This is a genomic window from Leisingera sp. McT4-56 (assembly GCF_020514995.1).
Taxonomy (GTDB): Bacteria; Pseudomonadota; Alphaproteobacteria; order Rhodobacterales; family Rhodobacteraceae; genus Leisingera; species Leisingera aquaemixtae_A.
Map to the genome: position 1 here is coordinate 1 of NZ_JAJALF010000005.1, position 113,753 is coordinate 113,753.

Here is a 113,753-nt window from a genome sequence, read left to right on the forward strand (position 1 = left end):
CCGCTGCAGCGGGCGGAGGTGGTGGAGGCGGCGGTGATACTTGCCGCGCAGGTGCTGTGTCCGCGGCGGGTGCAGCGGCAAGCACAGGCGAACTGACAGCTGCCGGAGCGTGCGGGGCAGAAGGCGCAGCCGGAGCGGCAGCCTGCACAGGCTGCTGCGGAGGGTCGGCTGGGGCCTTGGCAGGAGCTGGCGTGTGGATCTCCGGCGGACGGGTCCAGTCAGAGACCTGCTGCGCCAGCGCCTCGGAGGCGGCCGCCAGTGTCACTTGCCCGCTGCCGCTGCTGCCGAAGCCGGCTGCCCTTGTGTCGCCCTCGCGCATCGTCAGGAACGGTACGGCATGCAGCACAGCGGCGGCGGCCAGGCAGGCGGGGAACAAGGCGCGCCGGGTCAAGAGCCTGTACCTGTCAGGCTGACAGCCTTGATGCCTGCGTCGCGCAGCCGGGCGATCAGCGCCGCAACCTCGCGGGCAGGCACCCCGGCATCGGCGCGCAGTGTGAGGACCTCAAGTTCTGTTGCCTGCGCCGCAACAGCGGCCAAGGCGTCCCCGCCTTCAGCCCCGGAGAAATGCAGCTGGCCGTCTGCGGCCATGAACAGCACCGCCTCCGGCGTCGGAGGTTCACCACTTTCCAGCTCCGGCGGGGTCACCGCAAAGGGCGCGCGTGGCGCGATTTGTGAGGACAGAAGGAAGAAGATCAGCAGCAGGAACACCACATTGATCATCGGCAGGATTGGCTCGCCTGCTTGCCGCTTCTTGGGTGTTGAGAAATTCATGCCGCTCACTCCATCACCACCAGGCCGGTGAAGCCGGCTCCGGACAGCAGACCTGCCGCATCCATCAGCTGCTGCAGCGAGGCCTTGGTGTCCGGTTGCAGGATGATCGCATCCGATTTCTTGTGGGTCAGCGCAGTCAACCTCTCCGTCAGGGCTTCTTCCTCCACTGGAACCCCGTTCAGCCGCAACCCTTCGGCGGTCACCTGAACCAGGCGTGGCGGCCCCTGATTGGCGCTGCCCGCGCCGTCCATGGCCAATGGCACCACCCGGTCGCGGCCGAATTGCGAGGCGAGCATGAAGAACACCAGCAGAAGAAACACCACGTCGATCATCGGCGCGAGGCTGAGGCGCTTTTTCGCGCGCGGTGTTCCAAAGGCAAGTGTCATTCTGCGGCGTGCCGCAGTGCCGGGCGGGCGGCTGCCGCGGAGAACACACGGGTCGCGGCGTCCTCCATTGCGGCTTGCTCACGCTCAGCCAGCCCCTCGATCCAGGAGGCAAGAGCCGAGGCCGGGATTGCCACCGCCATGCCCGCCGCCGTGGTCAGCAGCGCCTCCCAGATGCCGCCGGCCAGCACCGAAGGGTCAGCGCCGCTGCCGCTTTCCTGCAGGGCCTGGAACGCGCCGATCATCCCCAGCACGGTGCCAAGGAGCCCGACCAGAGGCGCTACGGCGGCAATCAGCTCCAGCGGGCGCAGGCCGCGGCGGAGGCCCGCCAGCTCTGCCTTGGCAATGCGGGTGGTCTCTTTTTCCGCGGTGTCTGGGCTGAACTCAGGTGTCAGAAGCGCCCGCATCGCGGACTGCGTCACCCGGTCCAGCGGCGTGCGGCCTGCGCTGTTGGGCGGGGTGCCCCCCGCACGCCATTGACCGAGCCAGGCGTCAGCCTGCGGTTTGCGCCAGGCACCCGCCTGCGCAAGCCCGATCACCCGCCAGAAGAACAGCGCCAGGGTCAGTACCGACAGCGCCGCGATCACCCACAGGGCGGGGCCGCCGCGGGCCATGAAATCGAGGAGAGGGGCAAGGGACATCGCAGCCTCCGTCAGTGGCCCGGGTTTTCCGGGTCAGTTTGCTCAGTGCCGCGGTCAAAGCGTTCGGCGTAAGCCTCGGTCAGCCGGTTCGGACCATACAGCACCCGCCATTGCCGGATGCCATTACGCCAGCCGGCCCGGCCTTCGCGGGTGCCGGGCTCTACGGTATCCTCAGCCGGAATTTCCGTCTTCAGCAGCTCCCAGACCGCCTGCTTGCCCTGGCAGTATGCTTCGGCGCCCCAAGTGCTCAGCAGTTTCTGGAACGCGTCAAAGGCGGCGCGGTTGAAGACTTTGTCCTCGCCCAGGCGGCCTATCACCGGGTTCTCAGGATGGACGCCGCAGCAGGGCACCCAGCCTTCGGGGATGGGCGTGTTAGCGGAATGGGTGCGCTCGGCACGCAGCAGTTTGGGCAGCACATGGGTGTGCGGGCCTTCGGGGGATTTGCCGCCGGTGTCGGGACCGCCGATCATTTGAAAAACTTCGACCCGGCCAAGGCGGGTCAGCAGCACCCGGTGCGGATGGTGCTTCAGGATTGCCCCCATCGCCGGGTTGCCGTGCTCAAACAGCGAGCGGCCGGCGTTTTCGTTCAGAACTTCCAGCAGTTCCGGGTCGGCGGTGCGGATGCAGAAATCCGCCTGGTACTGGCCCAGCCCCATGTCGAACAGCTGGTCGCCGCGGTCTTCGTCGCGCAGCGCATCTTCGTCGGGGCCAAGCGCGGTCAGCGCACCGCGCTGGTTCATCGCGGCGTCATCATACGGCAAGCACAGCGACACGGCTTGCGTCCAGCGGCGCGGCTTTGGACTGAGCGTCTCACAGGCGACCGGGCGCACGCCCTCCAAGTTGTCGATGCGCACGCCGCCGCGGGGAGTTACCTGCATAAGCCCGGCATGCTCCTGCGGGGCCGGGTCGCCATAGACATGGTGGAACTCGGCAATGGCGCCAAAAGACCCCATGTTCCAGCCGCAATCTTCTTGCATCAGCGCGTCTTTCAGCACCTGTTGAAGCTCAGGCATGTGCTGCCCTCCTGTTGGTTGTTTTCCATTCCAAGGCGCCGGTGTGGACGGCCTGGTAAACGGCTTTGCCGATGGCTTCGCCGGTGGCAGTGTGCAGCCCGGCATAGGGGTTTGCGCCAGCGGGAGCAGCTAGTGCGACGCAGTCGGTTCCGGTGCCGGTCGCCGTTCCGCTTGGCAAAATGATGTCAGCGTCCATCACTGCTGCGGTGCGGGCCTGGACCGCGATGCTCATCGCTTCGATCAGCCCGGCGTGGGTCAGCCCTTCGGAGAGGCGCAGTGCGACATTGATGGTCCCCCAGTTGCGGCCGGCATAATCCATCCGGCTGCCGGCCCGTTCGGCATTGGACAGGCCGACAGTGGCCACTGCATGAGCGCTGATGCCTTCTACAGTGGCTGAGGCCTCGCAATAGCGGCGTACATCCCGCGAGGTCAGGAAAGCCACCGCATCCTCGCAGCCCCTCTGCGACAGTTCACCTGCGAACCACTCGGTGACATCCAGATCACGCGGCAGGTCGCTGTTGCGGACTTCGCGCCACAGGATGCGGCGGGCGGTAACAAGGCCGGGGCGGTTCACAGCCCAGCTCAGCACTTGCATCTCTGCGCCGAGGTCAAACTCGATCCAAGGGCGTTCCAGGGTGACCGTGCCCATTACAGAACCTCCAGCGGCTGGAACACCGGCCCTTGCGCCGTTGTCTCATGCCAGACCGAGATGCCAAAGGCGCGCGCCATCAAGTCCGGTGTCAGCACTTCGGTGGGCGGCCCGTCGGCGAGGATGCTGCCTTCGGCCAGCAGGATCAGCCTTGTGCAATGGCGCGCCGCCAGCCCCAAGTCATGCAGCGAGACCAGCGCGGCGCGGCCTTCGGCAGCGAGGCTGGCAAAGACCTCCATGGTGGAGATCTGATGCGCCGGGTCCAGCCCGGCGGCGGGTTCATCGGCCATCAGCAGCGGCGTGTCCTGCGCCAGCGCGCGGGCAATCAGCGCCCGGGCCTGCTCGCCGCCCGAGAGGCGCGACGCAGCGCGCTGGCGGAACGGGCCGAGCCCCATGCGCTCAATCGACTGGTCGACCAGCGCCTGATCGCCAGGCGGCAGCCGCAGCCCCTGCAGCAGATGCGGCAGGCGGCCAAGCGCCACCAGCCGCTCCACCGGGATCGGCCAGGCGATTTCGCGCGATTGCGGCATCCAGGCCGCCGCGCGGGCGCGCTCTGCCGCGCTCATCTCCGCCAGCGAGCTGTGCCCCTGCGCCGGGATCAGCCCCAGGGCGGCGCGCATCAGGCTGCTTTTGCCAGCGCCGTTCGGCCCCAGCAGGCCGACGAACTCACCTGCTTGGATTTCAATCGACACATCGCGGAGCACCGGGCGGTTCCGCAAGGTGACGGAGAGGTTCCGGACCGAAAGCACGCTCATGCCAGCCCCTTCCGCGTCCTATAGATCAGGTGCAGGAACAGCGGCGCGCCGACCAGGGCGGTGACCACTCCCAGCTTGAGGTCCCGCGACGGCAGGATGATCCGCACCGCAATGTCAGCCAGTTGCAGCATGATGGCGCCGCCAAGTGCCGAGGCCCACAGCAGCCGCGACGGCTGGCCGCCAACCAGCGGGCGCAGGATATGCGGCACCACCAAGCCGATGAAGCCGATAGCACCCGCCACAGCAGTGGCGCCGCCGACAATGGCGGCAGTCCCGACAACCAACAGCAGCCGCAGCCGGTTCAAGTTCATCCCCATGGTCTGCGCCGCATCCTCGCCAAGGGTCAGCGCATCCAGACCCCGCGCCAGTGTCAGCAGGATCGCGCCCCCCGATAGCGCAAAGGGCAGCACCAGCCAGACATGCAGCATCGAGCGGTCCGCCAGCGAGCCCATCATCCAGAACACGATCTCATTGGCGGCAAAGGGGTTGGGCGACAAGTTCAGCACCAGCGACGTGAGCGCCGCCGCCATTGCCGAAATCGCAATGCCCGCCAGGATCAGCGTCAGCGAGCCGCCCTGCGGCCCGGCCAGCGCCATCACCAGAAACACACCTGCCAGAGCACCGGCCAGCGCCGCCAGCGGCAGGCCCAAGGTGAGGCTGGCCGCCAGCCCGGTGTTGATCGCCAGCACCGCCCCCAGCGCCGCCGAGGAGGACACACCGATCAGCCCTGGCTCAGCCAGCGGGTTGCGCAGGTAGCCCTGCATCGCGGCACCCGCCAGCCCCAGCCCACCGCCGATGATCACCGCCAGCAGCGCCCGCGGCAGCCGGATTTCCCGCATCACCAGGGTGAGCGGCCCGTAACCCTCGCCAAACAGAGCGGCCAGGCTTTCGCCGGCGCCCACATCAGCCGGCCCCACCGTGAGCGACAGCAGGAACAGCGCCAGCACCGCTGCGGCCAGAACCAGCATCAGACGGGTCATTCCCGGCTCTCCTTCTCCATGAACAGACGGCGCTCTGCGGCCAGGGTTTCCACCGCGCGCAGCACATGCGGGGTGCCGCAGACCCAATCCGCATCGCGCATCTGCCCGGCGCCGCTGCGGGCGGCCAGCTGCCGCACCACCGGATGCGCCAGATTGTCCTCGCTGCGCGAGGCGCGCGGATAGGGCGACGTGCCGATCAGCAGATCCGGCGCGGCCAACGCCAGCAGTTCCAGCGGCATATGACCGGAGTGCGCATAGCCCAGTTCATCCGCGATATTGCGCAGCCCCGCCGCGCGCAGGATCCGGCCCGCGAGGGTCATACTGCCGGAAGTGAACCCGTTGGCGGCATAAAGCGCGGCGCGTGGCGCCTCCGGCCCTGCTTGCTCCAGCTTTGCCAGCCGCTTGTTGAAGTCTGCCAGCAGTGCGCGGGCCGCTTCTTCGCGGCCCAGAACCTGACCCATCTGCAAGATACGTGCGCGCACATCCTGCAGCGAGCTGGCGGGCTCGAACACCACCACCGGCACGCCAAGACGGCGCAGCATATCCGTGGTGGCAGGTGTCGAATAGGCGCCGGCAATCACTAGGTCGGGCTGCAGCAGATAGATATCTTCGGCCAGCCCGTGGTTGGCGGGATAGGCCATGGCCGCGTCCGCCATGGCCGAGGCGCGTGTGTCCCGCGCGATGTAGGAGACCGAGGCAAGCTGGCCGGGCGCCGCAAGCAGCATCGCCAGCTGGTCAGTGCAGAGGTTCATCGACACCGCGCGCGATGGCCCGGCAAAAGTACCGGTGGCGGCCCATAGAAGAGCAAGGACTATGCCGGGCAGCTTGCGCATGGATCAGAACGAGGCCCGTACGCCGATATAGGCGGCGCGGCCGCGTTTGGCGTAGCCCCAGACGTCCGCGTAGTCCTCGTCGAACAGGTTGGTGACACGCCCGGTCAGCACCACGTTATCCGTCAGCTCATACTGAGCAGCCACATCAACGGTTGTGTAATCCGGCAGCTCAGCGGTGGCAAACGAGCCAAAGAACTGGCTGTCCCAATTGCCTGCCACATGCCGGATGTCCGCGATGACAGAGCCGCGGCCATTGAAAGTATCCAGTGTGGCACTCAGCAGAAGCTCGTGCTCCGGGCGGCGGATCTCGACCGAGCCATCGGGGTTGGTGGCGTCCAGATAGGTGTAGGACAGACGCAGATCGAGGTATTCGCTGGCTTCCAGGCTTGCTGCCAGCTCAACACCCTTGCGATCACTGTCACCGGCTTGGTTGCGGTAGGAGAACGTGGTTGCGTTCACCATGTAGCTCTCGATCTCGCCTGTCAGCGTCTCGTCGAAATAGGTCACATCAACCAGGCCGCGACCTTGAAGGAACGGCACCTCAATCCCGAAATCGAAGCTGCGGTTTTCCTCCGGCTGCAAGTTCGGATTGCCGAGGTAGGTGGTGGAGCCGAATGTGCTGTTGGCAAACAGCTCAAAGTAAGAGGGGTTCACAACACCGGTTCCAGCCGAGCTGTGCAGGCGCACACCGCTGCCTGCAAAAGTGTAAGAAGCACTGGCGGTCCAGCTGGTGGCGTCTTCGAATACGCTGTTGTTGTCGTGGCGCACCCCGAGCTGCAGGTCCAGGCCGTTGGCAAAGCTGCCGCGGTATTCCAGGGCAATCGAATTGGTTTCGCGCGCAAAAGCCGGGTTGGAGCTGCTGGAGTCCTCTTCCCATTCCAGCATTGCGTTCAGAAGTTGGTCTGCTTGATCAGCCTGCTGCCCGTCCAGGCCGAAGCTCAGCAGGTACTTTGCTGCTTCAGTCTTGGTCTCGGTCGGGGTACCGCCATTGAGGGACCGGTCAAAGTCAGTACGTTCGATTGACAGGCGGTGTTTCAGGCGGCCGCCCAATATGTCCAGTTCAGCATAGACCTGAGCCAGTTGCTCATCCCGGTCACTGAATTGCGTCGGATCATCCACGACATAGCTGGCCGCATCCGTTGCGGTGAAGGAGGTGCGGTCGCTGTCATAGCGTTCATCCGACGTGCGGAAGTTGAAGCCAAGTTTCAGCCGGTCGGTGACCAGGTAGTCGCCTTTCAATTGCAGTGTATTGCGGCGGATGCCGTCTTCTTCACCGCCATCGCCCGAGGTGTCATAGCCGTCGTCATTGTCATGGGCGAAGCTGAAGGCGATACCGCCGCGCTCGGTCCGCGACGAAACCCGGGCCGAGGCCCGGTAGCCGTCGGACCCCGCTTCCGCGCTGCCGCCGTATTCCGTGCCGATGCCGCCGGACTTGGTGATGATGTTGATCACACCGGCCGAGGCGTTGGAGCCGTAGAACACCGATTGCGGGCCGCGCAGGACTTCGATCCGCTCGATATTGGCAGTGTCCAGGCCGGACAGAATGTACTCGCTGTCACCGCCCGAGGCTTCGACGCCGTCGATCAGGATCAGCGTGTGATTGGCTTCTGCGCCGCGGATGCGGACCTGAGTAAAGCTGTCGCCGGAGCCGCTCACCATCAGGCCGGGTACCGAACGCAGCGCGTCCTGGACGGTGGTGATGCCGCGATCATCGATCTCCTCGCTGGTCAGGACCGAGACGGAGCGGCCGTACTTCTGGGCCTCGACCGGCGTGAAGCCGCCGGAGACGATGATCTCCCCCAGATCGGTGACTTCTTCATCCTGAGCGGTTGCGTTTACAGGGGCGGCGGCCAGGGCGGCGGCCAGGGACAAGCTTGCCTTGCGCATATTCCATTCCTCCCGGCCCGCGCAGCAAGCACAGGCCAAGCGGCTGCCCATGCCGGGCAGCATGTTCAAATTTTGGTCTTTGGAAGGCTTTGCCCCCGCAGACGGTGAAAACTGCCACCACTACGGAAGTCCGTTGTCCTTGGCGCGCCCCGCACCCGGACAGGGTGATCATCCTGGCAGGTCTCCTGACTTGCGGGTCGAGGCTTTGCCGCGCCTTCCCGCCCCTTGGGGCAGTGGCATATCGCAGCATTGCTCTCCGCTCACAGTTGCGGGGGCAGTCACGGATTCGGCGCCTGTTGGCTACACCTCACCGTGTTCCCTTTTAACCGGGTGGTCTCCCAGCCGGACCAGAATGGCCGGGACTTAGGCAAACTGAACTTATTCTGTCAAGCGCCAAAGTCTAGTGAGGCGGCTTAGAGAGGGCGCCAAAAGGCGTCATCGCAAGAAACTGATTTCGTTAAACTGTTAAAACTGAATACTACTTCGGGAAATGGAGGACTGACGCGGTTAGGCTCAAAGTCCTTACTCGGAAGCAAAGGTGCATACGTATCTCGCAGTATTTGATTAAAGTAGATGAACGCATGCCAGCCTCACTGCCGGCGGTGAACCTAAATCAGTACATCTACCGCAGAACGGCTGCTTTGGTCCTGCCGCGTTGTGGCTTCTTCGATGCTGAGGAACGTCTGAAATGGCTCGGTCAGGCTGATCCCCAGCGTCGGCTGGTCCCGACGCTGGAAACGTAGCTTTCTTCGCGTTGCTGCCGCTGAGATCAGGCGCAGCATTCGGTAGAATTGGGCTCAATTGACCTGCGGCGATGCAGAACAGAATCCTATTGCGGCGTTGCCTGGAGGTCGGCTCCCAACGTTTCACCATGTTCGGCTCGCGCCTGCGGCGAACATCCGGAATCCGCCCGACCTGCATATGCTGGCCCGCCAGACTGGTCACCAGGCATGTGGCCGCTTTGGGCTAGCTGGCGTCATCTGTCCGCTTGGATCTGGTGCAAAACCGCTGCAACCCTGCCGCCGCGATGCCGCATGTCGGCAGCGAGCCCAATTTACTGTATTGCTGCACAGTAGCGATTGTCTGTTCTTTGCTCAACCCTTCGCAGGGTTCAACCAAAGTCATACGAGCAAGCCTGTTTGAGAACTCATTTAAGCAGCGGAACTGTCATTCGTGGCCTCTGCGCGCGCTCGCAGCACCGCACGCCACTCGTCATCCAGTGCTGTTTCAGTCCGCGACTGAAGTTCATGCAGCCAGACGGGCACGACTGGGCGGGCGGCATTCTGACAGGCACTATTGACCGCCGAGACGGCCTGTTGCGAGGCCACAATGCTTTTCAGCATGCTGACCCCTATCCTCCAGTCGTCTTGGCCATCGAACTTGCGCACCCGGTCCTTGGTAAACAGCTTGCGGATCAAGCGCCGCCGTAGCTGTGCTGCGCCCTCCGCCTCCGCAATGCGGTCCGGGTTCCTTTCTTTCCAAGGCTCTGCCAGTTCCTCCGCCGCGGGTAAGGCAAAGGACAGCCCGGCGCGAAGGCTGCCATCTTCTCCCTTGAAGACACGGCGAAGTTGTGCCGGCACTACGCCGACCTGTGCGACATCCACACCGATCCAGCCGCCAGCCTCAGGCAGACAAGAGCGGCCCGCATGCACCTCTACCTGTATACCGTTCAGCGACATGTCATGGCATTTGCCCGCAGCCTGCCCGCCGCCTTCCGTACGCAAGACCACAGGCTCATTCAGTTCGAACCGAACTTCGCTGCGCAGGAGCTGCGGCGTGATGGCGATTTTTGCCACCAGCAGCAGTACGACCATGTTAACCACCGACCAGAAGGCAACGACTGGCATCAGGTGGCTGGAAGCGATGATCTGAAGGTTGTAGCTGGAGTTTATGGCCAGCCCGGAAGTCATCAGGCCGCAAAGCAGAAGGCAGATGGCAACTGTTGCTGTGTCTTGTATTTCCGTCCCTTCGCCGCCTTTGGGGGTGACCTTGAACGCATGGCCGTGCGGTTTCAGCAGCGTGGCGACCACCACGGGCAGCAGCCGGAAGGCTTGCAGAACGCCGTGCGCCATCGTTGCCAGCGGGTGGTATTTCCCCGGTGCAAAATGCCGGACGGCCGCAATGGCTGCGACAATTGCAGGCAGCTGGTAAGACATCACCGTGTCCGCAGACGCATTGACCAGCGGCGGCACTCCCGTGAGCAGGTATATGGCCGGCGTCACCATAGCAATGGTTTGGCCGAATGACTGGGTGATCCAGTGGAACGGCAGAAAAAAAAGGCGTTCATACCATTTCAGGCCAGGACCGCCAAACGGGCCTTCGCGAAGGAACATGATCTGGATGGCGCCGCGCGCCCACCGTGCCCGCTGAATGAAGAAGGCGTTGATGTTCTCCGGGGCCAGGCCAAATGCCAGACGCTCATCCAGATAGCGCGTAATGTAACCTTTACGTTTGAGGGCAAGCGTCAGGAGCATGTCTTCAGTGATCGAGCCAGAGGGCAGCTTGTTGCCGATCTCCTCCAGCGCGCTGCGCCGCACAATGCCGTTAGATCCGCAGCAAAAGGCGCAGTCATACCCGTCGCGTCCGGGCATGATCGCCTCAAAGAAGAAACGCTGGTCGTCGGGCATGACCTTGCTCATGTTCAGCGACGCCTGCATCGGATCGGGGTTGAAAAAGTTATGAGGGATCTGCACGATCCCGATTTTCGGGTCCTCGAAAAACCCCATAGTCCGGTAGAGGAAGTTCCGCTGCGGAATGAAATCCGCGTCAAGAACAAGGAAGAAGGGAGCAGAGGTGCGCGCAACCGCAGCATTGATATTGCCGGCTTTGGCGTGGGCATTGTCGGCGCGGGTCAGATAGCCGGCGCCCAGGCGCTCGCTCATGCGCTGCAACCAACCGCGCCGACCGTCATCCAGCACCCAGACATTGAGCTTTGCCTGCGGCCAGTCCAGCTCCACTGCGCCGACGATTGTCTTCTCTAGCACTTCGGCGGGCTCGTTGTAGGTGGCAATGAAGATGTCGACCTCGGGCAAGTCAATGGGGGCCATGCCGCGCAGCCGCGTCTCGTGCTCGTTCGCTTCCGGAGTGCGGTTGGTGCGGCGAAGCATGTAGGCATAAAGCACCGCGGTATCGAGCCAGGCCAGGATCTCGATGATGAAAACGGTCCAGATAAACAGGCCGGTCACGCTGAAAATACCGGCCGGCAGCACCGTTTCAACCAGCCGCCAGCCGAGGTAGCGCAGGATCACCACTGTCAAGCCCGCCACCACCAGCCGGTCTGCCCAAGCGTTGTTCTGCCACCGGTTGCCGAACAGCAGTATCGCGGCGGTGATCAGCAGCAGGGGAACGAGGGATTCAGCCTGCATCCGGCGGGCCATCCCCGTCAGGAGCGGGCGACGCAGCCAGCGAAGGTGCGATACCGCGCAGCAGTTCCTCAAACCAATGACCCGCGACCGTCAGCATGTTGCCCAATCCGCGGTCGAAGCGCACTTCGGCAGTGCGACCGACATCGCAGAAATTCTGCGCGACTCCGGCCGTTGCCACATTTGCCGGGGCAAGGCGCAGCATGACAGACAGGCTGCCCTCTGTGAGATTTTCCGGCTCAGCAGCGAGCAACCCGGTGGCGCGCTGGCTGCCAGCGCCGCGCAGCGCCTCGACAGTGGCGGGGAAGGTCTCATCCGAGCCGCGCAGCCGCACCCGCGCCATATCCCCGGGGCGGATCGCCTCAAACGCCGTTTCATGCACAAACACCTCGACGAACCTGCGGGAGCAATCAAGAAGTTGCAGGACTTCGTCTCCCGCCGCGATCACCGCGCCCTTGGCAGGGGTTGCAGACCAGACCACGGCGCCGGTGGGCAATTGCGGGGCAAACCGGTCAAGCCGGTCCACCTCCTCGCGCAACGCCTCGGCCTCCTGAAGCAGACCGATGCGCTGTGCGCTAACGCGGGCCTTCCGGCCCTTGAGGTCAGCCAGCCGGATTGCGACCTCATCCCGGCGTTGCCGGGCATAGCTGCCATCCTCTGTTCCCAGCCCTGGGAGGATACCATCCTTGACCCCGGCCATGCTCCGCACCGTCTCCTTGACCGCGGCGGCCAGCCGGATGACCTCGCCGTTTGCCTCGGCTGCGAGCGACGCCGCTGTCTCAGCCTGCGTCTGCGGCACAGACCCATTGGCAGACAGCCGCTCAAGCCTTTGAGCATCCCGCGCCAGCCGGTCCTGGCGTTCGCGCGCTGCCGCCAGCTCCCCGCGCAAACCGCTCAGCTGCGCCTCCAGCACTTGACGGGCAAGCGTTTGGACCTGTTCCATCCTTACCAGAAGTTGCTGGTCCAGCTGCGTAAGGGCGGTAATTTCAGTGCTGATCGAAACCGCCTCCCGGGCCAGGATTCCAATCCTGGCTTCCAGCCGCGCAAGCTCGGTCCGGCTGGAGCGCGACGCCTGAAGTTCTACAATTGCAGTGGCCGGCAGCACTGGCGTTGCGGGCGTGAGCGCGCCGGACATCAGAGCGCCGTCAAAGGGGCTTTTGACGGAAATGATGGGTGCGTTGACCACTGCAGCCCGTGAAATATAATTCGTTGCGTGTGGTGCAAAAATCATGAACGCGGCACCAAGGCAGGCAAGGCCTGCCGCAATCCGCGCCGCTCGCTTCAGTTTCATGGTGGGACCCGGCGCCTGAAAATAAATACAATGGACTATCGCATTGCCGCGTTAATTGTTGATTGCCAGGCGGAGGCCGCCAACCTCAGTTTAGTTAAAATCCCATCAATCAAACCAAATCCAGCCAGGCTTGGAAGTGTAAGCTTGCAGCGCAGGGAGGCGGGATTTCTATTCTAACAAGTTCCACCGGCTCGATGTTTGGCAGACTTCCTTTCGTGCGGACACTAAACGCATGAAATTTATAAGCGGCCTTTGAAAGCTAGCGCAGCGAAAGTCTGTTTCGTCCCGCACTGTGTAAGTTCACCGGTTCCATAACCTCGCGGCCGCAGCGAACGACCGGAACGGCGGGCTGCACCGCAGCACAAAACCTCGGCTGGCTACGTCAAACGACCGAGTTTGCAACGCCCGCTTTCTGCGCAAAGGTGCCGTTAGCTGTGCGCTATCATGGGTTTATATGATTGCGGAGAGGGCAGGTAGGAAACGGCGGTTGCCTGCTCCCGCAACCAACGTTTCCGGCCAAGCCTCCGCAAAAGGGCCGTCTTTTCGGTGGATTTTGCCGCCATTGCGCAGATGTTGCGTGGTAACGAGGTTAGCTGTGAGGCCAATTTACCGGAATCGCACCATTCAAAATGGGTTCAGCGCTTCGGGCCAGCGCCTGGGATGTTCGGTAATCACCAGCAACACATCCGCTCCGGTCAGCGCCTTCCGCGCATCCTGGATCATTCGCAAATTCAGACTGTCGATTTCTGCCGCCGAGACCGGGCGGCCGGGATTGTAATAGACCGTCACCAAGAAAGTACGACCAAGTTTGGTGACCGACATGTCCTGCAGCGCGCCGCCATCCTCGGCGATTGCAGAGCGCAGGCTTCGCCGGGCTGCAGCGACACTCTCAGGGCTGGCGCTGGCACCGGCCAGTTCGCCCAGCCCACCGCGAAAATCCCGAACATAGGAACCGATCGCCAGCAGACAAAGCAGCAGGACTATCACTGAATCACCCACCGGTGCGACCGGTGCCAGCGGACCATCCCGGAACAAGTAGATGGCGCCTAGAGCGCGCAATTAGTCCTTGGCAGATTTCGTACGGGCGCTATCAGAAGAAAACTGTTACGCTGCCGCTGGCGCAAAAGACCTGGTACGGCTCGCAGCAATGTTTTCCTTCACTCTTTCGGGCCTATGCCAGCGGCCATATATTCAAGCAGCTCGAGGCAGCGTTGAGCGGACGGGTTGCCCCGGCCGAACCGGGTAAGCTTTGCATAGAGTCGGGTGTTTCTTGAGTGCCAATCCACGGGCATTTCAACCAAGGACCCCCTAGCAAGATAGGAATCGGCAAAGCTGCGCCAGCCCAGTCCCAGGCCGGCGCCGGCCGCAGCGGCCTCCAGCAGATAGACGTAGCTGTCGAACTCCTCTCTGATCTGCCAGCCAGAAAAGTCAGGATGTGCCCGTTGCCAGTCCCGCCAAGTCATCCAGCCGAAATTGTCCTTGCTCAATTCCAGCAGCGGCGGAGGGGCACTGGAACTTTCGAGCGCTTCTTTCGCCTGCTCGACCAGTTCAAGCGTGCCGACCGGTTTGACTTCCTCCTCGCAAACCACGACGTGCTCTTCCGCCGGAGGGAGTGATGAGTACTCGAACACGATATCAGCTCCAGTATCTATTGCCGACCGGGTGAGGTTGTATTCTGCGGTCAGCAGGCGCAGCTCAAGCTCCGGACCCAGAGCTTTTCGCAACTGGCCGTGGCGCGGCATCAGCAAAAGATGTGAAACCGAATGCGAACAGACCAGGGTGACCAGTTTCCCGGTCCGCGCTAGGCTGCGGACCGAATCCTGCAGCATGTCGAGGCTCTGTACCATCCCAGCATAGAATTGCTGCCCCTTTCTTGTGAGGCGGATGGGTGAGCTTCCCCGGTCAAATAGCAGGGTGCCGAAGCGGATTTCGAGATTGCGGATATGGCGGCTTATGGCGGGCTGTGACGTGTTGAGCTCCTCCGCCGCGCGGGCAAACCCCTGAAGGCGGGCCACCGCTTCGAATGCAGCCAGCGCGTTGAAGGAGGGGAGAGAGTATTTCCGTTCCGGCATATCATTTTCGATATGTCTCCATGGACGCAAAAGCAATGGAAATCCGCGGGAATCCCAGGGAAGCTCCTGTGTGAAAGACACCTTAACCGACCGGCAGATTGCAGCATGGACGAATACGAAAAACCACGTAAATGGGCGGACCCCAAGGTAAAGCTCTTCCCGCACCAGGTGGGCTTTACCTGCCCGCCGCATGACTTCGATGCAGCCCCCTCGGACTTCCTCCGCATGGCGCCGCGCAGTGTCGGCGCCCACGGCTGGATGCTGCATGTGCCAGATTATGCGCACCGGCTGGACCAGCGGAAACGGAACTTCGGCATGCTTGAGGATTTTCTGGAATGCATGGCGAACAATGGTGCCGATGTTTGCGGCCAGGTGGGGTCGAATTGGGTGCATGCCTCCGGCCTTGGGGTCGAAGGGATCCGCCAGCACTGCGAAATGTTGAGCGATAAATACGAGACCCCGTTTCACATGGCCGGCTACGCCATGGTAGAAGCCCTGCGTGCAAGCAAGGTCGAGAAGGTGGCGCTGAATGCCTGCTACCATCCCGCCAGCTGGTATCAGGGCACCGCGGGTTTTCTGAAGGAGGCCGGGTTCGACGTGCTTTGGGCCGGGAACTTCTTTGATCAGGGCTGGTTTGCTTCTCAGCAGGAGGTCGATGACTGCATCTGGTGTTTCGACGAAGAGCTGATCTGGAAGTCCTTTGAGTATACCGCAGAGCAAGCCCCCAATGCCGATGCTTACCTGATCAACGGAATGAGCAATTACCGCCGCTCATCGGACGGGATTGCACAGCGCCCGGTCCATTATGCCGCCGCGCTGGAGGAGCGTCTGGGCAAGCCGGTCATCGGCCATGACATCGCGCTTTACTGGCGGATATTCAAAACTCTCGGCATTGCGCCGGAAACCCCGCTCGGCAGCCTGCTTTCATCTTTGAAGGACTGATCATGCATAAGATTGTTGCCCTTTGGGCCATCCCCCGTTCTACCTCCACCGCGTTTGAGTGGATGATGCGGCAGCGCGGTGATCTGGATTGCCTGCACGAGCCTTTTGGTGAGGCCTGGTATCAGGGCGAAGACCCTCTGTGGCCGCGGTTCAGGGAGGGGGAACAGACAACGCCCGGTCTGACACTGGACAGTGTGTGGGATGATATCCGGGAACGGGCGCGCAAAGGTCCGGTCTTCCTTAAGGACTTTCCGCATTACATCAATCACCTGTGGGACGCGGAGTTCCTGTCGCATTTTACCCATGCTTTTCTGATCCGCGATCCGGCCAAAACCATCACATCGATGCACCACAAGTGGCCCGACTTTGATGAGCTGGAAGTGGGATTTCCCGAGCAGCGGGCCCTGTTCGATCTGCTGACGGCGCTGAATGGCACAACTCCGCCGGTTGTCGACAGTGACGATCTACTGGAATGCCCGGAGGAGATGACACGCGCCTTCTGCGATGCAGTTGGCATCCCCTTCATTCAAGAGGCGCTAACATGGGAAGCGGGGGGCGACCCCTCTGCCCACAGTTGGTGGGACGGAGGGTCGTTTCATGCAAACCTGGCCCAATCCACCGGCCTGATGCCGCAGAGGCGCAAGTACATCGATCTTGAGGACACGCCGGAACGGGTCCAACGGGTGCATCGCCGGATGAGGCCGCACTATGATCACCTGCACAAGCACCGCATATGTGTGCTGCAACCCGCAGGTTAAAGCAGGAGTATTTGGAGGATGCAGCAGCCCGGTTCAGTGAAAGAAGTCGTCAAAACCGGTCTATGCATCGGCTGCGGACTGTGCGAGGCGCTGGCACCTGAACGCTGGAAAATGGCCTATACGCCGCAGGGCCGCCTGCGCCCGTCCAGGATAGGCGCGGGATCTGACGCGGAGATCCTGCAGGCCTGTCCAGGGGTGATCGCCCGCCCCAACAGCAAGGCCGCACCGCGGACGGACACTGTTTGGGGCGGCTATCACCGGATGCAGGAAGCCTGGGCGGTTGATCCTGACACCAGGTTCCGGGCGGCATCTGGCGGTGTCCTGACTGCGCTGGCCGCGCACCTTCTGCGAACCGGCGAGGTGGAATTTATCCTGCATTGCGAGGCTGACCCGCAGGCGCCGATGCGTTCTAAATGGTGTCTCAGCGATACGCCGGGGCAGGTGCTGGACCGGGCCGGGTCGCGCTATGGGCCGAGCGACACGCTGGCCGGTCTGGCCGCTGCGCTTGACTGGGATGCGCCCTTTGCTGTGGTCGCAAAACCCTGCGATGCCGGTGCGTTGCGCGAGCTTGCCAAAACCGATCAGCGGCTTACCCGCAACCTTGTGGCGGTGCTGGTTATGGTCTGCGGCGGGGCCTCGGACCTGGGCAAGTCGCAGGCCGTGCTGGATGAGTACGATCTGTCCGAGGATGACGTCGCTCTGTTCCGCTACCGCGGTTATGGCAACCCAGGGCTGACCCGGATCGAAACAAGCGATGGCCGGACTTTTCAGAAAACCTATGGCGAGATGTGGGCGGACGAAAGCGGCTGGCGCATCCAGACCCGCTGCAAGATCTGTCCCGATGCCTTGGGGGAAGCCGCGGATGTAGCAGCCGCGGATATATGGCCGGATGCCAGCCCTGATGGCGATGACGAAGGCTTCAACGGGGTGATCACACGGACAGCGGCCGGCGAACAGCTCTTCCGTGCCGCGAGCGAAGCAGGGAGCCTGACCGTCGGCGCAGACATCACCCCCCGCCAGTTCGACGCCTTTCAGCCGCATCAGGTCCGCAAGAAACACGCCTTGGCCGCGCGGCTCAGAGGCATGGCCGCCGCAGGCTCCCCGGTATATGAGCATGAAGGTCTAAGGCTGGAAACTCTCGACACCCACGATGCCCAGGAGGAGATGGGAACCCTGCAGCGTGTCCGCGGTGGCAAGTTCCATGAAGAACTTCCGTAGTATGCCCAGCCCAAAGGGTTTGACTTGCGATGAAATTGGCGTACGCCGGACAGCAGCATGTGTTAAGGTCCGCCTTGGTCCGAATTGATCGTTCAGCGGGACTTCCCAGGCAGTGATGCGTACGATCTTCATCGGTGGCTTCTTCTGGTGCTGTGCGCGGTTCCTATCAGGCGCGGATATCATATGTGGCGACGGGCTTGCCGAAGATGCCGGTGTCGGGAGTAACGCCCAACCCAGGTGTATCGGGCGGCGTGGCTTTGCCCCCGATGTTGCGCGCGCCCTGGCCCGGGACCGGATCGACCCCCAGATGATAGTGGCATAGCCAGCTGTCCATGTGATGCTCAGGCGGGGTGCTACTGGCTAGGTGGACCGCCGCGGTGTCAGCCAGGGCGGATCCGCCCAGATCCTCGATATGCATCTTCCAGCCGACGGATACGGCGAAATCGCGCACCTGCAGGGATTTTGTCAGCCCGCCAAGCCGGTTGGGTTTGACCTTCAGCCCCGCGCAGGCATCTGTTTTCCAGGCGCGCAGATGATCGTCGAATGTGTGCAGACATTCGTCCAGCAGAACAGGCTGGCGCACATTTTGGGCGACATAGGCGCATTGTTCCAGCGTTTCGCAGGGCTGTTCGATCCAGCTGCGGGCATCCGACACGGTGTTCAGAACCTGCAATGCCACGCCCGGCAGCCAGGCCCGGTTGATGTCATAAGTCACGAATTCAGAAGGCAGCAGAGCCGAAGTTATCGCCTCGATCCGTTCGATATCGGTTTGCGGGTCGGACCCGCCTAGCTTTGCAGAATGGGTGCGGTACCCGGCGGCGCGCGCTTCGAGGATAAGCGCGATCATTTCATCGGGTGTGCCGGTGGAGATAGAGCTATTGACATGAACCGGCGCGGCTTGGGCCCCGCCCATCAGCTGCCACAGCGGCATTCCGCTGGCCTGCCCCAGAATGTCCCAGCAGGCCATGTCGACCGGGGATTTCACGTAAGGGTGGCCGGGCAGTTGTACATCCATCAGCCGGTTTATGTGCCCAAGGCTGCGGGGGTCTTCGCCGATCAGAGACGGGGCCAGCGTTTCCAGGCCCGCACGGATGCCGGGCCCATGCGCCGGCAGATAGGTATGGCCCCACGGGCAGCCTTCGCCCCAGCCGGTAATACCTTCATCGGTGTCGATGCGCACGAAGGTGGAATCGAGCTTTTCGAATTTCAGCCGCCCGCCGGACAGCCAGTAGGGCTTGGTGAGGGGCAAGTCGAGCTGGTAGACGGTAATGCGCGAGATTTTCATGTTGCTGTCTCCTCTGCCGGCATTTGAGGATTGTCCGCGGCGGCGGTTTCTACCGACCGCCTCTCATGGGGTTGCACTTTGCTCAGCGTCATTTCAGAGGGGCACGCTACTAAAGCTGTTCTGGAGGCCGGAAGCTGCGGTGTGAAATCTGCGGCTTCTGATTTGCTGACAGTCATGCCGACTGCCCCGCAAGCTCGAAAATCGGCGCCCCGAGATTATCAAAGTCCGGCGTCACGCCCAGCCCCGGAGTGTCAGAGGCATAGAGCTTGCCATCACGCACAGCCGGTCCGCCGATCCCGGTGTTGCGCGTGTTGTAATTCATCAGATCCGTCGAGTTGATCAGCATTTCCTCTGGCGTGGAGGCGGCGAAATGCGCCACCGCCGAGGTCGTGATCTGACCTCCCCATGTATCTTCGGAAACCACCGGTATGCCATGGTCGATCAGGAAATCACGCACCCGGCGGGCTTTGGACAGGCCGCCAAGGTTGGAGATCTTCAGGCAGCAGACCTCAGCCCCGCGGTCATTCACGATGCGGCGGGCCATTTCGATGCCGGTCACGCATTCGTCCAGCTTCATCGGCTGCTCCGCTACACGGCGCACCTGCTGGCATTCGTCATAGCTGTGACAGGGTTGCTCCAGGATAAAGTCCAGATCGCGGGTCGCGCGTGCCACACGGATGGCATTGTCGACACGCCAGCCCTGGTTCGCATCGGCCATTGCCTTCTCACCCGGTTTCAGCAGCGGCACGCCTTCGCGGATGCGGTCGATGTCGGTGACCCAGTCGCCGCCCACCTTGATCTGAAACTGCCGGTAGCCCGCTGCGCGATACAGCTCCATCTCGGCAATGGTTTCTTCCAGCACAGGTTTTTGCGGCACAACCCGGTACATCGGCGCGCCATCGGTGAGCTTGCCCCCCATCAGCATCCACACCGGTTGGTTGGTGGATTGCCCAAGAATGTCCCAGCAAGCCGCATCAAAAGGAGCCTTGGCATAGCCATGGCCCTGCACGGTTTTATCCATCAGCCGTTCGATCCGGTGCAGCTGGCGCGGGTCTTCCCCGAGCAGGCGCGGCACTGCTAGGCGGGAAAACGCCTCCACCCCTTCAGAATGGGCAACCATGTAGTTTTCGCCGCAAGGGGCGAACTCGCCGCAGCCTTGCAGCCCTGCGTCAGTATCAATCACAACCACGGACGACATCGAGGTGGTTATGGCGTAGCCCGCCCCCCAGCCATAGGAGCCGCCGACATATGGCAGCGGAGTCTTGAATACTCGAATGCGTGTTATTTTCATGGTGTCACCACGATGTTTCCGATGTGCGATTTAGTCATGAAGGCCTGTTGCGCAGCGGCCAGATCGCGCAGCGGATACGTTTCCGCCAGAAGCGGCTTCAGGGCGCCGGTCTCGATCATGCCGACGACGCGCTGCATGGTGCCGGGCGGGCAGATCGTGGCGCCCGTCAGCTGCAGGTCCTTGTAAACCAACTGGCGCAGGTCGAATTCCGCCATTTGCCCGGCAATGCAGCCGGAGGTTGAATAGCGGCCGCCCTGGCGCAGTGCGTTGATCAGCGGCATGAACATCGGCGCACCCACCACATCGAGAGCGATATCCACCGGCCCAGCGGCAGCCTTGCGGATTGCCGCTTCCAAATCGGGCGTGTTGCGGTCGATGACGATGGCAGCACCCAGTTCCAGTAGCAGCGCCGCCTTGGCTGGGCTGGCCACCGCGATCACCTTGCAGCCCCGCAGCCTACACAGCTGAATGGCGGCGGAGCCGACGCCACCCGATGCGCCGGTGATCACCACGGTCTCGCCAGGGCGCGGCGCGGTGCGCTGCACAAGGTTTTCGGCGGTGGTGTAGGCGCAGGGGAAGGTGGCCAGTTCCGCATCGCTGAGTGTGCTGTTGACAGGAACCGCGTTGGCCGCACGCACTATGGTATATTCGGCAAAGCCGCCATCGGCTTCGGATCCGAAGTAGCCGGAGTTATCCGTGTTGAGCCAGTCACTATGGCCTAGCAGCCAAGGGTCGATCATGACCCGCTCACCGATCCGCGCGGCTTCTACGCCTTCCCCGACGCCAACGATTTCACCAGCAACATCCGCGCCCTGAATGACCGGAAAGTTCAGGGATCCGCTGCCCCAGGTGCCGTCACCGGCATCCGCTTCCTCAAAGCCGTCCGTGCTGCCGTTGCCCAGTTCGGCATCGACAGACTTGGAATACCAGGCGGTACGCGTGTTGATATCTGTGTTGTTCAGCCCGCAGGCACCGACCTTGATCAGAACTTCGCCCTTTGCGGGCTGCGGCGTCGGCACTTCTGTGTACACCAGCTTGTCAAGCCCGCCGTGGCCTGTCAACACAACTGCTTTCATCGTTTGCGGGATCATCCCGGCCTCCCTGGTTTTCTTTGATATGTCTTTCTATCGGCGTTAAGGAGCGGCAGCATCGCCGCTCCTTCTTGCGGATCAGGCCGACTGGTGAACGGCGTCGGTGCGCGGGCGCTCCGATTTCGGATCATAGGCCGGCTCACCCAGGATACGGCCCTTGCGCGGCTCACCTGCGGCGATGATCTCAACCTCCTTACCCAGCACATTCACGTGCAGTTTCACGAAGGCAAATGCGAGGATCTTGCCGACGGAGTGACCGTAGGCGACCGACGCGGTTGCACAGTCGGCAAGATCGGCATGCGTTCGAAGGAGTTTTCTAGCCAGGGCATGACGCGGTCGTAATCAGCCTCGAACAGCCAGTTTTCATATTCCCAGGGACATTCATTGTGCCAGACGGAGTTCGAGTTCTCTTTCTCGTAGATCCCGATCCGCCCCTTCTTTTGCACTATGCGGATGTAGCCCGAGGCCAACTTGTCGTCGCGGATCACCGCCAGTTCAGTGTCTAGATCCTTGAATTCGGGCACGTCCTCGGTGACGAAATAGTGGTGGGTCATCGAGGTCATCGGCAGTTGCAGATCGGTCCATTCGACCATCTGGCGGGCATAGGTGCCGCCGGCGTAGACGAAGTGCTCGCAGATGACGGTGCCTTGCTCGGTTTCAACAACCCACTCACAGGCGTCGTTCTGGGTGATGTTCGTCGCGCGGCATTGGCGGAAGAGTTTCACTCCCTTCTGTCGGGCGCCAGTGGCCATCGCCATTGTCACGTTGGAGGAGGCAACGAGGCCGTCGTCTGGAGTGTACAGAGCGCCAATGACGCCTTCGAGGTTATAGTAAGGGTGTTTCTCGGCGATGAATTCCAGACCGACTAGTTCGATATTGAAGCCAAGCGCGCGGCCAACAGACAAGGTGTGGCGCAGCCAGTCCATTTCGTCTTCTGTATAAGCCAGACGGAAAGAGCCATAACCGTGCGACGCGGAGCCTGAGGTGAGCTCCGCCTTTTCCGACAGCACCGTTTCTTCGCCCCAGCCTTCGTGACCCAATTGATTGGCCTGGCCGCAGCCCAAAACGTCACCGCCGACAATGACGACCTTGGCAGTTCTTTTTTTGGACATCGCAATTTTCCTGTTTGAGAGACATGGATTTCGATGGACTTCGCGCTGCCACACATGTACCAAAGTTAGCATCAAATAGCACATATGTACATGCTGTGGATGAGCATGAACTACACAAATGCACCAGTCTCTGTTTTGCGGTTGCTTTCGTCAGATTTGGACGAGTTGACCCCTCAGTTGCGGAAGGCCGCACGTTACGTAGGATGTGTTGATAAAAGGGATTCACACTACCCGCTGAGCGTGATTCAAGCTGGTATCTGCGATGGAGACCAGCTCGGCACGAAATTTGATGCCGGACGAGGAGTGGGTGTTCTTTGAATGGTTAATCCTATCTGTCCGAGCCCCGTACGAACGCAAGCCCACCAAACACCGCCTTGTTCTCGATGGAATTTTCAGGATCGCCTGCACCGGCGTCTCTTGGCGCGATCTGACTAAGGAGTTCGGCAAGTGGTCAAGTGTCTACCGCCAATTCCGGCTCTGGGAACAGATCATGGGTGTTTTGAACGAAAGCGGCACCGTTCCGGACCTGCTGCGCTTTGAAAAAAGCGGACCTACGGTCGCGGTTTCTTTCAGCACGGCGTTACGCCAAGCTAATCTTCAACCGTTTGCTGATCGATTTTGCCGGGAACTCCAGCCGCTTGGAAACAACGCCTACCTTTTCTCAGAAAGCAATATCGAGTTCGGTTCCAACAACGATCTGCGCGGGGTGCAGGTGGGGGCAGGCGAGGAGCTGAAGCTGGGGGCTAGCCAAGCAAGTGGCTCGCTGGCTGCTGGAGCGGTCAGGGCGCAGTATTCCCGGCTACCTCTGACGGGCCCGCGTGCTGACTGGACGGCGTTTTTTTTCCGGTCAGTGCAGCTGGAAAATCCGCTAGTGGAAAAAATTAAGGAATGCTTTGCCAGTGCAGCGTAATCTCTGTGCTTGGATGTTCCCATGAGACAAATCAAGAATTTTATTCTTTGCCTTCCTGGTTGCGCAGTATGCGGTATTCAATTTCTTGCACGGCGCTGTCTGCAGAAAAAGAGAGGAATAGACCTGTGAGCCTCAAAAATGCAGTTTCATTAACCTGCTTTTGTCTCAGCCTGCTGTTTGGTCATGTTGCCGCAGCCCGCAGCCTGGTCATCGGCACGATCAGCGACGAGTCTGTCAAGGAAGCCCGGGTTTTCATGCCTTTTGCCGAATATCTTGCAGCGCAACTGCAGGATGAAGGCATCACAGCAGGAGAAGTCAGAATTGCCCGGAACATTGCGCATATGGCGGAATTGCTGCGCAGCGGCGAGGTCGATGTCTTTGTCGACAGCCCGCTCGTCTCACTTGCGGTCAGGGCAAAATGCGGCAGCCGTTTGGTGGCGCGAAGATGGAAAAAGGGTGTCGCCGAATACCGGTCTGTCGTCTTTGTCCGCCGGGACAGCGGCATCCAGTCGCTGGAAGATCTAAAGGGCAGGGTCATCGCCTTTGAAGAGGCTTTCTCCTCCAGCGGCTACATCCTGCCGCGCCACACGATTGCAACGCAAGGTGTTCAGCTCGCCGCGATGAGCGGCCCGCGGGCGGCGCGGCCTGCGGAGGCCACGGGCTATGTGTTTTCCGGGGATGACGAAAACACCATCGAATGGGTGCTGCGCGGGCTGGTTGATGCTGGCGCCATGTCGCTGAACGGGCTGAAAAAACGCGCCGGAGATGATATCGGGAGCCTCGACGTGCTTGTCCAAACGGAAAATATCCCGCGGCATGTGGTCAGTTTGTCTCCTGGGACATCCGATGAGTTCACCGCGGCGGTGCAGGCCGTGCTGATCAGCATGGATCAGAACGATGAAGGCCGCTGGATTCTGGAAAATTTTGAAAGAACCACGAAATTCGATGCCATACCGGATCAAACGCTGGACATGCTGGAAGAATTTGAAGAGCCGGTGACAGCCCTGATTGGCGGCAATTGAGTTGCGTATGCCGGGCCTCAGGACAAAACTGGTGGTCTACACGGTTCTGATCGTCTTTGCGGTTGCTGGGGCGGTTTCGGCCATTTCGATAACCTTGGCCCACCGGGCTTCTGTTGCTGCGTTCGAACGCCATGCAACGGTGCTGGCAAAGACCCTGGGCGAAGCGGTTCTGGAACCACTGTATGAGCTGAATGTCAAACTGATGCGCCAGCAAGTGGGCTCAGTTCTGGCCGGAGAGGCTGCCTTGCGGGTGATGATCCTGGATGCGGGCACGCGTGTTCTGACCGATGGAACCGATGAAAACCCGCTGCGGGGCAAGGAGTTCAACGAACCCTATCTGCGGCAGGCCAGGGAACGCGCTGAATGGGTCACCCGGCTGCAGGACGGCGTGATCCAAGTTGCCGGCCCGGTACAGGCGACGGCAGACCGTCGGTTGGGGTATGTGGTGCTGGAATTTTCCACCGCGCGTCTTGATGCTGAATGGATGAAGCACATCCGGCTGACCCTGCTATTGGCCGGTGTCTGTGCCGGACTTGCCTCAATAGCAGCTGTTATCATGGCGAGCTGGATAACCCGGCCGATCAAGCGGCTGACGGACTTTGCCACCAGTATCCGTCTGGGCAGCGCCATGCGGAAAATCCCTGAGTGCGGCCACGATGAAGTCGGCCGCTTGGCAGATGCTTTCACCGACGTTCTGAACCACTTGGATCATAGCAATGCCGAGCTCAAAGAGCTGGCAAACTCGCTGGAGCAAAAGGTAAAGGAAAGGACACAAGCGGCGGAAGCGGGCAACAAGGCGAAGTCCGAGTTTCTTGCGACAATGAGCCATGAAATCAGGACCCCGATGAACGCGGTGCTAGGCATGGCCTCGCTGCTGGAGGAAACCAGCCTGGACGAGGAGCAGGCGCTTTATGCCAGGACGATCTCTGAATCCGGCGAAGCCCTGCTGGACATCATCAACGGGATACTCGATTTCTCCAAGGTAGAGGCCGGGAAGCTGGAGCTGCGGACTGCGCCGCTTGACCTGGAGGAGCTTCTGAGCGGGGTGGTCCGTATGCTGGCCCCCAATCCGGCGGAAAGCCGGGTTGCGCTGCGGCTGGAATACGATCCCGAGGCGCCGAAGAATATTCAGGGAGATGAAGGGCGGATCCGGCAGATCATTGTGAACCTTGTCGGCAATGCACTGAAATTCACTGAGGCGGGATCGGTGACAGTCAAAGTCACCGGCCGGGCTGCTGGCGGCATGGCGAAGCTGCGGATCGCCGTGACAGACACCGGGGCGGGCATTCCCGAAGACAGTCTCGAGAAGATCTTCACTGCGTTTTCCCAAGTTAACAGTACCGCCTCCCGGGATTTCGGCGGCACCGGGCTGGGGCTGGCGATCGCTTCCCGTCTCGCGCATCTGATGGGGGGCGGTATTGAGGTCCAGTCCGTGCTCGGGAAGGGGTCCACGTTCACCTTCACATGCGCCCTTGCAACCGCTGAAGATTTGGTGACGGGGTAACTGCGGTGTGCAAGGCCGGAGGCCTTGGCCTGGCTGGGCGGCATTGCAGGGGCGGGGAGAAACCAAAAGCTGAACTGAGCTGACCGGCGAACCCGGTCGCTGCGGGTCGTGTGTCACTTGGATTGCGTTTGCCATTGTCCCTAGGAAGGCCATGCGGCAGGTGGAGGCAGTCATGAAAGCAAAGATCAGCTTCAAGCAGCTGCAGGCCCTGGAGGCAGTGGCCAGGCATGGCAGCTTCACCCTAGCGGCAAGAGAGCTTGGCGTGTCGCAGCCGACGGTCTCCAACCTCGTCTATAACGGCGGTTATGATGCTGTCCGGCGTTACGCGGCCACGTGGTCCATTTGCTGCCGCCGGACCTGGGTGGGTCGCCACATACAGCCGCTGTCACGCAATCGGTTTTGAATAGTCTTAGGCCGAACACATAATGATCGGAGTGGCCCTCTTGGTCGTCTTTGAGCCCAAATTACCGAATGCTGCGCGAGACATGAATGGGTAGGAACCTTGTAAAGCCGCCATTGGCCGAAGTGGTGTCGTCTCTTAACCGCCGCTTATGCTTCTACCCAATGCTACACCGCCGTCCGTCATTTCGGACGTTCTCTGTATTGTGAAACACCTATAGCTGCCTTGAGGACATCAGGAGCAGCACTTCAGCCTGCAAAGCGCCAAGGCAGGGCCCCCCCGCAGGCTGAAGTGCTGCGCCCCTGGTCAGGACGCGATTTCCTGTGCCTGCTCACGCAGGGCAAATTTCTGGATCTTCCCAGTCGAGGTTCTGGGAACCTCCGTAAAGACGAACCTGCCAGGAACCTTGTAGGGCGCCAGACGGTCGCGGCACCAGCTGCGCAGGGTTTCCGCATCGGCCTTCTGCCCCTTGGCCAACTCAACAAAAGCACAGGGGGTTTCGCCCCATTTTTCGTGCGGCATTGCCACCACCGCAGCCACCGCAACAGCCGGGTGGCAGTATAGTGCTTCCTCGACCTCGATCGAGGAGATGTTCTCGCCGCCCTAGATAATGATGTCTTTCGACCTGTCCTTGAGCTGGATGTAGCCGTCAGGGTGCATGACACCCAGATCGCCGGAGTGGAACCAGCCGCCGGCAAAGGCTTCCTTGGTGGCCTTGGGATTGCGGAAATAGCCCTTCATCACGACGTTCCCGCGGAACATGACCTCGCCCATGGTCTGGCCGTCGCGCGGCACCGGCCGCATCGTTTCCAGGTCCAGCACATCCAGCTGTTCCAGCGGCAGGTAGCGCACGCCCTGGCGCGCCTTCAGTGCGGCCTGTTCGGCAGGCGGCAGATCCGACCAGCTGTGGTGCCAGTCATTGACCACCGCAGGACCGTAGGTTTCCGTCAGCCCATAAAGGTGGGTCACCTCAAAGCCTGCGGCCTTCATGTCCGCCAGCAGGCTTTCCGGCGGCGGCGCGGCGGCGGTAAAAAACTGCACCTGCTGGTCGAGATCGCGCTTGGCCTTTTCCGGCGCCGAGATCAGCAGCGACATCACAATGGGGGCGCCGCACAGGTGGGTCACGCCTTCATCCGCCAGGGCGTTCCAGATGGGTTCTGCCCGCACCTGCCGCAAGCACACATGGGTGCCTGCGATGGCGGACAGTGTCCAGGCGAAGCACCAGCCGTTGCAGTGGAACATCGGCAGGGTCCAGAGATAGACCGCGTGCTTCTGCATCGAGGTGGTCAGAGCATTGCCCTGCGCCAGCAGGTAGGCGCCCCGGTGGTGCGAAACCACGCCTTTGGGGTCGCCCGTGGTGCCGGAGGTGTAGTTGATCGAGATTGCATCCCATTCGTCCTCCGGCATCAGCCAGGCGAATTCCGGGTTGCCGCGGGTCAGAAACACCTCGTAGTCGGCGGCCTCCGCATCTGTCGGCACACCGTCATACTCTGGGTCATCATACTGGATCAGAACCGGCGACGTCGTGGCAAGCGCCAGCGCCTCCTGCATCAGCGGCATGAATTCCCGGTCGACGATCACCAGTTTCGACATCGCGTGGTCGAGCTGGAACGCGATCACCGCGGCATCCAGCCTTGTGTTGATCGAATGCAGCACCGCGCCGCACATCGGCACACCGTAATGGCATTCCAGCATCGCCGGGGTATTGGGCAGCAGCACCGAAACTGTATCGCCGCGGGTGATGCCGTTCTTGGCAAGAGCCGACGCAAGTCGTTGTTGCCGACGATCGAGATGTTAGCGATTGCCGCGCTAACTTTTCAGCCCCGCCGCTCGTTGAGGAAGTAGTTCGGCCATCTGCATGTGTTCTGCGCGGTTGGTGTCGACTACATCGCCGGGCAGCACGACGGAGAAGTTCTCGTGCAGGTTCAAGGCAATGACGTTGCTGACCTGATGTCAGAACCCATGTGTGAACCTCTCATTTAGGGTCGATCAGCGCGCTGGATGCAGCAAATCAATCCCGAGCCGGAATTAAACCGAACGTTATTGATCTGCAGTTCCAGCGTGCTCCGGTAAGAAGAGTGGCCCAATTGCGCATTTTGCAAAATTTGACCGGAGCTGTTAATCTATGCCAGAAGAATTAGGTTTGTTCGCAATGCTTTGCGGCAAGATCACCGGTGGGTGGCCCCTGTAAGCAAGGGCTGGCGCAACTCTCTGACAGCGAACACTCTTTCGGAAACAACGCGGCCGGGATCGGAGGTTCGGCAGCATGGAGTATGTTCTGACGCTATTGCCGATGCTTGTGAAAATGGCCATCGTTGTGGGCGTTTTGCTGCTGCTTCCGCTGCCGCTGACCTGGATGGAACGGAAAATTGCCGCCCATATCCAGCAGCGCCCTGGGCCGATGCGGGTGGGCTGGCATGGCCTTCTGCAACCGCTGGCTGATGCAGTCAAGCTACTGACCAAGGAAGACCATATCCCGGCGGAGGCCGACCGGTGGCTGTTTGCGATGGCGCCAGTGGTGGCGCTTGTGCCGCCGTTCCTGGTGTTTACCGCCATCCCGTTTGGTGACCCGGTTCAGGTCTTCGGGACCGAGGTCACGATGATGCTGTCGGACATGAACGTGGGGCTTCTATTCATCCTTGCAGTCTCCGGGATCGGCGTGTTCGGCACCATCCTCGCGGGCTGGGCATCAAACAGCAAATACGCAGTGCTGGGCAGTTTGCGGTCGATCGCGCAGATGATCTCTTACGAAATCCCGATGGGGTTCTCGGTGATCGGGGTGGTAATGCTGGCCAGTTCCATGAACCTGAGCCAGATCGTTGCGGCGCAGGAGGGCCTATGGAACGTGGTTGTGCAGCCGGTCGGCTTTTTCGTGTTCTTCGTCGCCGGGCTGGCCGAGGCGCAGCGCATCCCGTTTGATCTGCCCGAGGCAGAGGGCGATCTGGGTGCGGGGTATCACACCGAATACAGCGGCATCCGGTTCTCGCTGTTCATGCTTGCGGAATACCTCGTGGTGGTGATGCTGGCGGCGCTGAACGTGCTCCTGTTCTTCGGCGGCTGGAAAGGCAGCCCGTTCTTCCTGCCGGAAACCGTCTGGTTCCTGCTGAAGATCGGTTTCTTCGTCTGGCTGTTCATGTGGTTCCGCTTCACCTTCCCGCGCTACCGCTATGACCAGTTGATGGCGATCGGCTGGAAGGTGCTGCTGCCGCTGTCCCTGCTCAATATCCTGGTCAGCGGGATACTGATGCTATGATACGGGAGTGAGATAATATGGCCAGAACAACAGTAAAGGGAACGGGCTGGATCGGCAGGCTCTTCTTCTTCGATCTTCTGACAGGGTTGCGTCTGACGCTGCGCTACATGTTTTCCAAGACGGTGACGCACCGCTATCCCGACCATGAGAAATGGGTGCCCTACGAGCGTCACCGCGGCCATCATTTCATCAAGACTAATGACGAAGGCGATGTGAACTGCGTGGCCTGCGAGCTGTGCTCGCAGATCTGCCCCTGCGACTGCATCACCGTCATTCCCTATGAAAACGAGAAAGGTGACCGGCGCCCGAAAGTGTTTGATATCAATCTGGCGCGCTGCCTCTATTGCGGGCTGTGCGAAGATGCCTGTCCGGCGGACGCAATCAAACTAGGTCAAGAATATGAGGTCGCCTGCGATGACCGGCCCAAGCTGGTGGTGCATTTGGAGGATCTGGTGGCCGCGCCGCGCAAGGCCGCGGACGGCGGCCAGGTGCGGCCAGCAAAGCTGGAGCCTGGCAGTGGGCGGCGGTCGGTGGCCACTGCGGCGGCCGGCGCTGAAGGCTACGACTGGTGGCGGCACATACGGAAGGGAAAGTGAAGCGTATTTGGAACCGGCCCGGCCTAGGAGAGCGGCATGGGCCTAATCAGATAGGGGGAGCAAGAAAATGTATGTCAAAGCAGTGTTGGGGCTGAAGGGATATGAAACCTATTCGGTTGCGCCGGACGACAGTGTTTTGACGGCTTTGCAATTGTTCAATTCCAACAAGGTCGGATTTGCAGTTGTCCGGGACACAGCCGGCAAGGTGGTTGGCGGAATTTCGGAACGCGATATCTGTATTGCGCTGTCGGATCCGGACGGGGCCGGACGGAAATCCGCTGTGCGCGAGGTTATGACTACAGATATTCTCACCTGTTCGCCGGACGACAACCTTATCAGGCTCATGGCGGTCATGACGGAAAAGAGAAACCGGCACATGCTGGTCTATGACGAAGAGGGCCTGCAAGGCGTCATCAGCATCGGCGATGTGGTAAAGCACCGCCTGGATGAGATCATGCGCGAGGAAGAAGAGCTTCTGAAGTACATCGAAGGCACCGGCTACAGCGCATGACAGCAGCGGCAGCGGGCCATCAGGAAGATAAGAGCGGGAGAAAATATTCAGGGAGGGCATAGATGGAACAGGCATTTTTTATTCTGCTCTCAGCGGTTGCGGTGGGGGCGGGGCTGCTTGTGGTAATTGCCCGGAACCCTATCCACAGCGCGCTGGCGCTGGTGGCTTGCCTGGTTCAGATCGCCGCGCTGTACGTGCTGCTTGGCGCGCCCTTCCTCGCAGTGATCCAGATATTTGTCTACGTCGGTGCCGTGATGGTGCTGTTCCTGTTCGTCATCATGATGCTGGACGTGCGCAAGGAGGCACAGGCCCGTTTTCTGCCCAGGGCGCCGCTGCCGGGTGTAATCGTGCTGCTGATCCTGGCAGGTGAGCTGATTTTCCTGTTGCTGCAGAGCGCCCGCCTGCACGCGGTCATGGGGCCGGGGCCGCGGGTCGCCGAACAGCCGTCTGTGGCGGATCTTAGCCTGTTGCTGTTCCAAGAGTATCTGCTGCCGTTTGAGGTGGCTTCAGTGATCCTGCTGGTTGCCCTGATCGGGGCAGTGGTTCTGGCCCGCAGCGATGAGGCCGATGAAAAAGCGGCACAGGGCAAGGCCACGCGCGGGGCAGCCCGATGATCCCCACATCTTGGTACCTGATCCTGGCGGCGGTGTTGTTTGTAATCGGCGGCGCCGGGGTTCTGCTGCGCCGCAATGTGCTGATCGTGCTGATGTCGCTGGAGCTGATGCTGAACAGCGTGACTATCAACCTGGTCGCCTTCGGCCATGCGCTGCAGGACCTGCGCGGCGAAATCATCGCCATTTTTGTTATTGCCATCACCGCGGCGGAAGTTGCGGTCGCGCTTGGCATTCTGGTCGCCTTGCTGCGCAACAACCACACGCTGGAAGTGGATGAACTGACTGTTTTGAAGGGGTGAACTGGTGGAGTTCCTGCTGTCGATCCGGCCGCTTCTGGCCATTGCCGTAAGCCTGGCGGCAGCGGGGCTGATCCTGTGCCTGCACCAGCGCCCCAACCTGCGGGATGCGGTATCCGTGGCCGCGGCGGTGCTGAAGTTCCTGATAGTGATTTCGATGGCTCCGCTGGTGCTGGCCGGCGGCACGCTGGAGCTTAGTTTGTTTGAAATCCTGCCGGGGGTGGATTTTGCCTTCAGAGCGGACGCGCTTGGGATGGTGTTCGCCACTGTGTCCAGCCTGCTGTGGATTTTTGCCGCCCTCTATTCCATCGGCTACATGCGCAGCCTGAACGAACATGCGCAGACCCGGTTCTTTGCCGCCTTCGCAGTGTCTTTGTCGGCGGCGGTGGGCGGCGCCTTTGCTGCCAATCTGTTCACGCTGGTAATCTTCTACGAAGTGCTGAGCCTTGTGACTTATCCGCTGGTCTACCACAAGGAGGACAGCGAAAGCTGGGCCGGAAGCCGCCGCTATGCGGTCTATCTGATCGGCGCCTCGAAGTCCTTTCTGCTGGCGGCGCTGGCGCTGACCTATCAGCTGGCTGGTTCGCTGGATTTCCTGCCGCAGGGGCTGCTGGCGGGCTCCGGCGCCGAGGGCTGGCTGCTGAGCGCGGTCTATCTCTGCTACCTCGCAGGTTTTGCCAAGGCGGCAGTGATGCCGTTCCACGCCTGGCTGCCCGCTGCGATGGTGGCGCCGACCCCGGTGAGCGCCTTGCTGCACGCAGTTGCCGTGGTGAAGATGGGCGTGTTCTGCATGCTGAGGGTGATTTTTCATGTGATCGGCGTCGACCTGATGGGCAGCCTGGGGCTCGGCATTGCCACTGCCTACCTGGTGTCCTTTACTATCGTGATGGCCTCGGTCTATGCGCTGACCCGCGACGACCTGAAGGCGCGGCTGGCCTATTCGACTGTCAGCCAGCTCTCCTACATCATCCTGGGAGCGGTGCTGCTGACGCCGATGGCGGCGATTGGCGGCATCACCCATATTGCGGCGCATGCGTTTTCCAAGATCACGCTGTTCTTCTGCGCCGGTTCGATCTACTGCGCCTCGCACCGCCGCAACATCAGTGATTTGTCAGGCATCGGGCGGCGGCTGCCCTGGACCATGGCAGCGTTTTTCATTGGCTCGCTGGGCATGATCGGCATTCCGCCCTCCGGCGGGTTTGTCAGTAAATGGTATCTGGTGCTGGGATCGGCCGGGGGCCAGGAGATGGTGTTCCTGACCGTGCTTCTGGCCAGCGCGCTGCTCAATGCTGCTTATTTCCTGCCAGTGACTTACACCGCGTTCTTTGAGGCCGAGAAACCCGGCACCCCTGGTCTGGTGGCGATGCAGGACGTGCGCGAGATCCCGATGGTGGCGGTGCCATTGCTGATCACCTCGCTGTTGTCCTTGGCTCTGGGGCTGAATCCGGGCTTCTTCGTTGAACTGGCGCAGCTTGTGATGCGCGGAGCGGGGCTGTGATGATCGGCCGGCTGGTGAATTTCTTCGGCGACACGCGGTACAAGAGGCTGCGCTGGCGGCTGCTGGTGGCGGTGCTGGGGCTGATCCTGATCGCCGATCTGCTGGTGCCGCGCCACCACAGCGTACACTTCTGGGACGCCATCCCCGGCTGGGGTGCGGTGTTCGGCTTCGCCAGTTGCGTGGCCATCATCTTCGTTAGCAAGTTCATAGGCCACAAGGGCGGCATCATGCGGGACGAGGACTATTATGACTGAGTGGCTGCACCCCGCAATGCTGATGCTTCTGGGCGCGCTGCTGCTGCCGCTCATCCGCGGCACCGTACAGAAGCTGCTGTCGCTGATCGTGCCGCTGCTGGTACTGTACAGCGTGTCGCAAATGGCACCGGGCGCGTCCGGCAAAATCACTTTTGCCGGGGTCGAGCTGGTGCTGTTCCAGGCGGACAAGCTGTCGCTGGTCTTTGCCTGGGTCTTTGCCATCATGTCGGTGATCGGCAACCTCTATGCCTGGCATATAGAGGGCACCGGCCAGCGGGTTGCCGCATTTCTTTATGCGGGCAGCGCCTTTGGGGTGGTCTTTGCCGGCGACTGGCTGACGCTGCTGATCGGCTGGGAGGTGATGGCCTTTGCTTCCGCCTATCTGATCTTTGCCTCCCGCAATGCCAAGGCAGTGGCGGCGGGGTTCCGCTATCTGCTGGTTCATGTGGCGGGCGGGGTGCTGCTGTTCGGCGGCATTGTGCTGCACGGGCTGCAGACCGGTTCCTGGCTGGTGGGGCCGCTGGATGCGGGGCAGGGGGGCTTGGCCTACTGGCTGATCCTGATCTCCTTCCTGATCAATGCGGCGGTGCCGCCTCTCAATGCCTGGCTGACTGATGCCTACCCCGAAGCCACTGTGACCGGCGCCGTGTTCCTCAGCGCCTTCACCACCAAAACCGCCGTTTACGTGCTGATCCGCAACTACCCGGGGACGGAGATCCTGGTGGGGCTCGGCTTCGCCATGGCGCTTTACGGAGTGGTGTTCGCGGTGCTGGAAAACGACTGCCGCAGGCTGCTGGCCTATCACATCGTCAGCCAGGTGGGCTACATGGTGGCAGGCGTGGGGATCGGCACCGAAATGGCGCTGAACGGGGCCGCCAGCCATGCCTTTGCCCATATCCTCTACAAGGGGCTCTTGTTCATGGGGGCCGGAGCCGTGATCATGATGGCGGGGCGGCGCAAACTGACCGAACTGGGCGGGCTGTACCGGACGATGCCGCTGACCGTTGTGCTGTACATGATCGGCGCTTTTGCCATTTCGGCCTTTCCCCTGTTCAGCGGGTTTGTCAGCAAATCCATGGTGGTCTCCGCTGCCGCCGGGGACCACCGGGCGGCGGCGGCGCTGCTGCTGACCGTGGCCTCCTCCGGCACTTTCCTGCACACCGGGCTGAAGCTGCCCTATTACATGTTCTTCGGCAAGGACAGCGGCTTGCGGCCGCCGGAGCCGCCGCTGAACATGCTGCTGGCAATGGGTATCGCCGCAGCCTTCTGCATCGGCATCGGGGTCTATCCGCAGATGCTTTATGCGCTGCTGCCCTATCCGGTGGACTACCAGCCCTATACCGGGGTGCATGTTACCGAGAGCCTCGGCATCCTGATGTTCACCCTTCTGGCCTTTGTGCTGCTGCTGAAACACCTGGATCCGGAAGACACCATCAGCCTGGACACCGATTGGGCCTACCGGCGCGGCGCGGCGCTGTTCATGCGGTTGGCCAAGGGGCCGGTTCTGGTCTGGGAGCAGATGCTGATCACCCTCGGCGAAGGCGCCGGGCTGCGGCTGATGCACCGCCTGTCGCAGCTGAGCCTGCAAGTGGACCTCGGTGTGGTGGATGCGCTGGTCAATGGCGTGGCAGACACCGCCCGCCGGGGCGGGCTGGCGCTGCGCCGGCTGCAGACCGGTGTGGTGTCGCACTATGCTTTCTGGATCATTGCCGGGCTGATTGCAGTGCTCGGGCTGCCGCTGGTCACCGGGATAGGTGCGCGATGAACGGCCTGCCCGTCCTTAGCATCCTGATCCTGCTGCCTGCGGTGGGGGCAGCCGTGGTACCATTCCTGCGCGGCAGGGATACGGTGCGCTGGTTCACCCTTCTGGTGCTGCTGGCGGATTTCCTGCTGGCGGCCTGGATCCTGGCCGCCTTTGATCCGGCTTCCGCCGGGATGCAGTTCCGGGAGGTCCGCATCTGGGTGCCCGCGCTGAACATGGGCTACCGGCTGGGCATCGACGGCATCAGCGTCTGGTTTGTGCTGCTGACTACGCTGCTGGGCTGGATCTGCGTGCTGGCCTCCTGGCGCGCGGTTGCCGTGCGGGTCAAGGAGTTCATGACCTGCCTGCTGGCCATCCAGGCAATGATGGTGGGTGTGTTCTGCGCCCTCGATTTGGTGCTGTTTTATGTGCTGTGGGAAGTGATGCTGGTGCCGATGTATCTGATCATCGGCATATGGGGCGGAGGCAACCGGATCTATGCCGCGTTCAAGTTCTTCCTTTACACCCTGGCGGGCAGCTTGCTGTTCCTGGTCGGTTTGCTGGCGCTGTATTTCGCGGGCGGGCGAACCTTTGACATGCTGGCGCTGATGGCAGCGGAATATCCGTTCCGCTTGCAAGTCTGGGTGTTCCTGGCCTTTCTGGTGGCCTTTGCGGTCAAGGTGCCGATGGTGCCTGTGCATACCTGGCTGCCGGATGCCCATGTGCAGGCGCCGACGGCGGGCAGCATCATCCTGGCCGGTGTTTTGCTGAAGATGGGGGGCTATGGCTTCCTGCGCTTCTCTCTGCCGATGCTGCCGGATGCCTCGTTATACCTGGCGCCGTTGATGATCACCCTCTCGGCCGCCGCTATTGTCTATGGCGGGCTCTTGGCGCTAGCGCAGAACGACATCAAGAAACTGATCGCCTATTCCAGCGTCAGCCATATGGGATTTGTCACCCTCGGGCTGTTTACCTTTGAGTTAAACGGCATGTCCGGCGCGGTGATCCAGATGTTCAACCACGGCATAACAACCGGCGCGCTGTTCCTGTTTGTCGGGCTGATTTACGAACGCACCCACAGCCGCGAAATTGCCGCCTACGGCGGAATGATCAAGGCTGTACCGGTTTTTGGCATCCTGTTTGCGGCTTTTCTGCTAGCGTCCATGGCCGTGCCTGGCACCAATGGCTTCATCGGCGAAATCCTGGTGCTGGCGGGCACTTTCGGGGTCAGCGGCTGGGCCGGGACCGCCGGGGTGCTGGGGGCGCTAATCGGGGCGGCTTATCTGCTGGGGCTGTACCGGCAGATGCTGCTGGGGCCGGTCAAAGTGCCGGAGGGATCCGTGATGCGGGATCTTCGCCGCCGAGAATTGGCCTGTGCGGCGCCGCTCTTGCTGTTCGTGTTCTGGTTCGGCCTGTATCCAAAGCCCTTCCTTTCCATCCTGCAGCCATCACTGGATCACTTGATGACCCAGATTGTGCCAGCGGGGGCGGCGCAATGAGGAGGGCGGCATGGAGATGACATCGGTCACCGCCTCGATACTGGCTTCCGGCCCCGAGATTATCATTATTCTTGCGGCCTGTACCGTGCTGATGCTGTCGCTGCTGCCCGGCCCGGGCCATGTCAGATGGCTGGCGGGAATAAGCGTTTTGATGATTGCCCTAGCTGCGGGCATGAGCTGGGGTCTTGCAAGCGGCAGCCCGCAGACAGTCTACTCTGGCATGTTTGCGGTTGATCCGTTTTCCTCGTTTCTCAAGATGGTTCTCTATCTGGGAACCGCGCTGACGATCCTGATGTCCGGGGGGTATCTGGCCACGGAAAGGGCGGTGAAGGGCGAGTATTACGCCCTGTTGCTGTGCGCCCTGGCGGGCGCGATGATTATGGTGTCGGGCAACGATCTGGTGATCATCTATGTCGGGCTGGAGCTGCAGGCGCTGTCGGTTTACGTGCTGGTAGGCTTCCTCAAGACACATGGCAGGTCCAACGAGTCGGCGCTGAAATATGTGATTCTGGGTGCGTTTTCCTCTGGTTTGCTGCTGTTTGGCCTGTCGCTATTCTATGGCCTGGCGGGCACGACCCAGCTGCAGGGTCTGCAGGCGGCGCTGGCGGCACAGGATATCTCCAGCCCGCTCCTGACACTCGCAGCGCTGTTTCTTCTGTCGGGCCTTTTATTCAAGGTCGGCGCGGTGCCGTTCCATATGTGGGTGCCCGATATATACGAAGGTGCGCCTTCGCCCATCACCGCTTTCATGGCGGCGGTGGGCAAGACGGCGGCGTTTGCAGTGTTGCTGCGTATTCTGATGCTGGATCTAGTAGCGCTGGAAGCGGTCTGGCACGCCAGTGTGGTGGCGATGGCGGTGCTGACCCTGGGGCTGGGCAGCCTGGCGGCGCTGGTGCAGCAGAATATCAAGCGAATGCTGGCCTATTCGTCGATTGCGCATGCCGGTTTCCTGATGCTGGGGCTGATTGCCGGCGGCACCGGCGGCCTGGCCAGCGTGATGCTGTATCTGCTGATCTATACTTTCATGACGCTGGGGCTGTTCGCCGTCATCATCCTGCTCAACAAGGGCGCCGATCTGGGAGAGCCAATCTCTGCCTTTGCCGGGCTGGCGCGCAGCCATGCCGGGCTTGCGGCGATGGCGCTGGTGTTTCTGTTTTCGCTGGCGGGCATTCCGCCCACCGGCGGCTTTTTCGCCAAGTTCTATGTGCTTATGGCGCTGATCGAAGCAGGCCATGCGGCGCTGGCGGTGATTGCGGTGCTGTTTAGCGCGACAGCCGCATGGTTCTACCTGCGTATCATCATGCTCATGTACATGCAGGAGCCTGCGGAACCGGCAAAGATCCGAATCTCCCCGGCAGTGCGGCTGGTGCTTCTGACAGCCCTTGCCGGCACCCTGCTGACCGGTGTTCTGCCGGCCTGGTTTCTGGGCCTGGCGCAGGCGGCGGCAGCGGCTGGACTTGGTTGAAAAGGCCCATTGGTGTATGCTTGTGGCAAGAAGAGCACACCGTGGCAGGTGCTGCCAGCTCACTAAGCCTGAGGAGGATTGGACAGGGTCAAACACAAAAGGAAAGACAGCAATGCCTATCGATTTTCTTCCTGTGTTTCTGATGGTTGCCGTAGTCGTCGCGCTTTCGGTGTTCATCCTGACTCTGTCGCGGCTGATCAGGCCGGCCAATCCTTACCCGGAAAAGAACCGGCCCTATGAATGCGGCGTCGATCATGTCGGGGAGGCGTCGGGGGGGCTGTTCAAGGTTCAGTATTTCGTGATTGCCATTCTCTTTGTCGTGTTCGACGTCGAGACCATGTTCCTGTTCCCGTGGGCGGTGGTGCTCACTGACCTCGGGCTCTTCGGCTATATCGAGATGTTTGTGTTCATCGCGCTGCTGCTGGTCGGTTTTGCCTACGCCTGGATAAAGGGAGCTCTGGAATGGGTGTCCTGACCAACCGCTTCCAAGACAGCGTGTTTTTCACCACTTCGGACAACATCATTAACTGGAGCCGCAAATCATCGCTGTGGCCGCAGACCTTCGGCATTGCCTGCTGCGCAATCGAGATGATTTCCGCGGGCTGCTCGCGCTATGACTTGGACCGGTTCGGGGTGGTGTTCCGGCCCTCGCCGCGGCAGTCGGACGTGATGATCGTAGCCGGCACTGTGACCCGGAAAATGGCGCCGATTGTTCGCCGCCTTTATGACCAGATGGCCGAGCCTCGCTATGTCATCGCGATGGGAACCTGCGCTATTTCCGGTGGCGTCTACAACACTTATGCGGTGGTGCAGGGCGTTGATTGCATCATCCCGGTGGACATTCACGTGGCCGGCTGCCCACCGCGACCCGAGGCGCTACTGCATGGTTTCCTGCAGTTGCAGGAGAAGATCACCGGCACACGGGTGCTGCGGGCCGAACCGGATACGTTGTCGGCTCCTGAGGGCGCGTAACCATGGGTGAGGCAATTCCCCTTGCAGGCGTCCTGGAGCGGTTCGGCAGCAGGGTTGCGCTGGATGAAACGGCGGCCGACATGCCCTGCCTTTGGGTGTCGCCCGAAGACCTGGTGGAGCTGTGCCTGTTCCTGCGGGACAATTCAGAGCTGCAGTTCAATTTTCTTTCCGACATCTGCGGTGTGGATTTCCACCCGGAGGCCCCGCGCTTCCAACTGGTCTATCACCTGGTGTCGATCCCCAACCATTGGCGATTGCGGCTGAAGTGCCAGCTTGGCGACCCGCCGGTCGCGCCCACCATCACCCCGGTCTGGACCACCGCCAACTGGCACGAGCGGGAAGCCTATGACATGTACGGCATCCATTTCGACAGCCACCCGGATCTCCGGCGGCTCTATATGTGGGATGAATTCGACGGCTTCCCGATGCGCCGCGACTTCCCCCTGCGCGGCTACAAGGACAGCATGAACCCGCTGGGCGTTGAGCGGACGGAAAACGGGGGCAGGGCATGACCGAAGTCACAACCCTGCAGGAAACTCCGGCTGGCAGCGGCTATGCGCGCGAAGTGCTGATGAACCTCGGCCCGCAGCACCCCAGCACCCACGGCGTTCTGCGCCTGCTGCTGCAGATGGACGGGGAGATCGTTGAGCGGATCGAGCCCCATATCGGCTTGCTGCACCGGGGCACTGAAAAGCTGTTCGAAAGCTTCACATACACGCAGATTTTCCCGCTGACCGACCGCTTGGATTATCTCTGCCCGCCGTCCAACAACCTGGGCTATGCGCTGGCAGTCGAGGCGCTGCTGGGGATCGAAGCGCCAGTGAGAGCGCAGTACATCCGGGTTATCATGGCGGAACTCGCGCGCATTTCCGGCCATCTGCTGATCACCGGCGCGCTGCCGATGGACGTCGGCGCGATGACTTCGCTGCTTTACACTATGCGTGACCGCGAGATGGTCTTGGACCTGATGGAGATGATCAGCGGGGTGCGGATGCACACCTCCTTTGTCCGGGTCGGCGGCGTACGCGAGGACATGCCGGATGGCTGCGAAGAACGAATTCTGGAGTTCTGCAACATCTTCGCGGACCGGATTTCGGATTATGAAACCTTGCTGAAGAACAACCGCATCTTCCTCGCCCGGGTAGAGAACATTGGCAACATTGCCGCCGAGGATGCCATCGCCCTTGGCCTTACCGGACCCAACTTGCGGGCCTCCGGCGTGGACTGGGATCTGCGCCGGGATGCGCCCTATGAAATCTATGACCGGCTGGAGTTCAACGTGATCACCCGCAAGGACGGCGATTGCTATGACCGCTGGAAATGCCGCTTGGACGAGATGCGCGAAAGCCTGCGGATGATCCGGCAATGCGTGGAGCAGATGCCCAAGGGCGATTTCCTGGTCGATGATCCGAAGATCGCCTTCCCGGTCGACAAGGACCTGCTGGCCCATTCGATGGAAACCCATATCCACCACTTCGAACTGGCAGCCTATGGGTTCAAGGTCCCGAAGGGCGAGGTCTATTCCGCCATCGAGGCGCCCAAGGGCGAGCTGGGATATTACCTGATTTCCGACGGCAGCGAGAAGCCGTTCCGGCTCAAGGTGCGCTCGCCTTCCTTCGTCAACCTGCAGGCACTGACCGAACGCACCACCAACATGAAGTACCTGGCGGATGTGATCGCCATGCTCGGCAGCCTGGATCCGGTGATGGGGGAGGTTGATAAATGACCGACGACCGCACCGTTGCCGGGATCAAAGCCGCGCTGGCTGCCCAGGTGCAGGAAGCCGCGGCGCGCTACCCCACCAGCCGCAGCGCAATCATGCCCGCGCTTGAGCTGGCCCAGCAGAAATACGGCAGCGTCGATGGCACCACCTATCAGGCCGTTGCTGAGTTGCTGGACGTCCCGGAAATCTGGGTGTTTGAGGTGGCGAGCTTCTACACCTTGTTCGACCGGGCGGAGCCAGGGCGCCATCACCTGCGCCTTTGCACAAACGTGTCCTGCATGTTGCGCGGGGCGGAGGAGATACTGGACTGCCTGCAAGAGCAACTGTCGGTGAAAGACGGGGAAACAACGGCAGACGGGCTGATCACGCTCAGCGGTGTGGAATGCCTGGGCGCCTGCGACAAGGCGCCGGTTCTGATGGTCGATGATGAGTATCATGAAGACGTCACTGCAGAGACGCTCGACGCGCTCCTGAAAGCCCTCACGCGTGAGGCAAAGGAGGGCACGGCATGAGCGAACTGGTGCTTCTCAAGAACATTGAGAACCCCGATGCGCCTGACATCTCTGTCTATGAACGCTCCGGCGGTTATGAAGGCATGAGGATCGTGCTGGCCGGCTACGCGCCGGATCAGGTGATTGAAGCCGTAAAGACGTCAACCCTGCGCGGGCGGGGCGGGGCCGGTTTCCCCACCGGTCTGAAGTGGAGCTTTGTTCCAAAAGACAGCGGCAAGCCGCATTATCTGTGCTGCAACGCCGATGAGGGCGAGCCGGGCACCTTCAAGGACCGCATCCTGATGGAGCGCGATCCGCACCAGCTTATCGAAGGCATGATCATCGCCGCTTATGCGATCGGCAGCAACACAGCATATTTGTACATCCGCGGAGAATACGGGCTGTCGGTGCGGCGCTGCGAACAGGCCATCGTGGCGGCCCGCGCGAAGGGTTATCTTGGCAAGGACATTTTGGGCAGCGGCTTTGATCTGGATATTCACATCCACAAGGGGGCCGGCGCCTATATCTGCGGCGAGGAAACTGCGCTCCTGGAATCGATCGAAGGCAAGCGCGGCCAGCCGAAGTTGAAACCGCCATTCCCGGCGGTAGCGGGCCTTTACGAATGCCCTACCGTGGTCAACAACGTGGAAACGCTGGCCTGCCTGCCGCATCTGTTCCGCCGCGGGGTGGAGTGGTTCACCTCTATGGGGCCCAAGGACGGGCCGGGACCCAAGCTATTCTGTTTCAGCGGCCATGTGAAACGCCCGGGCGTCTATGAGTCGCCGATGGGGCTGCCCCTGGGCGAGATGCTGGAGGTCTATGGCGGCGGCGCGCTCAGCGGCCGCTTCAAGGCGGCGATCCCGGGCGGCGTGTCGGCGCCAATGTTCCCAGAGAGCGGTTTCGATGTGAAGATGGACTTCAGCTCCTTGGCGGAGGCAGGCAGCATGCTGGGGTCTGCCGGGGTGATCGGCCTGGATGAGAGTGCGTCAATCCCGCGCGTGGCGCGGCGCGTTACAGAGTTTTTCAGCCTTGAAAGCTGCGGCAAATGCACCCCCTGCCGTGAAGGGTTGACTTGGGCCGCCAAGATACTGCGCCGGATTGAGGCCGGCGAGGGCTCGCCCGGCGATGTGGAGCAGCTTGAAATGCTTTGCGGCAGCATCTTCGGCAAATCCTTTTGCGCGCTTGGCGATGGTGCTGCCTGGGCCTTGGGAGCGGCGCTCAAGCATTTCCGGCATGAGTTCGAGGCGCTGATCCCGGCCCAGGCGCAGCCGGTGCAGGAGATGCGGCTATGGTGACGTTCACCCTGGATGGCCGCGAACTGCAGGTTGAACCGGGCACCACCATCCTGCAGGCCGCGCGATCTGCTTCAGTAGAAATCCCCACCTTTTGCTATCAGGAACGCCTGTCAATCTCTGCCTCCTGCCGGATGTGCCTGGTAGAGATCGAGGGCCGCGGAAAGCTGGAGCCCTCCTGCGCCACCGCGGTGGCCGAAGGCATGGTGGTGCACAGCCGCTCTGACCGGGTTGTGGAGACACGAGAGGACATGCTGGAGATCCTGCTCGCCAATCATCCGTTGGACTGCCCGGTCTGCGACAAGGGCGGCGAATGCGAATTGCAGGACACGGTATTCGAATACGGCCGCGGCAGCTCGCGCCTGCGCGACCCGAAACGGGTGTTCCGCGAGCGGGATATCGAGCTCAACCAGGTGATCGTCTTCAACGCCAACCGCTGCATCCAGTGCCAGCGCTGCGTGCGTATGTGCGAGGAAATCGTCGGCGACGTCGCATTAGGCACCTCTGAGCGCGGGTTGGACTCTGAAATCACCGGCACCGGCAACAGCCTGAAGGACTGTAGCCATTGCGGCAATTGCATCGAGGTCTGCCCGGTGGGCGCGCTGATGAGCATCCCCTACCGGTACAAGGCGCGCCCCTGGGACATGCAGCGGACCGAAACAATCTGCGGCATGTGCGGCACTGGCTGCAGCATGACGGTGGAGACACGCGACGGAGAATTTAAGCGGGTGAAAAGCCGCTTTGATACCGGAATCAACGGCGAACTGCTGTGCGCCAAGGGCCGGTTTGGGTTTGATGCCATTGGCGGCGGCGATCGCATCTGCGAGCCGATGATCAGGAAGAATGGCGGCCTGGCGCCGGTCAGTTGGGCGGAGGCAATCGGTTTCGTGGCCGCAAAGGCCCGCGAAGTCCAAGAGCAGGGCGGCAGCATCCAAGGGCAGATTTCGCCGCGGCAGACCAATGAAACTGCGTTCATGTTTCAGCGGCTGATGCGGCAGGTCTTCAGCACCCAGGACATCCGCTCCAGCACGCGCTTCAGCGGTCTGCAGGCTGACGGGGCAATTGCAGCTCTGGCGCAGACCGTTGGAGAGCTTGCGGTCCGCAGGCCGTTGGACAGCCTTCTGAAGGCAGATTGCATTTTCGTGCTGGGGTCGAATGTGACCGATGAGAACCCGGTCAGCGGCTATTTGATCCGCGCGGCGATGGCAGATCCCGGCAAACGGCTTCTGGTGGCAAGCTCCCGGCCCTGCGGTCTGGACGGGATAGCGGCTGCAAAGCTGCGCCTGCTGCCGGGCTGGGAGGCGCATCTGCTGGCGCAGCTTACTGCAGGTGGGCAGGAGGTGGAGAGCCGCGCCATGGCCGCGTTTACAGGTGCTGCCGAGCCGGTCTTGGCTGGTGCAGAAAGTATTGCCCTGCTGGCTGGGACTGAATTGCTGCGCACCGCTGCGGCTGCCAAAACGTTGCAGTGGATTGCCTATGCGGTTGCCCATTACTCGGCTCAAGGCAAGGCTGTCCAACTGCAGTTCCTTTTTGACCGGCCGAACCAGCTGGGCTTGTGGGATATGGGTTGCCTGCCGGGTGTCTTGCCGGGCTGGCGGCCTAGCAGGGGTTCCGAAGCACCAGCGGACCAGGCGCCGGGGCTGCTGTATGTTCTGGGCGCCGACCCGGCCTGCACTTGGACGGACGGCGTACCGGGCGACAGGGGCGGGCGGCGTGCGGGTTGCTTGGTTGTGCACGGGCCCCATATGAACGCTACGGCAGAGCTGGCGGATGTGCTGTTGCCAGCCCCGTCATATGGCGAGGAAGACGGGTCCTTCACCAACAGCGAAGGACGGGTGCAGCAGGTACAAGCGGTCAAGGCCGCCGGCTATGACGGGCCAACGCCGCGGCAGGTTTTCAGGCAAATGGCACAAGCCATGGGTGAGGAACTGCAACCGGTTGCTGCGGAACAGGTGCGGGCAGTGATTGCAGAGGAGGTTCCGGGGTTTGGCGCATTCGGGGCGGAAGGGACATATGAAGTTCCTGCTGGGGAAGTAGCGGCACCTGCATTGCCGTTGTTGCCTGATGATGGCGACAGTCTGGGCCAGGAGCGCTATCTTGTCACGGGCGACGGCCTGTTCCAGTCCGGTCAGCTGTCAACCCGTTCGGAATGCCTGTCTTTGCTTGGCAGCGGACCCTATGTGGAGTTGAATCCGGGAGAAGGTTATGGCCAAGCTGCCGGTGCGCTGTCAGTTCGGATCTCGTGCCAAGGGGCAAGCTTTACTGCGCCCCTGAAGATCAACACCGCTTTTGACGAAAAGACTGTCTTTATTCCAGAGTGTTTTCTGGTGAATGGAGAACATAGTCTGCTTGCGGATGCCGGCTACCCGCCAAGAGTAACGGTTGAGTTGCTGCCTCTGGCAGATTGAGTGCGAGGGTACCCTAGAGTTTAGGCAGCTGACCACAAAAAGCGAAATGGCGGTACGATCGTGACACCGCCGTTATTAGCCGTGGGAGAGTATGGGGCCGGTAAAGACGTTCTGAACTAAATCCTTGGGACGGACCTTGGAGTAACGCAGGTTTTGCGGAAAGCGTTCAGCTCACCTCTTGAGCGTGTCGTTTTAAAGCGTTGTGAACCGCGCTGGGCCAATTTAGCTAGTTATCCGGCCATCCCCAAGTTTCCATTGCCGGACTGATGACGGCAATACGCCTGAAATAGAAACTCACATCGGCCTGCCGCTATGTCGGAAGGTTTGATGCCTCTAAACTTCAGCGCCAAAGTGGACCGGCGGAGGCCGAGTGCTCTTGCAGAGACCGCGCTAAGCGGCATCGGCATCACCGGCCTTATCACAGCCATTCCGGAACAAAGCCCGGAACGGCTGCTTACAGGATCAATCGCTGATTGCACCCTCCTCGTCGCGGCGCTGATGCATCTTGGCTTTCACTCGCGAACCGACAATCAGCGGCAGGACAAAACCGATGATCGCAATTGTCCAAAGCGCAATGGACAGCGGGCTGTCCGCAAGCGTCCACCAGTTGCCGTTGTCTATTGTGACCGCGCGGCGGAGGTTGTTTTCCATCGCGTTGCCCAGAAGCGTGCCCAGGATGATCGGTACCAGCGGCACGCCCAGCTTGCGCAGGACCCAGCCCATCACGCCAAAACCGATCATGACAAGCAGGTCGAAGGTGCTGCCGGAGATGCCGTAGATGCCGACAAAGCTCACCATTGCCACAATCGGCATCAGGATCCGCGACGGGATCATCAGCACGCGGGTGAACAGCCCGACCATCGGAATGTTCATGGCCAGCAGCATGAAGTTGGCAATGAACAGGGCCGCGATCAAGCCCCAGACCACGTCCGGGTTCTGACTGAACAGCAGCGGCCCTGGGGTGATATTGAGCGCCAGCAGCACTGCCAGCAGCACCGCGGTGGTGCCTGATCCCGGCACGCCCAGGGCCAGCATCGGCACCAGCGCGCCGCCGGCCGCGGCGTTGTTGCCGGCCTCAGGCGCTGCCACCCCGCGCGGATCGCCGGTGCCGAAGGTGCCTTCCTTGTCGACCAGTTTCTTTTCCATCGAATAGGAGATGAACGAGCCCAGCGAGGCCCCCGCACCCGGCAGCACGCCTGCAATGAAGCCCAGGATGGAAGTCCGCAGCATGGTCGGAGTGGTCTGCCGGATCATCGCCACTGGCGGGTAGAGCTTGCCAATGGTCAGTTTGCGACCTGCAGCGTCCGAGCCGCCATGCCGGGTTTCGAGAAAGATGAAGACCTCGGACAGGGCAAACAGGCCGACGATGGCGACCAGGAAATCAAGCCCGTCATAAAGATGCACTTCTCCGAAGGTGAACCGCGGCACCCCGGTCTGGGTATCGACGCCGATTGTCGCCAGCCCCAGCCCCAGCGCTGCGGCAAAGGCCGATTTTGCCTGGTTGGTCGAGGACACGCCGCCCAGCGTCATGAACGCGAGCGCAAACAAGGCGAAATACTCGGCCGGGCCGAACAGCAGGGCGATCTTCACCAGCTGCGGTGCCAGCAGAATCAGACCCCAGGTGGCCAGGAAGGCGCCGACAAAGGACGCTACGCCCGACAGCGACAGCGCTTCGCCCGCCAGCCCTTTCTTGGCCATCGGGTGGCCGTCCAGGCAGGTCATCATGGCCGGCTCGTCGCCGGGTATGTTCAGCAGGATCGAACTGATGCGCCCGCCGTACATCGCGCCGTAGTAGACGCTGGTCAGCAGGATCAGCGAGGGCGTTGCACCCAAGCCCAGTGTAAAGGCCAGCGGGATCAGGATGGCAACGCCGTTCGACGGCCCCAGACCTGGCAAGGCGCCCATAATGGTGCCCAGAAAACAGCCCAGCAGCGCCAGGCCGATGTTCTGCCAGCTGAGCGCGATGGCAAAGCCGTCGCCCAGGTTTGCAAGAAGCTCCATGATCCGCCCTCCTCAGAAGCCAAGCGGACCCTTGGCCAGCGACAGGCCGAGGATCAGGTGAAAGGTGACATAAATGCCGATTGAGGTGCCTGCACCCACGGCAGCGGCCTCCACCGGTCCCGAGCCCAAGCGCCAGGCCAGATAGGCCGCGGCAAAGGCGGTGGCGATGACAAAGCCCGCGACGGGCAGCATTTCGGCGTAAAGGATCAGCACCACCACAGCGGCAGCTACTTCGGCCAGCCGGGCCAAGGCAGGCCAGTGCGGTTCGGGATCCGGGCGCAGGGCGATCACGGCGCCCGACAGGGCGAGGATTGCGGCAATGATCAGGGGAAAGGCCTTGGGGCCGACGGCATCGGAGAGAAAGCTTTCCTCGATCGCAAGCGCGGCAAAGACATAGCCGGCGGCAAGGATCATGCCGAAGACCCCGAAGATACGATCGCTCATGGCGGTCTCCAGTTCAGGTGTCGTGCAGGGCCGGCTGGCGGGATGCCGCAAAGCTGTGCTGCGATCCGCCAGCCGGCCCAGAGCAGGTTATTTAATGATGCCGATCTCTTTGGAAATCGACTGGATCTGGGCGACTGAACCGGCCACAAACTCCTGGAAGGCTGCGCCCTGCAGGTCCAGAGGCGCCAGACCGTTGGCGGCCATCACCTCTTTCCATTCGTCGGAGGCGTAGAGATCGCCGATCTTCGACACCCACGCATCGTAGGCTTCATCCGACATTCCGCCAGGCGCGTAGAAACCGCGCCAGTTGGCGCCGATGGCATCGACGCCCTGTTCCTTGGCGGTTGCAAATTCGGCGAATTCGCCCGGCAGCCGCTCCGGCGACAGCACCGCGATCACCTTGATATCGCCAGAGTCGACAAATCCCTTGGCCTCGGAGATGTCACCGGTGAAGGCCTGCACCGATCCGGCCAGCAGTTGGGTGACCGCCTCGCCGCCGCCGTCAAAGGCGATGTATTTCACGCTGCGCACATCTTCGATGCCATAGGCGCTGGCGGCAATCAGAACCTTCAAGTGGTCCCAGCCGCCAACCGCTGAGCCGCCTGCAACGGAAACCGATGACGGATCATTCTTGATGACATCAAGCAGCTGCGGCAGCGTTTCAACTTCGCTGTCGGCAGCAACGGCAATCACACCATAGTCGGCGCCGATGGCCGCCAGCCAGCGCACCTGGTCCATGCTGTTGCCCGGATAAGCGCCCTGCGCCAGCCGGGTGGCGGTGGCGCTGGAGGCGGCAACGATCAGGCTGTTGTCGTCCGCGCGCTTGTTGACCACTTCGGCAAAGGCCACGCCGCCGCCGCCGCCGGCCAGGTTCACGACCTGCATGGTTTTGTCGATCAGCCCAAGATCCTGCAGCGACTTGCCAACCTGGCGGCAGGTGAAGTCCCAGCCGCCGCCCGGGTTGGCCGGGGCGATGCACTCGGGATTTTCCTGTGCGCCCGCGGCAAAGGCGGACAGCGACAGGGCGGCAGCGGCAAACAGGCCGCGGGTGACGGTGAATTTCATGCGTTCCTCCTCAGGTCATGGCCGGCACACTCCCTAGCGCCGGATTTCCCCCGCAAGAAATTGCTTTGGCAGCCTGTTCTCTGCGGGTTAGACATGTTTACCCACGGAAGCTGTCATCAACCTGTCGCCGGTTTCAGCAAAGCGGAGTGCCGTAAGATGCGGGTCTTGATGGTGGAAGATGCAGAAGATCTGGCCGAGGGCGTGATTGCCCATCTGGCCCGCTGCGGTATTGTCTGCGACTTGGCCCCGGACATCGAAAGCGCCCGCGATTGCCGTGCCGTCCAGAATTACGATGCCGTTATCCTCGACATCAACCTGCCGGACGGTTCCGGCCTGTCTCTGCTGCGCGAGATGCGCCGGGCGGGCGATCCGGCGCCGGTGCTGATGCTGACTGCTCTGACCTCGGTGGATGACCGGGTGGCGGCGCTGGATCAGGGGGCGGATGACTACCTTGGCAAGCCCTTCGAACAGCGCGAGCTGGAGGCGCGGTTGCGGGCACTTGTCCGGCGTCAGGCGGACCGAAAGGAGGAGCAGATTATTCTTGGCTCACTGGCGTTTGTTCCGAGTGACCGCAGCGCCCGGCTGAACGGCCGCCTGTTGGAACTGACCCGGCGCGAGGCGGCGCTGCTGGATATGCTGATCCGCCATCAGGACCGCTACCTGTCAAAATCCCGGCTCTACGACTCGCTATATGGCTTTGACGATGCCGACGTGGGCGAAAACGCGATCGAGCTGTATATCGCCCGCCTGCGAAAGAAAATCGCAGGCAGCGATGTGAGCATCGCAACCCAGCGGGGGGTCGGCTACCGGCTGCACCTGAATGGCTGAGTCGCGCCCGCCGCTCACCCTGGCAACCCGGGTGCTGGGTGCGGTGCTGATGATCCTGCTTTTGGGCGGGCTGCTGGTTTCCGGATCGGCCTGGCGCAATGGCCAGCAGGCAGCCCGGCAAGCCTATGACCGGATCCTTCTGGGTGCGGCAAACGATATTGCGGAGTCGGTCCGCATTCAGGCCGGCGTCCCCGTCGCCGATCTGCCGGTCTCGGCTTTCCAGCTTCTGGCCCAGGCGCCTGAGGACCGCATCTATTATGCCGTTCATGGACCCGGGCAGATGTTCATCACTGGCGTCGATCCTGGCACCGAAATCCACGCGTCTGAGCCTGGAACTGACGGGCCGGGGTATTTCGACGCGGCGCTCAACGGTGAGCCTGCGCGGTTTGTCCGGGTCACACGCCGCTTTGCGGAACGCGATTTCTCCGGCCCGGTTGAAGTTGTGGTCGGCCAGACCCTGCGGGCGCGCAAGGCGATGACGGCGGATCTGATGCTTGATGCGCTGTGGCCGATGGCAGCAGCGGGGCTGGCGCTGATGGTCATGGCCTGGGCGGTCATCCGCACCGCCCTGCGGCCGCTGGGTGCAATCACCGAGGACCTGGCCCGCCGCGACCCTTATGATCTGACGCCGATTGCTACCGGCCGCCTTCCGCGGGAACTACAGGTGGTGCTTGGCGCCATGAACCGTTTCATGGGGCGTCTGGACGGGCAGGTTGAGGTTATGCGCAACCTCATTTCCGACACCGCGCACCAGTTGCGCACCCCGGTGGCCGCAATCCGGGTGCAGGCGGAGACAGCCGTTGCCGAACCCGATGCTGCCGCCCGCCACCGTGCCTTGGACCGGCTGCTGGCGCGCACCCGCTCGCTGGGCAGCCTGCTGGATCAGCTTCTCAGCCGCGCGCTGGTGGTGCACCGCACCGACAGCGCACCGCGCCTTCCTGTCGACCTGCGCGAGGTGGCACTGGAAATCATGGAGCGCAACGACCACGCGCTGCTGGCACCCGGCAGCGACCTGCGGCTGGAAATCGGCGAGGAGCCCGTGATGGTGCGCGCCGATGCCTTTTCCCTTGGCGAGGCGGCTGGCAACCTTCTGGGGAACGCGCTGCGGCACGGCACCCCGCCGGTGGCCATCGGCGCAAAACGGCGCGGCGGCGATGCGATCCTTTGGGTGCGCGATGCCGGCCCCGGCCCGGCCCCTGCGGTTCTGGCACAGCTGGGCAGCCGGTTTAACCGCGACGCAGGTACCCAGGAAAGCAGCAGCGGCATCGGCTTGTCGATCGTCAACTCGGTGGCCGCCGCCTTTGGCGGCAGGGTGGAAATGGCGCGCAAAGAGGGCGGCTTTTGCGCAGCGCTGGTCCTCCCGGCAGAAGGGGGCACGCCATGATGCTGGTGTGGCGGATGCTGATGTTCCTTGCGGCGCTTTTCCCAGCGGCGGCTGTCTCGCAGGAAGCGACCGCGCGCTACGGAAACGGCCCGGTGCAATTCTTGCTGCGCTCCACCACCGACAACACCATCATCCGCCCGGTTATCGAGCGTTTCGCAGAACTGAACCCTCAGCTGGCAATCACTTACGAGCAATGGGGCTCCAACGCGCTCTTTGCCCAAAGCCGCGCCGATTGCCAGGAGGGCAGCGTGCCAGCCGACGCGATCCTGTCTTCGGCGGTGCAGCAGATGGTCTGGCTGGTGAATGCGGCCTGTGCCCATCCGTATCGCTCGCCCGCAGCGCTGGCGTTGCCACCGTCCCGCCGCTGGCGCGACGAACTGTGGGGGATAACCACCGAGCCTGCAGTCATCGTCTACAACAAGCAGCTGCTAGATGGCGCCGAAGTGCCGCGCAGCCGCTTTGCCTTGCTTGATGCGCTGCGGGCCAAACCCGGTCTTTACCGCGGCAGGATCGCAACCTATGACATCGCCGCCTCCGGACTTGGCTATCTGTTTGCCTACAGCGACAGCCTGGAAGCAACAACCTTCGGAGCCCTTCTGGAAAGCTTTGCCCGGGTCAATGCCGTTGCCACGTGCTGTTCGGCTGAGATCATCGCCGGCGTGGCCGAAGGCCGCTTCCTGATCGCCTACAACGTGCTGGGATCTTATGTTGCAAATGCGTCAGCGCCCGAGGTCGGCACCATTCTGCCCGAGGATTACACGCTTGTGCTGTCCCGCGCATACATGATCCCTAAAACGGCCCGGCAAAAAAACGTGGCGGCTAAGCTTCTTGACTTCCTTCTGAGTCCAGAAGCGCAGGAATTGCTGGCCAATGCGGGCCTTGTCACCGAGATTGATGCCATTGACTCCGGCCTTTCTCCCAGTGCCCGCAGGTCCATTCCCCTTGCGCCATCTTTGCTTGTTGCGCTTGACGGCAACAGGCGGGCACTGCTGCTCGATTTCTGGAGTGACGCTTTTGGCCGAAGTGATGGCCCCTAAACCGCCACCGGGACAACAGGATCCTTGTAAGCGGCCTGTGAAGGGGGGGCTCAAGACCTGTTGGCCCCAGTTTGAAATTCGCATCCGAGTCTCACCATGTGCCGCGCTCCTTTGAACGCAGTTTCACGAAAGTGCGCGATGACGAGCTTTTGAAGATTTCTCAGAAGGCGAAAATGCAGTATGCCAAGCTACTGCAGCTTGCCCGCATTTGCATTGCACAGGTGAAGGCATGCTGGGCAATTGAAAAACGGCACAGAAAACTTATTGGGTTCTCAGCCTGAAGACGCTGCATCAAGCCAAGGGTGAGCAGACAGCACAATGTGCTTTTCTCAAGGGTAGAGCTTCAGGGAAACTAGCCAGGCGCAATATTTCTGAGCTGCTCACTTCTCCTCCGCCCGATCAGGTTTGAACGCTTGATCGGCATTGGCACTGAATTTGTTCCCAAAATGCTGCGCTGTCACAGGTAGGGCCAAAACGGCAAACTAAACTAGGCTTTGTGTCGTGTCTGTCTCAGCGCGCTGGATAGTGAGCGGGGTATCAGGCATGGTGACGCGCCATTCCTTGCAGCGATACGGCTATGCAATTCACTAGGAGCGAATTTGGATCCTTTTTTTGTCGGTCTGCGCATGCGTAACGGCGATCGCCGCCAGGTCCTCGCGCTGCTTTTGCGTTACCCCTGTCACCGCTCAAGAGAACATGTCTCCGCCTCCAATTCTTGTGGGTGATGATGCGCCCGAACTTCTGCTGAGCACAAAATCAGGCCAAGTTGAAAGTGAATAGCCGCTTTGCCGTTCTGCGATGCGGCAAGGCGGCGGTTTGCTGAATGTTCACTAGTGTCCCGCGCGTTTTTTTGGGAGCAGCGGGCATCTGGCCGGTACGGGCCGCTGTGGCAGAGCTGCAGCACAACCGTGGTAACCAATAATTACCGGACTATGTGATAAAAAATGAGGCAGCGTTAGCGGCGCGGGCAGGGGGTTAAGACCCGGGCCGCCAGCCCGGCAATGAACAGCCTGCTGGAATTGTTCCAAGGCTGCCGCAAGTCAGAAAGGTGCAGTATGACCAGCGACATCAGCCCGCTCTCCCTGAATGTTCCTGAACCGGGCTGCCGCCCGGGAAATACCCCTGATTTTTCCGACTTTGAAATCCCCCGCGCTGGCGCCGTTCCGCGGCCGCCGGTGGACGTGGATCCGGATGCGATCCGCGATATGGCCTTCTCCATCGTGCGCGTGCTCAACAAGGACGGCGAGGCGGTTGGCGAATGGGCGGGTGCGCTGAGTACAGAAGAGCTGCATGAAGGGCTGCGCCACATGCTGCTGCTGCGGACCTTTGACGCGCGGATGCTCAACGCCCAGCGGCAGGGCAAGACCAGCTTTTACATGCAGCACTTGGGAGAGGAGGCGGTCAGTTGCGCCTTCAGCCGCGCGATGGAGCCGGGCGACATGAATTTCCCGACCTACCGCCAGGCAGGGCTGCTGATCGCCCGCGGCTATCCGATGGTCACGATGATGAACCAGATTTACTCCAACGCCGAGGACCCGCTGCACGGCCGTCAGTTGCCGATCCTCTACTCCTCCAAAGAGCACGGGTTCTTTACGGTTTCCGGCAACCTCGGCACCCAGTTCATCCAGTCGGTCGGCTGGGCCATGGCATCGGCAATATCCGGCGACACCCGGATCTCGGCTGGCTGGATCGGAGACGGTTCCACCGCGGAAAGCGATTTCCACGCGGCCATGGTGTTTGCCTCGACCTACAACGCGCCTGTGGTGCTGAACATCGTCAACAACCAATGGGCCATTTCCACCTTCCAGGGCATCGCCCGCGGCGGGGTCGGCACCTTTGCTGCCCGCGGTCACGGGTTTGGCATTGCCTCGGTCCGGGTAGACGGCAACGACTACCTGGCGGTCCATGCGGTGGCGAAATGGGCTTGCGAGCGGGCCAGGCGCGGCCACGGGCCGACATTGATCGAACACGTGACATACCGCGCTGGCGGCCATTCCACCAGCGACGACCCCTCCGCATACCGGTCCCGGCGCGAGGCTGCAGCCTGGCCGCTTGGCGATCCGGTCGAGCGGCTCAAGAAGCACCTGATCGCCATAGGGGAATGGAGCGACGACCGCCATAAGCAGGCCGAGGCCGAGGTGCTAGCCACCGTGGTGGCCGCTCAGAAGGAAGCCGAAGCAATAGGCACACTGACGTCCGGTAAGACGCCCAGCCCGCGCGACATGTTCGAGGGCGTCTATGAAACCATGCCGCCGCATCTGATCCGGCAGCGGCAGGAGGCGGGGTTCTGAGATGGCGCAGATGACCATGATCGAAGCCATCCGCGAGGCGCATGACGTGGCGATGGCTGCGGATGAGAGGGTGGTTGTCTTTGGCGAGGATGTCGGATTTTTCGGCGGCGTGTTCCGCTGCACCGCAGGCCTCCAGGAAAAATACGGTAAGTCCCGCTGCTTTGATGCGCCGATCAATGAATCCGGCATCGTTGGCGCCGCCATAGGCATGGCGGCCTATGGGCTGAAGCCGGTGATCGAGATCCAGTTCGCGGATTATGTCTACCCAGCCTATGACCAGATCGTCTCAGAGGCGGCGCGGTTGCGGCACCGCTCTAACGCCGATTTCACCTGCCCGCTGGTGATCCGCATGCCCACCGGCGGCGGCATTTTCGGCGGCCAGACCCACAGCCAGAGCCCGGAGGCGCTGTTTACCCATGTGTCAGGGTTGAAGGTGGTCATGCCCTCAAATCCGCGCGACGCCAAGGGGCTGCTGCTGGCGGCCATTGCCGACCCGGATCCGGTGATCTTTTTCGAACCCAAGCGGCTTTATAACGGCCCGTTCGACGGCCACCACGACAAACCGGTGGAAAGCTGGAAGAACCACCCGCTGGGGGATGTTCCCGACGGGGACGGTATCGTGCCCCTAGGCAAGGCGGCGATCCGCCGTGAAGGCGCGGATGTGACGGTTCTGGCTTATGGCACGATGGTTTACGTGGCCGAAGCCGCGGCGCAGGAAACCGGGGTGGACGCGGAAATTATTGACCTGCGCAGCTTGCTTCCGCTGGACCTGGATGCGGTCACAGAGTCGGTGCAGAAAACCGGCCGCTGCGTGATCGTGCATGAGGCTACCCGTACCTCGGGCTTCGGTGCTGAACTTATGTCTCTGGTGCAGGAAACCTGTTTCTACCACCTCGAAGCGCCGATCATCCGGGTGACCGGCTGGGACACGCCGTACCCGCACGCGCAGGAATGGGAGTATTTTCCTGGACCTGGCCGGGTCGGTGATGCGCTGAAGAAAGTCATGGAGGACTGATCCATGGGGATTTTTGAAATCCGCCTGCCCGATGTAGGGGAAGGCGTTGCCGAGGCGGAGCTGATCGAATGGCATGTGAAGCCGGGTGACATCGTCAGGGAGGACGACATCCTGGCGGCGGTAATGACCGATAAGGCGGCTGTTGAGGTGCCGTCCTCTGCCGAAGGAAAGGTGCTGGAGCTGGGCGGCGAGATCGGGGCGATGATCCCGGTTGGCGGTGTTCTGGTGCGCCTGGAAGTGGCGGGCGAGGGCAATGCTGCCGCAGCCAATCCTGGCGAGCAGAAGACCGCGCCCGTGGCCAGTCCGAAAGCGGAGCCTGAGACCGAGCCGGAAGCTGAAACTAAGCCAGGCCTGGCTCCGGCGCCTTTGGCAAGGAAGGCGGGACGCCGACCGCCGCGGCCTGAGGGGGCCAAGCCGCTGGCCTCGCCGTCAGTGCGGGCGCGGGCTCGGGCAGAGGGTTTGAACTTGCGCCAGGTGCCCGGCACCGGGACTGCCGGACGCATCAGCCATGAGGATCTGGATAACTGGATAGCTTCGGGAGGCATAAAGCAAGGCGGTGTGACCCGCGGCCGTAACACCGGCGTCGAGGACGTCCGGATCGTCGGCATGCGCCGCAAGATCGCAGAGAAAATGGCTCTGGCGAAACGCCAGATCCCGCATATCACCATCGTCGAAGAAGTGGAGATGGGCGCGCTGGAGGATCTGAGGGCGGCACTGAACAAGAAGCACGAAGGCCAGCGCCCCAAGCTGACGCTGCTGCCCTTCCTGATTCGCGCCATCGTCGAGGCAGTGCGCGAGCAGCCCGGCCTGAACGCGCGTTTCGATGACGAGGACGGGGTGATTCACCGCCACGGCGGCGTGCATGTGGGCATCGCCACCCAGACAGAGCAGGGGCTGAATGTGCCGGTTGTCCACCATGCCGAGGCGGGCAGCCTCTGGGACAATGCCGCCGAGATCCTGCGGCTGTCGGAAGCCGCCCGCGAAGGATCCATCAAGCGGGAGGAACTGACCGGCGGCACCATCACAATTACTTCTCTGGGGCCGCTAGGCGCGATCGCTACCACCCCGATCGTGAACTACCCGGAGGTTGCCATTGTCGGGGTCAACAAGATGCAGATCCGGCCGGTGTGGGACGGGCAGCAGTTCCGGCCCCGCAAGATGATGAACCTCTCCTGTTCCTTCGATCACAGGGTGGTCGACGGCTGGGACGCCGCGGTCTTTGTGCAGAAACTGAAATCCCTGCTGGAAACTCCAGCGATGCTGTTTGTCGAGGGCTGAATGTCTGATTTGAAATGCAAGCTTCTGATCATCGGCGCAGGCCCCGGCGGCTATGTCTGCGCCATCCGCGCGGGCCAGTTGGGCATCGACACCATTGTGGTGGATGAGGCCAAGCCCGGCGGCACCTGCCTGAACGTGGGCTGCATCCCTTCGAAGGCGCTGATACATGCGGCGGAGGAGTTCCACAGGATCGCTCAGGCTCCGCAAGGGCCGCTGGGGATCAGCTGCGGGACGCCAGCGATTGACTTCGCCAAGACAGTGGTCTGGAAAGACGGCATCGTGCAGCGCTTGAACCGCGGCGTCTCGGTGCTGATGAAAAAGGCCGGGGTGCGCTTCGTGCAGGGCCGCGCCCGGTTTCTGGATGGCAAGACGGTGTCGGTGAACGGCAACGGAGACGGCCAAGTGATCCATGCGCAATACATCGTGATTGCCTCCGGCTCTGCCCCGGTTGAGCTGCCTGATCTGCCGTTCGGCGGCTCCATTCTGTCCTCAACTGAGGCTATGGAATTGGCACAGGTGCCAGAAAGCCTCGCGGTGGTTGGCGGCGGCTATATCGGGCTGGAGCTTGGCACCGCGTTTGCAAAACTCGGCGCCAGGGTTACGGTGGTTGAGGCCGAGGATCGGATTCTGCCGCTCTATGACAGAGAGCTGACGCGCCCGGTCGAGGAGCGGCTGAGCGCATTGGGTGTGGCCGTGAAAACCGGAACCAGGGCGCTTGCCTACGAAAACGGCAGCTTGCAAACGGATCAGGGCGATGCGGCAGCGGAAAAAGTGCTCGTGACAGTCGGACGCCGCCCCCGCACAGCCGGAATCGGCATCGAGGAGCTGGCGCTGACTCAAGACGGGCCCTTTGTCAAAATCGACAGCCATTGCCAGTCGTCGATGCGCGGCATTTATGCGATCGGCGATGTAACCGGCGAGCCGATGCTGGCTCACCGCGCCATGGCGCAGGGTGAGATGGTTGCAGAGCATATCGCGGGCCACGCGGTTGAATGGGACAAGCGGGCAATCCCAGCGGTCTGCTTTACCGACCCCGAAGTGGTGGCCTGCGGTGCATTGCCGGGGGAAATCGAGGGCACCGCTGCCACCAATTTTCCGCTGCAGGCTAACGGGCGGGCTCTGACCGGCGAACGCGAGGACGGTTTCATCCGGGTTGTCTGGCGACAGAGCGATCATGCAGTCGTCGGCCTCCAAGCGGTGGGGGCGGGGGTGTCGGAGCTGTCAGCGTCCTTTGCGCTGGCAATAGAAATGGGGGCGTGTCTGGAGGATATTGGCGCAACAATTCACGCCCACCCGACACAGTCGGAAGCCCTTCAGGAAGCTTGCCTGCGGGCGTTGGGCCAGGCTCTGCACATCTGATACTCCGGATCCGGCACCTGGCTCGGGCCGGGCTGCGCGGTCACTCCCGTCTTTGTCCTGTGTCTTGCAGCGGGTCTGTCCGGCTCTCTTGGCGCAGCGGGGTCAGTCCTCCGTTTTTTTCGGCATGGGCAACAGGTCGACCGGCAACGGGAAGACAACTGTGGTGGTCCGGCCCGTTGCGATATCGGTGAGCGCATTGAAGTAGCGCAGCTGCATGGAATTGGGCTGCGTGGCCAGAAGCTTGCCTGCCTCAACCAGTTTGGAGGCCGCCTGGAATTCACCCGCGGCATTGATGACCCGGGCGCGGCGGAGCCGCTCCGCCTCGGCCTGTTTGGCAATGGCGCGGACCATGCTTTCGTCGATATCCACGTGCTTGATCTCGACATTGGCCACCTTGATCCCCCAGGCATCAGTCTGACGGTCCAGAATTTCCTGGATATCGGCATTGAGCTTGTCGCGCTCGGCCAGCATCTCGTCCAGCTCGTGCTTGCCGAGGACGGACCGCAGAGTGGTCTGTGCCAGCTGGCTGACGGCTGCCCGGAAATCCGCAACATTGATGATCGCCCGCTGCGGGTCGACAATGCGGAAGTAGATTACAGCGTTCACCTTAACCGACACATTGTCGCGGCTGATCACATCCTGGCTGGGCACATCCTCGACGAACATGCGCAGGTCGGTCCGCACCAGCTGCTGCACCACCGGGATGATCAGCACAAATCCCGGGCCTGAAACCCGGGTGAACCGGCCTAGAGTGAACAGCACGCCGCGCTCGTACTCGCGGAAAATGTAGATCGCCGCCTGTAGAAACAGCACCAGCAGAACAACTGCTAGCAGATAAGCTGCCCAATCGAAAGTGAGTGCTTCCATGTTATTCTCCCCTGGTTGCCCCCGGCCCGAAACCGGCTTCCGCCGCAACATGCAGTGTGAGACCTTTGATCGCGCCGATGCGGACGTACTGACCGGGCTGCAGATCTAATGCGCCTTTTGCCTGCCAGCGCTCTCCCTCAATCCAGACAAAACCGCTGCCGTCTTTCCAGTCGAGCACTCTGGCTCTGGCGCCAAGCAGCCGCGCGCGGCCCGACACCGGCTGCTGGCGGTAAGTGCGGATCGTGTAGCCCAGCAGCAGCACCAATACCGCGGCACTGGTCACGGCCATGCTGGCAATCAGCCACCAGGAGATCCGGAAGGCGGGTGCATCCGTGTCTACCAGCATCGCCGCCCCCAGCGAAAAGGCGATGAGCCCGCCAAGGCCCAAAACACCGAAGCTGGGCGAAAACGCCTCGGCAACCATAAAGGCCACCCCGATCCCCAGAAGCGCCAGGGCCGCATAGTTGAGTGGCAACTGGTTCAGAGCAAACAGCCCCAGGGTGAGGCAGATCGCCCCTACCACGCCAGGCACCAGGGCACCGGGGTTCCAAAACTCGAAAATCAGCCCGTAGACGCCAAGCATCATCAGCACCAGGGCTACGTTGGGGTTCGATAAAACACTGAGAATGCGGATGACAATGTCCATTTCGACCCGCTCGACCGGCAGGCCAGCAGTGGAAATTTGCTGCCGGGCCTCGCCCATCACCACGCTGCGCCCGTCAGCATCCCGCAATAGCGCGCTAAGGTCTGCGGCAATCAGATCGATGACATTGAGTTCCAATGCCCGGGTTGCGGAAAGGCTTTCGGCTTGGCGTACCGCTCTTTCGGCCCAGTCGGCGTTGCGGCCATGCAGCTCTGCCAAGCTGCGGATCAGCGCGGCTGCGTCATTGGTGGCCTTGGCCTCCAAAGCGGTTTTTGGCGCCGTCGGGCTCCGGTCCGGACTGCCGCCGCCCTCTTGGTCCTTGTCCTGCTCCTCTGCGGGCGGGCGGCCGGGCAGCCCGTCGGGAAGTCCACCGATTGCGACTGGTGTCGCCGCGCCCAGGTTGGTACCCGGCGCCATCGCCGCGACATGGCTGGCATAGAGAATATAGGTCCCTGCGCTGGCTGCATGAGCCCCAGGCGGCGCCACATAGGTTATTACGGGCACCTGCGACTGCAAAATCTGAGAGATGATTTCGCGCATGGCATCGGCCAGCCCGCCAGGAGTGTTCAGTTGCAAAACGACCGCCTCTGTTGGCGCAGTCTGGGCCTGCTGCAGCACCCGCGCAACATGATGAACAGTTGCCGGGCCAATCGGGCCGTCAACTACCGTGTACAGCACATGCCTTTCGGCTGTGTGTTCGTCATCGGCCTGGGCTGTCGGGGGCACAGCTGGAAACAAGCCGAGGACAAAGACGCAAAGCAGAAGAAGCAGTCGTTTCGCAATTCTCATGCGGTTTCTCCACCGCATAATGTAGTGCGGGGAGCTTGCGCCTCAAATCCGGGCTATCCCGCCAGTGTAGACCAGTTTAGCTCCGGCGGGCCGCGTTCCAGGCCGATCCATACCGGATCCAGCCCTGCCATCCCTGGGCTATCGTTGTCTTCGGTGCTGCCGGATAGGTTCGCGTCTAATCTATCAGAGTGCAGCATGAATGCCGCAAAGCCGCACTGGATCGCGTTGATCGGCCATATGCAGCAAGCTGCCGGCGGGCCAGGCGCCGGCAGCGGTAGTTGTGTCAGTCGCCGTTCAGCGGGGTATTCAGAAGTACCGGCTTGTCACCGGACATGCCGATCCATGCGTTGGTGCCGTTCAGTCGGGACCCAGCGATATTGTCCGCGTCAAAGTGGATCTCGAACTGCTCCGGCCCGTGCGCGTAGGCGACAACCAGACCGTATTCCGGGTCCAGGAAGCCGCCGTGCGGGCGGATGCCCGGATAGCTGATACGCCATGCCTCGCCCTCAGGGCCGACGTGGCCCAGCGTCAGCTTGCCGATGACATCGCCGGGCAGTTCAAAAAACCAGACCCAGGGGCCGCCAGAGACAATGGTCATCACCTCGTCAATGCCGGTTCCGTCTTCGGCGTGGTTGATGTGCAGCGGGCCGAATTTCTTGTGGACCCAGACCCGGGTCGCCGCGTCCATCTTGTTCATGTCATAGACCTTGGGGTAGGGCGCAACACCCGGCTCAGAGGTGGTTAGAGAGCCGCCGTTTTCAACCGTCGGTTCACGCCCCGCGGCGGCGATTTCCGCCAGCAGGTCCTCGCGGCTGAGAGCGAAATCGGAGATCAACTGCGCCTCTTCCTCTGCGGTGATCGCGCGGCTGCGGGAAGCCTCAAGGACCGGCAGCGCCTGTGCCGGGATCGCAATGGTGCTGACGCGAACCCCGACGCTGCGGAGCACCGTGTTCACGTCCTCCACACCTATCGTGGCCCAGCGGCCGTCGGTGTACTCCAGTTTCAGGAGGCCGGCGGTGTCCTCAGCGCCGGCAAGCCCCTGGACCGGCAGCCACAACACGGCGGCGGCCACGGCAATTCTAGAGAGCAGTTTCATTGCGGAATTCTCCATTTCAGTTGCGGGGGAAGCGGCCCCGGTCCGGTTGCGGATTGTTTGGCTTGGCGTGCCGGACTGTGCCGATCAGTGGCCGCCTGCCCTGAAAGGTTCTGGACCGGCCAAACGGGGTAGGCTTTTCTGTCAGCATCTTGGCCATGGCATGTTTCCTTGATGACCCAGCAAAGGTAATCCGTTTCCGTTCGATGTATAATCTGGCTATGGTGAAACCTTGTGTTGAAGAAAATTCACCCATTGGGGAGAGAGCAAATGGAAGGAATGGGAGATATCCCGGTGGTTGTGGCAGTTGCCGAAACACAGGGATTTGCCGCGGCGGCGCGGCGGCTGGGGGTTAGCAAATCCGCGGTCAGCAAGCGCATCACCCAGATTGAGAAACGGCTGGGGGCGCAGCTGTTCCACCGCTCCACCCGCAATGTCAGCCTGACCGAGGCTGGCGAGCATTTCTATGCCCACGCGGTGCGGGCGCAGGAGGCGGCGCAGGAGGCTGAGGACAGCGTGCTTGCGCTGCAGGAGGCGCCCAAGGGGCGCCTGAGGTTGAATGTGCCGATGGCCTTCGGGCGATTGCATGTGGCGCCGCTGATTTCCGGGTTTCTGGAGTGCTATCCCGGTGTCTCGGTGGACATGGTGATGGATGACCGGGTGGCCGATCTGTTTGCCGACGGGTTCGATCTGGCGCTGCGCGGCGGGACGCTGGCGGATTCCGCGCTGGTGGCCCGCAAGATCGCGCCCTTGCACAATGTGCTGGTTGCCGCCCCGGCGTATCTGGAGCGCCATGGCGCGCCGGAATCGGTCAGCGGTTTGAGCCGCCACAATTGCCTGCAGTATTCCTACAGCCGGGACTTTCAGGAGTGGGTTTTCAACTGCGGCGGCGAGGTGGAGACCTTCCGCCCCGGCGGCAGCTACAGCGTCAACAATGGCGAAGCGCTGCGAGAGGCGGTTCTGGGCGGGACGGGGATCGGCCGGCTGCCGACTTTCACCACCGGCCCGGACCTGGCAGCAGGGCGGCTGGTGCGGGTGCTGCCGCACTGCCGCCTGCCGTCGCAGACGCTTTATGCCATCTATCCGGAGCGCCGCTACCTACCTGCCAAGGTGCGTGTTTTCATTGATTTTATCCTGGAGCACCTTGGCGGCGACGTGCCGCCCTGGGACCGGGCCACCGGCGTGTGAAGCCAGCTCTGCAAGGCCAGGTGTGAAAGGTTCGGCGGGCAGCCAAGTGAGACTTCCCGCCGCAGTCTTCGGGAAACCAGCTCACAGCAGCCAGGTTTTCACCAGCGCACCGTCATACATCATGCCGCCGCCCGGATCGTTCTCCCAGCCGCCGATCTGCTCGCTGACGCCGTCGATGAAGTCGTTGAACATCGGGATGATGGCGCCGCCCTCGTCGCGCACCAGGATACCCATTTCGCGATACAGTGCAGTGCGCTTGGCGGTGTCGAGCTCCCCTTTGGCCTGCAGCAGAAGCGCGTCGAAATCCTCGCGTTTGAACCGGGTGTCGTTCCAGTCGGCATCGGATTTGTAGGCGGTTGAGAACATCTGGTCCTGCACCGGGCGCCCGCCCCAGTAGGAGGCGCAGAAGGGTTCCTTGTTCCAGACCTCGGACCAGTAGCCGTCGCTGGGGACGCGTTCGATCTGCAGCGGGATGCCTGCCTTGGCTGCGCTCTGCTGGAACAGCGCCGCGGCATCCACCGCGCCGGGGAAAGCGTTGTCGGACACTTTCAGAACAACCGGGCCATCGTGGCCGGACTTCTGGTAGTAGTGGCGGGCCTGATCCGGGTCATAGCTGCGCTGCTCGATATCGCCGGAGAACAGCGGGTAGGCGGCGTTGATCGGCATGTCGTTGCCCACGCTGCCATAGCCGCGCAGCACCTTGTCGACCATCTCCTGCCGATCCACCGCCAGTTTCAGCGCCATCCGCAGATCGTTGCTGGCAAACGGCGCGCTGTCGCAATGCATGAGGAAGCAATAATGGCCGCGGCCTGAGATGCTCTCGATCCGCAGGCCCGGCGCGCGGCCCAGCAGGCCGGCGATCTTAGGCGACACCCGGTTGATTAAATGCACCTGGCCGCTTTGCAGTGCGGCGGTGCGGGCTGTGTCGTCGTTCAGCACCAGGATTTCGATCTCATCCGCGTGGCCGCGGTCCGTATCCCAGTAGTTCGCGAATTTTTTGAAGGCATGGCGGGCGCCGGGTTCATTGACTTCAACCGTGTAGGGGCCTGTGCCGATGCCTGCAGCGGGCGTGTTCATGCCGCCATCCGGCTGCACCACCAGGTGATAATCCGCCATCAGATAGGGCAGGTCGGCATTCGGCGTTTCCAGGGTGACGCTTAAGTAATCGCCGTCCGCCTTCATCGACTCGATACCGCGCATGATGCCCAGGGCGCCAGACTTGCTGTCCTCGTTGGAGTGGCGCTGCATGGTTTTCAGCACGTCTTCCGGTGTCAGCGTCTTGCCGTTGTGGAACTCCACCCCTTGGCGGATCTTGAAAGTCCAGGTCTTGGCGTCGGCGCTGGCCTCGACCGTTTCCGCCAGGCGCGGCACGATTTCGCCCTGCGGGCTGACTTCGACCAGCAGATCGCCATAGGCGGTCAGCACGTTGTTGGCAACCGAACTGGCGGCCAGTGCCGGGTCCAGGCTGTCGGTGCTGGCCCCGCCCTGCAGGCCGGACCGGATCAGCCCGCCCTTTTTCGGGCCTTCCGCCCTGGCGGCGGAGGCCAGCAGGCTGTTGGCGCTGGCGGCGGCAACCCCCAGTGCGCCGAGGCGGCCGATGAATTCGCGGCGGGTCATGAAGCCTTTGACCGCCTGTTCCACATAGTGGCTGATGATGTCGGACATATTGTTTCCCTGCTGGCTGCACCACGGCCCGGACAGGGCAGTACAGCCTGTTTCTGTTCACCCCCCCTGTCAGGGCGGGCCAGGATGTGGTGGCAGAAAATGGTTTTGCCCGCTACGTCCATTTTGGTTAAATGATGCAAACCATTTGGGGGCCGCCAGTGCCGGAGCAGACCAAGCATTTTGCCCCGCTGCCGTTTTTGCAGTTGGACCGCGCATCGGCCACGCCGCTTTATCTGCAGCTGGTCCAGCAGCTGCGCCGGATGATTCAGGATGGCGGTATCAAACCCGGACAGAAGCTGCCGTCGACCCGCTGGCTGAAAGAGCATCAAGGGATTGCCCGCAGCACCCTGGTCGCCGCGTTCGAGCAGCTGGCAAGCGAAGGTTACCTGCAAAGCCGCACTGGGTCCGGCACCTTTGTGAACCCGGAGTTTCCCGGTCTGAATCTCGGCACCGGCAATGCCGCGGAAGCGCCGCAGCCGCCCAGGCTGTCGCAGCGCGGCAGGGCGGCTGCGGAGGGGCTGGATCCGACCTATTTCGACCCGGTCCGGGTGCGCCCGTTCCTGGCCAATGTGCCTGCCATCGACCTGTTTCCGCACAAGATCTGGGGCCGCATAGAAAACCGCATCCGCAACCGGCTGGACAGCAGCATGATGGCCTATGGCCAGCCTGGCGGTTATGCGCCGCTGCGCGAGGCAATCTGCGACCATGTGCTGAACCGGCGCGGCCTGAAATGCAGCCCCGGCCAGGTGATTGTCACCAACGGCTCGCAGCAGTCGCTGAACCTGATTGCCGCGCTGTTGCTCGACCCCGGCGGCAGGGTGCTGATGGAGGACCCCTCCAGCCCGGTGGTGCGGCTGAGCTTTCAGGCCCAGGGCGGAACCGTCGTGCCGGTCCGGGTAACGGAAACCGGCGCCGCGGTTCCCCAGGACGGCCCGCAGACCGACGGCGCGCGGCTGGCCTATCTGACCCCCTCCTGCCAGTACCCGCTGGGAGCGGTGATGCCGATTGCGCAGCGGCTGGAGTGGATGGACTGGGCCCGCCGCAAGGATGCCTGGCTGATCGAGGACGATCTGGACAATGAGTTCATGTTCGGCGGGCGTCCCGATCCGGCGATCTATTGCGACGATCATCAGGGGCGCACGATCTATGTCTCCAGCTTCAACAACGCGCTGTTCCCGTCGCTGCGGCTGGGGTTCATCATTGCGCCCCTGGCCTTGGCCCGTCCGCTGATGGCGCTGAGCGCGATCACCGACCGCGGCCCCAATACCTGGCTGCAGGCGGTGCTGGCGGAGTTCATAAGTCAGGGCCACCTGAGCACCCACATGCGCCGCATGCACAGCGCCTATGTGCGCCGCCGCAGGGCGATGATCAGCAGCTTTGACCGCATCGCCAGCCCGCATGTGTCGCTGCGCCAGAACACCAGCGGCCTGCGGGTGATTGCCGATCTGCCGCCGGGAACGCGGGATATGGACGTGCTGGACAGGCTGGACGGGCAGGGGCTGTCGGCCTATGCGCTGTCGTACTACTGCATGCAGCGGCAGGACTTAAACGGGCTGCTCTTGGGCTTTGGATGCACCCACGAAGATGACATCCCCACCGCAGTTAAAAAACTTTGCGCATGCCTGTCCGCTGGCTTGCCCGCTAAGGAAGGGTGAAGGGCCGGAGCTGCAAGCCGATGCCGCTGACCTGTGCAACCAACTGCGTCTAGCCCGGGACCGTGACAGAAGCCCTTATGGCCTGACCGACGCAATCCGGATGCTGGGATGCGTCCGGGTGGCTTTGCGCTCTTGCGCCGGGGTGACGCCAAACTGTTTCCGGTAGTGCTGGGAGAGCGTGGAGGAGCTTGCATACCCAACTGCATTGGCAATGCTGGAAATGGAGTCCCAGGAAAACAGAACCATCTGGCGTGCCGCCTTCAACCGCTGCCTGCGGTAGTACTCTCCCGGGCTCAACCCCGTTGCCGCGCGGAAACTGCGCTCCAGCTGGCGCGGCGACACGCCGGACATCTGCGCCACATCGCGAATGCAAACCGGCATCTCAATGTTTTTTGAGAATATCGACATCGCCGATTTGACTGCGGGGGGCATCTGGTCGACAGTCCGGTCGCTTTGCAGCACAGGAATTTTCTGACGGGCGCTGCCATTGCGGATCAGTGGGTGCTGGAACAGGCAGGCAACCTCGTTCATGGCGGCCTCGCCAAGTGCGGTGCAGATCAGCCCCAGTGACAGGTCGAACATTGCAGTGGCGCCGGAGACCGTTTGGATATTACCGTCGCGCACGATGAGCCGGTCCACGGCCGTGCAATCGGGAAAGGCCGCTTCAAAAGCGCTGCGGTAGCACCAATGAACGGCGCACCGCCGCCCAGACAGAACGCCGCTGCGGGCCAGAGGAAAGACACCGCCGGAGACCGCGCCCACAGCCACGCCATGCCGCGCCAGGTAGCGCAGGCGTCCCGGGCTCGATATCTGATCCTCAAACTCGGCATCTGGCCCAGACAGGAGGAACAGGCAGTCGAGCCCCTCGGCATTTGCCAGACTGGCGTCTGCGGGAAAAAGGACCCCGGCAGAAGCCGCTGCGTCCGCGCCGGTTTCGGTCACAAGATGCCAGGAAAATACCTGGTGTCCGGCGATCTCATTGGCGGCACGCAGCGGTTCCATTGCCGAGGTCAGGCAGGCCATGGGAAAGCCTGGGAACAGCAGAAAGCCTATGCGGGTAAGCGGGGCAGGATCGAAGCTGTTTGCATGAATTGTCATGGTCTTACTCCAGCCCCAGCGCGTCTTTCTTGGACCGCGCCCAGGTGGTCACCAGGTGGTCCACCATCAGCCCCATGAAGGCGACAGCAAGCCCCAGCACCAGCCCTTTGCCGACGTCTGTGGAGGACAGGGCACGCTGCATCTCCTGGCCTAGGTCCTGGGTGCCGATGAAGGCAGCGATAATTACCATGAACAGCGAGAACATAACTGATTGGTTGACCCCGACCATGATGGTCGGCAGGGCCATTGGCAGCCGCACTTTCCACAGGGTCTGCATCCTTGTGGCGCCGGACATGTCCGCGGCCTCGATCAGGGTTTCCGGAACCTGGCGCAGCCCTTCGATGGTGTAGCGCACCAGGGGCACAGCAGCGAACAGGACAACCGCACCGACCACCGCGACATCATTCACGCCGAACAACATTACGACGGGGATCAGGTAGATGAAGCTGGGGAAGGTCTGCAGGGTATCGCAAACGAGCAGCGCAATTGCGGCCCGTTTCTCATTGAAGGATCCCCAGATAGCGAGCGGGAAGCCAATCACTGCGGCAATGGAGACGGCGACCACGACGGTATAGACGGTGATCATGGCGCGGTCCCACCAGCCGGAGATAGCAATGAGGCCGAAAAACGCGAGGCATACCAGCGCCGAACGCAGGCCGCCGATGGCCCAGCCAGCTGCGGCAAGCAGTGCCAGAACAGCAGCGTAAGGCATCCACAGGAAGGCATCGCGGATCGGGATCAATACCCAAGTGATCAGGAACCAGCGCAGCCATTGCGTGACCGGATCGATCAGAACGATGAACCAGTCCGCAATTGCATCAATCGGCTTGGAGATGGTGAAGGCGTCACGGCGGCCAATCTGATCCATCAGCGGGATGAACTGCGCCAGTACCAGGCAGGCCAGCGACAGGCCAAGTCCCAGCAGCAGGAACTTGTTGCGCACGGCGAAGGAGGTGCCTTTTTCGAAATGCTCCGGCTGCTTTGTCGCCCAGGCCTTTGTGCAGCGGTCCAGCATGACTGCCAACAGCACGATGGTGATGCCAATCTCGACCGAGCGGCCGATCTTCAACGCCTGCAGCAGCTGCAGCAGTTTCTGGCCCAGGCCAGGCATTCCGATGAAGCTGGCCAGAACCACCATGGCGAGGCATTGCATGATGACTTGGTTCACACCGACCAGAATCTCGGTTCGGGCTGTAGGGATGCGCACATGCCGCAGCAGCTGCCAGCGGGTGGAGCCGCACATGTGGCCGCTTTCGATCACCTCATGCGGAACCTTACGCAGGCCCAAGAGCGACATGCGGATCATCGGCGGCACCGAAAAGATGATGGTGACGATGGCGCCTGCCTTGGGACCGACGCCGATGAAGACCACAACCGGGATCATGTAGGCGAAATGCGGCAGGCTTTGCGCGATGTTGAGGATCGGGTTCAGGATCCGTTCGAAGGTCTTGGACCGCCAGGCGAGAATGCCCATCACGAGACCGAACAGGATCGAAAACGGTGCGGCGACGACGATGACCGACAGCGTTTCCATCGCCCATTTCCACTGCCCCATGACGGCAATCCAGACAAAGGTTCCGCCGGTGAGCAGTGACAGCCGCCAGCCCTGGAGGGCATAGCCGATGACGAAGCCAATGCTGGCAATCACGGTCCACGGAATGGGGCCGACGCGGGGCCAGCGGTTCTTGCCGTAAAGCAGGTTGGCGGTCACATCGAGCAGCCATTCGACCGCGTCGGCAAAGGCACGGGTCAGATAGAGCAGACCCAAGTCGTCTCGCACAAACACAAAGATAGCGTTGATCCAGTCGGCGAAGGGCAAAATCAGCCATTCCGGAGGCCGCACCAGCCCGGCGGGCAACAGGGAGTTCCCCAGTGCAAGCACGCAGGCAGCAGCGAAGATTGTCCAGCCGGTTTTGGCTCGTGTCCAGCTCTGCGATTTGCTGGAAAGTATCATGGTCTGGTCAGTCATGATGTGCCTCCCAGCAGCACATCGAGTGCTTCCTGGCGGTTCAAAGCGCCGATCAGGCTGCCAGAGCCGTCAGCGACGGGAAGGAAGTCGCGGCTGTCATTGACCAACAGACGGGCCAGTTCGGAGATGGTCTGTTTCTCTCCAACCGGCGCACCCGTCATGCTGTGGCCGTTCACGTCCCGCGCCAGAACCCCGGCATGGACCACCCGGGATTTCTCGATTTCCTCGGTGAACTTGGCGACGTATTCGGTGGCCGGGTTCAGCACGATCTGATCGGGAGTAGCGCATTGCTCGACTACGCCGTCCTTCATAATGGCAATGCGGTCAGCGAGGCGCAAAGCTTCGTCGAAGTCATGGGTGATAAAAACGATGGTCTTGCCCAGCATTTCCTGCAAACGCAGAAACTCGTCCTGCATTTCGCGGCGGATCAGCGGGTCCAAGGCAGAAAAGGGTTCGTCCAGGAACCAGATGTCGGGCTCGATCGCCAGGCTGCGGGCGATGCCGACGCGCTGCTGCTGGCCGCCGGAAAGCTCGCGCGGGAAATAGTCCTCGCGCCCGGACAGCCCGACCAGTTCAATCACTTCCAGTGCGCGGGCACGGCGTGCATGCCGGTCCTGGCCGCGCATTTCCAGCGGAAAGGCGACATTGTCCAGCACGGTGCGGTGTGGCAGCAGGCCGAAACTCTGGAACACCATACCCATCTTGTTGCGGCGCAGATCAATCAGCTCTTTCTCGGACATTTCTCCGATGTTCTGGCCTTCGACACGGACCTCGCCGCCAGTAATGTCGATGAGCCGGGACAGGCAGCGCACAAAGGTTGACTTGCCGGAGCCGGACAACCCCATGATCACCAGCATCTCACCCTTGGCGATGTCCAGCGACACATCCCGGACCGCGGCGATGTAGCCGGCTTGGCGGATTTCATCGAAACCCGGATTTCCGGTCAGAGACTTCAGGTACTCTTCCGGATGGGCCCCAAACAGCTTCCAAACGTTCTTGCACGAAATGACGGGAGAGGCGGCAGTCATGAGTCTACTTTCATTTGCATAGGCGCCGGGGCAGTGGACTGCCCCGGCACACAGGAGGAAGGTGAGGGGCTTATTCGGTCCAGGGTTTCCAGACGTCTTCGTTTGCTTCCAGCCATTCGGCTGCGGCGTCCTCCGGCTCCATCTCGTCGATGTCGACCAGCTTGGCCATTTCAGCGATCTGCGGGTTGGTGAAACTGATTTCGGTCAGCGTCTCGTACGCCGCCGGCCACTTGTCCTTCATACCGTCCCAGGCGGCTTTCTTGAGATAGCCGTTTGCAGGGTTGCCGCAGTCGTAGGTGGCATCCGGGTTGGGGCCGACTGCAGGATCCTTGTCGCAGCCGTCTTCCCAGGCCGGGAACTCGACAAACTCACCTGGCCAGACGGCCTCGGCAAAGTTCGGGGTCCAGTTGAAGATCACCACGGGTTTCATGGTCTTTTCAGCTGCGGCCACTTCAGCCCAAAGCGCTGAGGCGGAACCTGCATTCACCACGGTGAAGTTCATGTCCAAAGCTTCCACACGCTCGGCGTCATGTTTGAGCCAGTCGACGGGACCGCCCAGGAAGCGGCCCTTGTCGCCGGTTTCCGGAGTGGCAAAGGCGGCGGCGCAGTCGTTCAGAGCTTCCCAGCTCGGCAGGCCGGGGCAGGCATCCTTGGTCCAGGCCGGGTACCACCAATCCTCGCGGGTCACCGCATTGTGGTCGCCGGCATCGTGAAGGCCGCCTTTCGACAATGCCTCGTTGAAGGATTTTCCGAAGGCGCCTTCCCAGACTTCCAGTTCCAGGGTGACGTCGCCCAGACGGACGGATTCATAAACAGCCTGGCTGTCGGTCGACACATATTCGACGTTGTTTCCCATTGACTCGAAAATCTGGCCGACGACGTGGCTCATCACGATCTGGCTGGACCAGTTGTGGACCGGGATTATGATGGGATCGGAGGAATCTTCGGCCATCGCCATCGGGGCAGCCATCGTCATAGCCGCAGCACTGGCCATTAGGTATTGCCGGTAGTTCATGTTTGTCTCCCTGTTGTCGCAGACCCGGTCCTGATGGCCTGAGCCTTTCTTGCTGTGTGAAAGCCGCGCTTTCAGGGAAGGAGGGTAGAAAACGGATGTGAACAGGTCAGCCAGGCGGGATGAATGGGCTGGTCAGTTTTGTTAAAATTTGTTAACCGGTAGGAAAATTACCCAAGGGGCACCGCATTCATGGCGCATATTCTGATCATTGAGGATGAGCCGGTCACCCGCGCGACACTCGCGAGCTACCTGGATGCGCAAGGGTATACCGTCTCGCAGGCGGAGACTGCGGAAGAGGCGGAGAAAGTCCTGGAAGAACAAGATGTTGATCTGCTTTTGGTCGACATCAACCTGCCTGGTAAGGACGGGTTGCAGATCACCCGCGAACAGCGTGCCAAGTCAGAGATGGGGATTATTCTGGTGACGGGCCGGGATGATGAGATTGACCGGATCGTCGGGCTGGAACTTGGTGCGGATGACTATGTCTGCAAACCATTCAACCGGCGTGAATTGCTCGCACGGCTCAAGAACCTGCTGCGGCGGACACAGGATATCCGGCGGCTGTCCCGCCGGATCTACAAGTTCAGCAAGTTCCATTTCGATGTGGCTGCGCGGCATCTTCAAACGGAGGAGGGGGACAGCATTTCACTGACCCGTGCAGAATTCGAGGTGCTGGATATGCTGGTCAGCCGGGCAGGTGAGATCGCATCGCGGGATGCGCTGATGAGCCGCGTAACCCACAGGCAGTACGGTGTGAATCCGAGAACCGTGGATGTCCTAGTGCGGCGGCTGCGCGGCAAGCTGGAAGAAGATCCTGCGCACCCGCGTATCATAACGACGGTTCATGGTGAGGGGTATGTCTTTACCGCGCCTTTGCGCTGACGCCTTCGAGTTCGCCCACAACTTCCGATACCGCGCTCAAAACTCTCGGGGCCAAGTCTTTCAGGTCTTGAACCAGTTGCTCAGTACGCCCGTGCTTCTTCAAGGCAGCGCTGCTTTCCAGTTCAGACAGCAACCCGGCAAGGTCATTCTGGCCAAACGTGCCTGCCGCTCCCTTCGCGCGGTGAGCGGTTTTGGCCAGGCCAGGCATATCCTGCGCCGCCATAGCAGCCTCGATGCCAGCAACACTCCGCGGCAGTTCCTTAAGAAACAGCTGCGCAATTTCCAACGCCGGAGCTTCCCCAAGTTCCTGAATGTTACTGCGAAACAAGCGGCGCAGGTCAGCAACACGCCCGGTGACATCTCCTGTGGCTTGGCGTGCTGACAGATATATCTCTCCGTGGCGCCCTTCGCTGACGCTGGCCAGTGCCTTGGCCAATCGCTCCGGCGATACCGGCTTGGCGACAAATCCGTTCATGCCGGCACGCAGATGCGCTTCGATCTGGTCTTCCTGCACATGCGCAGAAATGCCGATCACCGGCAGGTTGGCCAGTCTCGGATCAGAGTGCGCTCGAAGCCGGCGCGTTGCCTCAGTACCGCTTATTCCCGGCAGGTTCACATCCATCAGAACAAGATCGAACTGGCGTTGCGGAAGCAGTTCTAGCGCCTGTTCCGCACTGGAAACGCAGACGCAGCTATGACCCATGCGCTCAAGATAGCCTTGGGCGACCATCTGATTGATTTCATTATCTTCCACCACCAGAATGGACAGGCTGACATCGGCTGGGTCAAGTGCTGTTTCGTCTTCCCGGGGAGCTAGGTCAACAGGATCGCCGGGTTTCAATTCGACCGAAAGCGAAAAGACCGAACCTACATTCTTGGTGCTTTCCAGCGACAGCCGTGCGCCGATTGCCTGCGCAAACCGCTTGCTCACGGCAAGACCAAGCCCAGTGCCGCCGAACCGGCGCGCCGTTTCGTGGTCTTCCTGCTCGAAGGCTTCGAAAACCCTGGATTTGGCCTCTGCCGAAATCCCTTTTCCGGTATCGCTGACTTCAAATGACACCAAATGACGGCCCGCACCCGCATCAGATGCGCGAACCCGCAGGATAACTTCACCGTCATCAGTGAATTTCAGTGCATTGGACAAGAGGTTGAACAGGATCTGGCGCAGCTTGGCGATATCACCGATTACAGCGTCAGGCAGGTTTTCAGGCGCGTCCAGCCACAAGTGGATGCCTTTTTCATCTGCACTGGGGCGCATGAGAACAACAATGCCGGTGACCAGTTCGCGGAGCGAGAAGGTCACATTTTCGGGTGTCAGCCCGCCGCTCTCAATCTTGGAGTAGTCCAGGATGTCATTCAGAATTTTCAGCAGGTTCTGACCTGAGGCAAGGGCAGCCCGCAGCCGTTCCATCTGCCGGGGGGTAAGGTCGTCGTCGGAAAGGCTGCGCAGCATTCCGAGAACGCCATTCATCGGTGTCCGGATTTCATGGCTCATCATGGCCAGAAATTCGGATTTGGCGAGGTCCGCGGCTTCGGCTTTTTGCCGTGCCTTGTCGTGCGCTGCAACTTCGTGCCGCAGCCGTTCGGTCTGTTCCTCGACCATGTTCTGCAGGTTGTTACGGTGTTCTCTCAGTTCCTGCTCATTGAGATCCCGCTGCCGCTCCAGTGCGTTCTTCTCGATGGCTTGCTTGCGGAATACCTCGACGGCCTCTTCCATGCGGGCGATTTCATCCCGGCCTTTGGGCCGCACTTCGCGGTCCAGCTGGCCGCGCATAAGGGCGGCCATGGTTCCCGCCAGCCGGTTCAGCCGTCTCGTCACATGCCCGCGCACAAAGAACCAGACGACTGCGAGTGACAGAAGCAGGCCGACGGCCGCTGCAACACCGTTCCTGAACTGTGCCTGTCGCATTTCAATTGCGGCCAGATTGCCTGACGCGATGGCCTTTGCCTGTGCCTGGTCGGCCACGGCTGCTGCTTCCCGGCCCAGGTGGAGGGCTGTATCCTGAAGTTCCTGTTTGAGAGCAGTGATCCGGGCCTCGGTTATCAGGATCTGGTTCCTGAGCGTGAACAAACCCGGTTCTCCGCGGGTAATGGACTGAAGCTGCGCGACATATGCTTCCGCTTGCTGGCGCCGCCCCGGATCCCTGATCGCCTTAACCCTGCGTGATACGATAGACAGGCGGCTTGCCAGAGAAGCTTCGATTGCAGCCAATTCGTTTTCGCCCTGCGCTTCGTCAATCCGGTTGATCAGCAGACCGATTTCAGCGGTTTGCGAGCGCAGCTCGAACATAAGGCCAAGCTGGAACAGGTCGACTTCGATCAGCTTGTCCAGCGTATCGGTGCGCGCATTTTCCTCTACGCGGGATACCGGCGTATCATACAGGCTGGAGATCACGGCTGTTGTGCCCATTTCTGCGTTTGCCACCAGCGTATCGGCCATCCCAAGAAGATCATTGGCGGCCGCAAGGTTGCGCTCGGCAAGAGCCTTGAAAGCGCCGTGAAGCGCGATGCGGGTTTCCACCAGCCCGTTCAATTCATCCAGCGCTTTGGCAGCATCCGCCACCGTTGTGCGCAGCTGCTCAGTACCAGTGCCATCCTCAAGGTTCAGCGTGTCGATCCGCCGTGTCAGGGCGGCGATCTGATCCAGCAGGAAATCAGCACGGTTCTCCCGGTCAGCCTGTGTTTCGACCTCTGAAAGCTCTGGCGCGATAGCAATAATGCGGGTGCTTTCTTCTGCCATGCCGCGCACTTCTGCGATGGCCGGAATTGTTTGACTGATAACTTCGGCCTGGCGGCGGGCCAGCGCCCGCAGCTCAATTACCCCCAGTATCCCTGCAAGAGTAGGCAGCCCGGCGATCACGATGAACGCCAGGCTCAGCTTTCCGCTTAATCCGAGTTTCCCAAACATTCTTAAACTTTCGCGCGGAGTTGCGAATTTCGCAATTTTGAATTTTCTTGTTATCCAGCCGCATGCCTAACTTTCGCGGCAGGAAAGGAAGAGCATGCGCATTATTTGGTACCTTTGGCTGGCGTTTTTTTGCTCCGGCGCCGCTGCGGAAAGCTGGCGCCTGCAGGTTCCCCGGATACCGTTTGACTACAACAGCGGATATGAAACCGTTGATTACCAGCCGCTGGACAAAGCAGCAAAGCCCTGGCGGTTGTGCATAGCCTATCCGCATTTGAAGGATGCCTATTGGCTGAGCGTCAATTTTGGGATGGTGACGGAGGCGCGCAGGCTGGGCGTGTCGTTCAAGCTTGTTGAGGCGGGCGGCTACCCGAATTTGCAGCGCCAGATTCAGCAGGCTGAGAGCTGCGTAGCCGAAGGCGCGGATGCATTTGTGGTCGGAACCGTGTCCTATAACGGCCTTCGCAGCACGGTGGAACACATAGCAGCCTCCATCCCGGTCATCGCCGCAGTAAACGACATCGCCGATACGGGGATCACTGCAAAAGTTGGTGTTTCCTGGACGGACATGGGTGCCGCAGCAGCCCGCATAATCGCAGAGCGGCATCCCAAAGGTTCTCCCCCGGTGAAGGTTGCCTGGTTCCCGGGACCGCAAGAGGCAGGCTGGGTGAAGTTTGTTGAACAAGGATTTCAAAACGCCCTGGCGGGCAGTTCTGCAATGATCGTAGCGACGAAATACGGTGACACCGGCCGGGAAATCCAGGTCCGGCTGGTCGAGGAGGCACTGGATGAGGTGGCAGACCTCGATTACATCGCCGGATCCGCGCCAACAGCGGAGGCCGCTGTTTCGGTGCTGCGCGCCCGCAGCTTGCAGGATCAGGTTCAAATCGTTTCGGATTATATGACACATGCCGTCTATCGCGGAGTTCTCAGAAACCGGATCATCGCGACGCCCACGGACCTGCCTGTGCTGCAGGGCCGCTTGGCCATAGAGGTGGCTGTGCGGGCGATCGAAAAGAAGCTGCAGTACTCACATCTGGGACCTCAGATTCAAATCTTCGACCAGCAGTCCAGCGATCCAAACATGCTTGATTTATCTCTGGCACCAGCAGCTTTTGCTCCGGTATTCGAGCTTCGGACGCCGCAGTAGGTCCTTTCTTCTTTGTTGCAATACCCGGCATCTATGGCGGCTGGCGCCCGCAACAGGGTGAGCAGCTATTGTCTGAACGGGCCGCGCGCTTCGGAGCTGGCGGCAAATTTGATCAGAGCACCTGCGAGGCAACTAAATGGCCTGCTACTGTGCCAGCGGCGCAGACGCCAGTTTCTCGTCCCGCGGCGGAAGCCCGAACTTGCGGGTATATTCCCGGCTGAACTGTGTCGGGCTTTCATAGCCGACATCATAGGCCGCGGCAGCCACCGATTTACCGCCGCTGATCAGCAGGCGGCGCGCCTCCATCAGGCGCAGCTCCTTCTGGTACTGCAGTGGTGTGGTGGAAGTAAGCGCCTTAAAATGCTCGTGAAAGGTCGATTGGCTCATCCCCGCTTCTGCGGCCAGGTCAGCCACCGGCAAGGTAGCCTTGTACCGATCGCGGATCAGGGCAATCGCCTTGGAAATCCGGCTTGCCGGACTTTCGTGCAGCAGCAGCTGGCGCAGCATTCCGCCATGGCTGGCGCGCAGCAGGCGGAAGTGGATCTCCTTCAGCACCAAGGGCGCCAGAGCCTGCACCTCCACCGGATCCCGCGCGAGCCGGAACAGCCGCCCTACAGCATCGAACAAAGCCGGGTCGCCTTCGGCTACGCTCATTGAGTGGGAGGCTCGCTCAGGTTCCTGCAACGGGCCGATCTCGTCGTAAAGGCTGCGTACGGTCGCCAGGTCCAGCTGCAGAGCCAGAGAGACATAGGGTTTGTCCGGCGACGCATCGATTACACCTGCCGTTACCGGTAATGCGTGGCTAACGATCAGCGACTTGCCGGCGCCATAGCGGACGGTCCTGTCGTCCAGATGCGCCTCCTTGGCCCCCTGCAGGACCAAGCACATGACCGGCTCATAAATCATCGCCTGAAATTCGGTCCGTTTTTCGCTGCAAAAGGCAAAGAGCCCATCAATTCCGGTTTCGCAGCCAGTCTCAAGCGCAGCTCTCTCCCGCACGAATGCGGCGACATCGGAAATCAGGTCTTGCGGTACCATCAGCGCTCTTCCTTCTGATGTCCGACTATAAGTGTGCGAAGTCAGACAAAGAACCGTAAATCCCGGCATCCCGGAGGATCAGGCAGATGATCCGGAGGATCGGGCACGGAGCACACTCCGGCGCGATCTACCTTAGGAACAGATAATTTCAGGGAGGAAGCATCATGTACAAGCAAGCAATTGCAGCGGGCGGCCTGGCGGTGGTGACCGGTGGTGCCAGCGGTGTCGGCTTTGCGGCAGCCGAACGGTTCGCCCAAGCCGGTTTGGGAGTGGTGCTGGCCGACTTGCCGGGCGAGGCTCTGGACCAAGCGGCAGAGAAACTGCGCGGTCAGGTGAAGCAGGGCGCGCCGGTGCTGGCGGTTCCTGTGGACGTCAGCAAGGCCGAGGACCTTACGGCCCTAGCCGATGCTGCTTTCGGCGCCGGCGAGGTGGCCGTGCTGATGAACAATGCAGGCATTGCCCGGCCCTCCGGCAGCTGGGACGGCGCAGATGCTTGGCGCGCAATGATTGAGGTGAACCTGTTTGGCGTTCTGAACGGCGTGCAGGCCTTTCTGCCCCGGATGATCGCCGCCGCGCTCCCCGCGGTGGTGGTCAATACCGGCTCCAAACAGGGCATCACCACGCCGCCGGGCAACCCGGGCTACAACGTCTCCAAGGCCGGCGTGAAGGTGCTGACCGAAATGCTGGCCCACGACCTGCGGCAGGCGGAAGCCCCGATCAGCGCGCATCTGTTCGTGCCAGGCTTCACCTATACGGGCATGATCGCCCGCCACATTCCGGAAAAACCCGCTGCGGCTTGGACCCCGGAGCAGACCGTGGACCACCTGCTTACCCGTATGGAAGCGGATGATTTCTATATTCTGTGCCCGGACAACGACGTGACACCCGAACGCGACCGCCGCCGGGTCACCTGGGCCCTGGGCGACATCCTGGAAAACCGCCCGGCGCTGTCGCGCTGGCATCCCGATTACGCCGATGCCTTTGAAAACTTCGAACAATCCTGAACAGCAACGATCCAGCCAACGGGAGGCCCCATAGCCATGGCAATATCATTGAAACTCAACGGCCAGACGCATCAGGTCGAGGCCGAGCCCGGAACTCCGCTTTTGTGGGTGATCCGGGATGAACTGAAGCTGACCGGCACCAAGTTCGGCTGCGGCGTCGCCGCTTGCGGCGCCTGCACCGTGCATCTGGACGGGGAGCCGATGCGCTCTTGCCAGACCTTTGTCGAGGACGCCGAGGGCGCCGAGATCACCACCATAGAAGGGCTGAACTCCAAGGTTTCCAAGGCCGTGCAGGGCGCCTGGGTGGAGCTGGACGTGGTGCAATGCGGCTATTGCCAGTCGGGGCAGATCATGTCTGCCGTCGGGCTGCTGAGCGAAAATCCCAAACCGACGGTGGAAGAAATCGACAGCTTCATGAACGGCAACGCCTGCCGCTGCGCCACCTACCAGCGCATACGCGCCGCGATCCGGCGCGCATCCGAAATGATGGAGGCCTGACATGACCCTGAACACCTCCCGCCGCGGCTTCCTCAAATCCGCTGCTGCCGCCGCCGCCGTCCTCTATGTGGGCGCCCGCCCCAACGGTGCTTTAGCCGCAGGCGCCGCGCCTGCACAGCTGAACCCGTTTGTGAAGATCAGCGCCGACGGCACCGTCACCGCCATCGTCAAGCACTTCGAGAAGGGCCAGGGCCCGGCCACCGGCCTCACCACCCTGATCGCCGAGGAGTTGGGCGTTTCGATGGAGGACATCCAGTACGAATTCGCCCCCTCCGATCCCTCGCGCTATGCCAACCTGGCGTTCGGGCAGATACAGGGCACCGGCGGCTCCACCGCGATGGCCAATTCCTTCCTGCAGTACCGCCAGGCCGGGGCGGCTGCGCGCGAGATGCTGATCCAGGCCGCAGCCGAGGTTTGGGGCGCAGACGCCGCGGAGCTGACGTTGGTGGACGGCATCATAAAGGGCGAAGGCCATGAGGCGCCGCTGGCGGAGTTCGTCGCCGCCGCCGCGCAGATGGAGGCCCCGGCAGAGCCGCGGCTGAAGGACCCCAGCGAGTTCCGGTTGATCGGCAATGCCAAGGTCAAGCGCAAGGACACCTTGCCCAAGACCAATGGCACCGCGATGTATGCGATGGACCTGCATTTGCCGAACCAGATGGTTGTCGTGATCATCCGCAGCCCGCGCATGGGCGGGCTGGCCAGCGGGTTTGACGATGCCAACGCCAAGGAGATCAAAGGCTACATCCGCGCTGCCGTGCTGCCCAATCAGGCGGGTGTTGCGGTCTATGCCGAGGACACCTGGGGCGCATTCCAGGCTCGCGATGCGATCACCGTGGATTGGGATTTCTCGAACGCCGAAAGCCGCAGCTCTGACCAGATCCGCGAGGAGCTGCTGGCCGCGCTCAGCACAGACCCGGAGTACAACGTGACCGGTGCGGACCTGGCCGTCACCGCGGCGCAGATCGGCGGCGCGGCGAAGGTGGTGGAGCGAACCTTCTACTTCCCCTTGCTGGCGCACGCCCCGATGGAGCCGCTCACCTGCACCATCGAGGCAGATGAGGACGGCGGCGTCACCCTGCATGACGGCTGCCAGTTCCCCACCGGGCCGCATATGGCACTGGTGCAGATCTTCCAGCTGCCGATGGAGAAGGTTCGCATCAGCACGATGTTTGCAGGCGGCTCCTTCGGTCGCCGCGCCACGCCTACGGCGGACTACCAGGTGGAGGCGGCGCTGGCCTTTGCCCTGACCGACCGCTCGCGTCCGGTGAAACTGGTCTGGTCGCGCGAGGATGACATCACCGGCGGTTATTACCGGCCCGCCGTTGCGCACCGGGTGCGGATTGGTCTGGACGCGGATGGCAACATCGCCGGATGGGACCACCGCATTGCCGCGCAACCGATCCTGAAAGGTACTGCCTTCGAAAGCATGCTCGTGCATGACGGCGTCGATCACAGCTCGGTCGAAGGCGTGGCCGGCAGCCCCTACCAGATTCCTGGCCAGCATGTCGGCCTTACCGATGTGGCAAAGGCAACCACGGTTCTGTGGTGGCGCTCGGTCGGACACACCCACACCGCCTATGTGATGGAAACGATGCTGGACCAGGCCGCCCGCGCTGCAGGCCGTGACCCGGTCGAATTCCGCCTTGCTCTTCTGAAGGGCGGGGGTGCCGATCAGCAGCGTCTGGCTGGCGTTCTGAAACTGGCTGCGGAAAAGGGCGGCTGGGGCAGCGCGCCGGAGGGCCGCAGCCAGGGTATCGCTGTTCACAAGAGCTTTGGCAGCTATGTGGCCGAGGTCGTGGAGATCTCCGGCAACGCCAATGACGGGGTGAAGATCGAGAAGGTCACCTGCGCGGTGGATTGCGGCATCGCCGTCAACCCGGACGTGATCAAGGCACAGATGGAGGGCGGCATCGGCTATGGCCTCGGCCATGTGATGCGCAACGAAATCACCCTGACCGAAGGCGAAGTGGACCAGTCCAACTTCCCGGACTACGAGCCGCTGCGGATCGGCGACATCGGCGCCATAGAGGTGCACATCGTAGCCTCCGCCGAGATGCCTACCGGCGTGGGTGAGCCTGGAACCCCGCCCTCAGCTCCAGCACTGGCCAATGCCATCGCAGTCAACGGCCCGCTGGTGACGGAATTGCCGATGAACCTGAACGGGGTCAGCTTCGCCTGAGAGCAGACCTGCACCGGGCGGAAGATTTCGATGCAGGCAGCTCTGACCCGGACCAGCTTTCATCTGCTCAGATAAAAACTGATGAATCATCGCCCGGGCCGCTGCAGCGGCGGCCCGGGCGAGAGTTGCTCACCCGCGGGCGACGTTGATTACCTGCATCTGGGTGTATTCCGCCAGCCCCTCGACCGATTGCTCCACACCTAGGCCAGAGCCCTTGAAGCCGGCCATCGGGATATGCGGGCCGATGTTCAGCTGCTGATTGACCCAGATGGTGCCGGACTCGATGCGTCCGGCGACCTCCGTGGCCCGGACCGTGTCTCGTGAATGCACCGAGCCGCCCAGCCCGTAATCGGAGGCATTGGCGCGGGCGATCACATCGTCGATATCGTCAAAGCGGATCACCGGCAGGATCGGGCCGAATTGCTCCTCGTCGACAATCTTTTGCCCGTCCGTCACATCCCGGACAATGGTGGGCGGCACGAAATAACCCGGGCCGTCCTTGGCTGCACCGCCGGCGATGATCCGGCCGCAGGCACGGGCGTCCTCCAGGAAACCCTTGATCTTGTCAAACTGCGCCTTGTTCTGGATCGGGCCGATAGTTGTGCCCTGCTTCATGCCATCATCGACAACCGCCTGTTCGGCAAGGGCGGCCAGTTCGGCGCAGAAGTCCTCGTAGATGTCACTGTGCACATAGGCGCGCTTTACTGCCAGGCAGACCTGACCGGCGTTGAGGAAGGCGCCGCCGTAGACCTTTTCCGCGGCGGCCTTCACGTCCACATCCGGCAGCACGATGGCGGGGTCGTTGCCGCCCATTTCCAGCGTCACCCGTTTCATCGTATCGGCGGCACTGGCCATGATCCGCTTGCCAGTCTCCGATGAACCGGTAAACCCGATCTTGGCCACGTCCGGATGCGCCGTCAGTTTGGGGCCAAGGTCATTGGCGTCGGTGATGATGTTCACAAGGCCGGCCGGGAAGATACGGGCGCAGATCTCGCCCAGTTTCAGTGCCGCTACCGGAGTGGTCGGCGCAGGTTTCAGAACAATGGCATTGCCTGCTATCAAGGCGGGCCCGATCTTCCAGCAGCACAAAAGCAGTGGAAAGTTCCAGGCGATGATGCCTGCCACTACTCCCAGCGGCTTGTGGCGGGTCTCGATGCGAAATTCCGCGTCGTCCTGAATGACGCGGTCCGGCAGTTCCAGTGTGGCGGTATGGGCCAGGTAACCCTGCGACCAGGCCACCTCTCCCTGCGCCTCGGGCAGCGGCTTGCCTTGTTCCAGGGTGATCAGCCGCGCCAGTTCATCCGCCTCTTCGCCGATCGCAGCGGCCAGCGCTTCCACTTTCGCGCGACGCTCGGCCATCGGGGTGCCAGCCCAGGCCCTTTGTGCAGTCTTGGCGGCAGCCACGGCCTGGTTCATCTGCGCCTCGGAGGCATGCGGCACGCGGGCAAACACCTCCTCTGTTGCCGGGTTGATCACCTCGATCATGCGCTCCGCCGAAACCTGCTCGCCGTTGATGAGCATGCTGTAGTTCATGGTTGTTCTCCCTGTTTATCCGTCAGCCGGGTTTGATTGAGAAAGACAACCACGGCCCTAGGGCGCGGTCTTGGGCAGTGGTGCCAAAGAGTTTGCGTCCTGCGCCAAATTTCCGCTGTAATCCTGGGCGCTGAGGAAACCACGCGGCGAGCAGCCGAAGTGCCTTCGGAAGATGCGGTTGAAATGGGAAATGTCACCAAACCCGGCGCTATAGGCGACCTGGGCAATCGGCACTCGGCGGCCCTGCCGCGCCGCATGGCCCAACTTGCCTGCCACCGCGGCCAGACGTGTGCGAGCCAGGCAATCGGTGAAGCTGGTGCCGTTCTCCTGAAATTCACGCTGCAACTGGCGGCGCGACAACCCGGTGCGGGCGGCGAGCGTGTCCACCGTCAACTGCGGATCGGTGCTGAGCAGCTCCAGTGACTCGCGAACCAGCCGGAACCGGTGTCTTCGGCTGCTGAGGCTGCCGCCTCCCGGGTACGCCCCGGCCGCAAAGGCCAGAGGCACCAGTTCGAAGATGTAGCCAGCACCGTCCTGAGCGCCTTCCGCATCCAGCAGCCCGCAAAGGCTTGCGTGCAACGGATGCTGTCTGGCTATCTTGCAGCCCGCCTGCGGCATCTCCCGGCGCCTCTCCAGCACCAGCGCCCGCGGCAGATGCGCGGACAGGAAGGCAGCGGGCCGGCCGGTGATGTTGAGCTCCGCTGTGCGGGTTGAATCGAGCAGGAGGAACTCCCCGGGCCTCAGCAAGGTCTCACGGCCCGCGTGCCGGATGCCGGTTTCGCCATCCAGCTGGTGCAGCAGAAAGAAATGCTCCTGCTCGTCGCGCAGGATGCCCTGGCGGGTGCGTTCAATGCGGGCGGGAAGGCAGCGGATTTCGGCAACGTCGACGCCGCTGCGCTGGTGCAGCAGAAAAGATCCCGTCCAGCTCGGCACCGACCGGTCCGGAGTAGCATAGTAGTGGCCGCAGTTGGCGCGCAGGGTGCTGTTCCAGTTGTCAAAGCAGATCATGCGGCGTTCGGGCCTCCCGCCCCAATGCGTTCCCGTCCGGTGAAGGCGGGTGTTTGCAGCATCTTCTCTATCCCTCCTTTTGCGCAGGCCCGGGCCAGCAGTCCGGTAAAATGCGCGGCCGCCAGACTGGCCCCCCGAACCGGCACGCCGGCCCCTCCCGGACAGGCGCCGAAACGTGCGCCGGGCAGGTTCAGCAGCGACCACTGGCCAGGGGCGCAGCGTGCATCGCCTTGCACCGAAAGAACCCCCGTGCACCCAGCCGGATAGACCGGCGTTCCCCGGGCCGGAGCCGAGGCAACGAGCAGCTTGCCCGCCTCCAGCACCGCGGTTACGGCTTCAGCCAGCATCGGGCTGGCACCGGCGTGTCCAAAAGAGCAGTGGACAATCTCCGCCTCTGACTCGGCAGCGCGGAGCAGTGCTTCCGCCACGGTTGTGAGCTGGGTGGACAGACGGCCCGGAAAAATGCTGAACCCCAGGATCTGCGCTTCCGGCGCGTTGACGCGGATGGCGGCGGCAATGTGGCTGGCGTGCAGTGCAGCCGGGCTTTCGGCAGCCCTGGGACGTATCCTGCACAAATCATTGCGGGCGGTGAGGCCGGGGGTGTCGGTTGCCAGCGGCCCGTCGATCAGCGCAATCAGCGCGGCGCGGCTCATGTGCTGGCCTCCGACACGTCAATCTCCAGGTCGAATCCCCTGCCAGCCGCAGCGCCGCCGTGGGCAGTCAAGATGCGGGTGGCATGGGGAAACGCCGTGTCGATATGGGTCAGGATCCGGGTTGCGGTGGCCGGATCCACTTCCGACAGCGCTTCATCCAGGATCAGGATGTCGAACGGCGGCAGCAGAACACGCAAGAGGCACAGCCGCTGGCGCTCGCCGCCCGACAATGTCAGCCCGCTTTCGCCCAGCAACGTGTCAAGGCCCTCAGGCCCGCAGAACCTGTCCGCCAGGCCAAAAAGTTCCAGCATCTGCCACACCCGCGCTTCATTCTCAGGCTTGGCCCAGAAGGCACGGCTTTGGAACAGGTTGCCGCGAAGGCTGGCCCGCAGGGTATAGGGGCGCTGACCTGCATAGGCTACCGCCTCCGGCAGGGTAGCACCGCTCAGAAGGCTCAGATCCGCACCGCCCATGGTGACACGGCCGGTCAAGGGCTGAACCCGCCCGCAGAGCACCGAGAGCAGCGAGGTCTTGCCCGCACCGCTGGCTCCCTTGAGGGCCACCCGGGTGCCTTCGGGAATGTTCAGGGTGAGCGGGCCCAGAGGTGCGGCGTCACCGCGGGCCACGGTTGCGTTGTCCAGCTGCAGCACATAGCCGGAAGGAGAGAAACGGTCAGAAAGGGAAGGGGGAGATTGCATAACCGCATCCAGCCGGGCCACCGCAACCTTGACCCGCGCCTGCGCGTGCCAGAGGCCAAGCAGCGATTGCATCGGCCCGGTCATGAATCCCATATAAGCGATGAAGGCAATGAGCGAACCCAGTGGCCACTCGCCGCGTATCACCATCAGTCCGCCGACCAGAAAGATTGCGGAGCGGATCAGCGCCGACAGCAGCACCGGCACCGCGCGGGTAAACTCTCCCCACAGGTTCTGCGCGATCAGGCGGCGGCTCAGCCCGGCATGATCGCGCAGGCTGCGCCGCTCTGCCCAGCGAATGCCGCGGGCGGCTTGCAGGGCGGGCAGGCCGAACAAGGTCTCCGACAGCCCCGCCGAATACCGTCCTTGCATCTCGCGCACTGCTGCGGCGTGGCGTTCGGTCCGGGGCCGTGCCCAGACCAGAAACAGCAGCTCTGCCGGGGCCAGGAGTGCCGTCAGCAGCCCCAGCCGCCAATCCAGCACCATTAGCATCGCAGAGCCGCCCGCCAGCCGGATCAGCGCCGAAGAACCGCCCAGCACCGCGTTGAAGGCAAACTTTTGCACTTCCGCCGCGTCGCCATCAACCCGCGCCAGCAGCTCGCCTGCGCGCTGGGCGGCAAACCAGCCGGAAGGCTTTGCAGCCAGCCGTGACAGAAGCCGCTGCCGCATCCGCGCCAGCATCTGCACTGACGCGCGCATATGCAGGATGTTGCTGAGCGCGCCGGTTCCGGTGGCCAAGAGGCCAATTGCGAACAGTGCCGCGGACCAGACCACCAGCTGCGACGCATCCCCCGCCATCAGCCCGCGATCGATCACCAGCTTGCTGATGTAGGGCGGCAGCAAGCCAAGCCCGGCGGCGGCAAAACTGATCAGCAAGAGCACCGCCAGCCGCCACCGGTGCGGGCGCAGCAAGGGCAGCAGCCAGTCCGCGGTGGCGGCGGTAAACAGCGCCGCACCCGCGCGTGAGGGCAGGCGCGGCCAGGCCCGGGCGGCAGCAGTGCCGCCCGGCTGGGAGGAGAGTTTGGCAGCAGGCCCGCTCATCCCTGCGGCACGACATGCAGGGTGGAAACCGACATATCCCCGCCGGAAGGCATCCGGATCTCGCCCACCCGCTCCAGCGTCTCGCTGTCGTAGATGCCGATGTCATCATTCGTGCCTGCGACATAGATCTCACGCCCGTCGGTGGAGACGTTGATGACGTAATAGGTGTGCGGCAGGTCTACCCGCTTGACCAGTTCCTGGGTTTCCAGGTTGTGCTTGGACAGCTGAGTATAGACGCCATAGAGGTGCTTGGGGTCTGTCGCGCTGCGCACTGCGGAGAACATCAGCACCTCGAAGGAAGCGAAATCTGCAATCTCGGTCTCCCCGGTGGTCAGATCGACCGACTGGTAGCCCCAAACGAAATCCGCCAGTTCCTGCTGGGTTTCATCGGTGAACACCGCCGCCGTATACATCAGCAGCATCTCGTCGTTCTGGCTACCGGTCGGCCAGAACGCCAGCACGTCCGGTGGGCTGTAGGTGGGACGGTCCCAGCTGGCATTTGCAATCGCCACCTCGGTCTCGCCGTTGCTGGGGTCAACCCGATAGATTTCATGCCCGGCGACGTACACTTGGCCGTTGCGGTCGCTCGCCATCAGCGTCGAGCGGCGCGGTGCCTCATAGATCGCAGCAGGTTTTGCCTCCAGCCCGGCGCTCGCGTTATAAACCGCAAATTCCGGCTGCATCACCTCATAGCGGTCGGTTTTCTTATGCACCGGATTGCGCACCGTGAAGATCTGGCTGCCATCCTTGGAGACGGCAAGCGAGGCCAGCGAGCGGCGGGTCACATCGCCCTCGGACTGGGCGGCGTGAAAGACCTTTTCACAGGTCTCGATATCGACACCGACCACATCCTGCCAATGGTTCAGCAGCACATATGCGATGCGGTTGTCCGGCGACATGGCGATCACGCCGGGTGTCACATTCGCCCCCAGATCGCAGTCGGCCTTGACCGAGCGGTCCCCGGCATCAAAGACATAGAGGTTGGAGGGCCGGGCCACCGTCACCAGAAGGTCGCCAGCGGCCAGCGGCAGGGCTGAAGCGCAAAACGCAGCAGCAGCAAAAAGCGCGGATTTCATGATGCGGGTCTCCTCAGGTTTCGGCGTCGGTGGGATAGGTGGTGCCAAGCGCGCGCCAGTCCTTGGCGGCGTTGGGGGCGCCTTCGTCCCAGTTCTGGTGGTTGACCATGATGTCGGGCACCTGCGCAGGCCACCAGCATGGGTCGGAGCAGCCGTAAAGATCCGCCTCCATCGGCTGGCACAGCGCTGCAAGGCCGCCAAAGGGGTCGACCTCCCAGCCCGGGTCGAATGTGGTGGCGCATCCGGCGGTCACGGTCTGCATCGCGCGGACCTCTTCCATCTGGCCATCGGCAGCGGCTTGCTGAACGCGTTCGGCTTTCTGATTGAGCGGTTTCATTTTCCAAACGCCCTCCTCGGCGCAACATGGTGGTGAAAGAACTGCGGTGCCTGGGCGATCAGCCGTGCATAGGCGGCGACGCCAAAGTCGATCCAGTCGCGCATCAGGTCGCAGTAGTGATAGGTCGGCATCATCGGATCGCTGAAATGGGCGTAGCTCTCGTGGTAGCAGCCGCCCGCGCACAGGTTGCGTATCCGGCAGGTTGCGCAGTCCTTCTCCGTGCGGTCGGAGCGAGCCTTGATGAAACCCGACAGCTCCTTGCGCTTGATGCCTTCGTCGACGGTGCCGAACTGGTCCATTTCCGAGCCGGCGAACCGGTGGCACAGGTTCAGCGCGCCATCGTGGTTGACCGCCAGCATGCCCACACCGGCGCCGCAAGGGAGCGCCTTGGAACGCCCCTCGTAGAGGTCGTTCATCATCTGATGCATGTTGGAAAAGCCGATGTTGCGGCCATTCAAGGCCTCCTCGACATAGCGGCGGCCCAGGGATTTCATCCCCTCAAACACCTCCAGCAACTCAGCGCCATTCAGGTTGAAAGCATCCATCTCGCCCGAGGTAACCGGCGAAAACCCCACCTCGGCGAAACCGATATCGTTCTTCAGATGGTCCCAGATCTCGACGATATTTGTGATGCCTGCGGTCAGGGTGACGCGGGCGCCCACGGGCTTGGATGTGTAGCGCGACAACAGCAGCCGCGCCTTGGCAGCCACGGTGTCGTAGGTGCCCTTGCCGCCCACCGTCTTGCGGTTCAGGTCGTGCTGCGCCTTGGGCCCGTCGATGGAGACAGTCAGACCAAAGCGGTGTGCGTCCAGCCAGTCGATCAGCGGCTCAGTCAGCAGCGTTGCATTGGTGGTGAGGCTGAAGTTCACCTCTTTGCCAAGTGCTGCGAAATGCGGCTCGGCCCAGTCCACCACCTGCCGGATCAAGGGCAGGTTCGACAGCGGCTCGCCGCCGAAGAACACGATGTTATAGCTGTCCCGGTCCGGGTTTTCAGCCAGCAGCATCTCTGCTGATTTCCGCGCGGTGTCAAAGGCCATCTTCTGGCCCTTCGACGGCACTGCCAGATCCTCCTTGTAGCAGTAGGAGCAGGCCAGGTTGCAGCCGGTGTTGACGTTCAGAACGATGGTCGTGAGCGGGAAGGTCTCGATCTCGATCGGCGTCCGTTCCGGCTGCAGCGGGCGGCCGTCGTTGACGATATCCAGCCGCACCAGCCCATCCAGCCGCGCCGCCGCATCCTCTGCCGCAAACCGCGCCTCGAACTCGTCCATCGAAAACGCCTGTTCTTGCGCAGCATAATCGAGGATGTCGCGGTCCACTCCGTCCATCTCAAAGATCGAGGTGGTGGGGACGTGGAACAGCACCTCCCGCCCCTCGACTTCAACCCGGTGTGCATTGGCCGACTGATAGTGAAAGTCTTTCATGATCTCTCCCCCTGTTTCAGCGGATTGGCGGGTCGATGAAGCGCTGCACGGTGACGATCAGCATGGCTTCTGCCTGCTGGCCCATCGCCTCGGCCTGCACTGTCAGCTCACCGGCGTTGTTGGCGCTGAAGGGGCGGTCGGGATTTGGACCTGCAATGGCGGGCAGGAAGATGCCGTTGGCCTGCATGACGCCGGCAAATTCGGTGTCCTTCATGTGCGCCGCATGCTCATGCGCGTTGGCCACGGTCCATTGCGCCTCGACCCGGCCGATGCGCACGTCATCCTCGGTCCCGGCCTCGCCGTCGGGGCCGTTCCACATGCCGACCGCGTTGAAATAGGCAGGCACCGCTGCCGGGCCTTCATCGCTGCCGCCGCCCACGCGGGCGATGGTGAACTCCGGCTCCACCCGCAGGCTGTCGACGGAGGTGTAATGGGCGATCCGCGCCTCGGCCCCGCCCACGCTGAAGGTGACAATGCCATTTCCTTCAGAGGCGAGCGACAGCGCTGCACCATAGGTGTTCGCAGCCGTATCGCCGCTGGATGTGTCCAGCCCGTCCAGCCCGGTGCCAACCACCTGCACCTTCGTCTCCCCTGCCGGCACGGCAGAGGGAACCGTGCCCAGGATGACGCTGCCGGCCCCGTCACGGACACCGCTCAGCGGCGCGCCCAAGGCATCGTTGCCGCGGTCGAACTGGCGGCCCTGCAGGCTGTTTCCATCCTCCGACAGCGCCAGCACCTGGCGATAGGGGGTGCCGCCAATGTCCAGATTGGCACGCCATTCATAGCCGGTGTAGAGGTTCATCTGGCCGGATGCGGGATGCACGGTGCCGTCCGCCGTCACGAACTCGCCGCTGACCTGATAGGGGGAGGCATCGCCCGTGACCGTCAGCTTCCCGTAGGCTTCGCCAATGCCGGGCAGGTCGGTCATCACCACCCAGTCGCCCGCCACCTGCTGCTTGTCCGCAGCCTGCCAATCTGTCCAGGCGGAAGTCTCCAGCGGGTTCTGCTGCGCCAGGAAGCCTGCGATCTCGGTCCGGGCGATCTTGTACCATTCCCGGTCGCGGCCAAGCGCCTGGTATTCGATGGTTGGGAAATGGCCGACATGGAAATCCATATGCAGCTCCCACTCCTCCGCGGTGCGGTTCTGCAGCAGCCCCCTCGCGCCGGTATGGCAACGGGAGCACATTGAGGCGAAGGGCTCGTCGAAGCTCTCCTGCGCGTTCGGGTCCTTCTCCAGGGCATAGCGGAAAGGCGCTGCTTCGGAGGGGGCGAGGCCCTGGGTGTCCGCCAGATGCTGCACGATGGCGCGGCGGTCCTCGGCGCTGATCTCCAGCCCGTGCGACTGCTGCATCCGAACGATGGTCATCATCCAGCCTTCAGGCGACTTGCGCTGGCCGCTGATCCGGCTCAGCCCGTTTTCCTCTGCCGTGTGGCAGCTGGAGCAGATATTCTGCAGCAGCTCCTCGCTGGCCAGCGCCGGCGCGGTGCCCGCCACTGATACCAGAAGTGCAGCCGTCAGGCCGCGGGGTCGTAGTTGCATGGGTCAGTCTCCCTGTTTGTAGTGTCCCAGGGGATTTGCGCCCCCTCGGTGAAGCCTTGTGACAAAAGCCATTGATGGATCGCCTGTGCCGCCTGCGGCGGCGCCTCGGGCAGAACCGTGCTGTGAAAGCGGGCGGCATCCGGCAGCGGCTGGCCGTTCAGGCGGCGCAGCAGAGGCACGATCTCCTGTCCGGCGGCAAAGGCCGCACCGCCGGGGGCGTCCCGGGTGATCAGCACCTCGCGCCGAGCCAGATGGCCGTCCTGCACGACAACACGCTTGCCGATGTGCGGGCGTATGTCCGTGCCATGGGCAGGGGCGTCATCCGGCCAGGCCGCGCGCTCTTGCCAGAATGGTGTCCGAAAACCTGCCTCGCGGTAAAAATCGCGGCCCACCCGCGCTTGGCGCCAGAAAGTCTCCGCCACCCGGTTGCGGTAGAAGTCTCGGGCAATGTCCGTCTCCCCGGCCAGCAGCGCCCGCGCGATGGGCACAGCCATCAATGCCGAGGACACTGCCCAAAACATGCCGTGCCCTGACAAAGGGTCCAGCGCCACGGCCGCGTCGCCCAGCCGGGGGCAGCGCGGGTCCAGTTCCGGTGCCGCCAGCCGCGGGGCAATTGCGTGGACACTGGGGTGGCGGGGCAGCGGGCAGGCGGCTTCGCCCAGCACTCTGCTCCAAAGCGCCTCCACAGCTGCCTTGCCTTGCGCACGGCTCAGCGAGTCCGCGCTGCCCACCGCCTGCAGCCAAAGTTGATCCTGGCCCGCTGGGACCGACCAGATCCACCCGCCCTGCCGCGCTTCTATACGCGGCGTTTCCATGTCTCCGTCCAGGAGCGGCACCAGACCGGCCACGGAAATCGTGTTCGGCCCTGCAAGCTCAGCCCGGCTCAAACCCGAGCATTGGCGGGGCGCCCGGCGGCCGCGGGCCTCAAACAGCAGCCGCGCCGGCAGGCTCCGGCCATCGGACAGGCGGATTTCGCCGTTGTCCGGCCGGACGCTGGCCACGGCTGCCAAAACAACGCTCACGCCCTCGGCCCGCGCCGCGTCCAGAAGCCCGGCGTCAAAGGCGCCGCGGTCTGCAAGATGCTCGCTGTTCTGGATGCTTTGGAAGGAGCCCCAGCTAACATGTCGCTGCGCTGCGGGCCCGATCCCCGCGAGCGGCAGCCCGTGCCTTGCCAGGATCGCGGCGACGCGGGCGGACATCCCTTCAAAACGCGGCGCGCGCGGCGGCAAGGTTGCCAGCGCCACGCTAAAGCCCGCCCGGGCCAGCAGCACAGCTGCCACCGACCCGGCCGGGCCGCCGCCTGCGATTGCAATGTCAAAGGTGCCAATTTGAGGTGCCATTTGCCTAGGCTGCCCCGGCAGGCTGCCCCTTGTGGCGGACACATCCGGACAACAAGACGACATTTCCGGACAGAATCGGCTGCTGCGGCCAAAGGTGCGGCAATTTTTCTGGAATGGCGGATTTTTACGGTATTCTGGCGCAATCCTGAGGAACTGCGCGATGCCACACACTTACCAGCCCCGGATTTCCGCCTCTACGTTGAGCGACCCGTTGCGGGCCGTTGAATTCATGAATGGTGATGCGGACAGGATATTTCAGGTTTCCGGTATCGGGCCGGATGACCTGACCGGAGAAATCGGCCTGAAGAAGTTCGTGGACTTCTGCGAGCACGCGTCCGGAAACTTGGACCTGCCCGATTTCGGCTGGCGGGTTGGCTCCGTCTTTGATCTGCAAAACCTTGGTGCGCTTGGGGAATTCATCAATCAGGCGCCAACTCTTGGTGCGGCCCTTTCACTGTTCCGCAATGGCTTTTCAATCGTGCAAAGCGACTCTGAATTGCAGCTGACGATTGAGGCGGACAGGGCAATGCTGGCATACAAAATACTGGACCCCGGCATCTGGCCGCGGCAACAGGATGCGGAGCTGACACTGGCCGTTTTCCACAATCTGATCAGGTCTGCGGCGGGGCCGGACTGGCGCCCTGAGCTGGTGTCTTTGGAGCACGAATCAAGCGCGTTGCCAGGGGCCTGCAATGTCGGTCCGCGATGCTCTATTAATTTTGCGGCCAACGCGAACACGCTGGTCTTCCCGGCGAGCCTGCTGGGGCTGCCCTTGCCTGGCCGGGTGAACCCGGCCTTCAAGGAGGTTTCGCAAACGATTGCCTCCACTGCCAGGCAAAGCGAACGCGCTGCGCCCGTTACGGTTCGGGTACGCCGAGAGCTTTTGAAACGTATTGGCCAGGAGAGTTTCGAGCAAACGGTTGTTTCAGCTGCGCTGGGCATGTCCCGCCGGACTTTACGGCGCAAGCTGGAGGAGGAAGGGCAGAAGTTTTCCCGGCTGCTGGCAGGGTGCCGGATGGAAATTGCCAAACGCATGCTGCTGACCCCTGGGACGCAGCTCCATGAGATTTCGGAACGGCTGGGGTATTCGGAAGTGTCCGCCTTCGAACGGGCGTTCAGGCAGCAGGAGGGAGCAACGCCAAGCCAGTTCAGGAAACAGTTTTCTGGCGGCACTCCATAGGCACTCCCTAGGAAGCGGGCGGACACCGGCCAAGCATCAGGGCAGGGCTGAGATCAGGCTGGAAAACCCGGGAAGCAGCCCCGCGGCGTACAATTCGCCCCCGCAGCACAGGCGGGGGCAAATGCGGGTTGACGGACGGGCAGCCCTGCGCACATCGCCGCTGAGGCAATCGAGAGTTACTCGGCTGCGATGGCGCGTTCCGCGTCGGGTTCCTGCCCGAACGGCTCCCACCTCAGGCCGCCGCTGTAGCGCCAGGCAAGCCTGCCCTCGGTGTCCATCGCGATCAGGTGAAGCCAGCGGTTGTCGAACAGTTCCCGAACCCCGGCATGGCGCTCCAGCACGGCAGTCATTGCTTCGCGCGGGGCTTCAATCACCACAGACAGCCGCAGCGGGTCGTGCTGCAAGCCTTCGCCATCGTGCACGGACTGCCACGGCAGGCCCGGGCGGAGGCTTCCGCCGTTTCCCTCCAGCACCCCGATACCGCCAGCCACATTGTGCAGCAGCTTGTTGCCGCCGCCGAACAGGGCCGGCGCGACAGAGGAGCCATAGTACTGCAGGCTGATCCAACTGGCGACCACTACGGGCGCCGTCATGATCAGCTCCAGAACGCCGAAGCCGTCGTCGCTGCGCCAGTCGTAGCTGTGCAGAAAGGCTTGGCCTGACAATCCGCTGGCCTTGGTGCGGTAGCGGGGGGCTGCGATGAAGGCACGGCAGCCGGCCAGGCCCCATTCGGGGCGCAGTTCCGCCCAGTCCTTGGCCCGGCGCATCAGGTCGCCGCCGCTGTCTGCCCGCGGCAGGCGGGCCGCGCGTTCCGCCCTGGCCAGAAGGCCAGCGGCGTCCAGCCAGCCTCTGAGCCGGGTGAGATCTTCCGCATGGGCGCCCTTCGGCACGTCGCCATCGTAAAGAGTGACCGCATCCGTAGTGGTATTGTGCAGAGCCGGAACAAAGATCGTATCGTCCGGAATGCTGATGCCCTTGGCGGCAAGGCCTGCCCGCACCTCAGTGTCGTTCAGGAGGCCGGCAAGCAGGCGTGCGTTCACGTCACCTGCATGGCCGCCGCAGGCGCCGCAATGCAGCGCGCTTTCATGCGGGTTGTTGGTGACACCGGCACCATGCCCGGCCAGCATGACCACCGGGGCAAAGTTGTCCGTCAGGGACATTGCGCCAAGGATTGCATGCGCCATTCCGATCCGGTCCTCCAGCCCGATCGCCGCATCAAGCCGGGGCGCGGGGCCGGCAGCTTGCTTGCTGCCCGCAGCCAGGGAGTCGCGCAGCAGCTTGCCCGCATAGACCGGGCCTGCCGCCTCGACAAAGGCGAAGGAGGAGACCGCAGCCAGTTTGAAACGGCCCCAGGCGCGTTTCGCCCGCGCCGCATAGCGCTGGTCCAGGTCGCGGGCCTCGGATTCCTTGGCATTGGAGGCGATGGCAGCAGGCAGCAGAACGGGGCCGCGTGCCTCGACCACGTCGGAGGCTTCGGCCTGGTGGGCGCTGGCGAGGCCGAAAAAGCCTGCAAAACCAATTGTGGCGATACCCTGGTCCTGAGCCTCCAATGCGCGGCGGAATACTTCGGACCGCACGTCGATGCAGAAGGCGGCCTGCAGCTTGGGCCGGTCCTGGGCCTGCGGCGCGGGGCCAGCCGAGGTCGCAATAGCCTGTGACAGCCTCCGCTGCTCAGCCCGCTCCACCGCATCCTGCAGCACCGCATCGATGATCATGTCGCGGTCCGGCGTTACCGCGGTTTCGTGCCGGGTCACGGTATCTGCCCACTTGGCTGCGATTTGCTCCTCATAGAGGCCGAAAAGTGCCTCGTCATAAACCATGCGGATGGCAAGAAGCTCGGTCACGGTGTTGTCGCCTTTGCCGTCCAGCTCAGCCTGCCACAGCAAGCCGCGGGCGTACTGCGCCCAGCCTCCCAGGGTGATCAGCCAGCGGTGGAATGCGGTTTCAGCCGCTGCGGTGCTCAGCCCCAGCGTTTCGCAGGCGCGGCCGATGGCGCGCCAATGCGACCGGCTGGAGGCTGCCACGAAGGCGCCAAAGCCGGTTAGCCCATGGATTTCGGGTGTCAGATCGCGCGAGGCAAACTCGCGCCAGGCGGCAAACGCACCGCCGGAGCGGTTCGGCTGCCACAGGGCCTGACCCTGGTCGAAATGGCTGGCTGCCCAGACACCGATGCGGTCCTCGATTAGGCCCGGCCAGTCGACACCTGACACATCGGCAGCCAGCTCGGCGACGGTGGGCAGCGCCTTTGGCACAGGTGCCGGATTGCCGAGGGCAGCTTTGACGTCAGCCAAGCCGGGGCGGCCGAACTGGCCGTCAAAGGCGGCAAGCGCAGCCCGCAGGTCATCCTCTAGGATCTTTCCGGTCTCGAATTGATGTGCCCATTGGGCACGTTCCGGGGTGATCCGGGTTCCGGCCACCCGCGCCATGCGGGCGGCGGTAACAGCCAGCGGTTCGGATGCCTGGCCCAGGAAGGGGTTCACCGCGACGCTGGCCGACAGCGGGAACAGCGGCGGGACAGCCTTGGCTGACCTGGTTGCCTCTGCAACGAGTTCAAGCAACGGGGCGGGGAAGGTTTCGAGTTTTGCAAACATTCCGGGTTCCTTCAGGCAGGGGATTTCTTGGACCAGCCGTTCAGCAGCCTGTCAAAGACCGCATTGGCGTAAAGCCCGTTGGAGAGGTGAACCCGCAGCCCGGCAGCGGCGGGGTGTTGTGCCCAGAGCGGGAAGGTGGACTGGGCCACTGCAACGGCACCGAAACTTGCCAGCGCGAGGAGGATCAGCGCCCATTCCAGCGGGCCGGGCTGAGGTGCGGGCGGCAGCGTCCCGGCGGTCAGCTGCGCGGCGGCCATCTGCAGCAGGAAGTAGCTGACAGAGGCAGCACCGGCGTAGATCACCGTGCGGCGGGTGAGCGCACCTGGTGCGGCATCGGCCAGGCCCTGGGCCAGCAAGTATGCAACACCGAAGATCAGGATTACGCCGAGCGCAATGGCCTGAACCGATTTGCCGTCAAAGCCGAACACTGTGCCGGTCAGAGCATAGATCGCGATAGCGGTGGCAAAGGCCAGCATCACGTTGCGGGTGCTGGGCACGGCGACCGGCCCGGGGCGGCGCAGCGCTGCGACGTAGCGCACTGCACTGCCGGCGCTCAGGAAGGCATGTGCCTTGTAGAGCGAATGGGCCACGATATGCAGCAGTGCCAGCGGAAACAGGGCTAGGCCGCACTGCATGATCATAAAGGCCATTTGGGCGATGGTGGACCAGGCCAGGGAGGTCTTCACGGCAGGCTGGGTCAGCATGACAAGGCTGGCAAACAGCGCGGTGAACCCGCCCAGCATCACCAGCAGCGCCATCACGCCCGGGGCGGCCAGCATCAGATCGGCAAGCCGGATCAGCAGGAAGCCGCCCGCGTTGATCACGCCTGCATGCAGCAGGGCGGAAACGGGCGTCGGGGCTTCCATCACCTCGGTCAGCCATCCGTGCATCGGGAATTGCGCGCAGGCCAGAACTGCTGCCAGTGCGATCAGCACAGCCGCTGCACTGGTCAGCGCGCCTGGATCAATACTGGTCAGGACAGAGGCGATGTCGGTGGTGCCATGACCGGCAATCAGCAGAACCACAGCGCCGGCCAGGGCGATCTCGCTCAGCCGGGCGGCCAGAGCTTTCTTGCGGGCTGCCCGCCGGGCGCCGTTGCGTGACGGGTAAAAAAGCAGCAGGCGGTTCAGCGTCAGGCTGGCGGCGATCCAGGCCGCGGCAAGCTGGATAAGATTGCCCGCCGTCACCAGCAGCAGAACCGCAGCCAGGGTTGCGGCCATCCATCCGGTGAAGGCGCCTTGGCGCTCTTCGCCGTCCATACTGGTGGCGGTGTAGCGCAGGACGATCCAGCCGATAAAGCTGACCAGCGCCAGCATCACTGCGCTGACGGCGTCCAGCCGCACTGAAAGTCCAGCACCCCAGAGACCGATCAACGGCGATGTTCTAGGGCCGTGCAGGACTAGCAGCAGCGCGGACCCTGCCGCGCCGACGAGGGCAGCCAGAGCAGCCCATTCGGCCAGCCGAGGCACGAGGCGGGGGCGGCGGCCTGGATTGCGGAAGGCGTAGTAAGCAGCAGCCAGCAGCACAAGCGGGCTGAGCAGAGGCAGAAAAAGATAACTCATGGTGCTATTTCCTGATTTCAGCGGCCAAGGGTGGTCTGGAAGCGGAAACTAGGGGAGTGTGAGGGTTAGTAAAAATTCATTGTTCATTAGATTTCGTTTTATTAATTAGAATGAATGCCGTTGAACTATCACCATCTCCGCTACTTCTGGGCAGTTGCCCATGATGGCAATCTGACCCGTACTGCGCAGCGATTGAACCTGTCGCAATCGGCTCTGTCCGTGCAGATCAAGCAGTTGGAGGAACGGCTGGGCCATGACCTGTTTGAACGGCGCGGACGGCAGCTTCACCTGACCGAGGCGGGCCGCATCACGCTGGATCATGCGGATGCGATTTTCTCGGCAGGGCAAGAGCTTGTGGCAACATTGCAGGAAACCGGGCGGAGCCGGCAGGCGCTGCGCATCGGGGCTCTGGCAACACTGTCGCGCAACTTTCAGATCAGCTTTCTGCGGCCAATTCTTCAACGCCCCGATGTGGAAGTGATCCTGCGTTCAGGCAGTCCAGCTGAACTCCTGGAGGGGCTGCAGACCCTGAACCTGGATGTGGTGCTGATGAACCGCGAGCCGGCCAGCGACTCGCTCACACCTTATGAAACCCATCACATCGCGGAGCAGGCAGTAGGCATCGTCGGCACGCCTGGCAGACTGCAGCCGGATCGCCCTTTCGTTGAATTGCTGGAGACCCAGCCCTTCATTCTTCCGACTGCGGAAAATTCTATGCGAACTGCCTTTGACGCATTGGCGAGCCGTCTGGGAGTGCGCCCGCAAGTGGTGGCAGAGGTGGACGACATGGCGATGATGCGCCTTCTGGCGCGGGAGGATATCGGCCTTGCGCTGGTGCCGCCGATTGTTGTGCAGGACGAACTGAAATCAGGGCGTCTGGTGGAGGCTTCGGAGCATCCGCGCATCCGGGAGGCGTTCTATGCGATCACCTTGCGCCGGCGTTTTCCAAACCCGCTGGTGCAGGAGCTTCTGGCCAGCACGCCGGATCCGGCTTTGGCGGGCTGACGCCTGTAAAGAGGCTGGAAAAGAAAAAGATCCATATACCCACCAGTGCCGTATCCGGTTTATGCTGACCGAAACCGCAGATATCCAGCCTTTGCGTTCCCCGCTCCACGCGTCGAAGGCACGCCGCGAGGAAAGCAGATACGTGACGCAGAAAGATTCCGGTTTTTCGCAGCAGACCGTCTGGATGATCGCAGTGCGCGATGGGCGCGACCGCGCCGCGTTCGCAGCGCTGTTTGATTATTTTGCACCGCGGCTCAAGGGGTTTGTAATCCGCGCAGGCGCGCCGCCGCCGCAGGCGGAAGAGATCGTGCAGGACGTCATGCTGACGGTCTGGCGTAAGGCCGCAACTTTTGATCCGCACCGGGCGCAGGTGTCGGCCTGGATTTATCAGATCGCGCGCAATCGGCAGATCGACGTGGCGCGCAAGGAAAACCGCCCGGTGCCCGAGGAATTGCGCGAAGAGCCGGGCATAGAACCCGATGCCAGCCAGATTCTGGGTCTGGAGCAGGAGGCGGGGCAGCTGAAACAGGCGCTTGCCCAGCTCAAGCCGGAGCAGCGGGACATACTGGAGAAAGCCTATCTGGGCGAACTGACCCATCAGGAGATCAGCCGCCAGACCGGGCTTCCCTTGGGCACCATCAAGTCGCGGATCCGGCTTGGCCTGCAGCGCCTGAGGCATGAATTGAAGGACCTCATGTCATGAGCGTCATCCGTCATCATATCCCGGACGCCATGCTGGCGTCTTATGCGGCAGGAACCTTGCCGCAATCGTTCTCCGTTGTGGTGGCCGCCCATGTGTCGATGTGTGCACAATGCCGGGCGGCGCTGGAGGCGCATCAGGCTGTTGGCGGGCTGCTGCTAGAGAGCTGCGCGGCGGAGCCGGTGTCCGGCAGATTGCGCCAGGATGTGCTGGCGCAGTTGGATGCGCCTTTCACCCCGGAGCCCTGCTATGACCGGTCAGGCATCTTCCCCGGGCCTGTGGTCGCGGCGATGAAGGGGCGGCAGCCAAAGTGGAAGACGCTGGGCATGGGAGTGCGGCAGGACATACTGATGGCGGATAACTCAGGCTCGGTCCGGCTGCTGTATATTCCTGCAGGGCAGGCGGTTCCGGATCATGGCCACAACGGCCTGGAACTGACCCTGGTTCTGCAGGGCAGCTTCAGCGACGAAACCGGGCAATTCGGGGCCGGCGACTTGGAAGTTGCTGACGAGGAGGTGGATCATACACCTGTGGCGGGCGCAAGCGGACCTTGCATTTGCCTGGCGGCAACCGATGCGCCGCTGCGCTTTCGGGCATTCATGCCGCGGCTGCTGCAACCCTTGTTCCGGATCTGAGAAGGCGGGGAACGCCCGTCACCTGCCACGGTAAAGCAGCCAGTCGGGAAAGAAGGACAGGCTCCGGACTGCCCAGGAAAAAGGTGCGGGGAAGTTGGTCCGGAAGCGGTTTTTGTGCATTGCGGCCAGCACCCGGCTGGCCGCATCCTCCGGATCCATAAGCATCGGCATTCTGAAACTGTTTTTCTCCGTCAGCCGCGTTTTGATGAAACCAGGGTTGACCAGCCGGACAGTCACACCGGTGTTCCGCAAGTCAAAGCGCATGGTTTCGGCAAGGCTGACCAGCGCCGACTTGCTGGCGCCATAGCCCACGGATGCGGGCAACCCGTGGTAGCCCGCCAGAGAGCCGATCAGGGTTATATCTCCCCGGTTTTCTCCCACGAAACGCGGCACGACTTCGCCCAGAACACGCAGGGCTCCGGTAAAGTTCACCTCAAGCATCTGCCGCGCCTTCGCGCTGTCCCAATCCTGTGTGCGCATGGGATCATAGGCGCCTGCGCAGTAAATCAGCCCGTCCAGCTGCGTAATGCCCGCTGCGGCCTGCCGCACGGAGTCATCGTCGGTCACGTCCAGCGGCAGTATGCGCGAACCGGGCAGGCTGCGGGCCAGGCTTTGAAGGCGGTCAGTGTTGCGCGCCGAAAGGATCAGATGCGCCCCCTCCGCGTTCATCCCGCTGGCCAGCGCTCTGCCGAGCCCTTCGCTGGCACCAATGAGCCAATAGGTTTTGCCTTCAAAGACGGTCATTGGCGGGCCTTGGCAAAGTTGCTGCTGTCGGAGACCAAGACTTTTGGCGCGGGCTGTTTTCTAAGGAATGGCGCCCGCTTCACGGCGAGGATTGCCGCCTGCCAGTGGATCAGTGCCAGCACCCGTGCCGCACCCAGAGGGCGCCGCAGAGCGGCGTGCAGCAGGCCGGCACTGGTGGCCGGGCTGCGGCGCCCTTTCAGAGTTGCCAGCACGCCTTGGCTGCCGTTTTCATAGGCGATGCGGATGCTGACATCGCTTTCGCTGAGGTGAAAGTTGAACCGGTAAAGCCCCTCGACCCTCTGAAACGGTGACACATGCATCAGTTTATTCGCTGTCAGCTGGTCGGATTTACGGATCGGCCGGAAATCTTCATGCGCGCAGAAATAGCAATGGCGGCCGCCAAAGGTATTGTTGACCTCGGCGACAAACGCGCAGGGCTGGCCATCGCGCAGGGCAATCCAAAAGCTGACCGGATTGAAGTGAAACCACAGGAAGCTGGGCTGCGTAAGCAGCAGAAGCTGAGTGCCGCGTAAGGGCATGCCCCGGGCAGCCAGCACCCCGCGGAACCAGGCAAGACCATGCCCTTGTCCGCGGCGGCCGCCGTGGTGACGGTCCCAGAGCGACCAGAGATTGAAGCGGTTCCGGGAAATCAGCCGCGGATGGGCATCGCTGAAATCGGTCAGCACGAAATCGACGCCGTAGGTGAACGCGTTCTTCAGCGCGCCGCGGCGGGCATGGAAGGTTTCAGCTTGGACGTGATCCAGTGTCATGCGGTGAATACGGGCAAACTCTGCCGATGGTTCACTTGGACATTAAGCAAAAGCACGAAATGCGGAAAATATTTCTGCAACTGAATGTGATCCGGCTGCCTGGGAGGGCCGTATCCCTTGAACATTGCACCAAAAACGGGATCATCATGTTCGATCAATCCAGTATTGCGCGCAAGAAGATTGCCATCGCCGGCGGCGGCATTTCCGGTCTGGCGGCAGCTTATTATCTATCGCCCTTCCACGATGTGACCCTTTACGAGGCCGCGCCGCGGCTGGGCGGCCACGCCCGCACCGTAATGGCAGGCCGGAACGGTGATCAGCCGGTCGATACCGGTTTCATCGTGTTCAATTATGCGACGTATCCTTATCTGACCCGGCTTTTCCGTGATCTGGATGTGCCGGTGATCAAGAGCGAAATGAGCTTTGGAGCCAGCATCGACGACGGCTGGCTGGAATACGGCCTGAACACGCTGGGTGCGCTGACGGCTCAGAAAAGCAACCTGATCCGGCCTCAGTTCTACAAGATGATCATGGATATCCTGCGGTTCGGAAACCAAGCGGAAGCCGTGGCCCGCGATGACGTCAAGACAATCGGCGCGCTGGTGGAGGAGCTGCGCCTGGGCCGCTGGTTTCGAGATCACTACCTGATGCCGATGTGCGGCGCGATCTGGTCGACACCGGTCGCGGAAGTGGATCAGTTTCCGGCAAAATCCTTGGTGCGCTTCTTCCGCAACCATGCGCTGCTGGCCGGGACTGGCAAGCACCAGTGGTGGACCGTGAAGGGCGGCAGCATTGAATATGTCCGGCGGCTGGAAGCCGCGCTGACGGCCCGCGGTGTCCGCATCTGCACCGGCGCGCCGGTCCGGCAGGTATGGCGCGGCCGTCAGACGGTGTCTGTCGCGGCGGCGGGTGTTCTTCCCGCGGAGTATGATGAGCTGATCCTGGCGTGCCACTCGGATCAGGCACTGGCGCTGCTGGGAGAAGATGCCACCCCGGCGGAGGCTGAGGCGCTGGGCAGCATCCGCTATCAGGCAAATCGTGCCGTGCTGCATTGCGATCCGCGCCAGATGCCGAAGCGCCGCGATTGCTGGTCCAGTTGGGCCTACCGGTCACAGGACGGTGCGATTGGAGTCACCTATTGGATGAATCGGCTGCAAAGCATCCCGGAGAAGGATCCGCTGTTTGTTACTCTGAACCCGTCGAGCGAAATTCCTGCAGAGGCCATTTACGACCAGACTGAGTTCACTCATCCGGTTTTTGACCGGGCGGCCCTGCGGGCGCAGGAACGGATCCGTGCGATGCAGGGGCAGAACCGCACCTGGTTCGCCGGAGCCTGGAACCGGCACGGCTTTCACGAAGACGGTATTGCCAGCGCCATGCGCATCGTGCGCTGCCTGGCCAGCCCGCCCCGAGCAGAAGGATTGGAACATGCGTTTTACCAGCAAGGCCCTGAAGACGAAATTTCTGTCCAGCTGTGAGCGTCTCCGTGAAGGCCGGCTGATCCTGCGCACACCAGAGGGCGAGCGCTACAATTTCGGCACTTCCGGCCCTGAGGCGGAGATGGTGATCCGGGACTGGTCAGTGGTGCCGGCGATGGCCGCGCATGGCCAGGTCGGTCTCGGCGAAACCTATGTGGAAGGGCTGTGGGATACGCCTTCGATCGAGACACTGATGTCGGTTGCGATGCGCAACCGCGATCACCTGGCGGCCTACGACCAGGCCAGCCCGCTGAACCGCGCCCGGTTCCGGCTGGCCGACACCCTTTTGCGCGCCAATTCCCGGCGCGGCGCCCGCCGCAACATCCGCGCGCATTATGATGTCGGGAATGAGTTCTATGCGCTGTGGCTTGACGAGGGGATGACCTACTCTTCAGCCCTGTTTGACGAGCCAGACAGCGATCTGGCCCGCGCCCAAATCCGAAAGAACGCCCGCATCCTGTCCCGGCTAGGCAGCGGCGGGCAGGTTCTGGAGATCGGATGCGGCTGGGGCGGATTCGCGGAACAGGCGGCGCAGGAAGGGCGCGACGTGACCGGCATCACCATATCGCGCAACCAGCACAGCTATGCTGATGCCCGGCTTGACGGGCGCGCCGATATCAGGCTGTGCGACTACCGGGATATTGAAGGCACCTATGACAATATCGTCTCAATCGAAATGGTTGAGGCGGTTGGGGCCCGGTACTGGCCCAGTTATTTCTCCGTGCTCAAGCATAAGCTGGCCGGTGACGGGCGGGCCGTGCTTCAGGCCATCACGGTAAAGGACAGTTTCTTCCCTACCTACCGGACCTCTTCTGACTATATCCGGCAGTATGTGTTTCCTGGCGGGATGCTGCTGTCGGACCGCGTGATCCGCACCCAGGCACAACAGGCCCGGCTGCAGGTGCGCAATAGTTTCGCATTCGGCCAGGATTACGCCCGCACCTGCCGGATCTGGGCCGAACGCCTCGCGGCGCTGAGGCCGCGGGTCCTGAAAATGGGTTACGGCGAGGCCTTCTGCCGCAATTGGCAGTACTACCTGGAGATTTGCGCAGCGTCCTTTGCTGTGGGGCACACTAATGTCGTGCAGGTGGAGCTGGAACATGCCCCGCTTCATGCATAATTGCCTGTCCGCACTGGGGCTCGCTGTGGCACTAGCGGGGGCCGTGCAGGCCTCGGTCATCGAGCGCGCGCTGCCAGGGGCCGAACTGCGCGGCGAGTCCACCTTCCGCTTTGTCGGAGTGCCGCTCTACAAGGCTCGGCTATTCACCCATGGCGGCGCACCGCTGGACTGGAGCCGGGATTTCGCCCTGGAGCTGACCTACCTGCGCTATCTGAGCGGTGCTGACTTGGTGGAAAGCACCCTGCGCGAGCTGGAGCGCCTTGGCGGCGCACCGCCGGTGCGCGGGCAGCTGGAACGCTGCTTCCGGGATGTGAGGAGGGGCGACAGCTATGCCGCCGTGTCCAAGGGGCCTGACAGGATCGGCTTCTGGAACAACGGTCAGCGGGTCTGCACGCTGAGCCATCCCGGCATCAAGGGCCGTTTCATGGCGATTTTCCTGGGGCCGGACACCCGTTCAGCCTCCTTTACCCGGCGCTTAAAGGGGGAGTGATGGTCTATCCGCGCGTCAGCCTATATGCGCTGATGCTGGCGGCGGCCGGCATCCCTCTGTACATCCATTTGCCGCGGTTTGCCTCGGTCAATCTGGGAATTAACCTGGCCACCGCCGGGGGCCTTCTGCTGGCTGTCCGGATCGTGGATCTTGTGCAGGATCCGGCCTTTGGCTGGGCCGTCGACCGCTGGCCGGGGGCGCAGACGGTCTTTGCGCTGGCCGCAGCGGCGGGGCTGGCCGCGGGGTTTCCGCTGCTGTTCATGATGGCGCCGGGGCCGCATGCCGCGCTGCGGCTGGGCGGCGTGCTGGTACTGCTGTTTTCAGCCTACAGCCTTGGCATGATCCTGCTTTACGGACGCTCCGCCGCACTGGCCAGCCAGCCGGACGCTTCCGCGCTGACGGATCTGGCCGCCTGGCGCGAGGCCGGAATGCTTGCAGGCGTGATCCTTGCTGCCGCGGCCCCGGCAGCATTGGCCGCGCTGGGCGCAGGCGGTCGGGGGTATCCGGCCTTTGGCCTGTTCTTGGGAGCGATTGCCCTGGCAGCAGGCCTCTTGTCGCTGCCGCTTTGGCGGCGTCCGGCTCCGGCGGCGCGGCAGCTGTCGCTGGCCGGGCTGCGGCAGGCAGGCGCCCTGCGGCTGCTGGTGCTGGCAATGGTGAACGCGCTGCCAGTGGCGGTCACTTCAACCCTGTTCCTGTTTTTCACCGAGGACAGGCTGCAATTAGCTGGTATGGCCGGGCCACTGCTGATCCTGTTCTTCCTGAGCGCTGGCCTCAGCGTGCCTGCCTGGGCTGCTCTCAGCCGCCGGATCGGGGCCAGGGCCGCTCTGCTGATGGCGATGCCTTTAGCCATCCTCAGCTTCGCCGGGGCGGCGCAGCTTGCCCCGGGCAATCTTGCAGGTTTTGCCGTGATCTGCCTCGCCTCCGGCGCGGCACTGGGGGCGGATATGGTTCTGCTGCCGGCCATGTTTTCCATCGCCCTTGCCCGGGCGGGGCTCAAGGCGTCGCTGGCATTCGGCATCTGGTCCTTTGCCGGCAAGCTTGCGCTTGCACTGGCGGCCTTTGCGACCTTGCCGATGCTGGAGCGCAGCGGCTTTACGCCCGGTTCCGCAAACAGCGCTTCCGCCCTTGCAACACTCAATATCTTCTATGCCGTTGTGCCTTGCGTCCTGAAGCTGGGCGCCTTTGCGCTGGTTCTGGCACTTCCCACGGAGGAAAAAACCGCATGAAACTACTTGCTGCAATCCTGCTGATCGCCCTGGCTGCGATTCTTGCCAAATCCCTGTTCTTCAGCTTTCGCGCGCAAACCCCTGCGGACTATGCGGCTTCAGGACCAGAGTTCTCGCTTAAGACCCATTTGTCGGGGGAGATTTTGTCGGAAGGGCTGATCTTCGGCCCGGACGGCCGGATGACAAACAGCTTCACCGCCCGGATGCACGGCGAATGGGAGGGAAACACCGGCACGTTGAGCGAAGAGTTCACCTATTCCAATGGCCGTAACCAAAGCCGCAAATGGTTCCTGACACTGGGGGAGGGCAACAGTTTCACCGCCACAGCAGAGGACATCGTGGGCGAAGCGCAGGGGGTGGTGTCCGGCTCCACTGTGCGGATGGAGTATGAAATCATCCTGCCGGAGGAATCCGGCGGACACAGGCTGAAGGCGACGGACTGGCTGTATCTGACGCAAAGCGGGGTTATCCTGAACAAGTCGGAAATGCGAAAGTTCGGTGTCAAGGCAGCGGAGCTCATTGCCACCATGCGTCCGGCTGACAGGTAGCGTTAAAACTGCTTGCACTTACGCCCTTTGCGGCAAGCCGGGAATTGAAGGGCCTTTCTCAACTGGCGGGAAACGGATCTGGTTGCCGAAACCCGCGTGCGGGAACGCCATGATTTGCACTTGCAGCAGCATAGCCCACTGCTGCGCTGGTGGGATCAGGAACCTGCGGCAGTTGCACTTATGAACGGGGCCGGTTGCGGAGGGGAAGGGGAGGTACTAGCCGGCCAAAGGCGCAACCGGTATGTTCCAGACTTTCCGTCAGATTTCCTTCGGTAGAACCGGCGCTGTTTTTTCCAGTGACAGCTCTGCGTCAGAGAATTTCCAAGGTCCGCGCACGCCTTTCACGCCCTCCGGTTCAATCACCATGCCGCGGAATTGGACCTGCGGGTCGTTGAAGGCTTCCCCGATCGAGTTTATCGGCCCTGCCGGGACCGTGGCGGCTTCGAGCGCGGCCAAAAGGTCCCCCGAAGCCCAGCATTCGAGAGACTTTTCCAGCTCGGCTGTCAACGCTTGGCGGTTTGCGACTCGCAATCCGTTGCTGGCGTAGTCCGGTACTTGCAGCAGATCAGGCCGCTCAATCACTTTGCAGAAACGCTGGAACTGCCCGTCATTCCCAACTGCCAGAATGATGTGGCCGTCAGCGGTTGGTAGAACCTGATAGGGGGAAATGTTGGGGTGGTCATTGCCCTTACGCACGGGGCTTTCGCCGGTGGCCAGGTAGTTCATCGCTTGGTTTGCCAGCATCGCGGTGGCGCAATCCAGCAAGGACATGTCCAGATGCTGCCCCTTACCCGTGCGGTGCCGCTGCTCAACGGCTGCAAGAATGCCGATGGTGCCATAAAGGCCCGTGACCACGTCCGTTACCGCAACACCGACCTTTTGCGGCTGCTGGCCGGGTTCACCGGTGATGGACATCAGGCCGGACAGGCCCTGGATCAGAAAGTCGTAGCCTGCACGCTCGGCATAGGGGCCATCCTGGCCAAACCCGGTAATCGAGCAGTAGATCAGGCGCGGGTTCACTTCCTTGAGGCTGTCGTAGTCGAGGCCGAATTTCGCAAGCCCGCCAACCTTGAAATTTTCGATCAGAATATCCGCGCAGCGGATCAGTTCCAGCACCTTGCTGCGGCCTTCCTCGGTGCGGAAGTCTGCGGTGACACAGGTTTTCCCGCGGTTTGCAGCGTAGTAGTAGGCGGCTGTTTTGTCTCCGTCCCGTTCGATAAAGGGCGGGCCCCAGCTGCGGGTGTCGTCGCCGCTTTCCGCTTCCACCTTGATGACCTCGGCGCCGAGATCGGCAAGCGACTGACCAATCCAGGGACCGGCAAGAATACGGGCAAGTTCAACAACTTTCAGGCCTTCGAGAGGAGACATGCGGATGTCCTTTTGAGTGCGGTCCTAATTGGCCGAAGCAGGTTACAGGTAGGGCGGTGTGCAAGCCGAGATGACTTCGGCGGGGCGGTCGGAGATATTGCGGAACCGGTGCGGTTCCCGGCTGTTGAACAGGTAGGCATCGCCTGCTTTCAGCACCCGGATCTCGCTGCCGACAGTGACTTCAAGCTCTCCCAGGATTACGATGCCGCCCTCGTGGGCCTCGTGCTCAATCATTGAATTACCGGTGTCGGCCCCGGCTTCATACCGTTCGTGCAGGATTTGCAGGCCATGTGCCTTGGCGTCGCCAACCTGCCTGATGGCAATCCTGCGGCGCGACGGGTCGCTGTCCTGATAAAGCAGGCTCGTCAGGTCGCGCAATTCGGACGGGGTGAAAAACGGCTGATGGTTTGCCGCGGCTTCCGGCTCGAAAAACTCTGACATGCTGATCCCGAAGCCGCCCAGGATTTTGCGCAATGATGCCACCGATGGGCTGCTTTTGTTGGTTTCTATCATTGAGATCTGACCGTGCGGCACGCCCGCCGCATCTGCCAGCTGTCTTTGCGATAAGCCGAATTGCGTTCTGAGCTCTCTAAGGCGGGCGCCTACGTCAAATTCCTGCGTCATTTTTTGCATCTCCATAACTGCCAGGATGCTGAGTGGGCGAATCCTGCGATGCTTGGTATCCGTCACTATCAGCGATCAATATCTTGAGCAAGGTGAGCGCGTTCTTTCAATGCCTTTCAACAGATCTCGGCCCAAGGTGGCCTGGACCCATAGGTAAATACTCTTCGCTTATCAATTGGCCCGGGACGGATGTCAGCAATCACCGCCGAGCCCGAACGAATGGCTTCAAAACCGCCTCGCCGGAATTCCTGCAAACACAGCACGCTACCGTGTTCCCTGATGTGCAGGCCGCGCCTGGAGCTGTTGGCGCAGGGCGCTTCCAGCGATCCACAGAGCCAGATTTCACTTTGTATTCGTGCTTGAGGTGTTTGCTAGAATGGCTTCGCTTCGCTTCCCGCTCAGAACCGGTCTGGGGACAGGGCCGCAGAGCGCGTGACGGAAGCCGACAATGAAGGCAATCCAGCCGCAGCACCAGAACACAGCTGCAGCGGCGATCAGGCCATCAGCAAATGCCGAAAAGAGCGGAACCGACAGCCGGATCCAGACCGTGAGCCAGATCAGAACTGCTCCGGCGGTAAACCCAGTGCGGGCGCGCATGACGCCGTCGCTGGAATGGGCGCCGGCCCGTCCGGCGATGGCCATGATCAGCCCGGACATCGCTCCGATGGTGATGGAATGAAGGGCAGCAGACGACGGGTAGTCAACCAGGCCGAGGCCGGCGGCGCCCGCGGCCAGCGCGCCAAAGGGCAGCCAAAGCCAGGCCAGGTGCAGTGCTGCCAGCAGCGGGTTGGAAAGGGCAACCGCCGTGCGCCAGCCCAGCGTGGACCAGAACATGGCTATGGCGGCTGCAGTCAATACGGTATCTGCGGCCGCGGTGGCTCCGGCCAGCTGCAACGCCAGCACCAGCACCAGCAGGCCCTGGGAAACAGCCCGCATCTGCGGGCGTTCCCGGACCTGCACCGCTGTGCGGTCTGACAGCGCCAGCCAATTGCGGGTGAAGGCGGGGATCGCCCGCGAGCCGACGCTGAACAGAAGGAGGGTCAGGCCGGTCAGAGTATATTGCGCAAGGGCCAGGCTGCTCCAGACATTTCCGGTGGCGGCATTTGCCAGGTAAACAGCCTCCGCCAGGCCCAGGGCCAGAACGGCGGCAGCAAACCCCAGTTTGCGAAATGCCCGGACCGTGATCAGCTCGTGCAGGATGTACCCGGCAAGGCAAAGGAAAAATGCGGCGTTCAAGAACAGAAGGACAGCAAGCGGCGCCGCCGCGGATATTGCTGTCGCGGCGCGGGCCAGCAGCCAGAGCGAAACCAAAACCTTCAGGCCGGTGCCGCGCAACGGTGGCCGCCCTGTCCAGCCCGGCAGCGCCGTCAGGAGGTAGCCGCCGATGGCGGCCGGCGCAAAGCCGAAGAGCAGCTCATGAACATGCCATAGCACGGCAGGCGCCAGACCGGGCTCTGGCAGCCCCAGTTGCACGCCCAGCGGCCACCAGGCGACAGCCAAAAGCGCGCATAGGAACGCCGAGAGGAACAGCGGCCGGTACGGGGCCTGCCAGAACGCGCTGAGGTCCCGGCCTCGGATCACGATGGTGCTGGATCAGCGGACCAGGACACACCGCTTGGCCCGGTCAGAAACCCGTCGCTCAGGCGGGTTTGCGGGGAAGTCTCTTGCACATTCGCGGCAATGCCACCTGGGGGCAAAGCGCCATTGGCCCGGTCGCGGTAGGCTTGGCACAGCCGGATGAACCCCTGAGACTGCGGCGACAGGCGCAGGGCGGATACCCCGGCTTCGGCCAGAGCCTCAATCTGGTAGTCGGCGCAGGCATAGCTGTGCGACAGGGTCTGAACCCCATTCATTGCCATGAAGGGCTGATCTTCCAGCGTCCGCACCTCAAGCCCGTCGGGGTCATCCTCGCAGGCGAATTGGCAATTGTCCTTGGTTCGTTTGTGAAGCCGGGCATGGTAGCAGCGCCCTGAGATAGCCAGCGGCAGCCGCCCGTGGCCCCAGACCTCAATGGCAACGCCCATCTCCCTTCCTGCGCGGGTGAGTGTCTCAACCGAGGCAAGCGGCAGTTCCGGCGGCAGGCAGACACGGGTGGCCCCCAGCGATGCCAGCCACGCCAGGGTGCCCTCGTTGTAGACATTGACCAGCGGCCCGACGTGAAAGCCCATGCCCTGGGGCAGATGCGCAAGCGCCGTCAGATCGTTGATTTCGACCGTCACCCCCATCGCCGCAAGGTCCGCCGTCAGCTTGCGCTCGCGCTTGAGCGTGACAAGGGCAAGGCTCGTCAGCACTGCCTCCTTGCCCGCTTCCGCCAGCAGGGAGAGTGCCTCAGGGATGCGGTCCTGGTAGAAGGGAAGGCGTTTGGAGCAGACCAGCTCGCCCAGAACAACACGGTCAACAGGGGCCTCGGCCAAAGCGCCGTAAAACGCGCTCCAGCTTTCGGCCGGCCAGAAGAATTGGTTCGGCCCGACAGTCAGTTCCATTCTGTTATCTCCAGGTTTTCTTGTAGGCGCCTGTGGTCATCGCCTGGCCTTCGGACAGCCGCGCCAGCATGCCCTGCGGCAGCGGCTGGCCTGCTTCCAGCGCATCAACGGCAGCGCGGAAGTTGCGCACAACCTGCGCCACATAGGACTTCGAGCGCTGTCGCCCTTCGATCTTCAGTGCGGTGACACCGGCCTTCTGAAGCTGAGGGATCAGCTGTTCCGCGTTGAGGCTGACCGGGTCTTCAAACAGGTGGCCGGTCTGGCTGCCTGCTGAGAAGCAGCCCTTGCACAGGGTCGGATAGGGCGCCGGCTCGTCTTTGGCCACGCGGTGGATGGTAAACCCGCCCAGCTTGGCGTCCAGGGCGCCGTCGTCGTCGCGGTATTCCACATGGCTGGCGGGGGAGCAGACCCCGTTCATGTTCGGAGACAGCCCGGTTGCGTACGACGAGAGCGAACAGCGCCCCTCGGCCATAACGCACAATCCGCCAAAGACAAAGACTTCGGTTTCCACTTCTGTTTCGGCGTTGATCGCCGCGATTTCCGGCACAGAAAGAACGCGCGGCAGCACCACCCGTTTCACACCGAATGTGCCGGCATAGAAATTGATGATGTCGGCATTGGCGGCGGCGGCCTGAACCGAAAGATGCAGCCGCAGGCCGGGTTTGCAGCGTGCGGCGTAATCCAGCAAGCCGGGGTCCGCCAGGATCACCGCATCCGCACCGGATTGCGCGGCATCGTCAATGGCTCTGTGCCAGAGCGCCTGATCGCCTGCGCGGGGGAATGTGTTGATCGCCACCAGCACCTTGGCGCCGTGATCATGTGCTATAGCCACCCCTTCGCGCATTTCGGCGCGGTCAAAGTTGAGGCCTGGGAAATTGCGGGCGTTGGTCTCGTCGTTGAAGCCGCAATAGACCGTGTGCGCCCCGGCCTTGACAGCCGCGCGCAGTGCCGCGGGGGTGCCTGCCGGGCAGACGATTTCCATCACCATGCCGCTTCCTCCTCTGGCCGGGCCAAAGGAACGCCCGTGCGCCGCTCGGCAAATGCAACCGCGCGCAGCAGGAACCGTGCAAACGGCCCGGACAGGGCGGCGATTTCCTGCGAGATATCCAGTTCGGCGTCGTCCACCGCATTGCGCAGTGCCAGCGCTGCGGCGGTATCGCCCTCGATCACCAGGTCCCGCGAAAAGAACAGCGCGTCTCCGTCATAGACCCCATGCACCAGCCCCAGAAGCGCTGCCAGCGGGCCGGATATCCGGGCATCGCCTTCGCAATGTCCGCGCACCGCGCGGACTTTCGGCTGGCCCTCGTTGGGATCAAGGCAAAGAAGTACGGGCAGATCAGTGGGGGCCAGGACAAACCTCTTGCGGCTGTGCTCGCCCAGGCGGCGGAACAGGCCCGGGTGGCGCTTGGCGATGCGCCGGGAACAGGCCGTGAGCGAAAGCGACAAAGGAGCAAGGGGTGCGACGCGCAGCAAACGCGCAAGGGCTGCCGGGCAATTCGGGATCTGTGGCTGGGCGTGTGGCAAAATAAATCCTTTCCCGCCGGTGGCTTCGACTGCAGCGGGTGTATGGCCCCGCACGCGGCCAGAGTTTGACGGCGGACAAATTCGCAGCCGGAAACTTTGCTAGGGATCGGCGGAAATCAGTACTGGAGCGGTCCAATTCGTACTTTTCCGCCATATCCCAGCCTCCGCCATTTCCTCGATTGGTGCGCTTCAACCGGGCAGTTTCAGAAAGTCGGCGATGCGGTCTCCGTCCGCCATCAGATGACGGCGGTGCACCGGGCAGTGCTGGAAGCCGGCGGCCCGGTGCTGCAGTTCGACCGCCCGGTGCTGGACAGCGGCCAGGCGTCGGGCATTCCGGTTGTGGTGAACCTGTTCGGGACGGCTGAGCGCGTGGCGGCCGGCCTTGGGGTGCCGCAGGACGGCCTGGATGATCTGGGGAGTTTTCTGGCGGCCCTCAGGTCGCCTGCTCCGCCGGACGGCCTGCGCGATGCCTTGTCCCGCTGGCCCATGCTCAAGGCAGCGCTGGCGACCAGGCCGAAGATGGTGAAAACCGCTCCGGTTCAGGCCATCACCCGCGAGGGGCCTGATGCCAGCCTTGATGGCCTTCCGGTGCAGACCCACTGGCCGGGGGATGCCGGGCCGCTGATTACCTGGCCGGTTGTGATAACCCGCCCGCACGGCAGCGCCGCAGAAAACGTCAACAGTTACAATGCCGGGGTCTACCGGACCCAGGTTCTGGACCGCTCGCGGCTGATCATGCGATGGCTGCCTCACCGCGGCGGCGCTGCGCATCACCGCAGCTGGGCCGGGCAGGGGGAGCCGATGCCGGTTGCCGTGGTTCTGGGGGCGGATCCCGCCACGCTGCTGTCTGCCGCGCTGCCCTTGCCGGAAACCGTGTCAGAGCTGACCTTTGCCGGCGCCCTCAGCCGCGCCCGCCCGCGTCTGGTGCCCTGCAAGACCATCCCGCTGATGGTGCCCGCCGATGCAGAGATCGTTCTGGAGGGCTGGGTGTCCGCATCAGAGACCGCACCCGAAGGCCCCTTTGGCGACCATACGGGCTATTACAACCCGGCAGAGCCCTTTCCCGTCATGCAGATAAGCGCGGTGACGCACCGCGAGGATCCGCTGTATCTCTCCACCTATACCGGCCGGCCGCCGGATGAGCCTGCCATCATCGGCGAGGTGTTCAACCGGCTGGCCCTGCCAACGGTGCGGGCGCAGATCCCGGAGATCCGCGACCTGTGGCTGCCGCCCGCCGCATGCTCCTACCGCATTGCCATCGTCAGCATTGACAAACGCTACCCTGGCCAGGCGCGCCGGGTGATGATGGCGCTGTGGGGGATGCTGCCGCAATTCAGCTACACCAAGATGATGATCGCTGTGGATGCCGATGTTGACCCGCGGAGCTGGGATGACATCGCTTGGGTATTGGCCACCCGCATGGACCCGTCCCGCGATGTTATGATGCTCGAGAATACGCCGATGGACTACCTTGATTTCGCGTCGCCGCAGCCGGGATTGGCGGGCAAGATCGGTATCGATGCCACCACGAAAATTGGCAGTGAAACGGCCAGGGAATGGGGGCAGGTCATGCAGGGGGATGCCAAGGATCAGGCCTTTGCCGCTGACCTAGTGGCCCGGCTGATGCCGGAGCTGACCGCATGAGCGCGCAGCGGGTTGTGCTGGGGGTTTCAGGCGCTTCCGGTGCGATGCTCAGCCTTGCAGTTGCCCGGCGCCTGCAGAAGCTTGGCGTGGAGATCGACCTGGTAGCCAGTGCCGCGGCAGAGAGGACCCTGGCTCAGGAATGCGGACCGGAGGCCGTGGAAACCCTCAGGGGCCTGGCTGCGCGATGCCACCCGGTGCAGGACATCGGGGCGGCCATCGCATCCGGGTCGGTGCCGGTGGCAGGGATGATCGTTGCGCCGTGTTCGATGCGGTCACTGGCCGCAATCGCGCACGGGTTTGATGATAATCTGCTGACGCGGGCGGCCGGTGTTCAGCTCAAGGAGCGCAGGCGGTTGGTTCTGCTTGCGCGCGAGACTCCGCTGACCTTGGCCCACATCCGGAACATGGCGGCAGTGACGGAAATGGGTGCCATTGTAATGCCGCCGGTTCCTGCATTCTATCTGGCGCATGACACCCTGGCACAGGCCGCCAGCCAGGTTGCCGCCCGGGCGGTTGACATGCTGGCGCTGTCCGCCCCCTGCGCGCAGCGATGGTCGCCGCAGCACAGCGGCTGATCTCGCGGCCGGCGGCGGAAGCGCCTGAACAAATCGGTTATGGCGGCCGCCCGGGATGGGAAGCCGTCGCCGCGGGTTGGCTCGGTTTGAAGCAAAATACGTGAGCCCCAGGATCCGTGAGGCGAAGCGGGGAGGCCCAGGAAGGGAAGCAATTGCTTTCCCTTAGGTCAGCCTGCCCGGAAAGCCGCAATGAACGCCAGGATTGCTGATACGCTCTAGCCAAGCCCCAGAACCCCCCATAGACTGGCTTGAACAAAGACAGCTGGAGTTCCTCCCCCTATGACACCTTTCGCAATTGCTGGTGTTCAAATGCACGTTGGCGCTTTGCACTCGAATGTTGAGGCAATGCGCCACCGGATTGAAATACTTATGGCCCGCTTCCCCTGGACGCAGATGGTTCTGTTCTCCGAACTGGCGCCCTACGGACCGCTTGACCGCTTTGCCCAGCCGTTTCCCAACGACGTGGTGCAACAGTTCCAGGAGGATGCCCGCCGGTTCGGCATCTGGCTGATTCCTGGATCGATGTTCGAAAAGACAGAGGACGGCCGGATCTTCAACACCTCCGTGGTGATCAATCCGCAGGGGGAGATCGTCGCCAAATACTCCAAGATGTTCCCCTTCCGCCCGTATGAGGCAGGGATTTCGGCGGGCACCGAGTTTTGCGTGTTCGACGTGCCGGGGGTGGGCCGTT

Annotated in this window: 99 protein-coding genes, 4 pseudogenes and 1 riboswitch (1 of these 104 running past the window's edge); of the genes and pseudogenes, 50 read left to right on the forward strand and 53 right to left on the reverse strand. The window is 62.4% G+C overall.

Annotated features, from left to right (window positions below):
• Positions 1 to 387: 387 nt before the first annotated feature.
• From LHL23_RS08180 to LHL23_RS08245, 14 genes are all read right to left on the reverse strand, one after another.
• A complete protein-coding gene (locus LHL23_RS08180; protein WP_226429471.1) occupies positions 388 to 771 on the reverse strand; it encodes a biopolymer transporter ExbD in 384 nt (127 codons plus the stop codon).
• A gap of 5 nt (positions 772 to 776) precedes the next feature.
• Positions 777 to 1,157: an ExbD/TolR family protein gene (locus LHL23_RS08185; protein WP_226429472.1), complete on the reverse strand. Its 381-nt coding sequence runs from the start codon at positions 1,155 to 1,157 to the stop codon at positions 777 to 779.
• Positions 1,154 to 1,795: a MotA/TolQ/ExbB proton channel family protein gene (locus LHL23_RS08190; RefSeq protein WP_222505944.1), complete on the reverse strand. Its 642-nt coding sequence runs from the start codon at positions 1,793 to 1,795 to the stop codon at positions 1,154 to 1,156. The genes LHL23_RS08185 and LHL23_RS08190 overlap by 4 nt, the downstream gene beginning before the upstream one ends.
• An 11-nt stretch (positions 1,796 to 1,806) precedes the next feature.
• Positions 1,807 to 2,808, reverse strand: a complete 1,002-nt coding sequence (locus LHL23_RS08195) for a DUF6925 family protein (protein ID WP_226429473.1) — start codon at positions 2,806 to 2,808, stop codon at positions 1,807 to 1,809.
• Positions 2,801 to 3,457 carry an adenosylcobinamide amidohydrolase gene (locus LHL23_RS08200; RefSeq protein WP_226429474.1) on the reverse strand — a complete coding sequence of 219 codons (657 nt, stop codon included), beginning with the start codon at positions 3,455 to 3,457 and terminating at the stop codon, positions 2,801 to 2,803. The genes LHL23_RS08195 and LHL23_RS08200 overlap by 8 nt, the downstream gene beginning before the upstream one ends.
• Positions 3,457 to 4,212 carry an ABC transporter ATP-binding protein gene (locus LHL23_RS08205; RefSeq protein ID WP_226429475.1) on the reverse strand — a complete coding sequence of 252 codons (756 nt, stop codon included), beginning with the start codon at positions 4,210 to 4,212 and terminating at the stop codon, positions 3,457 to 3,459. The genes LHL23_RS08200 and LHL23_RS08205 overlap by 1 nt, the downstream gene beginning before the upstream one ends.
• Complete coding sequence (locus tag LHL23_RS08210; RefSeq protein ID WP_226429476.1) at positions 4,209 to 5,192, reverse strand: FecCD family ABC transporter permease; 984 nt, start codon at positions 5,190 to 5,192, stop codon at positions 4,209 to 4,211. The genes LHL23_RS08205 and LHL23_RS08210 overlap by 4 nt, the downstream gene beginning before the upstream one ends.
• Positions 5,189 to 5,944: an ABC transporter substrate-binding protein gene (locus tag LHL23_RS08215; protein ID WP_226429477.1), complete on the reverse strand. Its 756-nt coding sequence runs from the start codon at positions 5,942 to 5,944 to the stop codon at positions 5,189 to 5,191. Before LHL23_RS08215 ends, LHL23_RS08210 begins: the two co-directional genes overlap by 4 nt.
• Before the next feature lie 84 nt (positions 5,945 to 6,028).
• Positions 6,029 to 7,912, reverse strand: a complete 1,884-nt coding sequence (locus tag LHL23_RS08220; RefSeq protein ID WP_226429478.1) for a TonB-dependent receptor plug domain-containing protein — start codon at positions 7,910 to 7,912, stop codon at positions 6,029 to 6,031.
• A gap of 158 nt (positions 7,913 to 8,070) precedes the next feature.
• Positions 8,071 to 8,279: riboswitch (cobalamin riboswitch) on the reverse strand.
• 241 nt (positions 8,280 to 8,520) lie between these two features.
• Positions 8,521 to 8,694, reverse strand: coding sequence for a hypothetical protein (locus tag LHL23_RS08225; RefSeq protein WP_226429479.1), 174 nt, complete (start codon positions 8,692 to 8,694; stop codon positions 8,521 to 8,523).
• Between the two features lie 369 nt (positions 8,695 to 9,063).
• On the reverse strand, positions 9,064 to 11,277 hold the full coding sequence (locus LHL23_RS08230) for a glycosyltransferase family 2 protein (RefSeq protein ID WP_226429480.1): 2,214 nt from the start codon (positions 11,275 to 11,277) through the stop codon (positions 9,064 to 9,066).
• Positions 11,267 to 12,460, reverse strand: a complete 1,194-nt coding sequence (locus LHL23_RS23545; RefSeq protein WP_226429481.1) for an HlyD family efflux transporter periplasmic adaptor subunit — start codon at positions 12,458 to 12,460, stop codon at positions 11,267 to 11,269. Before LHL23_RS23545 ends, LHL23_RS08230 begins: the two co-directional genes overlap by 11 nt.
• A 729-nt stretch (positions 12,461 to 13,189) precedes the next feature.
• A complete protein-coding gene (locus LHL23_RS08240) occupies positions 13,190 to 13,564 on the reverse strand; it encodes a hypothetical protein (RefSeq protein ID WP_226429482.1) in 375 nt (124 codons plus the stop codon).
• A 158-nt stretch (positions 13,565 to 13,722) separates the two neighbouring features.
• A complete protein-coding gene (locus LHL23_RS08245) occupies positions 13,723 to 14,637 on the reverse strand; it encodes a LysR family transcriptional regulator (protein ID WP_226429483.1) in 915 nt (304 codons plus the stop codon).
• 105 nt (positions 14,638 to 14,742) lie between these two features.
• On the opposite strand from LHL23_RS08245, the gene LHL23_RS08250 reads away from it, so the two are divergent.
• The 3 genes from LHL23_RS08250 to LHL23_RS08260 are packed head-to-tail and all read left to right on the forward strand — an operon-like array spanning position 14,743 to position 17,555.
• Complete coding sequence (locus LHL23_RS08250) at positions 14,743 to 15,579, forward strand: hypothetical protein (protein ID WP_226429484.1); 837 nt, start codon at positions 14,743 to 14,745, stop codon at positions 15,577 to 15,579.
• A gap of 2 nt (positions 15,580 to 15,581) precedes the next feature.
• Complete coding sequence (locus tag LHL23_RS08255; RefSeq protein WP_226429485.1) at positions 15,582 to 16,337, forward strand: sulfotransferase family protein; 756 nt, start codon at positions 15,582 to 15,584, stop codon at positions 16,335 to 16,337.
• Positions 16,338 to 16,355: 18 nt separating this feature from the next.
• Positions 16,356 to 17,555 carry a Coenzyme F420 hydrogenase/dehydrogenase, beta subunit C-terminal domain gene (locus tag LHL23_RS08260; RefSeq protein ID WP_226429486.1) on the forward strand — a complete coding sequence of 400 codons (1,200 nt, stop codon included), beginning with the start codon at positions 16,356 to 16,358 and terminating at the stop codon, positions 17,553 to 17,555.
• Between the two features lie 166 nt (positions 17,556 to 17,721).
• Here LHL23_RS08260 and LHL23_RS08265 read toward each other — a convergent pair whose 3' ends face one another.
• The 5 genes and pseudogenes from LHL23_RS08265 to LHL23_RS08285 form a co-directional block, all read right to left on the reverse strand.
• A complete protein-coding gene (locus tag LHL23_RS08265) occupies positions 17,722 to 18,840 on the reverse strand; it encodes a mandelate racemase/muconate lactonizing enzyme family protein (protein WP_226429487.1) in 1,119 nt (372 codons plus the stop codon).
• Positions 18,841 to 19,012: 172 nt separating this feature from the next.
• Positions 19,013 to 20,131, reverse strand: coding sequence for a mandelate racemase/muconate lactonizing enzyme family protein (locus tag LHL23_RS08270; RefSeq protein WP_226429488.1), 1,119 nt, complete (start codon positions 20,129 to 20,131; stop codon positions 19,013 to 19,015).
• Positions 20,128 to 21,222, reverse strand: a complete 1,095-nt coding sequence (locus LHL23_RS08275) for an alcohol dehydrogenase family protein (protein ID WP_226429489.1) — start codon at positions 21,220 to 21,222, stop codon at positions 20,128 to 20,130. The genes LHL23_RS08270 and LHL23_RS08275 overlap by 4 nt, the downstream gene beginning before the upstream one ends.
• A gap of 78 nt (positions 21,223 to 21,300) precedes the next feature.
• Entirely contained in the window at positions 21,301 to 21,444 is a 144-nt protein-coding gene (locus tag LHL23_RS08280) for a hypothetical protein (protein ID WP_226429490.1), read from the reverse strand.
• A gap of 68 nt (positions 21,445 to 21,512) precedes the next feature.
• Positions 21,513 to 22,334 (reverse strand): annotated as a pseudogene (locus LHL23_RS08285) (NAD(P)/FAD-dependent oxidoreductase); the annotation flags it as partial.
• 262 nt (positions 22,335 to 22,596) lie between these two features.
• Between LHL23_RS08285 and LHL23_RS08290 the strand changes: the two are divergent.
• The 4 genes and pseudogenes from LHL23_RS08290 to LHL23_RS08305 all read left to right on the forward strand — a co-directional run.
• Positions 22,597 to 22,869: pseudogene (locus tag LHL23_RS08290) on the forward strand (transposase); the annotation flags it as partial.
• Positions 22,870 to 23,312: 443 nt separating this feature from the next.
• A complete protein-coding gene (locus LHL23_RS08295) occupies positions 23,313 to 24,266 on the forward strand; it encodes a phosphate/phosphite/phosphonate ABC transporter substrate-binding protein (RefSeq protein WP_226429491.1) in 954 nt (317 codons plus the stop codon).
• Entirely contained in the window at positions 24,253 to 25,770 is a 1,518-nt protein-coding gene (locus LHL23_RS08300; RefSeq protein WP_226429492.1) for an ATP-binding protein, read from the forward strand. Before LHL23_RS08295 ends, LHL23_RS08300 begins: the two co-directional genes overlap by 14 nt.
• 172 nt (positions 25,771 to 25,942) lie before the next feature.
• Positions 25,943 to 26,173 carry a helix-turn-helix domain-containing protein gene (locus LHL23_RS08305; protein ID WP_226429493.1) on the forward strand — a complete coding sequence of 77 codons (231 nt, stop codon included), beginning with the start codon at positions 25,943 to 25,945 and terminating at the stop codon, positions 26,171 to 26,173.
• Positions 26,174 to 26,476: 303 nt separating this feature from the next.
• On the opposite strand, the pseudogene LHL23_RS08310 reads toward LHL23_RS08305, so the two are convergent.
• A pseudogene (locus LHL23_RS08310) lies at positions 26,477 to 27,952 on the reverse strand (AMP-binding protein); the annotation flags it as partial.
• Between the two features lie 484 nt (positions 27,953 to 28,436).
• Here LHL23_RS08310 and nuoH point away from each other — a divergent pair.
• The 17 genes from nuoH to nuoG all read left to right on the forward strand — a co-directional run bounded on the left by nuoH (position 28,437) and on the right by nuoG (position 44,783).
• Positions 28,437 to 29,423: an NADH-quinone oxidoreductase subunit NuoH gene (gene nuoH / locus LHL23_RS08315; protein WP_226429494.1), complete on the forward strand. Its 987-nt coding sequence runs from the start codon at positions 28,437 to 28,439 to the stop codon at positions 29,421 to 29,423.
• 17 nt (positions 29,424 to 29,440) lie between these two features.
• On the forward strand, positions 29,441 to 30,019 hold the full coding sequence (locus LHL23_RS08320) for a 4Fe-4S dicluster domain-containing protein (protein ID WP_226429495.1): 579 nt from the start codon (positions 29,441 to 29,443) through the stop codon (positions 30,017 to 30,019).
• A 67-nt stretch (positions 30,020 to 30,086) separates the two neighbouring features.
• Positions 30,087 to 30,530, forward strand: coding sequence for a CBS domain-containing protein (locus LHL23_RS08325; protein ID WP_226429496.1), 444 nt, complete (start codon positions 30,087 to 30,089; stop codon positions 30,528 to 30,530).
• A 62-nt stretch (positions 30,531 to 30,592) separates the two neighbouring features.
• Complete coding sequence (locus LHL23_RS08330; RefSeq protein ID WP_222477678.1) at positions 30,593 to 31,144, forward strand: NADH-quinone oxidoreductase subunit J; 552 nt, start codon at positions 30,593 to 30,595, stop codon at positions 31,142 to 31,144.
• Complete coding sequence (gene nuoK, locus LHL23_RS08335) at positions 31,141 to 31,443, forward strand: NADH-quinone oxidoreductase subunit NuoK (RefSeq protein WP_222477680.1); 303 nt, start codon at positions 31,141 to 31,143, stop codon at positions 31,441 to 31,443. Before LHL23_RS08330 ends, nuoK begins: the two co-directional genes overlap by 4 nt.
• Positions 31,444 to 31,447: 4 nt before the next feature.
• Entirely contained in the window at positions 31,448 to 32,938 is a 1,491-nt protein-coding gene (locus tag LHL23_RS08340) for a monovalent cation/H+ antiporter subunit D family protein (RefSeq protein WP_226429497.1), read from the forward strand.
• Positions 32,935 to 33,192: a hypothetical protein gene (locus LHL23_RS08345; RefSeq protein ID WP_226429498.1), complete on the forward strand. Its 258-nt coding sequence runs from the start codon at positions 32,935 to 32,937 to the stop codon at positions 33,190 to 33,192. Before LHL23_RS08340 ends, LHL23_RS08345 begins: the two co-directional genes overlap by 4 nt.
• Positions 33,185 to 34,957: a Na(+)/H(+) antiporter subunit D gene (locus LHL23_RS08350; RefSeq protein WP_226429499.1), complete on the forward strand. Its 1,773-nt coding sequence runs from the start codon at positions 33,185 to 33,187 to the stop codon at positions 34,955 to 34,957. Before LHL23_RS08345 ends, LHL23_RS08350 begins: the two co-directional genes overlap by 8 nt.
• A complete protein-coding gene (locus LHL23_RS08355) occupies positions 34,954 to 36,432 on the forward strand; it encodes an NADH-quinone oxidoreductase subunit M (RefSeq protein WP_226429500.1) in 1,479 nt (492 codons plus the stop codon). Before LHL23_RS08350 ends, LHL23_RS08355 begins: the two co-directional genes overlap by 4 nt.
• Positions 36,433 to 36,442: 10 nt before the next feature.
• Entirely contained in the window at positions 36,443 to 37,897 is a 1,455-nt protein-coding gene (locus tag LHL23_RS08360; protein WP_226429501.1) for an NADH-quinone oxidoreductase subunit N, read from the forward strand.
• 112 nt (positions 37,898 to 38,009) lie between these two features.
• Positions 38,010 to 38,372 (forward strand): NADH-quinone oxidoreductase subunit A, encoded by a 363-nt coding sequence (locus LHL23_RS08365; protein ID WP_222477692.1) that lies wholly within the window; start codon positions 38,010 to 38,012, stop codon positions 38,370 to 38,372.
• Complete coding sequence (locus LHL23_RS08370) at positions 38,360 to 38,869, forward strand: NADH-quinone oxidoreductase subunit B (RefSeq protein WP_226429502.1); 510 nt, start codon at positions 38,360 to 38,362, stop codon at positions 38,867 to 38,869. The genes LHL23_RS08365 and LHL23_RS08370 overlap by 13 nt, the downstream gene beginning before the upstream one ends.
• 2 nt (positions 38,870 to 38,871) lie before the next feature.
• Positions 38,872 to 39,381 carry an NADH-quinone oxidoreductase subunit C gene (locus LHL23_RS08375; protein WP_226429503.1) on the forward strand — a complete coding sequence of 170 codons (510 nt, stop codon included), beginning with the start codon at positions 38,872 to 38,874 and terminating at the stop codon, positions 39,379 to 39,381.
• Positions 39,378 to 40,595: an NADH dehydrogenase (quinone) subunit D gene (nuoD, locus tag LHL23_RS08380; RefSeq protein WP_226429504.1), complete on the forward strand. Its 1,218-nt coding sequence runs from the start codon at positions 39,378 to 39,380 to the stop codon at positions 40,593 to 40,595. The genes LHL23_RS08375 and nuoD overlap by 4 nt, the downstream gene beginning before the upstream one ends.
• A complete protein-coding gene (locus tag LHL23_RS08385; protein WP_226429505.1) occupies positions 40,592 to 41,104 on the forward strand; it encodes an NADH-quinone oxidoreductase subunit NuoE family protein in 513 nt (170 codons plus the stop codon). The genes nuoD and LHL23_RS08385 overlap by 4 nt, the downstream gene beginning before the upstream one ends.
• On the forward strand, positions 41,101 to 42,378 hold the full coding sequence (gene nuoF, locus LHL23_RS08390) for an NADH-quinone oxidoreductase subunit NuoF (protein ID WP_226429506.1): 1,278 nt from the start codon (positions 41,101 to 41,103) through the stop codon (positions 42,376 to 42,378). The genes LHL23_RS08385 and nuoF overlap by 4 nt, the downstream gene beginning before the upstream one ends.
• Positions 42,372 to 44,783: an NADH-quinone oxidoreductase subunit NuoG gene (gene nuoG / locus LHL23_RS08395; protein ID WP_226429507.1), complete on the forward strand. Its 2,412-nt coding sequence runs from the start codon at positions 42,372 to 42,374 to the stop codon at positions 44,781 to 44,783. Before nuoF ends, nuoG begins: the two co-directional genes overlap by 7 nt.
• 462 nt (positions 44,784 to 45,245) lie before the next feature.
• Here the strand turns inward: nuoG and LHL23_RS08400 are convergent, their stop codons facing one another.
• The 3 genes from LHL23_RS08400 to LHL23_RS08410 form a co-directional block, all read right to left on the reverse strand.
• Positions 45,246 to 46,784 (reverse strand): tripartite tricarboxylate transporter permease, encoded by a 1,539-nt coding sequence (locus LHL23_RS08400; RefSeq protein WP_226429508.1) that lies wholly within the window; start codon positions 46,782 to 46,784, stop codon positions 45,246 to 45,248.
• A gap of 12 nt (positions 46,785 to 46,796) precedes the next feature.
• On the reverse strand, positions 46,797 to 47,228 hold the full coding sequence (locus tag LHL23_RS08405) for a tripartite tricarboxylate transporter TctB family protein (protein ID WP_222477708.1): 432 nt from the start codon (positions 47,226 to 47,228) through the stop codon (positions 46,797 to 46,799).
• Positions 47,229 to 47,315: 87 nt separating this feature from the next.
• Positions 47,316 to 48,293 (reverse strand): Bug family tripartite tricarboxylate transporter substrate binding protein, encoded by a 978-nt coding sequence (locus LHL23_RS08410; protein WP_226429509.1) that lies wholly within the window; start codon positions 48,291 to 48,293, stop codon positions 47,316 to 47,318.
• A 156-nt stretch (positions 48,294 to 48,449) separates the two neighbouring features.
• Here LHL23_RS08410 and LHL23_RS08415 point away from each other — a divergent pair, with 156 nt between their 5' ends.
• From LHL23_RS08415 to lpdA, 7 genes are all read left to right on the forward strand, one after another.
• Complete coding sequence (locus LHL23_RS08415; protein ID WP_226429510.1) at positions 48,450 to 49,121, forward strand: response regulator transcription factor; 672 nt, start codon at positions 48,450 to 48,452, stop codon at positions 49,119 to 49,121.
• Positions 49,114 to 50,505: a sensor histidine kinase gene (locus LHL23_RS08420; protein ID WP_226429511.1), complete on the forward strand. Its 1,392-nt coding sequence runs from the start codon at positions 49,114 to 49,116 to the stop codon at positions 50,503 to 50,505. Before LHL23_RS08415 ends, LHL23_RS08420 begins: the two co-directional genes overlap by 8 nt.
• Positions 50,502 to 51,542 (forward strand): ABC transporter substrate-binding protein, encoded by a 1,041-nt coding sequence (locus tag LHL23_RS08425; protein ID WP_226429512.1) that lies wholly within the window; start codon positions 50,502 to 50,504, stop codon positions 51,540 to 51,542. Before LHL23_RS08420 ends, LHL23_RS08425 begins: the two co-directional genes overlap by 4 nt.
• Positions 51,543 to 52,597: 1,055 nt before the next feature.
• Complete coding sequence (locus LHL23_RS08430) at positions 52,598 to 53,833, forward strand: 3-methyl-2-oxobutanoate dehydrogenase (2-methylpropanoyl-transferring) subunit alpha (RefSeq protein ID WP_222477720.1); 1,236 nt, start codon at positions 52,598 to 52,600, stop codon at positions 53,831 to 53,833.
• 1 nt (position 53,834) lies between these two features.
• On the forward strand, positions 53,835 to 54,848 hold the full coding sequence (locus tag LHL23_RS08435) for an alpha-ketoacid dehydrogenase subunit beta (RefSeq protein WP_226429513.1): 1,014 nt from the start codon (positions 53,835 to 53,837) through the stop codon (positions 54,846 to 54,848).
• A gap of 3 nt (positions 54,849 to 54,851) precedes the next feature.
• The gene (locus LHL23_RS08440) at positions 54,852 to 56,126 is read left to right on the forward strand and encodes a dihydrolipoamide acetyltransferase family protein (protein WP_226429514.1); all 1,275 of its coding nucleotides are present in this window, start codon (positions 54,852 to 54,854) and stop codon (positions 56,124 to 56,126) included.
• On the forward strand, positions 56,127 to 57,485 hold the full coding sequence (gene lpdA, locus LHL23_RS08445) for a dihydrolipoyl dehydrogenase (protein ID WP_226429515.1): 1,359 nt from the start codon (positions 56,127 to 56,129) through the stop codon (positions 57,483 to 57,485). It abuts the gene before it with no gap.
• A gap of 102 nt (positions 57,486 to 57,587) precedes the next feature.
• Here lpdA and LHL23_RS08450 read toward each other — a convergent pair whose 3' ends face one another.
• The 3 genes from LHL23_RS08450 to LHL23_RS08460 all read right to left on the reverse strand — a co-directional run bounded on the left by LHL23_RS08450 (position 57,588) and on the right by LHL23_RS08460 (position 60,880).
• Complete coding sequence (locus tag LHL23_RS08450) at positions 57,588 to 58,352, reverse strand: slipin family protein (protein WP_222477728.1); 765 nt, start codon at positions 58,350 to 58,352, stop codon at positions 57,588 to 57,590.
• 1 nt (position 58,353) lies between these two features.
• Complete coding sequence (locus tag LHL23_RS08455; protein ID WP_443986806.1) at positions 58,354 to 59,802, reverse strand: NfeD family protein; 1,449 nt, start codon at positions 59,800 to 59,802, stop codon at positions 58,354 to 58,356.
• Positions 59,803 to 60,067: 265 nt separating this feature from the next.
• Positions 60,068 to 60,880, reverse strand: coding sequence for a hypothetical protein (locus LHL23_RS08460; RefSeq protein ID WP_226429517.1), 813 nt, complete (start codon positions 60,878 to 60,880; stop codon positions 60,068 to 60,070).
• A gap of 267 nt (positions 60,881 to 61,147) precedes the next feature.
• Here LHL23_RS08460 and LHL23_RS08465 point away from each other — a divergent pair, with 267 nt between their 5' ends.
• A complete protein-coding gene (locus tag LHL23_RS08465) occupies positions 61,148 to 62,065 on the forward strand; it encodes a LysR family transcriptional regulator (RefSeq protein WP_226429518.1) in 918 nt (305 codons plus the stop codon).
• 81 nt (positions 62,066 to 62,146) lie between these two features.
• Here LHL23_RS08465 and LHL23_RS08470 read toward each other — a convergent pair whose 3' ends face one another.
• Positions 62,147 to 63,730 (reverse strand): ABC transporter substrate-binding protein, encoded by a 1,584-nt coding sequence (locus tag LHL23_RS08470; protein WP_226429519.1) that lies wholly within the window; start codon positions 63,728 to 63,730, stop codon positions 62,147 to 62,149.
• A gap of 131 nt (positions 63,731 to 63,861) precedes the next feature.
• On the opposite strand from LHL23_RS08470, the gene pdxR reads away from it, so the two are divergent.
• Complete coding sequence (gene pdxR, locus LHL23_RS08475) at positions 63,862 to 65,385, forward strand: MocR-like pyridoxine biosynthesis transcription factor PdxR (RefSeq protein WP_226429520.1); 1,524 nt, start codon at positions 63,862 to 63,864, stop codon at positions 65,383 to 65,385.
• A 75-nt stretch (positions 65,386 to 65,460) separates the two neighbouring features.
• Here pdxR and LHL23_RS08480 read toward each other — a convergent pair whose 3' ends face one another.
• The 4 genes from LHL23_RS08480 to LHL23_RS08495 form a co-directional block, all read right to left on the reverse strand.
• Complete coding sequence (locus LHL23_RS08480; protein ID WP_226429521.1) at positions 65,461 to 66,483, reverse strand: GlxA family transcriptional regulator; 1,023 nt, start codon at positions 66,481 to 66,483, stop codon at positions 65,461 to 65,463.
• 4 nt (positions 66,484 to 66,487) lie between these two features.
• The gene (locus LHL23_RS08485) at positions 66,488 to 68,452 is read right to left on the reverse strand and encodes an ABC transporter permease (protein WP_226429522.1); all 1,965 of its coding nucleotides are present in this window, start codon (positions 68,450 to 68,452) and stop codon (positions 66,488 to 66,490) included.
• The gene (locus LHL23_RS08490; RefSeq protein ID WP_226429523.1) at positions 68,449 to 69,480 is read right to left on the reverse strand and encodes a quaternary amine ABC transporter ATP-binding protein; all 1,032 of its coding nucleotides are present in this window, start codon (positions 69,478 to 69,480) and stop codon (positions 68,449 to 68,451) included. The genes LHL23_RS08485 and LHL23_RS08490 overlap by 4 nt, the downstream gene beginning before the upstream one ends.
• A 70-nt stretch (positions 69,481 to 69,550) precedes the next feature.
• Complete coding sequence (locus tag LHL23_RS08495) at positions 69,551 to 70,495, reverse strand: ABC transporter substrate-binding protein (protein WP_226429524.1); 945 nt, start codon at positions 70,493 to 70,495, stop codon at positions 69,551 to 69,553.
• Positions 70,496 to 70,684: 189 nt separating this feature from the next.
• On the opposite strand from LHL23_RS08495, the gene LHL23_RS08500 reads away from it, so the two are divergent.
• The gene (locus tag LHL23_RS08500; protein ID WP_226429525.1) at positions 70,685 to 71,377 is read left to right on the forward strand and encodes a response regulator; all 693 of its coding nucleotides are present in this window, start codon (positions 70,685 to 70,687) and stop codon (positions 71,375 to 71,377) included.
• Here LHL23_RS08500 and LHL23_RS08505 read toward each other — a convergent pair.
• A complete protein-coding gene (locus tag LHL23_RS08505) occupies positions 71,358 to 74,285 on the reverse strand; it encodes a response regulator (RefSeq protein ID WP_226429526.1) in 2,928 nt (975 codons plus the stop codon). The two genes, LHL23_RS08500 and LHL23_RS08505, sit on opposite strands and share 20 nt — an antisense overlap.
• A gap of 94 nt (positions 74,286 to 74,379) precedes the next feature.
• Here LHL23_RS08505 and torT point away from each other — a divergent pair, with 94 nt between their 5' ends.
• The gene (gene torT / locus LHL23_RS08510) at positions 74,380 to 75,432 is read left to right on the forward strand and encodes a TMAO reductase system periplasmic protein TorT (RefSeq protein ID WP_226429527.1); all 1,053 of its coding nucleotides are present in this window, start codon (positions 74,380 to 74,382) and stop codon (positions 75,430 to 75,432) included.
• Between the two features lie 144 nt (positions 75,433 to 75,576).
• Here the strand turns inward: torT and LHL23_RS08515 are convergent, their stop codons facing one another.
• Entirely contained in the window at positions 75,577 to 76,470 is an 894-nt protein-coding gene (locus tag LHL23_RS08515; protein WP_226429528.1) for an AraC family transcriptional regulator, read from the reverse strand.
• 164 nt (positions 76,471 to 76,634) lie between these two features.
• Here LHL23_RS08515 and LHL23_RS08520 point away from each other — a divergent pair, with 164 nt between their 5' ends.
• From LHL23_RS08520 to LHL23_RS08530, 3 genes are read left to right on the forward strand one after another with little or no spacing between them, the layout of a single operon-like run.
• The gene (locus LHL23_RS08520) at positions 76,635 to 77,474 is read left to right on the forward strand and encodes an SDR family NAD(P)-dependent oxidoreductase (protein ID WP_226429529.1); all 840 of its coding nucleotides are present in this window, start codon (positions 76,635 to 76,637) and stop codon (positions 77,472 to 77,474) included.
• A gap of 36 nt (positions 77,475 to 77,510) precedes the next feature.
• Positions 77,511 to 77,972, forward strand: a complete 462-nt coding sequence (locus LHL23_RS08525; protein WP_226429530.1) for a (2Fe-2S)-binding protein — start codon at positions 77,511 to 77,513, stop codon at positions 77,970 to 77,972.
• 1 nt (position 77,973) lies between these two features.
• A complete protein-coding gene (locus LHL23_RS08530; RefSeq protein WP_226429531.1) occupies positions 77,974 to 80,151 on the forward strand; it encodes a xanthine dehydrogenase family protein molybdopterin-binding subunit in 2,178 nt (725 codons plus the stop codon).
• Positions 80,152 to 80,280: 129 nt separating this feature from the next.
• On the opposite strand, the gene LHL23_RS08535 is transcribed toward LHL23_RS08530, so the two are convergent.
• The 9 genes from LHL23_RS08535 to qhpG are packed head-to-tail and all read right to left on the reverse strand — an operon-like array spanning position 80,281 to position 90,795.
• Positions 80,281 to 81,684 carry an aldehyde dehydrogenase family protein gene (locus tag LHL23_RS08535; RefSeq protein ID WP_226429532.1) on the reverse strand — a complete coding sequence of 468 codons (1,404 nt, stop codon included), beginning with the start codon at positions 81,682 to 81,684 and terminating at the stop codon, positions 80,281 to 80,283.
• A 57-nt stretch (positions 81,685 to 81,741) separates the two neighbouring features.
• A complete protein-coding gene (locus tag LHL23_RS08540) occupies positions 81,742 to 82,692 on the reverse strand; it encodes a helix-turn-helix domain-containing protein (RefSeq protein WP_226429533.1) in 951 nt (316 codons plus the stop codon).
• Positions 82,689 to 83,345: a subtilisin-like serine protease QhpE gene (gene qhpE, locus LHL23_RS08545; RefSeq protein WP_226429534.1), complete on the reverse strand. Its 657-nt coding sequence runs from the start codon at positions 83,343 to 83,345 to the stop codon at positions 82,689 to 82,691. The genes LHL23_RS08540 and qhpE overlap by 4 nt, the downstream gene beginning before the upstream one ends.
• Positions 83,342 to 85,081: an ABC transporter ATP-binding protein gene (locus LHL23_RS08550; RefSeq protein ID WP_226429535.1), complete on the reverse strand. Its 1,740-nt coding sequence runs from the start codon at positions 85,079 to 85,081 to the stop codon at positions 83,342 to 83,344. Before LHL23_RS08550 ends, qhpE begins: the two co-directional genes overlap by 4 nt.
• Complete coding sequence (gene peaD / locus LHL23_RS08555; RefSeq protein WP_222477768.1) at positions 85,078 to 86,157, reverse strand: quinohemoprotein amine dehydrogenase subunit beta; 1,080 nt, start codon at positions 86,155 to 86,157, stop codon at positions 85,078 to 85,080. The genes LHL23_RS08550 and peaD overlap by 4 nt, the downstream gene beginning before the upstream one ends.
• Positions 86,158 to 86,170: 13 nt before the next feature.
• Positions 86,171 to 86,494, reverse strand: coding sequence for a quinohemoprotein amine dehydrogenase subunit gamma (gene qhpC, locus LHL23_RS08560; RefSeq protein WP_222477770.1), 324 nt, complete (start codon positions 86,492 to 86,494; stop codon positions 86,171 to 86,173).
• Positions 86,491 to 87,915: a quinohemoprotein amine dehydrogenase maturation protein gene (peaB, locus tag LHL23_RS08565; protein ID WP_226429536.1), complete on the reverse strand. Its 1,425-nt coding sequence runs from the start codon at positions 87,913 to 87,915 to the stop codon at positions 86,491 to 86,493. The genes qhpC and peaB overlap by 4 nt, the downstream gene beginning before the upstream one ends.
• A gap of 16 nt (positions 87,916 to 87,931) precedes the next feature.
• Positions 87,932 to 89,455 carry a quinohemoprotein amine dehydrogenase subunit alpha gene (gene peaA, locus LHL23_RS08570; protein ID WP_226429537.1) on the reverse strand — a complete coding sequence of 508 codons (1,524 nt, stop codon included), beginning with the start codon at positions 89,453 to 89,455 and terminating at the stop codon, positions 87,932 to 87,934.
• On the reverse strand, positions 89,431 to 90,795 hold the full coding sequence (qhpG, locus tag LHL23_RS08575; protein ID WP_226429538.1) for a flavin-dependent monooxygenase QhpG: 1,365 nt from the start codon (positions 90,793 to 90,795) through the stop codon (positions 89,431 to 89,433). The genes peaA and qhpG overlap by 25 nt, the downstream gene beginning before the upstream one ends.
• A gap of 31 nt (positions 90,796 to 90,826) precedes the next feature.
• On the opposite strand from qhpG, the gene qhpR reads away from it, so the two are divergent.
• Complete coding sequence (gene qhpR / locus LHL23_RS08580; RefSeq protein ID WP_226429539.1) at positions 90,827 to 91,975, forward strand: AraC-like transcriptional regulator QhpR; 1,149 nt, start codon at positions 90,827 to 90,829, stop codon at positions 91,973 to 91,975.
• A 176-nt stretch (positions 91,976 to 92,151) separates the two neighbouring features.
• Here qhpR and LHL23_RS08585 read toward each other — a convergent pair whose 3' ends face one another.
• Together LHL23_RS08585 and LHL23_RS08590 are read right to left on the reverse strand one after the other, a co-directional pair.
• Positions 92,152 to 94,566, reverse strand: a complete 2,415-nt coding sequence (locus LHL23_RS08585; protein WP_226429540.1) for a YbcC family protein — start codon at positions 94,564 to 94,566, stop codon at positions 92,152 to 92,154.
• Between the two features lie 11 nt (positions 94,567 to 94,577).
• Entirely contained in the window at positions 94,578 to 96,128 is a 1,551-nt protein-coding gene (locus LHL23_RS08590; protein ID WP_226429541.1) for a proton-conducting transporter transmembrane domain-containing protein, read from the reverse strand.
• Positions 96,129 to 96,242: 114 nt separating this feature from the next.
• Here LHL23_RS08590 and LHL23_RS08595 point away from each other — a divergent pair, with 114 nt between their 5' ends.
• The 3 genes from LHL23_RS08595 to LHL23_RS08605 all read left to right on the forward strand — a co-directional run bounded on the left by LHL23_RS08595 (position 96,243) and on the right by LHL23_RS08605 (position 98,468).
• Positions 96,243 to 97,133, forward strand: coding sequence for a LysR family transcriptional regulator (locus LHL23_RS08595; RefSeq protein WP_226429542.1), 891 nt, complete (start codon positions 96,243 to 96,245; stop codon positions 97,131 to 97,133).
• Between the two features lie 61 nt (positions 97,134 to 97,194).
• Positions 97,195 to 97,836 (forward strand): sigma-70 family RNA polymerase sigma factor, encoded by a 642-nt coding sequence (locus LHL23_RS08600; protein ID WP_413229468.1) that lies wholly within the window; start codon positions 97,195 to 97,197, stop codon positions 97,834 to 97,836.
• Entirely contained in the window at positions 97,833 to 98,468 is a 636-nt protein-coding gene (locus tag LHL23_RS08605) for a ChrR family anti-sigma-E factor (RefSeq protein WP_222477786.1), read from the forward strand. Before LHL23_RS08600 ends, LHL23_RS08605 begins: the two co-directional genes overlap by 4 nt.
• An 18-nt stretch (positions 98,469 to 98,486) precedes the next feature.
• Here LHL23_RS08605 and LHL23_RS08610 read toward each other — a convergent pair whose 3' ends face one another.
• A complete protein-coding gene (locus LHL23_RS08610; protein ID WP_226429543.1) occupies positions 98,487 to 99,212 on the reverse strand; it encodes an SDR family NAD(P)-dependent oxidoreductase in 726 nt (241 codons plus the stop codon).
• The gene (locus LHL23_RS08615) at positions 99,209 to 99,982 is read right to left on the reverse strand and encodes a DUF1365 domain-containing protein (protein ID WP_226429544.1); all 774 of its coding nucleotides are present in this window, start codon (positions 99,980 to 99,982) and stop codon (positions 99,209 to 99,211) included. The genes LHL23_RS08610 and LHL23_RS08615 overlap by 4 nt, the downstream gene beginning before the upstream one ends.
• A gap of 146 nt (positions 99,983 to 100,128) precedes the next feature.
• On the opposite strand from LHL23_RS08615, the gene LHL23_RS08620 reads away from it, so the two are divergent.
• Genes LHL23_RS08620 through LHL23_RS08640 form a run of 5 tightly spaced genes read left to right on the forward strand, consistent with a single transcriptional unit; the run spans position 100,129 to position 104,844 of the window.
• On the forward strand, positions 100,129 to 101,460 hold the full coding sequence (locus tag LHL23_RS08620; protein ID WP_226429545.1) for an NAD(P)/FAD-dependent oxidoreductase: 1,332 nt from the start codon (positions 100,129 to 100,131) through the stop codon (positions 101,458 to 101,460).
• On the forward strand, positions 101,411 to 102,580 hold the full coding sequence (locus LHL23_RS08625; protein WP_226429546.1) for an SAM-dependent methyltransferase: 1,170 nt from the start codon (positions 101,411 to 101,413) through the stop codon (positions 102,578 to 102,580). Before LHL23_RS08620 ends, LHL23_RS08625 begins: the two co-directional genes overlap by 50 nt.
• Complete coding sequence (locus LHL23_RS08630) at positions 102,561 to 103,070, forward strand: hypothetical protein (protein WP_226429547.1); 510 nt, start codon at positions 102,561 to 102,563, stop codon at positions 103,068 to 103,070. The genes LHL23_RS08625 and LHL23_RS08630 overlap by 20 nt, the downstream gene beginning before the upstream one ends.
• Positions 103,070 to 104,296: an MFS transporter gene (locus tag LHL23_RS08635; RefSeq protein ID WP_226429548.1), complete on the forward strand. Its 1,227-nt coding sequence runs from the start codon at positions 103,070 to 103,072 to the stop codon at positions 104,294 to 104,296. The genes LHL23_RS08630 and LHL23_RS08635 overlap by 1 nt, the downstream gene beginning before the upstream one ends.
• Positions 104,293 to 104,844, forward strand: a complete 552-nt coding sequence (locus tag LHL23_RS08640) for a DUF3833 family protein (RefSeq protein ID WP_222477800.1) — start codon at positions 104,293 to 104,295, stop codon at positions 104,842 to 104,844. The genes LHL23_RS08635 and LHL23_RS08640 overlap by 4 nt, the downstream gene beginning before the upstream one ends.
• A gap of 258 nt (positions 104,845 to 105,102) precedes the next feature.
• Here the strand turns inward: LHL23_RS08640 and LHL23_RS08645 are convergent, their stop codons facing one another.
• From LHL23_RS08645 to ubiT, 7 genes and pseudogenes are all read right to left on the reverse strand, one after another.
• Positions 105,103 to 106,212 (reverse strand): CaiB/BaiF CoA transferase family protein, encoded by a 1,110-nt coding sequence (locus LHL23_RS08645; RefSeq protein ID WP_222477802.1) that lies wholly within the window; start codon positions 106,210 to 106,212, stop codon positions 105,103 to 105,105.
• A gap of 42 nt (positions 106,213 to 106,254) precedes the next feature.
• Positions 106,255 to 106,653 carry a cupin domain-containing protein gene (locus LHL23_RS08650; RefSeq protein WP_409996772.1) on the reverse strand — a complete coding sequence of 133 codons (399 nt, stop codon included), beginning with the start codon at positions 106,651 to 106,653 and terminating at the stop codon, positions 106,255 to 106,257.
• Positions 106,654 to 106,851, reverse strand: a pseudogene (locus LHL23_RS23595) (helix-turn-helix domain-containing protein); the annotation flags it as partial.
• Between the two features lie 327 nt (positions 106,852 to 107,178).
• Entirely contained in the window at positions 107,179 to 108,417 is a 1,239-nt protein-coding gene (locus LHL23_RS08655; protein WP_226429549.1) for an NnrS family protein, read from the reverse strand.
• On the reverse strand, positions 108,414 to 109,319 hold the full coding sequence (gene ubiV / locus LHL23_RS08660) for a ubiquinone anaerobic biosynthesis protein UbiV (RefSeq protein WP_226429550.1): 906 nt from the start codon (positions 109,317 to 109,319) through the stop codon (positions 108,414 to 108,416). The genes LHL23_RS08655 and ubiV overlap by 4 nt, the downstream gene beginning before the upstream one ends.
• Before the next feature lie 4 nt (positions 109,320 to 109,323).
• Positions 109,324 to 110,301 (reverse strand): ubiquinone anaerobic biosynthesis protein UbiU, encoded by a 978-nt coding sequence (gene ubiU, locus LHL23_RS08665; RefSeq protein WP_226429602.1) that lies wholly within the window; start codon positions 110,299 to 110,301, stop codon positions 109,324 to 109,326.
• Complete coding sequence (ubiT, locus tag LHL23_RS08670) at positions 110,301 to 110,822, reverse strand: ubiquinone anaerobic biosynthesis accessory factor UbiT (protein WP_413229469.1); 522 nt, start codon at positions 110,820 to 110,822, stop codon at positions 110,301 to 110,303. The genes ubiU and ubiT overlap by 1 nt, the downstream gene beginning before the upstream one ends.
• Before the next feature lie 156 nt (positions 110,823 to 110,978).
• Between ubiT and LHL23_RS08675 the strand changes: the two genes are divergently transcribed.
• From LHL23_RS08675 to LHL23_RS08685, 3 genes are all read left to right on the forward strand, one after another.
• Positions 110,979 to 112,487 (forward strand): UbiD family decarboxylase, encoded by a 1,509-nt coding sequence (locus LHL23_RS08675; protein WP_226429603.1) that lies wholly within the window; start codon positions 110,979 to 110,981, stop codon positions 112,485 to 112,487.
• Positions 112,484 to 113,062 (forward strand): UbiX family flavin prenyltransferase, encoded by a 579-nt coding sequence (locus tag LHL23_RS08680; protein ID WP_226429552.1) that lies wholly within the window; start codon positions 112,484 to 112,486, stop codon positions 113,060 to 113,062. Before LHL23_RS08675 ends, LHL23_RS08680 begins: the two co-directional genes overlap by 4 nt.
• 279 nt (positions 113,063 to 113,341) lie before the next feature.
• Positions 113,342 to 113,753 carry the 5' end (the start) of a carbon-nitrogen hydrolase family protein gene (locus tag LHL23_RS08685; RefSeq protein WP_222477812.1) on the forward strand. Its footprint extends 557 nt past the window's final position, so 412 of the gene's 969 nt are visible here — the first part of the coding sequence; its start codon is at positions 113,342 to 113,344; its stop codon lies beyond the right edge, outside the window.

Bases quoted from the DNA above. Each gene is read 5' to 3' on its own strand.
- LHL23_RS08200 (WP_226429474.1), bottom strand. From the start codon at position 3,457: ATGGGCACGGTCACCCTGGAACGCCCTTGGATCGAGTTTGACCTCGGC.
- LHL23_RS08535 (WP_226429532.1), bottom strand. From the start codon at position 81,684: ATGAACTACAGCATGCTCATCAACGGCGAGCAGGTTTCGGCGGAGCGC.
- nuoG (WP_226429507.1), top strand. From the start codon at position 42,372: ATGGTGACGTTCACCCTGGATGGCCGCGAACTGCAGGTTGAACCGGGC.
- torT (WP_226429527.1), top strand. From the start codon at position 74,380: ATGCGCATTATTTGGTACCTTTGGCTGGCGTTTTTTTGCTCCGGCGCC.
- LHL23_RS08460 (WP_226429517.1), bottom strand. From the start codon at position 60,880: ATGAAACTGCTCTCTAGAATTGCCGTGGCCGCCGCCGTGTTGTGGCTG.
- lpdA (WP_226429515.1), top strand. From the start codon at position 56,127: ATGTCTGATTTGAAATGCAAGCTTCTGATCATCGGCGCAGGCCCCGGC.
- LHL23_RS08190 (WP_222505944.1), bottom strand. From the start codon at position 1,795: ATGTCCCTTGCCCCTCTCCTCGATTTCATGGCCCGCGGCGGCCCCGCC.
- LHL23_RS08645 (WP_222477802.1), bottom strand. From the start codon at position 106,212: ATGTCTCCTCTCGAAGGCCTGAAAGTTGTTGAACTTGCCCGTATTCTT.
- LHL23_RS08550 (WP_226429535.1), bottom strand. From the start codon at position 85,081: ATGAGCGGGCCTGCTGCCAAACTCTCCTCCCAGCCGGGCGGCACTGCT.
- LHL23_RS08375 (WP_226429503.1), top strand. From the start codon at position 38,872: ATGGGTGAGGCAATTCCCCTTGCAGGCGTCCTGGAGCGGTTCGGCAGC.
- LHL23_RS08405 (WP_222477708.1), bottom strand. From the start codon at position 47,228: ATGAGCGATCGTATCTTCGGGGTCTTCGGCATGATCCTTGCCGCCGGC.
- LHL23_RS08635 (WP_226429548.1), top strand. From the start codon at position 103,070: ATGGTCTATCCGCGCGTCAGCCTATATGCGCTGATGCTGGCGGCGGCC.
- LHL23_RS08450 (WP_222477728.1), bottom strand. From the start codon at position 58,352: ATGGAAGCACTCACTTTCGATTGGGCAGCTTATCTGCTAGCAGTTGTT.
- peaA (WP_226429537.1), bottom strand. From the start codon at position 89,455: ATGCAACTACGACCCCGCGGCCTGACGGCTGCACTTCTGGTATCAGTG.
- LHL23_RS08585 (WP_226429540.1), bottom strand. From the start codon at position 94,566: ATGTTTGCAAAACTCGAAACCTTCCCCGCCCCGTTGCTTGAACTCGTT.
- LHL23_RS08265 (WP_226429487.1), bottom strand. From the start codon at position 18,840: ATGAAAATCTCGCGCATTACCGTCTACCAGCTCGACTTGCCCCTCACC.
- LHL23_RS08470 (WP_226429519.1), bottom strand. From the start codon at position 63,730: ATGTCCGACATCATCAGCCACTATGTGGAACAGGCGGTCAAAGGCTTC.
- LHL23_RS08275 (WP_226429489.1), bottom strand. From the start codon at position 21,222: ATGATCCCGCAAACGATGAAAGCAGTTGTGTTGACAGGCCACGGCGGG.
- LHL23_RS08600 (WP_413229468.1), top strand. From the start codon at position 97,195: ATGCTGACCGAAACCGCAGATATCCAGCCTTTGCGTTCCCCGCTCCAC.
- LHL23_RS08610 (WP_226429543.1), bottom strand. From the start codon at position 99,212: ATGACCGTCTTTGAAGGCAAAACCTATTGGCTCATTGGTGCCAGCGAA.
- LHL23_RS08435 (WP_226429513.1), top strand. From the start codon at position 53,835: ATGGCGCAGATGACCATGATCGAAGCCATCCGCGAGGCGCATGACGTG.
- LHL23_RS08210 (WP_226429476.1), bottom strand. From the start codon at position 5,192: ATGACCCGTCTGATGCTGGTTCTGGCCGCAGCGGTGCTGGCGCTGTTC.
- LHL23_RS08495 (WP_226429524.1), bottom strand. From the start codon at position 70,495: ATGAACTACCGGCAATACCTAATGGCCAGTGCTGCGGCTATGACGATG.
- LHL23_RS08455 (WP_443986806.1), bottom strand. From the start codon at position 59,802: ATGCGGTGGAGAAACCGCATGAGAATTGCGAAACGACTGCTTCTTCTG.
- LHL23_RS08500 (WP_226429525.1), top strand. From the start codon at position 70,685: ATGGCGCATATTCTGATCATTGAGGATGAGCCGGTCACCCGCGCGACA.
- qhpE (WP_226429534.1), bottom strand. From the start codon at position 83,345: ATGAGCCGCGCCGCGCTGATTGCGCTGATCGACGGGCCGCTGGCAACC.
- LHL23_RS08325 (WP_226429496.1), top strand. From the start codon at position 30,087: ATGTATGTCAAAGCAGTGTTGGGGCTGAAGGGATATGAAACCTATTCG.
- LHL23_RS08590 (WP_226429541.1), bottom strand. From the start codon at position 96,128: ATGAGTTATCTTTTTCTGCCTCTGCTCAGCCCGCTTGTGCTGCTGGCT.
- LHL23_RS08420 (WP_226429511.1), top strand. From the start codon at position 49,114: ATGGCTGAGTCGCGCCCGCCGCTCACCCTGGCAACCCGGGTGCTGGGT.
- LHL23_RS08520 (WP_226429529.1), top strand. From the start codon at position 76,635: ATGTACAAGCAAGCAATTGCAGCGGGCGGCCTGGCGGTGGTGACCGGT.
- LHL23_RS08260 (WP_226429486.1), top strand. From the start codon at position 16,356: ATGCAGCAGCCCGGTTCAGTGAAAGAAGTCGTCAAAACCGGTCTATGC.
- LHL23_RS08540 (WP_226429533.1), bottom strand. From the start codon at position 82,692: ATGATCTGCTTTGACAACTGGAACAGCACCCTGCGCGCCAACTGCGGC.
- LHL23_RS08415 (WP_226429510.1), top strand. From the start codon at position 48,450: ATGCGGGTCTTGATGGTGGAAGATGCAGAAGATCTGGCCGAGGGCGTG.
- LHL23_RS08220 (WP_226429478.1), bottom strand. From the start codon at position 7,912: ATGCGCAAGGCAAGCTTGTCCCTGGCCGCCGCCCTGGCCGCCGCCCCT.
- LHL23_RS08620 (WP_226429545.1), top strand. From the start codon at position 100,129: ATGTTCGATCAATCCAGTATTGCGCGCAAGAAGATTGCCATCGCCGGC.
- LHL23_RS08605 (WP_222477786.1), top strand. From the start codon at position 97,833: ATGAGCGTCATCCGTCATCATATCCCGGACGCCATGCTGGCGTCTTAT.
- LHL23_RS08480 (WP_226429521.1), bottom strand. From the start codon at position 66,483: ATGACAATTCATGCAAACAGCTTCGATCCTGCCCCGCTTACCCGCATA.
- LHL23_RS08400 (WP_226429508.1), bottom strand. From the start codon at position 46,784: ATGGAGCTTCTTGCAAACCTGGGCGACGGCTTTGCCATCGCGCTCAGC.
- LHL23_RS08650 (WP_409996772.1), bottom strand. From the start codon at position 106,653: ATGTCAGAGTTTTTCGAGCCGGAAGCCGCGGCAAACCATCAGCCGTTT.
- LHL23_RS08430 (WP_222477720.1), top strand. From the start codon at position 52,598: ATGACCAGCGACATCAGCCCGCTCTCCCTGAATGTTCCTGAACCGGGC.
- LHL23_RS08525 (WP_226429530.1), top strand. From the start codon at position 77,511: ATGGCAATATCATTGAAACTCAACGGCCAGACGCATCAGGTCGAGGCC.
- qhpC (WP_222477770.1), bottom strand. From the start codon at position 86,494: ATGAAACCGCTCAATCAGAAAGCCGAACGCGTTCAGCAAGCCGCTGCC.
- LHL23_RS08440 (WP_226429514.1), top strand. From the start codon at position 54,852: ATGGGGATTTTTGAAATCCGCCTGCCCGATGTAGGGGAAGGCGTTGCC.
- LHL23_RS08505 (WP_226429526.1), bottom strand. From the start codon at position 74,285: ATGTTTGGGAAACTCGGATTAAGCGGAAAGCTGAGCCTGGCGTTCATC.
- LHL23_RS08680 (WP_226429552.1), top strand. From the start codon at position 112,484: ATGAGCGCGCAGCGGGTTGTGCTGGGGGTTTCAGGCGCTTCCGGTGCG.
- pdxR (WP_226429520.1), top strand. From the start codon at position 63,862: ATGATGCAAACCATTTGGGGGCCGCCAGTGCCGGAGCAGACCAAGCAT.
- LHL23_RS08630 (WP_226429547.1), top strand. From the start codon at position 102,561: ATGCCCCGCTTCATGCATAATTGCCTGTCCGCACTGGGGCTCGCTGTG.
- nuoK (WP_222477680.1), top strand. From the start codon at position 31,141: ATGATCCCCACATCTTGGTACCTGATCCTGGCGGCGGTGTTGTTTGTA.
- LHL23_RS08485 (WP_226429522.1), bottom strand. From the start codon at position 68,452: ATGACTGACCAGACCATGATACTTTCCAGCAAATCGCAGAGCTGGACA.
- nuoH (WP_226429494.1), top strand. From the start codon at position 28,437: ATGGAGTATGTTCTGACGCTATTGCCGATGCTTGTGAAAATGGCCATC.
- LHL23_RS08295 (WP_226429491.1), top strand. From the start codon at position 23,313: ATGCGGTATTCAATTTCTTGCACGGCGCTGTCTGCAGAAAAAGAGAGG.
- LHL23_RS08490 (WP_226429523.1), bottom strand. From the start codon at position 69,480: ATGACTGCCGCCTCTCCCGTCATTTCGTGCAAGAACGTTTGGAAGCTG.
- peaD (WP_222477768.1), bottom strand. From the start codon at position 86,157: ATGAAATCCGCGCTTTTTGCTGCTGCTGCGTTTTGCGCTTCAGCCCTG.
- LHL23_RS08225 (WP_226429479.1), bottom strand. From the start codon at position 8,694: ATGCTGCGCCTGATCTCAGCGGCAGCAACGCGAAGAAAGCTACGTTTC.
- LHL23_RS08465 (WP_226429518.1), top strand. From the start codon at position 61,148: ATGGAAGGAATGGGAGATATCCCGGTGGTTGTGGCAGTTGCCGAAACA.
- LHL23_RS08355 (WP_226429500.1), top strand. From the start codon at position 34,954: ATGAACGGCCTGCCCGTCCTTAGCATCCTGATCCTGCTGCCTGCGGTG.
- LHL23_RS08410 (WP_226429509.1), bottom strand. From the start codon at position 48,293: ATGAAATTCACCGTCACCCGCGGCCTGTTTGCCGCTGCCGCCCTGTCG.
- LHL23_RS08255 (WP_226429485.1), top strand. From the start codon at position 15,582: ATGCATAAGATTGTTGCCCTTTGGGCCATCCCCCGTTCTACCTCCACC.
- LHL23_RS08305 (WP_226429493.1), top strand. From the start codon at position 25,943: ATGAAAGCAAAGATCAGCTTCAAGCAGCTGCAGGCCCTGGAGGCAGTG.
- LHL23_RS08185 (WP_226429472.1), bottom strand. From the start codon at position 1,157: ATGACACTTGCCTTTGGAACACCGCGCGCGAAAAAGCGCCTCAGCCTC.
- LHL23_RS08180 (WP_226429471.1), bottom strand. From the start codon at position 771: ATGAATTTCTCAACACCCAAGAAGCGGCAAGCAGGCGAGCCAATCCTG.
- LHL23_RS08250 (WP_226429484.1), top strand. From the start codon at position 14,743: ATGGACGAATACGAAAAACCACGTAAATGGGCGGACCCCAAGGTAAAG.
- LHL23_RS08330 (WP_222477678.1), top strand. From the start codon at position 30,593: ATGGAACAGGCATTTTTTATTCTGCTCTCAGCGGTTGCGGTGGGGGCG.
- peaB (WP_226429536.1), bottom strand. From the start codon at position 87,915: ATGAAAGACTTTCACTATCAGTCGGCCAATGCACACCGGGTTGAAGTC.
- LHL23_RS08270 (WP_226429488.1), bottom strand. From the start codon at position 20,131: ATGAAAATAACACGCATTCGAGTATTCAAGACTCCGCTGCCATATGTC.
- LHL23_RS08625 (WP_226429546.1), top strand. From the start codon at position 101,411: ATGCGTTTTACCAGCAAGGCCCTGAAGACGAAATTTCTGTCCAGCTGT.
- LHL23_RS08195 (WP_226429473.1), bottom strand. From the start codon at position 2,808: ATGCCTGAGCTTCAACAGGTGCTGAAAGACGCGCTGATGCAAGAAGAT.
- LHL23_RS08320 (WP_226429495.1), top strand. From the start codon at position 29,441: ATGGCCAGAACAACAGTAAAGGGAACGGGCTGGATCGGCAGGCTCTTC.
- nuoF (WP_226429506.1), top strand. From the start codon at position 41,101: ATGAGCGAACTGGTGCTTCTCAAGAACATTGAGAACCCCGATGCGCCT.
- LHL23_RS08205 (WP_226429475.1), bottom strand. From the start codon at position 4,212: ATGAGCGTGCTTTCGGTCCGGAACCTCTCCGTCACCTTGCGGAACCGC.
- LHL23_RS08530 (WP_226429531.1), top strand. From the start codon at position 77,974: ATGACCCTGAACACCTCCCGCCGCGGCTTCCTCAAATCCGCTGCTGCC.
- LHL23_RS08370 (WP_226429502.1), top strand. From the start codon at position 38,360: ATGGGTGTCCTGACCAACCGCTTCCAAGACAGCGTGTTTTTCACCACT.
- LHL23_RS08215 (WP_226429477.1), bottom strand. From the start codon at position 5,944: ATGAACCTCTGCACTGACCAGCTGGCGATGCTGCTTGCGGCGCCCGGC.
- qhpG (WP_226429538.1), bottom strand. From the start codon at position 90,795: ATGGCACCTCAAATTGGCACCTTTGACATTGCAATCGCAGGCGGCGGC.
- nuoD (WP_226429504.1), top strand. From the start codon at position 39,378: ATGACCGAAGTCACAACCCTGCAGGAAACTCCGGCTGGCAGCGGCTAT.
- LHL23_RS08385 (WP_226429505.1), top strand. From the start codon at position 40,592: ATGACCGACGACCGCACCGTTGCCGGGATCAAAGCCGCGCTGGCTGCC.
- LHL23_RS08615 (WP_226429544.1), bottom strand. From the start codon at position 99,982: ATGACACTGGATCACGTCCAAGCTGAAACCTTCCATGCCCGCCGCGGC.
- LHL23_RS08230 (WP_226429480.1), bottom strand. From the start codon at position 11,277: ATGCAGGCTGAATCCCTCGTTCCCCTGCTGCTGATCACCGCCGCGATA.
- LHL23_RS08365 (WP_222477692.1), top strand. From the start codon at position 38,010: ATGCCTATCGATTTTCTTCCTGTGTTTCTGATGGTTGCCGTAGTCGTC.
- ubiV (WP_226429550.1), bottom strand. From the start codon at position 109,319: ATGGAACTGACTGTCGGGCCGAACCAATTCTTCTGGCCGGCCGAAAGC.
- LHL23_RS08425 (WP_226429512.1), top strand. From the start codon at position 50,502: ATGATGCTGGTGTGGCGGATGCTGATGTTCCTTGCGGCGCTTTTCCCA.
- LHL23_RS08350 (WP_226429499.1), top strand. From the start codon at position 33,185: ATGACTGAGTGGCTGCACCCCGCAATGCTGATGCTTCTGGGCGCGCTG.
- LHL23_RS08515 (WP_226429528.1), bottom strand. From the start codon at position 76,470: ATGGTACCGCAAGACCTGATTTCCGATGTCGCCGCATTCGTGCGGGAG.
- LHL23_RS08360 (WP_226429501.1), top strand. From the start codon at position 36,443: ATGGAGATGACATCGGTCACCGCCTCGATACTGGCTTCCGGCCCCGAG.
- ubiU (WP_226429602.1), bottom strand. From the start codon at position 110,301: ATGGAAATCGTCTGCCCGGCAGGCACCCCCGCGGCACTGCGCGCGGCT.
- LHL23_RS08595 (WP_226429542.1), top strand. From the start codon at position 96,243: ATGCCGTTGAACTATCACCATCTCCGCTACTTCTGGGCAGTTGCCCAT.
- LHL23_RS08640 (WP_222477800.1), top strand. From the start codon at position 104,293: ATGAAACTACTTGCTGCAATCCTGCTGATCGCCCTGGCTGCGATTCTT.
- LHL23_RS08245 (WP_226429483.1), bottom strand. From the start codon at position 14,637: ATGCCGGAACGGAAATACTCTCTCCCCTCCTTCAACGCGCTGGCTGCA.